We start from the raw sequence: 115343 nt of genomic DNA on the forward strand, positions 1-115343 counted from the left end.
GCCCATCGGCTTAGTCAGCAATACAGCCAGACATTCGAAGACGAGATTGAAGAAAGAGCGCGTATACTAGAGGAAGTGGTTGGACATATAGGGGAGGGTAGCTTTATTCAAGGCCCTGTATTTTTTCATTATGGTGTACATACACGCATCGGACACCATTTTTTTGCGAATTATAATCTAACGATACAGGACGATGCGCTGGTGACGATCGGAGATTATACAAGCTTGGGTCCGAATGTAACGATTGTTACGCCGATCCACCCGTTGATTGCATCCGAACGTCGAACAATGCTGGATCAGCATGGTGATGCCAAACCATTATGCTATGCAAAACCGGTGACGATTGGCAATGATGTGTGGATTTCAGCTAATGTGACGATTTGCGGTGGGGTTACGATTGGAGACGGCTGCGTAATTGGCGCAGGCAGTGTCGTTACACGTGATATCCCTGCGTATTCACTAGCAGCAGGTGTGCCTTGCAAAGTGATTCGACCGATTACAGAATCCGATAGTATGCGTTATAAGCCGGAGATTATGGCGGATTGTAATGTCATTACGCAACAGGTCGATGAGGATAGATAAGGGTAAAGACGAGCGATTTTTATAGACCGATTTTATATATAGACTGATGTTTATAATTAATTTTCAGGTAAATATATCTTATATTGGAATTTGATGAAATGTGGTCAGTAGTACTATCATTATTGGTGTAGATAATTCATATGGAGAGTATAATTAAAATGTGTGAGGATAGAGCATGATCAAACCGACCGAGCAGTTGATACATTTATTACGTTCAGAAAAATTTCATTCAGAAAAGCCCATCGATTCAACCATTATTCAATCTTACTGCGATGTGATTGCGCAATATGGTGATCGTGAAGATGCAGCCATGTTGCTCCAATGGTATATGAATCATTCAGGGGATGGGCAATATAATCATTTGCTGCATGTCGTTATGCGCTGTGGAGATCTGGAGCTTGCTGCGAAGCTATATCAATATCATTTTAATCATGAGGGTGAACTCGGCGACGATGCTCCTGATGGTGTACTTCATATACTCGCCTATATGGGATATCCGCTTCATACAGAATATTTGGTAAAATGCGTACTGTTAGATCATAGGTGTGGATCAGATGCCTGTCTGGCACTGTTACATATGCCTTATACCGATCATCATAGGCAGTTGATCGAGCGATTCGATCAACTATATGGTGATGCGCTATTCCCGGAATTTCTTCCAGCACTAGGTGTGAAATGGGCAACAGCAGGCGAGATGGTTCCAAAGCTTGTAGCCTGGGGAAAGCAAGCTTCGATCGATTGTAATGGTGGACTTCTATTCGGTATTGCAATGTATGGGCCAACGCAAAAAGAACAGATCAAACAAATTCTGTGGGACCCGGATTGGGAGCTATATAGCAACGGGACAGGTGGACACTGGTGGGCATATATGGCTATGCCGCTGGTAGAGTTAACCTTTGCGGAATTGATTCGTGATGTGAAAATGACATTTGGCTCCGATCCTAAACGGAATGATGAAGTGAATGGACGAGAAGCAGATCATCTATCCGATGCGTTGCAGCGATCTGCCGAGCATTGTTTTGATGTGTTGCATAGTTTGCTTCAATTGAAATTGGAACGTTTGTCGCATCCTCTGCGATATGTTAACGCTAACGCAGAAGCGATGATGGATTTGTATCCGCAATTATTTGCATGGAGTACGCCATATGTAGATGATTCTATACTTGGTGTGATTGCAGATACATTAGGCGTGCATCATCGACTTACCAGCCAATTTCATCATGTAAGAGCTATGATGGAGCTGGCTGTTCGCCATGAAATAGAGATGAGTGTAGGATGATAAAATTTTAGTTGTTTTTTTCTGTACAAATGAAGTATGATGTTTTTAATTAAATTGATGTACGAGGAAGCACCTCGCATGGAGTAGTTTATTTACTACCCGTGTGAGGTGCTTTTTTGTTATGTGGAGGAGAAGATAATGAAGCAAGATACGATTCAAGTGAAAAAAGGATTATTTGCCCCCCGATTAGTTCAAACGTCGCTGTGTTCTCTTCTTGTAGCTTCTGCATTTGGCCCGGTTGCTTCAGCTGCGACAGAAGTGAAGGCGAATATTACGAAAATTGCGAACAAGGGGAATTCGGCTTACCTAGAATTTTCTGTACCGATGGTCGGCGGAGATATTCTTAGCTCTACCGGTTTTGAATCGGGTGAAGAAACGCCTAATTTTTATTGGAGAGGAACAGGTAATCAATCGATAACGAACAATCCAGTCGGTAGTGGGCGAGTCGCTTCCTTGCAGGATACGATCACGAATAGCGAAGGGAATTTGTATGATTTTCCGAATACTAAAGGGGATACTTCTCGATTTGCCTTGCAGGGAAGAAGCTTACCTGATGATGCGCTAATCAGTGTGCAATTTGATGCGTTGAGTACAGCAGGTACAAATTGGATGCAATTTGCCGCTGATACAGGTTGGTATGATCGTGGTTTTGATATGATCGATGATCATGGACAAAACGTGTTGTACGCAGAAGCGATCAATTGGAGTCGTGCACCGCAAACATTTCGTGTAAAAACAGCCAGTGGACGGGTTGTTTTGCCTGATGGTCAAGTTCGTACCGTCGTTTCGTCAAGAACACAGGATTATAGTTACGGTTTGCTGCAATACCAATGGTCTCAAACGAACCAAACGTTCACACGTATTCCGGGTGCAACGCAGCCCTGGAGCGCAGGATGGCCAAACGGTCAAACGATAACACCCAAGCTTGAATCATTCGCAGTTGACGAACGCGTCTTGTCCTATAATCAAGGTGGCTTTATATTTCCAGAACGCGTCATTCCATCAGATCGTACATGGCGGACATATTCTATGAATGCTCAAGTTTCTAAACTGGCGTATTATGACTTGATGAAATATGGAATCTCCCCATCGATGCAATGGAAAACGGACGGCTCCGTATATATCGATAATTTAAAGTTTGGTTACGCCGAAAAAGCCAATATTTATCGAGACGGACAACAGGTATATTCTGGCTTCGAGTCTTCCTTTACAGATTACGATGCTACAGATACAGCTAAACCTGATCCGGTTACACATGTTGACTATTCATTTTCTCGTAGCAATAAACAAATTACAGTCAATTGGACAGCTGCGAGTGATACAGGCACGAATTACACGTATAAAATTCAGGGACAGTTGCGTGACGGAACAACAGGCTCTATTCAAGATCCGCATACAGTTCGTGTGACTTCGGGTATGAAGGGCTACATCCTCGTATGTGATTCCTCTCCGTATACACAGGTAACGTCTGGAGAGATCACGACGACTGCAACGACCGCAACGTTAACTCCAGCTTATGGTGATCGGTATATTCATATCGCTTCAGTCGACCAGGCAGGTAATATATCCGCTACGATGACCACCACGTTAACCGATCGTGATCAACCTGAACTTCAACTAACACAAATCGATACTAGCCCATCCAAATACGGCACAATTGTATCTGTAAATGCATCAGATCTAACAAGCTGGATTGATTCTATAACGTTACCGGGTGGTTCTGTCGTTCAGGCAGATGCTACTTCTTTTGTCATTAACCGCAATGGAGGCTACACATTTAGAGCCATGGATTTTTTCGGTAATATAGTGTACAAAACGATTACTGTGTCTAACATCGATACGTTGCCGCCGGATATTAATGTATCCTCGGAGCCAGCAGAGTTAGCCCAGTTTAATCCCCAACCGTTCACGCTTCATTTTAACGTTACTGACAATATGCCTGGCCAGCCACAGGTGTATTATTACATGTCAACGAACTCGGATATTCCGGCATCGGATTCGGCAGTTTGGCAAAGTGTAGGATCGGATTTTAAAGTGGATGTCGATAAAGTGGGCGCCTGGTGGGTATTCGTTAAGGTGCGAGATGTTGCAGGCAATGAGCAGACTAAACGTTTTGGGATGTACAATTATTTGCCGATACCTAAGCCTATTGCGGAGAAGGATATCGAAATTACTTCGGCTACTTCTACCTCTTTGACCATTAAACTAAAGCGCGAGCAAGATGCTTATTATCGTGTTTATGTAAATGGTGTAACAGATCGTAGGAAGGTGTTCCGTAATGGAGCCGATATGCTAACGTTGACTGACCTTACGCCTGGAACGTTATATACAATTACGATTGAGACGCATAATACCTCTGGAATAGGTGGACAAACAGTAGTCAATGCAATGACAAGACCTGATATTGCTAACATTTCTACTATTTTACCAGTAGAAGGTACAGAGGATACCGTTATTGCGTCGGTGTATCAAGGGAGTGGCACAGAACATTATGTATGGGAGCTTTTTAACGAGTCACATGTCAAGATCATGAGTTGGGAAAGCAAAGACCATTCGCAGCTTATTAAAGTTACGCCTAATGGACATTATTCATTACATGTATATGCAGTAAATCGTAGCGGAGCAGGTTTGACAGGTGTGCGAAACTTTCAAGCGCTACCTACACTGTCCGGACTACATGTCGTTAATGTGAAATCAGATGCTATTCATTTGGGCTGGCAAAGTGTTACTGGCGATGTATATTATGATCTATATCGCGATGATCGAAAAGCAGGCATTCGAGTAGGGGCAGAAGGGACAGTTATTGGAGATACGTACACATCAGTTACTACAGCAACCTATATGCCAGATATGATTCACTTTAACGATCCAGGACTACAAAGCGGAACAGAGTATCATTATCGGATTGCTGCCGCTAATGCAGCCGGATATAGCTTATGGCGTAATGTGTCTGTATGGACGTTACCGGATAGGCCCACTCTTCGCGTGTCAGAGGTAACCGATCACAGTCTCGTCTGCGATTGGCAGCAAGTAAGAGGCGCAACCGCATATGATGTCTATCTAAATGGTACATATATAGGACGACAAGCGGAAACTAGAATACATTTGCCGGATCTGGAAGCGGGAACAGACTATCATATCGATGTATTAGCAATCAATGTTAGTGGAACTGGGGCTGCCGCTCACCTTACAAAAGCAACATTACCTGTACAACCACGTCTCGGTGCGTTACTCCCCGACGAAGATCGTGTTACGATCCAAATCGATACGCAAGCTGCGGATCGTTATACATTTGAATACAATGGAGTCATATTCGAGTCCGTAGCTTCACATCCTTCGATTCAGGTCACCGGTTTACGAGCAGGAGAGACAATTACCGGTACATTAACAGCTTATAATGCGTCTGGAGCATCCAAGCCGCTTGTGGTGACTATGCACACTTTACCAGGCGCAGTCACCAATCTTCGAGCAACGCCATCTGAATCGGATACATCGTTAACATGGGATAAAGTAACCGGAGCGATACGTTACTGGGTTGAGACAAGTCATGGATTGATTGCAGTAGATCATAACTATTTTACTGCGGAAGCGAGTGCGCCTAATACGTTTGGCACATATCGGGTATGGGCGGAAGGTGTTGCGGGTAAAAGTGTTCATGCGGCAGAAGTAAGCAGCCTCGGCGTACCGATTCCGATGGATGCTCAGCCTGTTCGCGTAAAAGCAGTTGGGAATGATGGGGTTACGCTGGCGTTTACATCGTTTCAGGGCGCTACCGGCTATCATGTTTACTTTAAGGATAAATGGATTGCACAAACGAATGACACCAGCTATCGCATCAATAAATTACAGTCTGCTACTGAATACAATCAATACAGTATTCGTGCAGTGAATGCCGTCTCTAAACTCAGTAAGTCATATCCTATTTCTTTTACGACATTACCAGCGGATGAATTTACGCTCGATGTGGTTCATAAAAGTGCTCATTCCATTGATATACATATCCAAAATGTGGAACCGACCGCTAAAGTGATCGTTCGATTACAACTTCACACTGGAGAGATGAAAGAAATGTATAGCGGCGAAGCTGGTTATGTTTCGATCGATCATCTTTCCGCAGATACAAGCTATAAAATATGGGTTCATACGATCAGTGCAGGCGGACCTAGCCATCCGAAATTCATTATTGTGCGCACCAATCAACCGAAAATAGCCCATCTAGCCCATCTGGTGCCAAACCCATCGTATCTCATCACGTCGTATACGGATTCATCTCAAGGATCTCAAGTTCCCGTATCGCCTACAGATCAATTACCACCTCATCCAGTAACGAAAAATGCTACAAAGGTTACGTTTCACGATTTAGAAGGACGATACTCGAAAGAAGCAGTGCACATGCTGGCTGAAAAAGGAATTATTGCTGGATATGCGGACGACACCTTTCGTCCCAAGTTAGCGATCACACGGGCAGAATTTATCGCCATGCTCGATAAGGCAGGATTAATTCCAATGTCCACAGGCAAACCAAGCTTTACGGACGTTGCTATAAACGATTGGTTTGCCGATGCAGTCGAACGTGCAGCCCACGCTAACCTCATTCAAGGTTATCCTAATCAAACGTTCAAGCCTAATCAAATTCTTAGTCGCGCAGAAGCTGCTACAATTATTGGAAGATTGCATGTAGAAACGGCAGAGACGACCCGTAAAAATACATTTTCAGATGAAGAAGTTATTCCATTATGGGCCAAAGAGGAAATCGAAAAAACATCTTATTTTGTTGGCTATGATAATGGTAAGTTCGAACCAAAGAAGAATATTTCGCGCGAAGAAGTGGCGATTATTTTGTATCGGATGTTGAATCAATAACAATAAAGTGGCACGTCATTGTGCCACTTTTTCTTTTGGAGTTGAGAAGTACATAGAGAAACTCATGTAGACGATACAGCAAACTTAGGAACGTTCAGCATTGTAAAAGAACAATCTTCCGCTGCTCATGCTTACTATTCAGATTGTGCTGGCACATATTCTTTTAAAAATCGGATGATTTTTTCAGATTTATAGCTTAGCGCCAGATCGAAAGGAGATTCCCCTTTTGAATCCTTAACGTGCATATCTGCTCCACGATCTAATAAGTACGCTATCATATCTACAGGTTCATCGCCTGGAAAACCGCCACTTTGAATCGTCCCATCAATGGACAAATCGACTGCTTGGTGTAAAGCAGTCCAGCCTCCATAACTTGGATAGTTCATATCGGCTCCACTGGCAAGTAGTAGATCTATCAATTCTTTGTTCTCATACTCGACAGCACATCTTAGCAGTCCCCAACCAGATGGATCGAAAAGATTAGGATCGCCGCCGGTGGAAAGATAATTCGTGACAAAAGCGGTATCTCCAGCAGCTATCGCTCTGTAAATGGTATATTCGGATTCTGTCATAAAGCCTCCTGTTCATATTACTTTCGGTTATGTAGTTTTTATACGTGTAGATTTATCCCCTATACAATCTCACTACTTTTTCAAAATGATAGAAGACATATGCCATTATTATATCAGTTGTGAAAAAAGTCGACTAGAATGTTGCCGAGGTGCTTTAGTAGGGCAGATCGGTTTATTGAATGCTATAAAATACGATAAAACAGAAAGAGAGTCTATAATGTACTTCCAATGTACTTCCAGATTCGTTATTGAAGCTAGCTAGTGAAGAAGCCAAAGCTAGAGACTGAAGATTAAGCGCTAAGAACCTACTGGATAAGCTAGCAAAAGAATCCTGCAATTCTTGCTAACAATCTTTCGTTGTTGCCTTAACTTTTATTAAAATTAGGATCAAAACGAATGAGCGAGCTGCATAAACTCAAAGAAACGCTTAAAAATTGAAATAACAATTGCTTCTCCAACCTGTATGCGATATATTGCATATAAGAAAAATAACAAAAAGGACGATCCATTATGCCGATTCCTAAAGATTTCTCCTTACCTACCCGTATGTCCGCCAAGGAAAGGGCGCTTTCTCAAATTCAGCGGTGGATTATTGATGGCACATTGCAACCAGGTGAAAAGTTGATTGATGCGGAAATGGCTGAATCGCTTGGAGTGAGCCGTACACCGATTCGTGAGGCATTTCAGCTGCTCGAAGTTCAAGGACTTGTATCGATGCATCCTGGCAAAGAAACAAAAGTTACGAATATCGAGAAAAACGATATTTTCAAAATGTATTCAACGATGGCGGCTCTTCAAGCTTTAGCTGCTGAAACCACCGCTCAGATTATTATTCCAGAACAGATTGAGAAATTAAAATCCATCAATCAGGAATTTGCCAGCTCTATTAAAAATGGCGAAGTGTATCAGGCGATGGAGGTGGATGAGCTATTTCACAATTATATTGTGGATCTCTCCGATAATTCGTATGTAGCTACATTTAATGCATCGCTACAGATTCATATCCGACGCTTTAAATACGTATTTTTAAAACAACCAATGACAGCTACGCTGGCTTCAGTCGAAGAACACGAATCGATCATTAAAGCTTTTGAACGTAATCATAGTGACGAGGCTCATAAACTAATGAAACAAAACATTATTCGTCCGATGCAGGAACTGACCGAAATACTTTAATATGAGGGAGCACAAACCATGGAAAATAAAAAAGATCTTCGTATCCGCAGTAAGGTAATCAGTGAAGGAGCGAACCGGGTTCCGAACAGAGCGATGTTGCGTGCAGTTGGTTTTCAAGATGCGGATTTTAAAAAACCAATGATCGGCATAGCGAGCACGTGGAGTGAGGTCACCCCATGTAATATGCACATTAATGATTTAGCAGTGCAAGCCAAACAAGGCGCGCGTAATAACGGTGGTGCTCCGCTAATTTTTAATACGATTACCGTTTCGGATGGGATCTCGATGGGACATGGTGGGATGTTGTTCTCGCTACCAAGCCGAGAAGCGATTGCGGATTCGATTGAAATTGTGACGGGAGCCGAGCGTTTTGACGGCGTTGTAGCGATCGGAGGGTGTGACAAGAACACACCTGCATGCTTAATGGCTATCGGACGGATGAATATTCCTTCTGTCTATGTATACGGAGGAACGATTCAGCCCGGTAATCTCGATGGTAAAAAAGTAGATATCGTTTCAGCATTTGAAGCCGTTGGTCAGTATCAAGATGGAAAAATAACAGATGAACAGTTGCATAAAGTGGAATGTAGCGTCTGTCCAGGTCCTGGAGCTTGTGGAGGGATGTATACCGCTAATACGATGGCCGCAGCCGCAGAAGCATTAGGCATGTGTTTACCGGGTTCTTCTTCGACCTCAGCGATTTCAGCGGATAAAGCATTGGAATGCGAAGCAGCCGGTAAACAGGTCATCTCACTGCTTGAACAGGATATCTACCCAAGAGACATTATGACGAAAAAAGCATTTGAGAATGCGATCACCGTCGTTATGGCTCTAGGCGGATCAACTAACGCATTTCTGCATCTGCTAGCTATTGCGCACTCGGTAGAAGTAGATTTGACGCTGGACGATTTTGAGCGTATTCGCTTACGTGTTCCTCATTTGGCGGATCTGAAGCCAAGTGGTCAATATGTTATGCAGGATTTGAATGATATTGGCGGCGTTTCAGGCGTCATGAAGCTATTGCTCGCTGAAGGATTGCTTCATGGGGATTGCCTTACGGTAACCGGTAAAACATTAGCTGAAAACCTAGCAGAAGCTGCTCCACTTCAAAATGATCAAGCGATTATACGTCCGCTGAACAATCCGCTGAAACCAGATGGACCACTGGTTGTACTTCGTGGAAATCTCGCTCCAGAAGGTGCTGTTGCCAAAATGTCGGGCATGAAGATCCAGAAGTTCTCTGGCCCGACCAAAGTGTACGATAGCGAAGAGGAAGCAACAGTAGCGATTACGAATGATGAAATTAAAGCAGGCGACGTTGTAGTCATCCGCTATTGCGGTCCAAAGGGTGGACCGGGTATGCCTGAGATGCTTTCCGTTACAGCACTCATCGTAGGCAAAGGACTCGGTGGAAAAGTGGCTCTGATTACAGACGGTCGATTCTCAGGTGGATCACACGGATTTGTAGTGGGCCATGTATCGCCTGAAGCACAAGTGGGTGGGCCAATCGGTTTGCTGAAAAATGGGGACATTATTACGATCGATAGCGATATTCAGGAAATGAAGGTTGAGGTGTCAGAAGAAGAACTAGCTGCTCGAGCGCAAGCATGGGTACAACCTCCGTTAAAAGTAAAATCGGGTGTACTTGGTAAATATGCTAGATTAGTTTCTTCTGCTTCTAAAGGGGCAGTTACTGATTTGATGGAATAAGTCGTTGAACAATAGATGGTTAAATCTGGATGCTGTATAGTGAATAAATTTGGATAAGCTGCTATAACGAATACGGGAAAAATGCGTAAAGAAGTGAGTAACAAGAAAATGCTCACATTAGAGATCATATAGCAATCCTGTAGATACCAAGAATATCGTAGTAAAATGATTAAGGATACTTTTTTGCGAAGATTAGATTTTGAAACGAGCGCTCATTTCGTGATTTGGAAGTGAGCGCTCGTTTTTTAATTATGAAATAACAAAGAGAGATGAATGTACAACGTGCAAAATAAAGTGCGTAACCAAAGTTGAAGAAAAATATATAAAGAGTGCATGCTAACCGGGTTATATACATATGTACAAAATACGAGTTTTGTGTATATGTAATTAATATTTATATAGTCACAGTTTAATTTCAAGTCATTTATAAATGTATACAAAAAATTAAGCACCGATCATTTCAGGATTCTCCCTTAATAATCAGCGCTTAATTTTTGAGTCATTTTGTATTTATACTACATTAAAAGAAGCTTCTTATCGAAACCTGTTCGAAACCTTTCGAAAAAGATACATCCGTGTTTCAAAGCGCTTTAGTGAAGTAAAACTTTCTTAACTGTTAAAAAACAGTACCGCCAAGTTCCAAGCTCGCTGTTCTTTCTTTTTCTGCATCGTCAAAGTCCTCATACACCTTACTTGGAGATATCATGCCACTCTACAATAAACTCTCCTTCAAAGTTGCTGCCCTCATGCTTGCTTCGCTCTTCGAGCGCATTCCCACATTCGCAGGACATTTGGTCGGCACCATAATTGTCCGTGCCAAAACTAATACGCTCATTTCGAAAATTGGGACGTCTTCCCGGCACGATCTTCTGTTCCTCGCCGCATTTCAAGCAGCGGATTATAAATCCGGCTTCCATACTGCCACCGCCTTCTGTATTTATTCATAATGTGAGCTTATTCCAAAAAATCTTTCAATCGTTTGCTGCGGCTTGGGTGTCTCAGTTTGCGCAGAGCCTTTGCCTCAATTTGACGAATACGCTCCCGGGTAACGCCGAACACTTTACCTACTTCCTCTAAGGTTCGTGTACGACCATCATCCAATCCAAAACGAAGACGCAGAACATTCTCTTCACGTTCGGTGAGTGTGTCCAGCACATCCTCCAGCTGCTCCTTGAGCAGCTCATATGCAGCGGCATCCGCTGGAGCGAGTGCTTCCTGATCCTCGATAAAATCACCAAGATTCGAGTCGTTCTCTTCGCCGATCGGCGTCTCCAGAGATACAGGCTCCTGAGAGACCTTCATGATCTCTCTCACCTTTTCTATGGTAATCTCCATTTCCTTGGCGATTTCTTCCACAGTGGGTTCGCGCCCGATTTCCTGTAGCAGCTGCCGTGATACCCGGATCAGCTTGTTGATTGTCTCCACCATATGAACCGGCACGCGGATAGTTCTGGCTTGATCAGCAATTGCTCGGGTGATAGCCTGCCTAATCCACCAAGTTGCATATGTACTGAATTTATACCCCTTGGTATGGTCAAATTTCTCCACTGCTTTAATCAGCCCCGTGTTACCTTCCTGAATTAAATCCAGGAACAGCAGGCCGCGGCCGTTATAACGCCTTGCAATACTGACGACCAGCCGTAGGTTCGCTTCAGCCAATCTGCGGCTCGCTGCTTCATCCCCTTCCTCGATTTTTTTGGCCAATTCCACTTCCTCTTTTGCGGACAGGAGAGGAACACGCCCGATTTCCTTCAAATACATCCTAACCGGATCATCTAATTTAATGCCCGATTGAAGGAGTAAGGGGTCTTCCATATTCAGATCATCCATCACGGGAGTATCTGATTCATGTGGCTGCTCCTCTTGGGATTCGTTGACTACATCAACCCCATTTTCGACCAAGAATTCAAAAAATTCATCGATCTGCTCCGGGTCTTGATCAAACGGAGCGAGCTTATTCATAATTCCCTTGTAGGTCAGCGATGCATTTTTCTTTCCTTGTTCCAATAAAAACTCTTTCGTTTGTTCAAGCGTAAACTCAGTGTCTAATTCTTCCTGCTGTTCGTTCGTCATCCTTTAGCTCCCTCCGCCTGGAAAACGGAACTTTTTGTGTTTTCAAGCTTGTATGAAATGATTCTGTTTCTCCGGTCGTGACTATTTCTCTACAGCTGACATCTGAACAGATGCGTTCGTCCGTTTGTCCTTGTTCAGATTTCTAAGTTCACTCAGCAGCAGTATCCCCGTGACGGCTGTAGCAATCAAGTCGGTTAACGGTCCGGAAAATAACACCCCTTCTACGCCAAAAAAACGGGGAAGAATAAGCAACGCGGGGATAAAGATCAGCACCTGTCTAGCCAGGCTTAGAAACATGGCCTGTTTGGCTTTGCCAATCGCCATAAAATAGCCTGAACCAATCACTTGAATCCCAATAATAGGAAGCAAGAGCAAGTATACACGAAATGCATGGCTTCCGAAAGCGATAAGTTCTTTGTCGCTGCTAAATGCCGCAATCATCTGTTCAGGAAACAATTGGGCCATCAGGAAGGCTAGACACGGAATGACCGTCGCAGCGATCAACGCGTAGGTGAGCGCTTTTTTAACCCGATCAAACTTTTCCGCCCCATAATTGTATCCTATAATAGGCTGAACCCCCGGATTGATCCCCATAATGGACATCATGACGAGAGCCTGCACACTCCCTACTACTCCCATACCCGAAACCGCGATGTCCCCTCCGTATTTAACCATGTTGTTATTGATCAGAACATTGAGCAGACTGGACATGGCCTGCATAACAAAAGGAGCAGCGCCAAGCGCGAGGATCTTCCCCATCACAGCACCGTCGGGCTTGATATGATTCAAGCGAATTTTCAAGGTACTCTTGCGTCCATAAAAATGAGCCAGGACAAAGAAGGTGGATACAGCCTGCGCCAATACCGTCGCCAAAGCTGCTCCTTTCATTCCCCAACCAAATCCAAAAATAAACAGTGGAGCAAAAGCAATGTTTAATAGTGGACCGAGAATCATCGTGATCATGGCTTTCTTGGGATTTCCTTCTGCCCTGATGAAATTGTTCATACCGAAGCCAACTAGCATTAAGACCGTCCCTGCAAAAATATAAACCATATAGTCCTTGGCATAGGGCAGAACCTCACTGCTTGCTCCATATGTCTGGAGAAGAGGCGTTACAAAAAACAGGCCTGCCAAAGTGATCAGGATCGATATAACGATCAACAGCAGAAACGAGTTGCCTACAATTCGATCTGCTTCTTCCAACTTCTTCTCCCCCAGCTTAATCGATACAAGTGAGGAACCCCCAACTCCAACCAATGTGCCGCCTGCCCACATCAGCAGCATGATCGGTAAGCCTATAGTGATCCCTGCAATCCCAAGCGCTCCAACACTGTGGCCGATAAATATCCGGTCAATTAGGTTGTAGAGTGCACCCACCAGCATCGCAATCATCGCTGGCAATGAAAATTGTACCAACAGCCTTCCGATCTTCTCTTCGCCCAATCTTTGAAACTGATTCATAATTCGCCACCTCTCTCAGATTACATACCGTTTCAATTACTTTCTTCATCCTTATTTAATTTTTTTTGGTACTTGACACACTCTTTTGTTTATGTTATGATATTTTATGTATCATAAATGTATTATATTGCAATAGTGTGCCTTTTTCAATCTTATTTTTACTTTGAATATTTTTGTACATTTTTTGTACATTGAGTTGTCTATTTAACCTTATTTCGATGTTTAATCGGGATAAGGTTTTTTTGCTGGGAATCGTTACAATAGGTAGCACGCGTTCCTACAAAAAAACAAGGATGTATTTCCAAGTGCTCTGGAAATACATCCTTGTTTTTTAAAAAGCTTGCCATGTGATATCTATCGACAGTATGCCAACGGGTTTGTCGGCAGGACTCCAATTTGCTTGGGTCGCCATTTCCGGTTTGCGAAAACAAACAAGATTCTTATAATATCCAAAAGCACGGCAAACTCCTGGTCTAGCGGAATGAATGCCGCACCGATCCTTCTCCATATCAAAAAATATACAGGTTCCAAAATTTCTCGGCTGTTTCTCCAGATCCATCCTGCTTTTTTTAGGCATGGCTTTTACTTTCTTCTTGATTATTTTAAGATCCTGTTCTGTCACGGGAACAGGTCCACAGCACATTCCATTGCAGCCTTTGCATGGTAAATCTTCCATAATACTCTCCTTTCCAATCTGTAATAGGTGGGAGCGATTATATTAAAATAGGCTCGTGAGCATCGTGATTATCGCTTACCAGGAGATATCAATCTACCTCAACAAAGTTATTTATATCAAAACAAACCAAAAAATACAAGTCTTGCCCAAAGCAACCACTTTCGCGATTTACTTGGCTCCTCTTTTCTCTTATTGATACAGCTGCTCGCAAAATTTCCCTATCGTTTCACTTACTCCAGCTTCAAATAATAAGGTAATATGATTGGAAGCCTCTATATCAAACAATTGAAAATGAGGTAAGCTTCGCTGCCATTGCTCCCAATAAACGGTGCCGTCTACAGCGAGTTGGTCCTGTACGGTCGTTAAATACGGCTCCAGATTTCCGTAAAACAAGCCATTCCTATTCCTAAAATAATAGCAAGAGATCCCATCAGGATCGGGAAGTGGGAGGATCTGGAAATCCTCACTCTCGAAGGCAGCTTGAACTTGCAAATTTTTTTTGAAAATCTGCACCAGCTCCATGTCATTTTTAGCCGTAGATAACCCTCGTGTTTTGCCAAGCACGATTAGCTGAAGAAGCAGTTCATCTGCCGAGACATCTAGGTTGACTTCGGACGGATGGATCAGCTGGGGAAAGAGCTTGTCCGGCCCTTGGCGAAGTCGGCTGATCAAGGATAAATATAGATTCCTCCTGTAATAAGAACCTTTTTTTGAGCTAACTCACGAATCGATGTATGTCGGATATCCAGCCAGCGAATACTCGCAGCGTGAATACTATGTTAGAGGTTGTTATCTTCATTACTTACAAAATCCCTCATACCCTCCTTTAACATACGAACTCCTTCTTCTACACTCTTCATATTCTCATCGTCATTCATATTATTCCTTGCGTGTAATAGAACCGGTCTTAATGATTCTACTGAATTCCCAAATTGGTACATCCATTCGTATCTAGGAACCATCCACAAATGAAAATGATGTGTTGTATCTTCGTTATAAAAATAATACACCTTATCAATGCCTAATCGTTTTCTCTGCTCACTTCTGATCTTATGGATTAACGAAATAAATTCTAATTGTTGTTCATCTGTTAATTCATCCATGCAGTAAAAATGCCTTTTTGCAGCCAATATAACTAACCCTTTGATCGGGTAAGCCCTATCCTGATGGACATGAAAGTTACTGGACTCAAAAATCACCCCACCGGTTGAAGAAATCAAGCCACTTGTCAATGCGCAACTTACACAGTCAATCTCTACTGATCTTCCATCAGGCAATGTAATTAGTCTTGACATGATGCACCTTATTTTTTTGATTTGGATAAGAGCTTGTATCATAGTTTCTTCTAAAGTTCCTTCTAAAGTTCCTTCTAAAGTTCCTATATTCATCACATCCGCACTACCTTAAGCCCGTAGGGCGACCACAATATGGTTAGGTGGTATGGATGTGTCCGAATAATTTCGCCTCGCTACTGCTGCCCATTTTTTCTCCGATTCCTTACCTATCTTCTGCGGAAGCTATAGCCGAATGACCTGAAGCGTGAATATGATGTTAGCTGGAGTTCATGACTTCTATGAAATATCTTCGAGTTCTAAAGAGTTTCTTCGTTTTCCTCTTTATAAAAACATTCTCCATCTTTACATCCATATGTAATTTTAGAGCCAAAGTCTTCGTAATATATAATTTCATTAAAATCAGAAGGTGTGGTTTCTTCAATTTTCGCTAGCAAAGATTTGGCGGCCTCTCTTGCGTTTGCTTGGTTTTCCTTCTCATCATAATCATAACCAATTGCAGGTCCTGAAGGACCTTCATAAACAGTAAAGTACCATTTACCTGTTTCATCGCTTACTTCAATTAAATAAGAGTACGCATTTTCAGCATTATCTGACTTATGTAACGGTTCACCAAACAAAGTAAGCAGTGAGCCTCTAAACTTGGCGCTTTCTTCACCCTCAAAAATTCCTGTATCTAGAAATTTTGAGGTTCCCCATATTTTATCTTCTGCAAGAATGGCTTTATACGAATACATTTTATGAATTTCCTCCTTCAAAGTACGATCATTTATTGCATCGTTTTGTTTGGAATCCCCTTGCGTATTATCCGAACATCCTGATAGAACTACTAAGATCAATAAAGTTATTAACTTGTGCATGTTTATCCTTTCTGGAAAGAAGTTAGTGAAGATTTATAACGTTTCTTCATTAACTTCAGCCAATGTTACTGTATTCACGAATCGATGTATGTAAAGTATCGGGGGCGAAGTACTACAGCGTGAATATTAGCGTCTACTTTGAATGAACAATCGAATAGATTCTATATTATATAGAATCTAAAACTCGACTATAGAGGTCAATATCCATTGCTGGAACTGTCCCCATATTCTGCAATTGAATGAAAAGTTTTATAAAAAAGAAAATCAACGATTCTTCCTTGGAACTAAATTCAAATATATCACTAGAATTTAGGAGAAATGATCCACTGTCTAGCGTGCAACCGATATTAAGTTTTTGCAATAAAGTCAAGTTACTCATTGCTTCTTGAAATGGTTTCTCAAAGGCTAATGTCCAATCAGACGAAGTAGTAATTATACCTGCAAGAATATCAAAAACAGGTCTTGCTGGATAAGTTCCACCAGCATGAATAATCGATATAGAGGTACGTTCGAGATTACGAACTGATTCTGCTTTTTCAGCAGCATAAATAATATGTTGCTTGTTTAGCGTTTGCTTTATTTCAAAGATCGCATAAACACTCTCGGCAGGTATATATTTAATCCCAGAATGACAAAATACAAAAGGAGAGTATTGTTGATCGTATATAACTAAATCAATTTGATCACTACGATTACCTTTATTATCGACGATGAAAGCTGTATCTACACAATAGCGGTTAGGTAAATAAGTGCTAAGAAATTCGATCCAGTTTAATTCAACTGCATTTCCTTTAGTGGGAGCATGTTTAACTTGATTACGTATTAGATTCAACTTCATAATCATTTCTTGTTGCATTTCTAAAAATAGTTCCCTCATGTTCACTTTGTTTTTCATTTCACACCTACCATATGATTTTTCCTAGCTATTTTAAAACCTACTATCAATCGCTTGCATTTATATTTCTTTTTCATCTTTATTAAGATCATTAGATATAATACTGTTTATATTTGAAGAATCGAAAATTTTGTTATCTGTGAATGTATCTATTTTATAATTTAACATTAATAAAAATTTTTAAGCAGGGTTATTTTTATTTCCATCTTCACCTTGCGTTCTCCTTATATTATCATATGAAAATTTTGAGAAAAGTATTTTCACATGAGAAAGAGCCTTAAGATGATGCCCACCGCAAGGCTCTGATTCTTTCGATGCTGACCACAAAACTTCTAACCGCAACTCTATTCCTATTATCACCCACTTTACTCCTCACACACCTACCAACTCTAAGCCTTACGAAGCACATGCCTCTCACCCAGCTTACAAAGCATATCCTTCGTCATCGCCTTCAGATCATATCGAGCATGAAATCCCCACTCCATTTTCGCTGCGGTCGCATCAATCGAATGTGGCCAGCTGTCCGCGATCGCCTGTCGCTTTGGATCTACATCATAATCCAGAATAAAAGTAGGAATCTCCTCTCGAATCGCTGCGGCGATCGCTTCTGGATCGACACTCATGGCGGTGACATTAAATGAATTACGGTGCGTTAACTTCGATGAATCCGCTTCCATTAAATCGATGATCGCAGTTAGCGCATCTGGCATATACATCATATCCATATTGGAATCTTTGGCGATATAAGACGTATATCGACCAGTCGTTACGGCTGCATAATAAATCTCCACCGCGTAATCCGTCGTTCCTCCGCCAGGAGGTGTCATATACGATATCAAGCCTGGGAAGCGCAGCCCTCTTGTATCCAGACCATATTTGTGAAAATAATAATCACACAGCAGCTCACCGGACACCTTGTTCACACCGTACATCGTATTCGGTCGCTGAATCGTATCCTGCGGCGTATTGTCTTTTGGAGTCGACGGGCCAAACGCGCCAATCGAACTTGGGGTGAAAAATTGGCAGCCTAGCTCTCTGGACACTTCTAGTGCATTCATCAATCCACCCATATTCAAATTCCAGGCAAGTAGCGGCTTCTCCTCCGCCGTAGCGGACAGTAACGCAGCTAAATGGATAACGGTATCGACCTGGTATCGCTTGGCAATTTCGAACATCGCCTTATCATTGGTCACGTCCAGTAGCTCGAATGGACCGGATCGGGTAATTTCGTGGGCGGATGACCTCAAATCTGTAGCCACCACATGATCGGCACCATAGATTTCACGTAATCTTACCACTAATTCTGAACCGATCTGCCCCAGTGCGCCAGTTACCAAAATTTTGTCCATACGACATCCCTCCCGAAATAGACTCTCGCCCATGCATCTACATCAGCTTCATTTCCTTGCCTACTTTTTCATACACCGTGATCACCTCGTCAAGCATCTCTCTCGTATGAGCAGCTGTCGGCATATTGCGTATTCTTCCGGTTCCTTTCGGAACAGTTGGGAATACGATCGCTTTGGCGTACACGCCTTCTTCATAGAGCCGTTTACTGAATTGTTGTGCCGTAACTTCATCGCCAATGATACAAGGTGTGATCGGCGTTTCGCTCTTCCCTATGTTATATCCAAGCTGACTCAAGCCATTTTTCAAATAAGTGCTATTTTCCCATAGCTTCCGGATCAGCTCCTGGTCATTCATCAAAATGTCAACCGAAGCGCTACAAGCAGCGATAGCAGCTGGCGGTAATGAGGTGGAGAACAGAAACGGACGACTTCTCAGCTTCAACCATTCGATTAATTGCTGTTTACCGGCTACATAGCCGCCGACAACGCCGATCGCCTTCGAAAGCGTACCAATTTGAAAATCGATGCGGTCAGACAAGCCAAAATGCTTTACCGTGCCTGCACCTGCTCCAAGCACGCCCGAACCGTGTGCATCATCTACATAGGTGATCAGATCGAATTGTTCGGCGATTTCCACGATTTCAGGTAGTCTGGCTATATCGCCATCCATAGAGAACACTCCGTCAGTAATGACCATGATTTTACGGTACTGACCGGATTCCTTAGCAGCTTTTGCCTGCTGTCTCAAATCATCCATATCTGAATGCTTAAAGCGAATGACTTTAGCTTTGGAAAGCCGACAGCCATCGATAATGGAAGCATGGTTTAGCTCATCCGATAAAATGGCATCATGTCCATCCATCACTGCGGATATAGCAGCCATATTACAGTTAAATCCTGATTGATATACGATAACAGCTTCTGTTTTTTTGAACGTTGCCAGCTTTTGTTCAAGCTCAATATGCAGATCCATCGTACCGTTAATCGTTCTTACCGCCCCTGCCCCTGCGCCGTGCGTCTGCGCTGCTTGCACGGAAGCATCAATCAACCGCTGATCGGTTGCCAGTCCTAAATAGTTATTAGAAGATAAATTGATCAGCGATTTTCCATTAATACGAATAACAGGGCCATTCGCCCCCTGTAGCGTATCGATAACATTGTATAGACCTTTTGTCTTTAAATCTTTGATGTTTGAATTTAAAAATTGCTCCAATGTTTGGCTCGACATTTCATTCCCTCCTCAGTACACATATGTCCTCTTCAGGAAGACATATACTTTTAAAGAAAACGCTTTCAATTTAGGTTATAAGCTACTTTTAATGTATCATCTTTTTTATTCCTTGTACACATGTGGAGGACAAAAATGAGAATATCAGTAAAAAAGATCGTACGGTTGATAGAGTTACTTGCTCTTTGTCTACAACATTTGAGCATGTTATACCTCTCGCTCCTCATCGCTCAGTAACACTTTTATACAGTAACAATTTTGTGGAAATACTTTCTCTGGAAATCGTTCACTCCGGTACAGAACAATGAAAGAATAGTTGATGTTTATTAAAACCAAAAAAGTCCCTACACCAAACAACACCGCATCTATGATTTAAAATCACAGACACGGTGTTGTTATTATCTCGTTCTCTCATTTTCGCGATCTTATTGTCATAATCTCAGTCATGATTTCATCGCACTATCATTCAAAACTCCATCTTAGCGTAATCATTAAACACTCACGCCCACATTATAGCCCAACCTGGTAGATCGATCCGGTTACATACTACCTTTAAGCGTATACTGGCATATTTATAGTTCCAATATAGTTCCAAATTTGAAGCGAATGTAAGGCTGAAGTTAATCTCGGGTAACGTATTAGTGCCTTAAAAATATTAAATTTTAACTTTAATAATGTGTTGGTATGTCTATCTTTTAGAACTTGAGGCAGATTTAAAGTTAAATTAATTTCGGTCAACGGAACGGTACGGTACGTACCATCGCGGCAATTTGACAGCGATACTGCATCAGCTAGGATACCGCGGTATTCCGACCGATTTGGAACTCAATCTAAACTCAAACCCTCACGCTCTCCAGCCTAACCCTCAAACTATAAAGTCCTCAATTTTCAATTAAACCCACCGTTCACACGAATCGTCTGCCCAGTAATCCAGCGCGCTTTATCACTGACTAGCAACTCTACCGCATTAGCGATATCTTCCGGCTCACCTAAACGGCCAAATGCGTTCATATGACGGAATGAATCGACAAGCTCGTCTGATTTGCCAGTTAAGAACAGATCCGTTGCCACCTGTCCTGGCGCAATGCTATTAATCGTAATCCCTTTTGGGCCGAACTCTTTGGCTAATTGGCGGGTTAGCTGCTCTACTGCGCCTTTCGTTGCGCCATACAGACTATAGCCTGGTAGCATCGCTCCAGACACAGAGGTGGAGAAGTTAATAATTGTACCGCCTGTTTGCATATGGATCATCGCTTGCTGACAGGCAAAATACGTACCTTTAACATTAAGTGCCATATGCTGATCGAAATCGTCTTCCGTTACTTTATCCAGTGGTAGCGTATGCATCATCCCTGCATTATTAATCAACACATCAATAGTTCCATAGGTCTCCAGCGTTTCGGCAAATAATCGCTCCACTTCGCTTACTCTACTCACATCTGCATGAATAGCCGTTGCTTCACCGCCACCCTGCTGGATCAGCTGGACGACTTCATTGGCTTTGTCATGGCTAGAGGCGTAGTTCACTATTACGTTCATGCCAGCATCGGCTAATTGGATAGCAATCTGACGTCCAATGCCACGTGACGCTCCAGTTACAATAGCTGTTTTGTTTGTTTTCATATCCTATACGCTCCTTTATGCTCAGGTATGGGATCGATCAGTATATACTCGAATAGATCGATACATATATATTTGAATATGCACTTATCTCGATCTACAGTTTCTTGATCGTCTGTATTCAGTATAGAGTGGCGATTAGTTGTAGGGGTAGATCGATTCGCCACGTCGCTTGCCTAATTTTGTTCATTGTTTTATGTTGGACTAAATGATTACTGATCAAATAATTGCTGATAGGAAGGTGGAGCCGATGAACGATGCTAATGATCATGCGCGTCTGGAATATGCGCTAAATGAACTTCAATCCATCCTTATCCGTCATACGCCTACGACCGGAACACATTGTACGGCTATTCCTTATTTATCTATCTTACGAGCAGAAGTGATATCCGAACCGCTGATGACGGTATATAAGCCATCGATCTGCATCGTTGCGCAGGGAGCTAAGACAGCGATGCTTGCCGATAAAACCTATCGCTACGATCCGTATTCATTTCTAATCACATCGGTGGATTTGCCGATCGTTGGGCGCATTAGCGAAGCGTCTCCATCTATCCCTTATGTAGGGCTTAAATTAAGCTTTGATACCGATGTCATTCTGGACGTTGTCCGGATGATGGATCACTCCGCAAGAACCGATAGCCAAGCGAATGAAACAGTCATCGGTATGACGATAAATGCCATGTCACTGTCGATTATGGACGCTGTTGTACGATTAGTGCAGCTGCTCGATCAGCCGCAGGACATTCCCGTACTAGCTCCGCTAATGATTCGCGAGCTAGTTTACCGCGTTTTACAAAGTGAACACGGACATATATTATATCCATTTGCCGTGACAGATAGTTATTCTTTCCGTATTGCGCAGACGATTCAGTTTATCAAGCAGCATTACAATGAACGATTGGACATCGAACAACTTGCTCGCGATGCGCAGCTTAGCAGCTCCGCCTTCCATAAGCATTTCAAACGCATAACAACGATGAGTCCATTGCAGTACCAAAAAACGATTCGTCTTCAGGAAGCGCAGCGGCTTATGCTCACTGAAGCGATGGCGGCTGGAGATGCAGCTTTTACCGTTGGTTATGAAAGTCCTTCCCAGTTCAGTCGTGAGTATACCCGACTATATGGTAAGCCGCCGATGCAAAATATTCAGGATATGCGCAATATGCTGACAGAGGCGACTGTGCTGATAGAGTAGTGAGTTAAGAGTAGTAAGTGAGTAGTAAGTATTGCTTTTTGCAGCAATATCGATCTGTGCTTATTTTCTCAGATTGGAAGGTTAGAAATTGCCCAATCTGTAGCGTAAACTGCTACGCCTATTCCAGTCGTGCGTTCAAAGGGATATGATATTGCCATCCACAAAAATGGACAAACAAAAAAGCAGTTGAGCCTTATACCGCGCAGGTCAACTACTTTTCCTATACCTTTTCTCATATCGATAGCTATCCATGTAAATCATGATCATTTCAAATGCAAAATCTCAATCTCGTCTGGCGCGTACGATTCGTCCGCATAGTTAGCGCCCCAATTGCATAACAGCTTAAAAATCGGTTCCAGAGATTGACCAAGTTCTGTCGTGGAATATTCCACTTTGGGTGGGACTTGATTGTACATTTTCCGATGGATCAGTCCATCCGCTTCCAATTCACGCAGCGTTTGTACGAGCATTTTTTGCGAAATATTGTGCACCAGTCGTTTCAATTCACCGGTTCGTCTTGGCTTTTGAATAACATAGTACAAAATAAGCCCTTTCCATTTTCCGCCAATCACATCCAGCGTAATTTCCATTTCACAATGGAATATTCTCATCCCTTATGTCAGCTCCTTATCTATCCATATTCTCGACCCGTATCGTTCAATTGGCCTGCCTGACCTATAACTCAAACCAAAATTGTACGCTACATGTAGAGAATATAGCAAGTGCATCGGCTAGATGGATTGGCTGGATAAAAGGCTCAACATATATTGGATACATTAGATACCTTACATACATTACATATCCTATATACATCACGTACCATAGATCAGATCTGAGCCGCCCCACCGTCTGCAAACAATTCAATACCGTTCAAGTAACTACTATCGTCCGAAGCAAGGAACATGACGGCATTCGCGATTTCTTGCATTTCTCCTACTCTGCCCATCGGAATCTCTTGTTTCGACTGTTCCAGAAACTGATCCAGTGCGGTGCCGAACAATTCCGTGTACGCTGGCGTAACGACCGAGCCGGGACTGACTACATTGATACGCAGTCCGGTTCCTTTGACATCGAGAATCCAGGAACGTACAAGCTGACGAATCGCCGCCTTTGAAGCGCCATATACGCTAAAAGCAGGTATGCCCATCGTACCCGCAGTCGAGCCGGTTAAAATGATCGAGCCTTTTTGATCAGGGAATAATGGCAGTGCTTTTTGAACGGTAAAGATCGTTCCTTTTACATTCACATCAAAGGTTGTATCATATTGCGCTTCCGTAATATCGGATAACGGCAGAAATGATCCAAGACCTGCGTTAGCAAACAATATATCCAGATGTCCTTTTTCTTGTTTGACCGTTTCAAACAAACGATCCAAATCTTCCAGCTTCGATATATCGCCTTGTACACCGGTTACATTTCTGCCAATCAACGCGACAGCTTCATCCAGTTCGTGTTGTCTACGTCCCGTAATGAATACATAGGCGCCTTCCTGTACAAATTGCTGTGCCGAAGCGAGTCCAATACCGCTTGTTCCGCCTGTAATAACCACTACTTTTCCATCGAATTTACCCATATTGTTTAACTCCTTTGTCATTTCAATTAGGATCGAAGCTTTACGGTTGATATTGTAAGCTTCCTATGAATGACAGTATGGAGTAAAAGTTTCAGGAAAAATAGTACCCACTTTTTGGTGATATAGTCACCTAAAAGTGACAATTCAGACAGGACAAGCGTTTGGGGCTGGACTGTTTTTCAGCGGTTATCGAAATTTCTCATTAAGGGCACTCATAGAAAGTGCTCATCAAAAATACGTTGATTCATCTATTCATCAAGCTTCATATCGGAATCAACGTATTGTGGTAATAGATCGACTGACTAACGTTTTGACTATGACCGGTCGCGGATATACGTATCCAGGTAAGTGTTACTAAACTTCCCTTGTGGATCGTACTTCTGCACCAGCTTTTGGAATTCTGGCAATTTCTCAAACTGCTGCTGTAATTTCTTTGCGGGAACGGTGAACAGTTTCCCCCAATGCGGACGCGCATGAAACGGGGCAAGCGCCTCCTCTAATAATGGCAACACCTGCTCAACCGCTTCCCAGTTATCTTTCCATGTAAAATGAAACGCGACGGACTCCTGCTTATAAAATGGACTTAGCCACAGATCATCAGCAGCGATCGTGCGTAGCTCGCTTACAAACAACACCGGTGCAAGCTGTTCCCGCAGACGATGCACGGCAAGACTTGCTTCATATACATGCTCACGTGCCATCAAATACTCGCTTTGCAGCTCTTTACCTGCACTCGGTGTAAACTCCATCCGAAAATGGGCTAGACGCTCAAACCACATGCCTGGCTCGCCAAGCTGCGCCGTACAATTTTGCGCATCCATATCAGGTAATGGATGTAGCGGAGTCGTTGCTGGTGTCGCACCATAGAAATCAGCTCGTCCACTATAATTCTCGCCGTCTTGCTCACGGCTTTTCGTCCATACCTGATGAAAGCTTGTACTTTGCCAGTCGGTAAATAGACTCACACTGTATGAACTGGAAAAGATCGCTTCAGCGTGCTGCTCCAGCTGTACTACAGCAAGATTCTCATATACAAATTGTCTCACTTCATATGCAGGCACAATGCGTAGTGTTAGCTTCGTCACAATGCCTAGTGCACCTAGATGAATCACAACACCGGGAAATTCGTCATCGCCAGTATGGAATATGTGTAGCTCTCCATCTGCATCGATGAACTCTAATGATTGTACGGCTGCGGCGAGACTTACATTGCTGCTGCCTGAGCCATGCGTCGATGTGGCGACAGCGCCTGCAATCGTAATATGAGGCAAGGAAGCTAGGTTATGCAGCGCGTAACCGCTTTCAGACAATTGTGCACAAAGTTCACCATATGTAGCGCCGCCTTCAACGGTTACCGTACCCTGTTCCTCGTTCAGCTCCAATACACGATTCCAATGTCGCAGCGAGATGAATACGCCATCTGTGTCTGTTACCGAGTTAAACGTATGACCACTACCGAGCACTTTAACTTTAGTATGCTGCTTGACGAGCTGTTGTAGTTGCTCGACACTTTCCGGTTCGATTAATGCAGTCGCACCGTATGTATAATTACCAGCCCAGTTTTGATAGCTCAATTTAAATCCTCCCTTAATCCAATCATAGAATAATTGATCTTAATTCCTATAATATAGCAAATTTGATATCGATAAATCCAGCAGTGTGTTGTATAGGATATGTATGTATTGCTATTTTACTGCTATCGGAGTTGTAGTTTCACTGCTATTCGAGAGGAGCTTGATCTCTTTGCTGAACAGTACACAGCAACAAGATTTCGATCAGATTATTGAATAGCGGAGAATCTAGCTTTTATAAATAAGCTCTTTTGCGGCGTAGTCTTTAATCAAATACGATCCCAACACATTTTAGCCGACTCATCATATAAATATGTATAGAATATTTTTACAAATAAAGCATATAAATGAAATTAAAAACAGGATATACTCTTTCTACAACATCGCTCATTGCTACCGAAGGGATATAAAGTGATAAGGGGTGATACATAGCACTATCCTTAAACAGGATAAGGCAACAAACTAAGAGCTGCAATGGATAGGGATACCGAATCTTGTTCCGTGTACAACCAATCGCGATATGCTTGATCGCTTTGATCTGTTCTAGTTGTTAATGAAATCTGCCACACGACAGTACGATACCTTCATATTCATTTACGATTTAATCATGAAAAAAACAGGAGGTTTGATAATGAAAAAATGGCTATTTGCTCTATTGTCCGCTTCTTTAGTCATGGTAGGTTTTAACGAAATGGTTGCTTCTGCTTCGCCTGTGAAAGATGAAACGACGTCTGCGGCTGTATCGACTCCCCTGCTTTTACCGAATGTAGCGGTGACTGCACTTCAAGCGAAACCTGCTTATGGACAGGAATATTATCATAGTGTCGTCTTCTCGTTTGATTTTATGGAAACGATTATGGCGGGAGATAGCGAGCCACGTGTACTTTTTTATCAAGCGCTGGAAAAAGAAATTGGTGCTCCAGTCATCTTTTATGATTTTTGGAGTCAAAATATTATTATCAAAATTATCGATAAGAAGTTGACTCCAGAAGAAGCGAAAGCAATCAAAGACAAAATGAATAGTCTGGATTGGCTCTATGATACGTATGATATACCAAGAGATCAGGAGTTTATTACAGACATTCACTGGTTTGATCGCTGGTCGTAAAAATTGGGTTGAGCACAAAATGCGTATTAGAAGTATGGTGCAAGCGTGTATGTAAGGTGCAGTCTCGTGGTCTGAAAGAAATTTAGGGTGTGACACAAGTGTATATGTAAAACCTGCTCGAAATCGTCCACACCAAAACAGCAACAGCCTGCTTACAGAGCGGCTGTTGCTGTTTTACTTTGGCGGCAATTAATAGATCCCCAGCTTATTCGGCCAGCTACCATACCAGGCATAACCCGCTCTACGTTCCTGCTCAATGTCTTTTAGAGTGTATTTTACGATACCGTCACGCCCAACAAAGATCGGTCGATTCGTCTGAATATCATAAAACCGTGCCCAGATCGGGCTAGCATTGGCATCAGCTACGATATAGCTATCTTTATGATTACGCTTGTAGTCCGTATGCTTAATCTCTACCGTTTTGAACCAGGTTTCGGCGGCTTGAATCGACTTTTGGATGCGGGCGTCGGCTGGTCTTGTTTTCAATAATTGAACGATGCCTACACTTTCGCTGGCTGTCAGGGACGGAACTTCAAATGCACGTGCACCCGCAGGTTTCAACGTCGTCGCATCATATTGCTGGCACCAGGCCGTTAACTTGCCATTGGATACAATCTGTGTATTTAAAATACACTCTATTCCTTTATGCACCGCTTGTTTTGTTTGCTTGGCCAGTGTATTGTCTACAAACCTAAAATCTCCTTTTTGACTGGCGACATCTTCTAATAGAAGCAGCACATTCGTCATCGCATTATCGTTATACGTAATTTCGGTGTGGTAGCCAGAGCTATGATACACTTGCGGAAATCCACCATTTGTATATTGCATACGAAGTAGAAAATGAATTCCTTTTATAGCTGCATCCGCATACGTTTGATCTTTAGTGATCGTATATTGCTTTGCTAGTCGGCGAATTTCCGTATACGTTGCTTTATTATCAATCGAGGAATGAGACCAGTCACCATGATCTTCGGAATAAAACTTCCGCCAGCCTCCATCCGACTGCTGGTTTTCCAGGATCGTTGCGAAGCTTGCCGTCGTGCCGGAAGCATCGCCTTTGAATACATTTTTGGAAGCGGAGTTTGATGCGCTGTCTGACATGGCATGCATAGTCGGAGTAAACGGTAAAGCGTAAATTGAAATTAACAACGCGGTCGATACTGTACAGAGAAATATTCGTTTTTTCATGGGACAGGCTCCTTTTGTAATCCGTTGTGTATCTATATTGTCATATGCAAAAGGAGCGAATCAAATGGTCGTATTAGTGTATATTTATGAGTTAGTATCGTACAAATACTTGAATATAAAAAGGACTGCCCTATAGGCAGTCCTCAAATTTTACCATTCAATCACAATATTATTTATCGATTGCTCACTATCAGTTTTGGATGGGGGATTATGAGTCATCTTAGAAGAAGTAACGGAATCGACCACCACGGATTGAGGTATCGTATACATTTCATCATCATTCATTATAGGTAATTCTTTGTTGGAAAGCTTGAATTGATCTGGAATACGGCTTGTTGCACTGCGCATATAGGATTTAGCTTTACCTTTAAAGATGACAATGATCTGATTAGTTTCACTCAGATCCAGGTTCGTATTCAGCGCATCTCCACGAATATCTTCTTTCGGCAACTGGAATGACCATACTGATAACAAGCCAGGTAGAATTCGTCCGTCATTATCACTCAGTTGCAGTTCGCCGCCTGAGCTTTGTGTTGCTCCCGTTCGAATTGCATGTAGTTCAGCGTCCTTCTCATACTCATAGTATCCATGACTTGCCCGATGAATAAAGTCAAATCGTTTACCATACGGGTCCAAGAAAGTGGAATAGCCGGATTGCTCATATTCGATATGAATGGCTTCGCTAGATGTTTTGGCACCAGGGATGTAAACCTGACAATTGCTAACCATCATCTGCGCTTTGCCTGCAATTTTATCTCGCAATGCCTCATTATCAAGTAGAAGCGGGAATGTAGCTAACTCATGATTACGCAATGCGGCAAATTGTTCGGGGAAACGTTCTTCGGTTAACACGAATGTTAACCCTTGAAAAGATTGCAACAGGTTTTCCGAATTGTTAGTAGCTTCGGTAATTTTACGAGTGATATCTGCATGCGTTTGACTTAATTCTGCAACACGAAGATCACGTATGCTGCGGAACGGCTCATCGATCAACGTCATATAGCGGAAAGCACGATATTCCTCATATAAGAATTGAACTAGATGTTGTTTACTATCCATATACATTTTCAAAATATAGGAATGAAATGTAGGTAACGAAAAATCAATCTCTTGCCCCATCAATTGGCGAACACGTCCTGTTTCTTCTTCTAATTGCCACAACTCTGAACGAAGCTGGTCAGCATCCAGATACATAGCATGATATTCAAGCAATTGCTGTTGATAATTTTCTACTATACTTAAATAATCGTAAAAAGCTTTGCGATAAGCTTTTACTTTTTCAGCGGGTACTTTTTTATATACAGGTTCTAGCATGGCTTCAAACTGTTCACGTGTCATCACTACGGTAGTAGCAAACCCAAATGTTTTACTTGCTGCATCGCTCTGTTTAGCTAGGTCGATTAGACTTCCTCCACTTTTATATGCTGCATATGCAGAAGTAATCGTTTTTTTAACATTTGCTGTTGCTTTACTCAGCTCAGCTTCTTTTTCTTTTTTCTCTTTCGCTATAGCTGTATCATCTTTACCTTCTGTATCGATATCGAAAGTTTTTCCAGAGTTAAGTAAACTAGTTGTTGCTGAATAAATGACACCCGCAGCAGCTCCAAATGGACCTACGCTTGTTGCTAAAGCTACTGTGGATAAAATAAAGTTAAACATTTCTTTAAACGTATCCATAGCAAGTGATTGACGTAATGCCTCGACAAATTCAGTAGCTGTTTTCTCCAAACTCACTTCATCATTGCGAAGGGTCTTTTCAATATCATGAAGTTGCTTTTCAAGCTTATTTCTTTTCTCAAGGCTTGTCGTACGTTCAGTTTCCAGCTTATCTCTGCGATCTTTGACAGTAGAGAGTGCTTTATTCAGAATCTCTTGCATTTTGGATTGGTTTTGTTGTGCTTGCGTATACTCTTGATACAAACTTTCGGCTTGAGCCGCAGCAGTAATCAGATCAAGGGTCATACTTTGATACTTATTAAATGACATAAGTGGTGTCCAGTTCCAAGTATTACCGAAGTAGTCTAATCGTTGACTGAGTTGCCATATGAGCACACTCACTTTATGTCGCATTGCTAACCACTGAATAGAGCTGCTTAGTAGTTCTTGTCCGACAGATGTGGCAGGCAAATGACTTAATTGATCAAAAATAGTGGGATCAGGCATAGTTTGAATTAGCCATTGAAGTAAAGTGGCTGTTTGATTCAAAGTTTGCTCATCCCCAGCAGCACCAATATAAGCTAGACTTGCCTTATGAAGTATCATCGATTGTTGCTCATAAGATGCCAAGAGTGCACGCTGAATATCATTAGCACTTAAAGAACTATTCACGATAAATTGAAGCAATGGCTGTACATCACCTTTGAATTGTGCATATTGAATAGCTGTTAACGCGATATCCCCCTTCTGACCAGTACTTCCAGCATTACCTATTGCTCCATCTTGGCCTGGCTTTCCATCGGCACCACTTTTACCGCGTTCTCCATTAAATCTATAATTACCGCCTCCATTAAAGTCTGATCCAGGTGCTTTTGACATTTCACGTCCGCCCAGCCCACCTTTTCCAGCTGGTTTGCCCAAACCTTGCTGACCTGGTTCTCCTCCTGGCCCTGGCTCATTTTCAAATTTCACCTTAGCTTCATTTTTGGATACTACATAACTTACAAAAATCGAACCTGCGTTACCCCCATTTCCGCCATTGCCTGCATTACCACCGTTGCCGCCGTTTCCCGCCTCACCACCCGCTTTTGCTGATGAGACTCCAAAAAACCATCCTTCTTTGGCGTCTTCTCCGATAGCTCCACTTGCAGCATCGCCACCGTCTCCACCGCCTTGTCCACGTCCACCAGCGCTTCCATTGGCACTTAATTGAAGATCTCCATCTAACTCGAATGACTCCGTTGTTAAAATAATGTTACCGCCTCGTACTCCGTCTCCGCCATGTTGACCAGATGTACCATCCCCACCATTTTTCTGATTGGCTGTACCTATAGGTCCCATTTTTTCTTTATCATTGGGCTTATAATCCTTTGTCTCGGTCACCTTCGTTCCCGATGTATTAATCCATATCGCTTTCTCAGAGCGAATGAGCCGTGCATTGATTATCAGATCATGCCCAGGAAGCTGTAAATCGCCAGTCAAATGCACCGTGTCCGCCTGCACGATATAGTTCATGGAGTTGTCAGTTAAGTCGTGTTGAGATAGTGAAATATCACTGCCAACGATGTAAAAAAAATCTCCCTTTTTTCCTCGTTGCACATCAGAAAAAGAGAGATAAGCATTACGGCTTTGCAGTTGCACGATTTCATTACGATCGATTGTCATTGCATGTAGCCTCCTAATATGTAGTATGTAATTTGCGGTTTCATAGAAGATTTGAACGTATCTCAACTATGACTCCGTCTATTGTATATCGTCATACTATATATTTTAATTTATGGGAAAATTAGTTTTTATTAGAATGGACGAAAGGACATATTTACAAAAGACACGATCAGCCAGACTTTCAACAGCTACAATAATTAGGTATACTATTTATATCAAGGGATAACGAATTACATATTTCTTGGATTGCGGGTACAGTAATATATAGTGCAGTTTTGCACGATAGGAGAACATCATGGATCATACCATTGAACAGCTTAAACATATTCGCCACAATGTCACACGTTTTATGATGATGTATGAGTTTGCGCTTAAAGAACTGGAGACGAAAATTGAAATTTTGAATGACGAGTTCTTAGCCCTGCATGAATACAATCCCATTGAACATACCAAATCACGTGTAAAATCGCCCGAAAGTCTGATGAAGAAGTTACAGCGCAAAGGCGGCGCGGAGAATTTAGATGAGATTCGTGAGACGATTCGTGATATTGCCGGCTTGCGTATTACGTGTTCGTTTACAGAGGATATTTACTGGGTGTGCGATATGCTGAAAAATCAGACAGATCTTAACGTCATTGAAATTAAAGATTATATCAAAGAACCGAAGCCGAATGGGTACCGGAGTCTGCATATGATCATTCAGGTACCGGTCTTTATGTCCGATCGTCAGGAATCCGTGTATGTTGAAGTACAGATTCGCACGATTGCAATGGACTTCTGGGCCAGTTTGGAGCACAAAATTTTTTATAAATACGAAGGTTCTGTTCCGGCACAACTGACGACAGAGCTTAAAGATGCTGCCGACTCTGCAACGGCACTGGATCGCAAAATGGAAAAGCTACGTCATGAGATTGAATCGATCAAGCTTGCTGAGCATGCTGATGAGGAATATGAGCTGATTCATAGCCTCACTGGAGATCAATCATTTGTACTTCCAGATGCGCTATTAAAGCTAGCTGGCGGAGAAGCCAAACTTAGCGACTGAAGATCGAGTGATACGGTTGTGAGTGATGCTTTTAAGTTCTATTGTTCATGAGCAGTGCGAAGAATGTAGATGAGATTCGTGACACGATTCGCGATATCGCTAGTGTGCGCATTGTGTGTTCGTTTACAGATGTAGACGATTATTCTAAACAAAGCTAAAGCGACTTCCTTTGCATCACTTGTGCAATAGAAGTTCTATGTAGGATAGAAGTTCTACGTAAGTGTGTCTGTTCTATATCAGACTCACCAGTCAGCATTATTATCGATGTCATTACAATGTAGTGAACTATAACTATACGCAGCAACATGTATAGCAAAAAGCAACAGCCCCGTTTAACGGTACGCTGTTGCTTTTTGTTTTTATCATTATGTTATACTTGCAAATGGTTTCTTACACAAGCTAAGGCATGTTTTTACATATAGCTCGCACATCACTTGCTTATATGTTGAGCTTTAGAATAAGAGTGGTTACTGACATAATTATATAATCATAAATTAATCATACATAATGCACGTTACCCATGCGCGATCAGTAAGCGAATTAGTCTTATTGTCGCAATCTGTATGGCTTTCGCAATCTGTATGCCTGCCAGCATACCTGTACTTAATCGATGACTGGGTAGCTACATCATAAAAGTTCCATGCCGACTCCTAATTATAACATATACATTAACTCGTATTCGTCTATGTGGAAGCTGTGGCAGCATTTCACCGTGGGGAAGAAATAAGGCAAGGACAACCTTTAAGCATAGGGATCTGCAATGATTTCCTCATCTATAGACTTTTGTAGATTTCTGTAGACTCCTATGCGATGCTGGTATCTACCGCAACAACAATTTACGTACATATCCTAGTTAATACCGATCTTAATTAATACCGATCTTAGTTGGCCAATTGCCATACCAGGCATAGCCCGCTCTACGTTCTTGATCAATATCCTTCAGATTATACTTCACCACGCCATCACGACCGACAAAGATCGGTTTGTTTGTATTTAGCTCATAGAAGCGTGCCCAGATGGTTGAACTACTATCTGCAACGATATAGCTATCAGAGCTATTGCGCTCATAGCGGAAACCTGAGATTTTCACTGCGTTAAACCAGTTTTCAGCGGCTTTAATCGATGCATTAATTTGAGAATTGGACGGTCTTGTTTTTAGGAACTTCACGATGCCAACACTTTCACTTGCACTCAGTGAAGGCACTTCAAAGGCGCGTGCGCCTGCTGGCTTGAGTGAGCTTGAATCATGCTGCTGTCCCCACGCTGTTAGTTTGCCGCCGGATGTTACCTGTGTTTTCAAAATGCAATCTACACCTTTATCTACTGCCTGTTTGGCTTTGCTCGCTACACCGCTATCGATAAAGGCGAAATCACCTTTACGATTAGCTACTTCATCCAGCAAAATCAACACGTTGACCATCGCATCATCATTGTAGGTAATATGCGTATGATAGCCAGAGCTTTTATAAATTTGCGGGAAACCGCCATTGGAATACTGCATATTAAACAGGAAGTTGATGCCTTTGATCGCTGAAGCCGAGTATTTACTATCTTTCGTTTTGGAAAATTCAGCAGCTAAGCGACGAATTTCCGAATAGGTTGCTTTATTGTCGATCGTTGATTTTGCCCAGTCTCCGCTCGTTTCGGAATAGTCCTTTTTCCAACCCCCATCCGATTGCTGGTTTTTCAAAATGTCGGATAGGCTAGCTGTTGTACCGGATGCATCGGCTGCCATCACTACGGATGTTGGAGTTACCATTGCTGCGCCCATCGAACCAAGTAGCGCAATCGAAAGTGCACAGGCAATTGTACGATTTTTCATGGGAAAGTCTCCTTTGAAATTCATAGTTTGGATGTGTTCATCTAAACAGGATAACTGTGCTTTATGTAATCAAAATCATGAACACGAGACTCATTCTAGCGAAGTGATTAATATTTTGTCAATTATTTACTTTCAGTATCAGTTAAGTAGATTAAGCAGTACAGAGCGATAAGCTTCTTTATTGTTATGTCGTTAAACAGAAGTTTTACTCCTCCATATAGTTATATTTCGATAAATGAACACGTTAACATTTTGAGCTATTATGGATAAATGAAAGAACAGTCTATTTCTGTTTCTTCATAATGATGTATAGGATGATATAGATGTCAGGTTGTTGATAATAAAAAAAGGATTGCCCTTTTCATAAGGCAATCCTGAAAATGATAGCTATTCCTCCAATAAAATGGAACTCCGCATCATTTGATCATTGGTTACTCACTTCATGATCCTACTTCTCTACGCAACGTATTTATCCACAATTTTATGTTCAGGTTCATTCATTTTTGGACGGTCCAATCGCTCGAATAACACGCTCAGAACAAAATAGCATGATCAGAATGAATGCCATAATGACAAATGGGAACAAGCCAATATGAATATAAGCAGCAACGAGACCGAATAACGGTGGCAACAGTGTAATACCAGTATAAGCAACCGCCATCTGATACCCCATCAGACGAGCCGAATTCGCTGTCCCAAAGCGTGCTGGCGTTTCATGCAGTAAGCCTGGGAAAATCGGTGCCAGACCGATACCGATCAAAATTAACCCTGTCATCAGCAACTCTCCCGGTAAAGGCAAAATAAGCAGTAATGCCCCTACCGCTGAGCAGAGCTGCCCGAGCAAGATCAGCATCCGATTCGTCACGCGCAGTGTTAAAAAGCCCGTAATCAAACGCCCAATCGTAATACCGGCAAAATACAGCGAGATCCAGCCTGCGGCAAGTCCGGGTTCAATCTGGCGCGAGCCAACGAGAAAGCTTGCTCCCCATAAACCGACCGTTGTCTCGACTCCACAATAGAAAAAGAAAGTCAGTAGCGTAAAACGAACCCCCGGTACACGGAATAAACCTGCCCGGGTCGTAGCCGCATCTTCCTTCGGTGCTCTGTTCAGCTGATTACGTTCTCTACCTTCTTGCTGTTGTTCTGTTGTTGATTCAGACACAGATGAAGCTGTAGCTTCCGTCCCTTGACGTATCGCAGCTGAATCGGGTAATCCCCCTTGCTCTCGCTGACTTTCCTCAGCCAGGCGTTCTGCTTGACGAAGCGTAACGACCTTTTTCCATAGAGGCAACGTAAACAGTAAGATCAATACAAGCGCAAATTGAATTACAGCTACTGCGGTATAGCCGTTACGCCACGAACCTTCTGTACTAATATAGTGAGACATAATGATTGGACCTGCTGTAGCGCCTACTCCCCAGAAACAATGAAGCCAGCTCATATGATGTGCCTTGTAATTCGCCGCGACAAAATGATTCAATCCTGAATCGACAGCGCCCGCACCAAGACCGAGCGGGATACAGAGCATAATCAACCATCCAAATGTAGGCACAAAAGCAAAGCCTAGCAATGCCCCTGCGGTCAGACAGCAACTAATCAACGTGACAACGCCAGTTCCAAGACGCTGAATTAAACGTCCACTGGCGAGACTGGATATGATTGTACCGCCCGATGCCACGATCGATAGTACCCCTGCTGATCCAAAAGGGGCGCCGATATCGCCATGCATTACAGGCCATGCTGCACCTAGCATCGAATCAGGGATGCCCAAGCTAATAAAGGCCAGATAGATGACGATTAGAAATAGTGTAGCCATGATAATAACCTCCAAATATGTATTTCACCCATCTGCATACAGGTTATGGAAAATCACGACTATCATATCATCAATCATTAATTTTGCAAGCGTCATCAAGCATAGTATGGTAAGGATTGATAACGGATACGGCTATACAAAGACTTCGTCGGTATGTTAGATGAATCAAAGGAACACCTATAGGTTTTACTATTTCTACATAGGATATGAAGGATGCGAGCCTATTGCAAAAGTAGCCGCTGTAATTCGAATTCCGCTATTGCTGCATGCAGCATGCCCGGCGATACTTTTACAAAGCTTTTTGATACGTGCCGCCTCACCAGCGATTTCATCAGCGGATACATATAAGCGCTGCTGGTTACTCACAATCGCGATCGATAACGTTACAAGGGGGATCGGGCCATAGTTACCGAGACGATCTTCCGCCATCACATAACCTAGTTGTAGATCGTCTGCATGATAAAGTTCCTTTTTTAATTGTTCAAGCTGCTCCAGAATTATCTGACATACCGATTCTACTTCATAACTATTCATAATCGCGATAAAATCATCGCCACCAATATGACCTAAAAAATGCTCAGGTGATACAAATATACGACTGAGGCAATTAGCTGTTTCTTGAATCATGCGGTCGCCCATTTTAAAACCGTAAATGTCATTGTACGTTTTAAAATAATCCAGATCGATATACAGCACGCTATATTGCGGCTGCTCCAGAGCAAGCTCCAGATGTGTATCAATCATTCGATTACCGGGTAAGCCGGTCAATGCATTCATAAACGTCGCCGATTCCGTACGAATATCAGCGACAGCGAGCAATAACTGCCGAATCGTCACTGCACCGCATAGCTCTCCTTCTTTACTTACAAGTAGTAGATCATATAATTCCTCATCGCTACGCTGCATCGCTTTGACGCTAACATCTGTGATCGATTCATAGTAGTCAACAACGAGCGGTTGAGACTTGGCAAGCAACCGGATCGGTCTGCCCATATATAGATTGTATCCATAATGGGTCGCCAGATGCTGATAGAAACCGACACGCATCATAAGCGCTGGTTCCATTCCCGGTCTGCGGATAGCCAGCCCTTCACATTGACGATGAAGCTTGAACAGTGCATCCACTTCATTACAGCGCGTATCCGGCTCTACAATCAGAACTGGTTCTGCAATCTCACCGATTATGGTAAACATGCTGCTCCCCCCTTATGGTTTGCGCGTATCCTGTCTCGTGAACACCACCACTCTAGTCGTTACGGGATGATGCTATAGTAGCAAAAAGTAAACCGATTTGCGTCAATTCCATGTAAAAAATGATTATTGAATAACTTTTGTAGTATGTTCGATCACCTGTCCTACCGATAACGAATACTTTTCTCCGGTTAGTCGATTGCTCCATTCTAGCTCGCCAGTCGCGATCCCTTTACCAACGATGACACGAAGAGGGATTCCAATCAGATCGGCATCTTTAAATTTGACACCCGGACGTTCCTCACGATCATCTAATAATACGTCGATTCCGCTTGCTTTGAGCTGTTCATACAAGGTTGTTGCTATTTCGCACTGCTGCTCATCCTTCATAGAGATGATAATGATATGAACATGATAAGGCGCAACACGAATAGGCCATACGATCCCATGCTCATCATGATGCTGCTCGACAATGGCTGCCATGAGTCGGGATACACCAATACCATAACAGCCCATGATCAGATGTTGACGCTCTCCACTGGCTAACTGCACATCGGCTTGCAAAGCTTCGCTATACTTCGTTCCTAGTTTGAACACATGTCCTAATTCCAAACCGCTGGCCATTTGAAGCTTGCCTTCGTGACAGCGAGGACAAGCTTCTCCCTGTACAGCATTGCGAAAATCACCAGCTTCCGCCTCTTGTATATGAAGCGCAGGCACGATATGGCGATAATGGTAGTGCTCTTGATTTGCACCAATTACAGCATGGGGCATCGCATAGACGGCATTATCCATCAAAATTCGAATAGCTGAAGTGGATTCACACTGCCTGTTGAGTGAATAGGCACCCAGAAAGCCGACCTGTGTTCCAGTTAGCTGGAGTACCGTTTCTGGATTAGCAAGTACAAGCTCAGTAGCTTGCATATAATTCTGCACTTTCACCTCGTTAATATCGTGATCTCCACGCACCATCACAAGTACAGGCTCGCCGTCAGCGAGAAACAGAATACTTTTAGCAATGGCTGCTGAATCGATAGCTAAATATGAAGTCAATTGTGCAATCGTGCGAACGTCTGGTGTATGAATTAACTCTGGCTGCACATGGTTAGATGGAACTGACACATGATCATGCTGTCTTCGATACTGTGCCTTTTCCAGATTAGCTGCATAATCGCAATGCGTACAACAGGCGATGATATCCTCGCCAGCATCGGTTAATGCAATAAATTCATGGGTAGCGCCAGCATCGCTAATCGCTCCTCCATCCGCTTCCACTGCACGAAATTGCAAGTCACACTGGGAAAATAGTTGCTCATATGCTTTAAACATCGCTAGATAGGCATCATCTAAATCTTGCATATCCGTAGCAAAAGAATAGGCATCTTTCATTAAAAATTCGCGTCCGCGTAGTAGACCAGAACGTGGACGGCTTTCATCGCGGAACTTGGTCTGAATTTGATATAGCGTGACTGGTAATTGACGATAAGAGCCAAGTTCGCTACGCAGCAAATCAGTAATTAGCTCTTCATGAGTAGGACCGAGTACAAAGCGGCGGTGATGACGATCCTCCAATTGAAGTAAGTGATCTCCATAGCTCTCATGCCGTCCGGATTGCTGCCAGAGTTCTACCGGCTGCATTGCAGGCATGAGCAACTCCTGCGCATGGGCACCCTCCATCGCTTGCCGAATCAGCTGTTCTAATCGTTGAAGCACGCGACGTCCAAGCGGTAAGTACGTGTAGATGCCAGCTGCTGTCTGCCGAATATAACTGCCACGAATCAATAATTGGTGACTTGCCGCTTCAGCCTCGCTTGGGGCAGAACGTGACGTATGGATAAAAGCCTGACTTTGTTTCAAGACAATCTCCTCCTTAGCTAGCACACGCTGAGCATATGCCAGTCATGATCTACTTGCCGTCATCGTTGAGAAAAACAAAAAGACACATCCGTCAGGGACGAATGTGTCGTGGTACCACCCTAAATTCGTTTATAGCTACCGATTCGTATCGTGATCATAGCTATAAACCTTCATGCTGATAACGGAGCAACCGGCGTTCCAGATACAATCCAGCTACGCAACTCACAGGATAGGACTTACTTTGAACGCATACGGGAAATCTTTCAGCCGGTGAATTTCCTCTCTGTACAGCGTTCTTCTAAAGTAACGGTCCTGTTCATAGTTGTTCATTCCTATATTCTCGTCATATGTAGAATCCAGAATAAGGTATAATCCCCAGTGCGTCAACCTTTATGATTGCAAGGTTAGGAACAATCGCCTGTAGCCGGAAGTGGTGGCATCTGCATTTGATTGATGATGTCGTCTATATTTTGATGCTGTAGAGCGTTAGACGGACGCCCCAGGGCATAACCCTGTCCATAGCGGATACGTTGTTGTTGCAGAAAAAGCAGCTCTTCCGGTCGTTCGATCCCTTCTGCAATAATATGCGTGCCTGAGCTTCGTGCAACGTCCTGTAGCATCTTCACGATATGTTGCTGCTCGGGTCGAGTATCAATGTGCTGAACGAGAGAACGATCCAGCTTAATAAATTCAGGTTTTAAACTAATGATTGCCTTCAAGCTACTATAACCAGAACCGATATCATCGATCGCAATGCGAAAACCCTGATCACGATAATAGGACAGTATTTGTTCAAATGCTTCGAAATCTTCAACCTTCTGCTTCTCCGTTATTTCAAACACAATCTGCTCTGGCTTCAATCCATAGCGATATAGCTGATGAAGTGTCTCTGCATTGCGATAATTGGGATTAACCAGTACATCAGAATGCACATTTAAAAATACAACTGCTCCTGCAAAAGACGGGGATGAATGCTTTAACGCCTCCGTATAACGTGTAATCGAAAGTTCGTGGCAAAACATTTCAAAAGCAAACACCTGATTGGTCGTACCAATATATTCATAAAAACCATCGGTATGTGGAAATAGCTTGGAAGGCGCTGGGCGATTTAAAATTTCGTAGCCCAAACAGTCTCCGCTCTGAATGTTCATAATCGGCTGAAAATACGTCGTGAGCTGTTTACCTTTTACGATTTTTCGCAATTCGATAAACTGACGATACGAGTAAACAAATTTCATCGTCAAATAAAAGAAATATTTACAAAAACTATACGTTCCATAATCAGCCCGTTTGTATCGAAACGGTATTCTCATACAGGCATTCATCCTTTAGGTCGAAAGGCAGAAGGCTACTCCGTCTTCAAACATTTGATGGGTCTATAGTAACATTTTTTTGTATAGAAATTGTTAATTTAAAATAAAAAATAAAAAATAAAAAAGAATGGATATCTGCCATTTGACAGATATCCATTCTCTATAGTGAGCTCGGATGAGCTAATCTTCAAGCTAAAGTACATGCCATGTTTTGCCACCATCGGTCGTCTGCATAAGCAGTGAACGACGCTCTTCGTTTTTGGATACGAGTAACCATCCAACCTCACGAGAGAAAAACTGTAGCTTTACAAGTTCCGGGTAATTCACCATCGTTTTTTGCAACGTTTCACTTTCGGGTAGTGCCTTCCAATTCTTACCCTGATTTTCTGTATAGAAGATGACACCATTAATGATCGACCAGCCGGTTTGTTCATTCAGGAAAGTAGGTCCCATACTCTGATTAACGCCACTTTGCGGTTGCAAGGAAAATGGAGCGAGTGACCAGCTTTTACCGCCATCGAGTGTGAAGTAGCCAAAATAATGCGTCTGACTCCCGATCACGCAGCCGATGTTCATCCATCCTTTGGTCTTGCTAGAACCGAAAAATTGTGGCTTGCCTGTCGTTAAGCGATCGCATGTATCGACATCCTTCGGTACAAGCTCCTTACCTTCTGACCAGGATTTGCCGCCATCTGCTGTCGTATACAGCCGTGGCATTCCGTTATCCTCAAGCGTAACAAATCCATATTGTGCACTGCGGAATGACATGCCTACAAGTGTACCTGTTTGCGGAATCGCATTTGGTGTCGCATTGTTTACGGCAAAATCCCCCGTATTCTGCATAAGCTTCACCCAGTTCTGCCCACCATCCTGTGTGCGGTACAGAGCTTTCTCTTGCTTATTATTAGCGGCATCGGTTGAAGTCATCACCCAGCCTGTCTTTTCGTCGACAAAATACATACCGAGCACCGTGGCATCATTATTGAATGTCTGTACATTCCAATTTTGACCGCCATCGATCGTATGCAAAATGAGCGTCTGACCTACGCCGTTGGCGTTACGCGCGACCCAGCCATTTTTCTGATTTAAGAAAAAGATGCTGCTTCCGTACACCGGGGATTCGGAAAAGGTTACCGTTTTAGCTGGTGACACATTGTCCCATGTTTTACCGTTATCCTGTGTTACATAAATGCGTAGCTCATTGCGGGTAATCCCCCACGCTAGACCTGCGTTTGCACTGAGTAGCTGAAAATCGGTCAGCCGGGTTTGTATTTTATATCCGACTTCGGCTGCCTGGCCTCCGCCTTTATTTATATTGAAATCGGTCGTCTTCTTTAATGTAATCGTCTGTCCCTGATCTTCTTTGGATTGCTGGAGCTGCTCACGTACGGATTCACTAACCGGAGCCATATCTCCGCCTGTTGACGTACAAGCTGAAAGAAGAAGGATCATCGATATTCCAGTAAGAAGCGCTTTGGCAATATTCCACTTCATGGGTAATTCTCCTTCCACACACTTGCCCTAAGCTAAAGCGTTTCATTATCACAACTTATACTAGAGTAAACTATATTTTTGATAGGTGGTTTACAGAAAAGTTACAAGCGATTACAGATCCCCGCCTTTTCGAAAGGAAATGTACTGTTTTTCGATTGGTTTTCCGCAACGTTGTTTTTACATTGCCCCTTCTTTCCGCTACAATAGTAGCGAATCTGTAACACAAACTGCGAAGGAGATGATAATTTATGACCCCATCCGTATCCAAACCTCATCGTGTCGTCGTCATTGGCACAGGCGCCGTAGGTGCAACTACCGCGTATACCCTGCTACTGCGTAATCGTATGTCTGAGCTTGTATTCATTGATGCTAACAAAGACCGTGCACTGGGCGAAGCGCTCGATATGAATCATGGACTGCCTTTCGTAGGCGGAGTTAAACTTTGGGCTGGCGATTATTCCGACTGTCAGGACGCCGATATTATCATCATCGCTGCCGGTTCCAACCAGCGTCCGGGTGAAACCCGTATCGATCTGCTGAATCGAAATGCAGCCATCTTCGATGACATTATTAAAAATATTACCAAATATAACAACCACGGTATTCTGCTGGTGGCTACCAATCCGGTAGACATTCTCAGCTATGTATCCTGGAAAAAGAGCGGCTGGCCGGCAAATCGCGTCATCGGCTCCGGTACGCTGCTGGATAGCGCCCGTTTCCGCTATCTGATCGGTAAACATAAACAGATCGATCCACGTAGCATTCATGCGCACATTATTGGCGAGCATGGCGATTCTGAGCTTCCGGTATGGAGTCTTGCAAACGTTGCTGGAGCAGAGATCGATTTCGAGCAAGCCGAGCGCGACGATATTTTTAACAGCACAAAAAATGCCGCGTATGAGATCATCAATGCCAAAGGTTCCACTTCATATGCGATTGCTCTGGCGTTGGATCGGATCGTAGCAGCGATCTTGCAAAATGAGCATGCCGTGCTGAATGTATCTTCCCTGCTGGATGACTATCATGGGATCTCTGATGTGTACCTCGGTGTTCCGTCTATTGTAGGACGCGAAGGTATTCGAGAGAAGCTACAAATCCCACTGAATGCTCAAGAGGAAGAAATGTTACGTAAATCAGCACAGAAACTCAAGGATCAGATTGCACAGTTGAATATTTAAAGATCGTATTGTTCAAAATCGTCTATTGACTACGCTAGCCGACGATTGGAATGAAAGCAGACCCGTGTACAGGAAACCGGTGAAATTCATGCCTGTTTCCTGGCATGCTGGTCATTTGCCCTTATATAGTTTCTTATACAGAATAGTATCTGTCAATGAATACGTTTACAATTATAGGGATACAAAGCTGATTGTAGAGGAGCATACATATGACTTATAGTGAAAAGTCTCCACGCCCATATCGTGAATCTTCTGCACATAAAGTGTTAAATCCTAACTTATCTACCCCTTCTCCCTCTCCTGCAAGCGGTCAGACGAAAATCGATGTGCATCAATTGCAAAAATATGTGGGCAATCAAGCTGTAGCTCAGTCGATAATGAAACATACCACGATGACTAATATACAGCCTAATGCTCTTGTAAATTCTAATTTACTATCCCCATCATCAGCAATAATCCAACGTCAACTCGGATCTCCATATGTTCCAAAAAATAATTATATTTTGTACCTACTAAATAAACATGCAAAGAGTTTTAATGATTATATGAATGAAGTGAGTAAGCAAGTAGATAACGCAAGAGAATTAATTGTTACACGAGCATTTGCTAATATTCCGCCTGTAGATGGATATATGTCTGAATTATTAGACAATTTTGATAAAGAGAAAAAAATAAAGGATAAGAAAGAATTCGAAGACTATCGTAAAATAGGTAGGCAAGCGGGCTACTGGATTGAATCTTATGTGACTAAAGTGATTAACATCCAGCCTGCTAATGGTTTAAAAGTGATCTATCAAGCCAAACGTGGTGATACTCGACCTGATATCGTAGTTAGTGCAGAAGATGACTTCGGTAAATATATAGAGATTGCCTGGCTTGATATTACATCAAGTTCAGATCAATCAACAAATCACATTTTACAAAAAGCAGGTAACTGGGGACAAGCTCTTTATGCTCGGGAGTTGTTGTATGCTCCTATTAAAATAGATCCAACTGACCGTACACCTGTACCTGCCGCGAATGCTAATTTAAAGAAATTATCTGAGATGGCAGAGGCACTGCGTATACAGAATCAACAACGACATCTTGCTTTATTTAAAAAACATTCATGGTCTCTATATAGTGGACTGAGAGATGTATTTTACGAAGTTAAGCAACAAGAAATAAATTATATCAAATCTGCTAAAGTAGGAGATCATAAAAAAAGAATATCAAAAAACAAGTTATCCACTAGACCACCAAGACGTAAAGGTTTAAGGACTCGGGATCCCAATGTTAGGTATACTTTCAAATCTGCTTCTGTTGATAAAAAGTACAGTCCCGAAAAATCTCACAATAGATATTATCAGAGAAGTAAAGAGTTTTTTGAACATTATATTGGAAAGAGCGATATTACTAGAACCGAAATTGCTTCTTTTATCATGGGCTGGAACGGAATATTAAGTAGATATGAGAAAAATACTAAAGATAATACTTATTCTGGATACTTGCTTAGCAAAACACAAGCAGGAGCAATCGTGAGTGATGCCTCTGGAGCTGATGGAGAAGTTCTTGTCAATGAATGGTTGCCTATTTAATAAAGCTTACTATACAAAAGAAGCATCCAGATCAATGGCTGGATGCTTTTACTTTTACTATTCAATAAAATTTCCGTTCTCAATACGGCATATCATCATCCGGCTCTGCTGGACGATTCGCCCGCTCAATCAACTGCTGCGCGAGATTCTCAAAACTATCCGGTTGCAGCAGCTCTACCGGCGAGAAGCCCTTCTCAAACGTAAATGACTCCCCTTCCACCACCATCGCATAATGATCACCCAGCTTGGCAATATGCAGACGGAAGCCAAAATCAGCCAGCAAGCCGCGTACACTCGTATCGCCCAGCTTCACCCGAATCTCAATCTCCGGCTTAATCTCGACAATACGCTCTGCTGCTTCGATTACCTGCTGTGGCTCCCATTTTTCCTGCAAATCGCGTTTATCGCTCGCTGCCCATAGTTCCAGATCCTGCTCCTCACGTTGACGCTCCTCATTGCTCGCATCCGGCCACTTTTCCTCTACATAGGTCTGCACATAGTCCATCACTCGCTCATTCACGATCTCTGGAATGGACTGCTCATACGTGACGAATTTTAAGAAATCCTCAAAATAACGCGCATGTGACGATTGATGCACCTTCAGTTCCCATTCCTCAATCATGCCTTCCTCCGGCATATGCGGGTACTGGATCGACTTCATATTGCGTGCGCTGATCGCCATTTCGACCTCGCTGATCAGGCTGCGCTCATCCGAAATGCGCGCGATCTGCTTCTCAAAATCACATTTCATCACGAATACAAAGGGATCGTCCAGATGCGTATCGAGCTTTACCTGAGAGACGATCAGCGCGCCACCGCGCACCGAGCTTGTATCGAGATAGCTGCGTACTAGATCATCCCCGGCGTTTTTAAAATCTTCTTTATCCTCGACCGTACGCAGACGTGCGAACAGATTAAAGTTGGGATTGCTGGTCAGCTCATGTCCCGGTTCAACGAGAAACGTCCCGATTTTGGTAGGCGGTTGCTCACTGGACGGGTTCTTTTCAACTTTACGCTTTGCGGTACGTGTGAACTCCGCATGCAAAAATTGCTTGAGCTGGCTTAGCTCATATTCATCTTCGTCCAGCGTCTGATAATGTTTATAGTTTTTGGAGGTCTGGCCTTCTTTACCCTCGACCTGCAACACGAAAAATGATAAAAATTGAACGCTAAATCGCATGATATACTCCTTTATGTCGTTTCATTGTAAGTGTGAATCGTGCCATAGGTTGTTGATGTTGCCTTCATTTGTTGCCAACTGGATAAATAGCTACATTCTCCACTATACTTGAAATGGAGATGAAACGTAAGTTCTCCATTGTACATATTCATCTGTATATTTTTTGAAAATAGACTATCATCGTTACAACACCGTATAGGAGGCTATTTCATGTCAGAGATCGTGATCCAAGCAATCGATCCATCCAACGAGCAAGCGCTACGACTGCCGAATGAAGCGTTCGAATCACCCGGCAAATTGATCGTTACCAAAACAGAAGCTGGCTGGCAACACGAGGAAATATTGTTTGAATCACCAGAAAGCCACCTGTTTCCTGACGAAAATTATCAATGGGACGATATTAATCGATCCGGATTTGCTGTAGGTGCTTTTGAGGAAAAGGTTTGTATCGGTGTCGCTATATTTGAAAAGCAGTGGAATCATTATCTCTATCTGGTGGATCTGAAAGTGTCTCAAACGCATAAACGACAGGGCATATCATCCAAGTTGTTGAACAAAGCGATAGAGATGGCGAAAGCCCAGCAGCTGAAAGGATTATCGACAATTGCGCAAGACAATAATTTGACAGCGAATCGGTTTTACTTGCAGTATGGGTTTGAGATTGGCGGGTTGAATACGAAAGATTATCATTTTACGAATCAACGCGGAAAGTGCGATATTTATTATTACTTTGACTTTTAAAATTTTCACTTTTTAAAATAGCGGTGTTATCTGTTATCTGTTATCTGTTATCTGTTATCTGTTATCTGTTATCTGTTATCTGTTATCTGTTATCTGTTATCTGTTATCTGTTATCTGTTATCTGTTATCTGTAGCAGCACTGCTATTCGTAACAAAAATAATGAAATCGTGTCTATCCTACTCACTGTAACAGGAGGCTATATCCGATGAAAATCGACCTTGCTCACCAGCAGCTCACTACTCTACCTCAGCTAGAGCATGAGCTGCATGAAATTACAGATCTGAATTTGTTTGATAACGCACTGACCGAGATTCCAGCCGAAACCTTTGACATGAGAAAATTACAAATACTCAATGTATCGGTTAATCAGCTCACCCAGATCTCACCTCGAATCGCACAATTAACGCAGCTCACGATGATCGATCTAGGGCATAATGAGATCACAGAGGTGCCCGGTGAAATCAAGCAGTTGAGCGCTCTGTCTGATTATTTATATCTGCACAACAACCGTCTGACTAGCATAGGTGAAGAAGTGTGTCAGTTCCCTCTTCTACGCTATCTAAATCTGAGTGATAACGAGCTGGAGCAGCTGCCTGAGGCGATTGGTGAACTAATCGCACTTGTTGAGCTGCGCTGTATGAATAATAAATTGACGGCTCTACCAGCCTCAATTGGGCATTTACAGCAAATTCGCGAACTGCATGTACGTAATAATGGGCTTCAACATTTACCAGAATCGATTGGTGAACTGACTACGCTACGTGTACTGGATATAGAAAACAATCAATTGAAGTCTGTACCGGAGTCGATCGGTCAATGTCAGCAATTACGGCGCTTGAATTTACGCCATAATGGACTGTCTACTTTACCCGTATCGATTGGCCATTGCCGTTCACTACTGGAAATGGATCTGCGTAGCAATGAGCTGACTGAGCTGCCACCATCGCTGCGTCAGCTTACTCAATTGGAACGGCTTGATTTACGCTGGAACCATCAGCTACAATTTCCTGAATGGCTGACTGAGCTGGAACAGCGTGGCTGCATCGTGTACCGATAACTCCGTTAATATTGATGCTGTCGCTATTCATACTCTCGCTCGATGGTCTCATTTCCAGTTTCGTTTAAAACATCATCATTGCGTTCGACATGCTTATTTGATGAAATGTAATGTACTCGTTTTCTAAAATAGGATGCACCTATTTCGTTTGATGTGCCTGTTTCGTTTAAAGCAGTGCTTTCTATCATATTCCAATATTTTTCGGTTTTTTAGTTTTTCTGGTGTTTTCTAATGAAGTATATTCGTATCGGCACGATTGCGTCTCTGTCGCCTACCGCTTGCTCCCGGTTGACGCATCGATAGCCAGGCGTTCATAATCACTCCACCCACGACCAGCACCATACCACACCACATCCCTACAGAAGTGAGCGTAATACCAAGCAAAATCCACTCACCCAGAAGTGTAAACACGACTTCTAGCGCCTGCGTTGCTTCTACAGCAGCGAGGCGTGCCGGGTGGCTGCGTGCCTGATCGGTAGCACCGAAAAACAGCACCGTAGCAATCACACCGGAAAAGAGTGCCACTAGAAACGATTGTCCAATCTGTCCTCCAGACGGTCCGCCCTCCTGCCACCAGCCAAACCACGACAGTACGAGCCAGAAGGGTAAACTCGCAATACTCATGCCTAATGTGCGCTGGAAGGCATTCAGCCGCCCATCGCATACTTCCATCATTTTACGATTGCCCAGTGGATAAGCGATAGCAGCGATGACGATCAAGACGATACCTTGCCAGCTTCCCGCTCCAGTCTGCGCCTGCTCCAGCTGCATCAAGCCAATACCTGCAAGCATAATGAGTGCAATCATTAGTGCACTACGCGGAATACGTCCACGTTGACGTACGGCTCCATTCGGCCCTGTAGAGGTAAAGAAAAATAGGGGAGACAGTAGCATGCCCACGACGATCGTTAATTGAAAGCCAGCTGCCGTTAACCAGGCAGGGGCAAATATCGCTGATGCACATAATGGAGCATAGAACAGTCCAAATCCGAACGTACTCCATACGAGCCATTGTAGCGGTTGCTGACGTAACTCTCTCCATACAGGCGTTAGCTCTTTGCGTACGACGACCAGCATGCCTAACAATGGCACCATAAAAAAGTAACGTAATGCCCCGCTCCATACCCAGTATCCACCATCGACTTCCATCAACCGATTCAACACAAAGCTAGAAGCGAAGAAGAACGATGCCGCTACGCCAATCCAGACGGCTTTCATAATGAATTGGTGCTTTCTTGCTTAGTGTTAGTAGTCGAGGGTTGCTTGTTCGTCTGATGAGGTTGGTCATCTTCAGCAATACTCTCGCTGGCTGTAGCATCCGATGGTGAAGCTTTCTGCAATTCCAGTTCTAGCCATTCTGCCAGACTAAGCCAGTTGTGTTCCATTTCAGCCGCAGCCAGCACGGCATCACCTTGCTGACAAGCAGCGATAATACGCTTATGATCCTCCGGTGAATGCGTATGATCGATACGGCTGAACTTGGCGAGTTCTAATCGTCTAATTTTGGACATGACCGATCGGAGGGCTTTCTCCAGCTCTGGATTGGCACAGGCTTGCACGAATATGCGATGAAACTCGTCATCTGCTTCAATCGCTGCCAGCGCATTTTGCTGCTGTAGCGCCTGAATTAACTTCGCATTAGCTTGCTCCAATTCATGCCAATGCTGCTCATGAAGATGAGGTACAGCGAGGCGTGTGGCCAGTGCATGCAGAGCCGCCGCGACTGGAAAAGCATGGCGTGCCGCATCATTGTACAATGGTGCAATTCGTGTAATCGCGCCGGGAAAGGATTCAATCAATCCCTCATCTTCCAACCGTTTCAGCGCTTCGCGTACAGGGGTACGACTCACACCAAAATGGGCTGCAAGTTCGGTATCGTTTAGCTTTTGCTCTGGTGCAAGCTCCAGCGTGACAATGCTTTGTCGTAGCGCAGTATATACCTGATCGCGCAATGAAGTACGGTTGATTTTTTGGATTCCAGTGTGCGACATAAATTCCTCTCCTTCGGAATGCTTTAATACAGTCAATAATTTCAGTAAATCAATAAATTCAGCAACTTGATAATTTCGTTAAAACCAATATATTGCATATTAATTAGAGAAGCAATGCTTTTTTACATGGATAGGATTATGGTTGCTTGTACTGTTCTGCTGTTCTGTGCACAACATTTCGAAAACGGATAAACTGATTTTAATCCATACATCAACCCATCCATACATCACTGCAAAAAAATAAGCGCGCCCTTCCCCTATTGGGAACAGACGCGCTTGTGCGTAGCTTATATGCTACAAAGCTAACTGCAACTGAACGAACTACGATGTGTATAATGTGTATTCTGTATTGATGGACACGCCCTGCTTTTCCATATCTGCGAGAATACGTGATAATGGCATGTACAGATCGCTGAACAAATGAAGAAATAGTGTTCATCACGCATCGAAATACGAATAGCGCATGACCAGATTCAATTGTTGCGCAGTTCGTTGAGTTAGATTGTGATGTCACGCTCGAAATAATTAACTACGATTCAGCAAACTGTGACGACGACCATAAGCGAAGTAGATGATCAGACCAATCGCCAGCCAGATAAAGAACGTTACCCATGTTAGTGCTTGAAGTTGAAGCATCAAGTATACACAGCCGAGTGCGCTTAGAATCGGCAATACCGGTACGAAGGGTACGCGGAAGCCTCTTTTCAGATCAGGTTGTGTACGACGTAGTACGATCACACCGATACTAACAACGGTAAAGGCGAACAATGTACCGATGTTCGTCAGCTCTGCCAGGCTACCGAGTGGAATAAAGCCGGCGAAGAACGCGATCACGATACTTGCTACCCATGTACCTGTTGCTGGAGTCTGGCTTTTGCCGCTAATTTTCGAAAATACAGGCGACAGCAGGCCATCACGTGACATGGAGTATAGCAGACGGCTTTGACCGTACATCATAACGAGCAAGACGGTTGTAATCCCTGTAATTGCACCTAAAGAAATTAGTGAAGCAAGGCCATTCATTTGAATGTATTGCAGTGCAAACGCAACTGGATCACTAACATTCAACAGGTTGTAAGGCACAATACCTGTCAGAATTAAAGAAACGACGATGTACAGTACCGTACAGATCGCCAGCGAAGCAATAATACCGATTGGCAGATCGCGTTGCGGACGTTTGACTTCTTCCGCTGCTGTCGATACAGCATCAAAGCCGATGTAAGCAAAGAAGACGGTTGCTGCCCCTGCGGTTACGCCGCCCCAGCCAAATGGCAGGAATGGAGTCCAGTTCGAAGGCTGTACATAAAATACGCCCACGGCGATAAATACGAGTACAACGATCAACTTGATCGCTACCATCACGCCATTCGCACGTGTTGCTTCTTTGACACCACGTGTCAATAGAAGTGCAATCAGTAACGTAATAGCAGACGCTGTAATATCAAAATAAGTTCCCTTCGCAGGGTTAAAGGCACTCGTTAATGCGGTCGGTAAATGAATGCCAAATCCAGCAATCAAGCTCTGGAAGTATCCAGACCAGCCACTGGCGACCGCCGCACTGGCAAACCCGTATTCCAAAATCAGATCCCAGCCCAGAATCCAGGCGATGATCTCACCAAACGTTGTATAGCTGTACGTGTATGCACTACCGGATGCAGGTACAGAAGACGCAAACTCCGAGTAACACAGTGCAGCAAAGGCACATACCAGACCTGCGAGCAGGAAGGATAATACTAGACCTGGGCCAGCATATTTAGCTGCCGCCACCCCTGTCAGTACAAAAATCCCCGTCCCGATAATCGCGCCTACACCAAGCGTAGTCAGGTCGATCGGTCCTAGTACACGTTTCAGGTTCCCCTCAGCAGGGGCAATCGGCTTGCGCCGAAACAGTGAAGTATTAGGTTTCAGGTTGCTCATATAACAAATCCTTTCTTCCTGTAAGGTATATTTACATTATTCACTTATGTTAATCGTCACCTATAAAAAACTACACAATCCTACACTTTGACGCGTTAAATTATTGCATTATTTTTTTCGAGAGTGATACTAAAGCTTCCACAGCTCATTATCGCTATAGGATAATATACACAATTTTCACGAAATTATTGTGCTTTTTTGACAAAATAATAATTTTGATACGTTTTTATAACAAAAGCTGTCGACATGCATGGATTGCATACGTCGACAGCTTTTTAATTTTACCTATGTGCTATGGGCAGATTTCATACTGTTCATGGCGAGTGTGAACATTTCCTAACCGATTCACAATGTTGAGTAATTGTGTTTATCGCCGTTGGCGTATTTTATGTACAGCCTTCAAACTGCACTTCATGCCTGCCACCGCTACATGGTTTTAGCAAAGTGCATCGGCAACCGATATCGTTTCCTGACAATGCGGACATGTGCCTGTGCCTGTCATATAGGAAAGTCGCCCAAGCAGAGACTTTGCTTCAATTTGTTCTGCTGCGAATCGTAAAGCGCCCCATGCTCCAGCTGATGGCACTGGGGCTGGCATAACTTCCGTATGTTTGGCATTTTGTATAAATACAGGATCATCGGGAGATAGTGTTATCGCCCCATCATCGGATACAACGACATAGAAGTATTGCTCACATGCCGGACAGGTGCCTTCATATTCTTGTTCGCCCGTATGGTGGAGGAACAGCTCTGCCAGTGCATCGTGATGACCGTAAGCAAGCCATGCTGCAAGTATATATTCCTGCTCAGATGGATCATGAATGTGCGCTCTGGCATATTGTAGTACCGAGTCATGCAGAGTGTTCATCCGCTTTAATGCGTCCGTATAAGCTCGTTGTAACGGTTCCCACTGTTCGCTCGCGATCGTCTTCGCTATAGTGGTAGCTTGAGCGGCATAACCTAACACCATCATGCCACATGTAATATACAATTCCGTTCGCACGGGCAAAGGTGATGTCTCAGCCATTTGTACCAGGTAAGGTACAGCAGCTACGGTAGCTGCATAGATCGTATATTGATGCAGCAATAATTCGATTAGTTCCTGAAAGGTATCTTCATCATAGTCGTGCAGTAACGATTCGATTAATTCAGGCACCTCATCCCCTTTGCCAAATGCGGTATCCAGTTCGCTCCACAATGGATCATGTAGCTCAAGCATAACCATCCTCCTCTGCTGAAATTGGGGGCGAATCGGGCAGTTGTACTTGCAATTTGGAAATCGCTTCCTCCTTTTCCCGATTGCGTACATGGGTGTAGATGATCGTCGTTTGAATGGAAGAGTGACCGAGCAGCTCCTGTACGGTTCGTAGATCCGTTCCCTGACGCAATAGCATCGTTGCAAACGAATGGCGTAGCTTGTGACTTGAATAGGGCAGTCTCCGAGCAGGCTCTATATCGCTCTGAAAACGATCAAATGTATCGGCGGCAATCTGCTGAATATTGCGGATCGATAACCGGGTTCCTTTTTGCGAAATGAACAACGCCTGCTCTCCATCGCGCCACGGCGTAAGACGCTCTTCAATCGACTGGATAAGCATACCGGCTACCGCTTCGGGTACCGGAAGTGTTCGCCATTTGCGCCCTTTTCCGAATACTTGCAATGTTCTCCGCTCTGCGTTGTAATCCTGTACATTGAGCAAATGAACCTCACCTACGCGTAGCCCCATATACGCCATCAGCAAGAAAATCGTAAGATTACGTGTGCGGTATTTACCATCGATCGACTTGAAGAAATTCGATAATGTCGACTCGTCCAGGTATAGAGGTTCCTTGTTTTGCTCGGTTTTGGCTTTTTTGATACCTGCCGCCGGATTATGCTCGGCCAGCTCCATTTCGATTAACGCCTTGAAAAAGCAACTAACCGCCGCATGTTTCCGATTACGCGTGGAATCACTTACGCCACGCGAGCGGGCGCTGCTCAAATAAGACAATACATGTCTCTTTTTCAGCTCATCCAGTGACTTGCCCTGCACCGAATGAGATTGGAGAAACTCATGAATATCATGTAAATAAGAGCGGCGTGTATATGCGGTATAGCCCGCATCCTTCATCCAATCTTCAAATGCTTCAAGCTCTTCGCTATATGGTTGTAGCGTATTTATGTCTTCGTCCATATCGAAAAATGAAGTTGGTTGTGTAGATTCGTCAGTAGCGTCGCCGACTTTTCTAGTGACCGTATGTGCTGATCCGCGACGATATGGAGGCTGAGTTCCATCATATCTATTCATAAGCATAGTCTTCTTTCCTGTTCGAGATTCTCATCATGAATCAAAGTATAACAGAATGGCTCTCCGAATTGCATCGTAACAACGGTTGCGTATGGAGTTCGTCTGTGCTAAGATGCAATTATTAAGTTTTATAAAATTAATTTGTATACGAATTAATTGAAAGGAGGTGATCGTTCAGTCTCTTTTGTCGTGACGTGTAGGATGTGGCCGAGCGAGATGTTTTAGGAAGTAGAAATTCGTTTATAACTAATTGACGAAGCTACCTTGTGTGACTTTGTATGCTAACAAAATGTTTAGGCATCTAGCATAGACTATTCATGTCGCCTGTTAAACGTACAAGATTAGTGCTGAATATGGTGCCCAATTGTCAAGTCATAGCTTCTATTCTGAGGCATGAATGTTCGAGTTCTTTGTATCAGATTACGATGATCTATCTACTTTTCATTAGGAGGCATTACAATGAGCAAAGAGAAAAGAATTGTATTGGAACCCGCAGCACAGAAATTCGCCGATGATAACGCTAAACCCCCTTTCTTGTATCAGCTTGGCCCAGAAAAAGGTCGCGAAACAGTAAACGAAGTACAATCTGGTGATATCGAAAAGCCAGATGTAGACATAGAAGATCTGACATTGCCGATCGGTCCAAAGGGCGAAGTTGCTATTCGTATTTTGCGTCCGAAAAACGCGCCGGCACAGCTTCCGGTATTGCTATACATTCATGGCGCAGGCTGGGTATTCGGTAATTCTCATACCCACGATCGCCTTATTCGTGAGTTGACAGTAGGTAGTGAGGTTGCGGTCGTATTCCCTGAATATAGCCTGTCTCCTGAAAATCGCTATCCTATCGCGATTGAAGAAATCTACGCCGTGCTGGAATGGATTTCGGAGCAAGGTAGTGAGCAAGGCTTTGATACGTCTCGCCTGTATGTTGGCGGCGATAGCGTAGGTGGTAACATGACCGCTGCGATGACGCTGATGGCTAAAGAACGTAGTGGCCCAACGATCGCGAAGCAACTGCTGTTCTATCCAGTAACAGACGCCAACTTTGATACCGGTTCGTATGATCGTTTTGCCGAAGGTTTCTTCCTCGCCAAAGAAGGAATGAAATGGTTCTGGGATCAATACACAACCGATGAATCCGAACGTGCACAAGTTACAGCTTCTCCACTGCGTGCAACTACCGAGCAGCTGCAAGGCTTGCCTGAGGCGCTTGTAATTACAGGTGAAGCGGACGTTCTGCGCGATGAAGGGGAAGAATATGCAGCAAAATTACGCGAAGCAGGCGTTACCGTAACCGAAGCTCGCTTTGGCGGCATTATTCACGACTTTATGATGCTGAATGTGCTGGCAGATACACAGGCGAAAAAAGGGGCATTGATTCTAGCCAATGCATTCCTGCGTGACGGTATTTAAGCTATTTAGGATTCAACGTTCTATTTTAGATACGGCAATGGTTGAAGATCATAATGCGATAGAGATAATGAATATATAACATAAAACTCGGTTGGGATCATGTCTCGTTGTAGATTGTTTTATGATGGCAAGCAGTATCTCAATAGAAGTCATCCTATAAATAAAACCCCCATGCTGTCCTTCTATATTGGAAGGATCGTATGGGGGTTTATTGTATAGACGGTTTTTATCACATGATGTGTATGATAGGGATTGTTCTTATTTAACGCTATACTTGTGCTTAAAGGTAAACGATGAGCGATCATTGCATCACACAGCAGACATCGCTTTCATCGCTCCTGCTGCTTTTGCTTTGATTCGTACAAACTCCGATGTTACATAAGCCATAGGCAATTCTTCCAGATCGATCAGCTCTACGGTTGCTGGATCAGCTCCAGCATCAATGGCCTTCTGCTTCGCTTCATTTGCCGCTTCCTCCAGCACAAGCTCACGTTTACGACCAGCCATCGAGAACATTTTATCGATATCTCCACTCACCTGCGCAATTGCAGCTCCAAGCGCGTTCGCACAGCCGGAATGCTGGGGACGAATGACCTCAGAAGCACCATCGATACCGCCTGGAATCAGAATCGCACCGCCACCTACAAGCACAACCGGTACATCGGCTGCACTCGTCTTAATCTGATCAATCGCCGTTTGCACTCGATCATTAATGTACGCAATCGCTTGTTGCCATACGTATGGTGGAACTTTTTCAAGACGTGACTGATCGCAATCCGGGTGATCGATCACTACCTGTCCAGAAGCAAGCAGACAATCGGTTGCTGTTAACACATCGCCACCAAATGCGATACTATCGCGTACAATATTATAGCCTACACTATCTGGCCCAACCGTAACGCCCTCTTCGGTCTGTCGTACGATGCTACCGCCGCCGATACCAATCGATACGATATCCGGCATCCGGAAGTTCGTGCGTACCCCACCCAGTGTGACTGCTACACTTGATTCACGTGGAAAACCGTTGACCAGAATACCGATGTCGGTTGTCGTGCCACCGATATCGCAAATGATACAATCTTTCAATCCACTCAGCTCTGCCGCTCCACGAATACTGTTGGTCGGTCCCGAACCGATCGTAAGAATGGGGTATTTGCGAGCATATTCCAGCGTCATTAATGTACCGTCATTTTGAGCAAAATAAATCTGGGCTTCAATGCCATAACGCTTGAGCGCCATTTCAAGTCCGCCCGACACAGCAGACGCTACCTTGACGAGCGCCGCATTTAGCGCAGCGGAGTTTTCCCGTTCCAGTAAACCGAGACTGCCAATTTCTGACGAGATCGTCACTGGAAAATTCTCTCCCAGCACTTCGACTGCCCACTGTGCAAATTGCTCCTCGTACGAAGCGAGCACCGGAGAGAAGATCGAAGTGACGGCAATCGACTCTACGCCGGAAGTTTGAATCTGCTTCAGCACATGCATGCATTCGTCGCGATCCAGACTTTTTGCCGCCAGTGGTCGTCCATTCGATTCACAGCCGCCATGCACATAGTAATAATCGCTTCCAGCTGCTGCCTTAAGTGATGCATCCCAGGTGAACATCGGTTCGACTGACGTTCCTGCCGGTAGACAAATGCGCACACAGGCGATCTTTGCTAGCCGACTGCGCTCAATAATCGCGTTCGTAGCATGAGTCGTGCCGAGCATAACGGAGGAAATGCGCCGTGGATCAATCGCAGATTGCTTGAGAATGCGGTCAAGCGCATCATAAATACCGGATTCTACATCCTGTGTCGTGGGTGCTTTGACATTCGCGATGACCTGCTGCTGTTCGTTCATCATGACTGCGTCCGTATTGGTGCCGCCTACGTCGATGCCGATTTTATACATGCTGCTCACCTCTTCTCTGCTGAATACACTCCACCGGCTCATAATCGGTATCATAGCCAAAATAACGTGGTCCCCATACGTCGAGTGCCGCTTCACTGCGCATAATATCCGGTGTCGGAATCGCCAGACAGATGACGCGAAAGCCGTATTTAATTGATTCGGTTGTGATGGGCATGCCGGTCTCTTGATCAAGAAAGGTGATCAAATCCGGCACCATCGCTTGCAACTCTCCATCAATCATCGCGCACAGATTCTCATTTTGAAAATCGACACGCAGTTCTTGACCTTCATACGCATCCATACCGGATACCCGTGCTTTACCGCGAACGAATCCATCTGTCGACTGACGTTCAATATCGGTAATTTTGCCACGGAAAATAACGAGCGCTTCACCATAGATCGATTGGCGGGTCACTTCCTTAATCGCTTCAATCGGATCACGCTTCGTTGTCTGCGATTCACGTATCGCCCGCCCTAGCTCCATACAGAGCGTCATCGTGCCATGAATGGATGTACGCTTCACATCTGCCCCATTCATCATATACTCAGCGACATGGGCAGCACCGCCCATACGTACAGCAATACCACGCGAAATATGTTCAAGCATGTGATTATCCAGTGTTTCCAGCATTACACGATCGCCACGTTCATTGTGCAGTGCCATCGGCGTACCTGAGATGCCGTAAATATGAAATGTCTCCATTTGTAGTTCAGGAAAAGCGCGTCCCATCCCGTCTGCATCTACAAGCGGAATACCCGCTTTAGAAGCGACGACAAAGGGAACGGTGGAGTTCAAGCCACCACATTCGATGGGCATCGTCGCAAAAGCGGTAATGCCTGCTTTTTCCTCCAGTAAACGCATTGATTTGAGCGCTTCATCGCCATTTGGTATTTTTTCCATCATAATGGTCGGCGCACCCATCATCGCCGTCGGAATGACCCATGCATCATCCGGTAGCTCGGATGGATCGATCATTTGAATCGGCCCATGTTCACGAATACATTTTTGCACCATCAGCTTGCCCAGATACGGGTCGCCACCGCCACCTGTTCCTAGTAGTGCAGCTCCGACTGCCAGATTTTCGATATCTTCTTCGGTAATCCCTCTCATGAATGTCGTCTCCCTTCGGTGTTGGATGTGTAGGCAAACATAGATTGTAGAATTTAGAATATGCACTGCTCCGCGAAGGAATAAGAGGATAGACTCCAGTGTCGCAGAGAAATCTACGAATGTAAAAGAAAATGTAGATTCCTCTGCTCAAATTTCGTCCTATCATTTCGCCGTTTCCCTTATTTCCTTTCAACGTAAAGTGTATTCTGCATCTATAGGAGTTGGCGTACACACCTTAGCTCTTCGTCAAGTCAAGCACTTTTTTCGGTGCGAGCAGCTTCATCCCGACATAATATACAACTGAACTAACGATAATGGACGTGAGCGCCTGTACACCCCATGTAATAAACAAGCCAGCAGCGAAGCCGATTAACCAGGAGAAGATAGCGACAGGATTGAACTTTTCACAATATTCTGGCAATGCGCCCAGTGCTCGCGAGCTATCCAGTTCCTGACGGAATCGTTTTAAAATGTAATAGTCAATCGCCATAATGCCTGCAATAGGCGGAATCGCGACACCCAGAATGATAAGAAAAGCAGTGAATTTATCGAGAATACCGACAATGGATAATACGGTACCCAGCGCACCGAGAATGAGTGTGAGCATACCGCGGTTCATATTGATTTTAAAAATGGTACTCAAAAAGTTTGTAATACCGAGTGAGGAGGAGTACAGATTCATATCGTTGATTTTCAGTGTGGCAAAAGCGACAATCGCACCGCCCAGCAAGCCGGTTAATTGCATCACGATAGACATAATATCCGCGCTGCCTACCGCATGTGCCATCAATACAGCAATCAGATTAACACCGAACTCGCCCAGAAATGTACCGACGAGCGTAATCCAGATCACATCGCGTCCGGACTTAGCAAAGCGTGTCATATCCGGTGTAGTGACACAGCCAACGATAAAGCCGCCTGCCACCATCGTTGTTGCTGCACCGATCGTCATCAATGGGCCTGGAGGTGCCATCGTAGCGAGTTGTACGATCGAATGATTTTTCAGGACTTGATAGATACCGATGCCCATTACGATCAAGAACAGTGGCACCGTAATTTTAGCTGTCCAGCTAATCCATTTAAAACCAAAATAGACGAGCAATGTGGTACCGATCCCCGTAATAATAGAAGCCACGACAAATCCTAACTTTCCGCCAGTAACACCATCAATTCCCTCAGCAAAAACAGAGTTCTGTACCCCAAACCAGCCGGTAAGTGAAATGGCGAAGATCAAGCCGATAATACTGGAGCCATACTGTCCAAAGCCAGACCAGCGGGCGAGCAGGCTGGTCGACATGCCTTCTTTTGCCCCGGCAATCCCAAGTAGCGCCGAGACGACCTGCAAAATTACACTCCCAAACATCGTGGCCCAGAATGCGTCCCATAAGGTCATGCCATAGCCTAGCGCTGCACCGATCAGAAATTGCGAAATGCACGTTAACGCTCCGATTCGGACCAGCATAATACTGAACATCGACTCCCTGCGATCAGCAGGCACCCGTGACAGCGAAAAATCATCTGCATTACCAGTTTGACTCATCTGAACCCCTCCCTCATTACCGGTTCGCACCGGGTATGCTCCTATATTAGAGTATAATCCCTGCCATGATAATGGGGTTTCAGACTGAAAAATGTTCATTTTAATTGTTCAAATGACCAAAAAGGAACTATTACGTTATATAATCTGACTCGAAATTTATTTTTTTGCAGAATTATTTTTAAAAATGTCCAAAATAAGTAATATTCATTATAAAGTCTGACATGAAGTTATCTTAGAGATCATAACCTAACGATGACGATTCCTGTATTCATAATTTATAATTCATAATTCATAATTCATAATTCATGCCAGATGATGCACCAGCACAGCCAATTCAAACTGCACCCGGTATGGATTTTCAAATGGATTCATCCCTAAAATTTCAATAATTCGCTGCTTACGATAATTGAGTGTATTGCGATGAATATGCAGCACGTCTGGCAAATCCTGTTGGTCTGGATAAAACAAAAAATATTCCAGTGTCTCTGTAAAATCAGCGTTCATCCGCTGATCATAATCAAGTAACGGCTGTAATAAAGGTCGCAGTGGACTTAATAAGGTAGCGGCGCGATTATTACGTAATAGCTGAAAGATCGGTAAGCGTGCAGCATGGATCACGTCCGGTAAAGCAGCTATACGATGACGAAAATAAAGCACATTTTGCAAGCTATGATACAGCGCTGCTCCTTCCTCTGCCAGATGATGCTGGATACGACTATACATAACGGTATGCTGTACGCTGATCTGACGGTGCATAGCCGCGAAATAAGCGTCATATTTTATCTCAAACGATTCACTTTCAGTTGGGTGTTCCAGCAGCAATACAAGCTGATGGCCATGAGGAATGATCATACAGCGTCGATGATTATAGTTACTTATCTGATTGCTTCTGCACCAATCTTCGACTTCACGAGCAAGCTCATCATGTTGCTCGCGATTACAGGCAGTAAGCAGCGCCATCCCTGTTAACACTTTCGGGTCATAGCCGATCTCTTGAATGCTTCGTTCCAGTTGATCCGGTGTAATCTCCTGTCCATTGAGCCAGTTGACCAGTATCGTCTGCTGATAATCACGCGCCGCACTTTGAATTGCATCCTCCTGCGAGAAATAGAGCGCCAGACTGACCGCGACCGAATGATACAGCATCTCCTTAAAGGGAGGCATTCGTTCCTCGCTCCATGCGCACAGATAGCCATACACACGATCGGCAGACTGAATCGTTTCTACTATATAATGTTGTCCTTCCAGTTCAGTGTCCGCTGCATTCAGCGCAAGCGACTGGATCGGAATGACATCGTCCTGATGATGAAACTCTGCTATAGCCTGTTCTAACTCAGCTTGATTCGTTGCCGTAGACTGCTCTGAACTATGTTTATCCGTTACGATCGATTCGGCTTCAACAACTGGCTGCGAAGTCAGATTTATTTGATAAGCTGCCAGCTGATGATACTGTTCATCGATAAGCAGTAATGGATCACCGAGGATCATACCGATTTTAGGAATGATCCTCGTAGGATCAAGCTTCTGAGCGAGCCATTCAGTAAGCTGGTTCTGGATTTCGAGCATTTGCTTAATTTCGAGTGAGCGATGTTTCTGAATTTCCTGTACAACTGGCGAAATAATATCGATATACGGTACATCGCGCGGAATTTCAATAATGGGAATATGCAGTGCTTCGGCACGCTGAAGCACTTGCTCGGATAAGGTATGATAATGTAATCCCGGATAGCAGAGAGCCAGTGCGGCGGCGTGCATCAGCTTCATTTTATCCAGCAAGGCAAGCTGGCGCTCGACATCATCACGAATATGATAAAAGGCAGTAATAATCAGCTCATGCCCTTTAAACCATTCCTCGGAATCAGGAATTTCCAGTACGGTTACATGCTCGATCGGATTTTTTAATCCGCTAAAACCAGCGATCATCCGCGCGCGTGTTAAAGCGCCAACGGCCATCGCTTCTTCGACTGTAATGCTACTCATGCTGAATATCCCCCTTATTGTTCCATTTTGCTATGCGATGTGTTTGTGCTTTGTTGTTATCTGTTGTAAATGACCGTTTTCTGTTATAAAAAGCAGGAGCGAAGCTACTTGATCTGTAGTTTTGTCACTTATTATATAAGTTTGTCGAAGATTGATGCAAAGTAAAAATTGCAAATTTTCTATGTTTTATGATCTTCTATATAAGGTGTAAAGTAAGTTTACTATTTTAGTTCCATAACAAATATTATGTAAACTAAATAAAGCTTAGAAAAGAAATGATTAACGATTGAAGGGATAATGAATAGGTCACTTTCGATCATTACTTCTGAATAATTCCAATCTATTTAATTCCTTTAAAAGAGAGTGTATAAACGTATACAGTGACATACATATCTTTACAAATCAGCCTTAATGTATGGTGATTGTCTCATGAGAACAAACCGTATGAATTGCCTGTAAAAAGTTTGTAAAGAAGTCTATAGAGAAGTTTGAAAACATCCTCTAGGACGCAATAACCATGCTCACTTTGATCAGAAAAGTTTACCAGCAAAGCGATGCATATTCTACCTCTATTCATATTCCTATATCTCAGCCGATGATCATAGCAAAAACACCGCTCTAGTAAAAGAGCGGTGTCTATAAACGACGAGTATCCGATGGAGCTTGCATAATCTCAAAACTTTCATTTCAACCTACCGAATTCAACGCTACTGAAATCCGTAATATCGCTTATTGTCCGCCTTTACGAGCAGCGTAAAATTCAGCGGCTTTTTGCAGCATTTGCTGGAGTGAGCCAAACTGTGTATTTTGACTGACATGTGTATCTAATTGATCTTTAGGTACTTCTTTCACTTTGTCTGCTGAATCGGTATTGGTACCGAGTCCTGCCTTTTGCAGTAGCTCACCGATCGATTGAAACGGTGTGTATTTTTGCATAAATTCAGGGGTGAGTAGCTTATCCAGCGGCAGTTTCTGAATGATCTGATCCAGTGGCAGCTTGCTAATCATATCCATAATACCGCCGGATGATCCGCTACCCTCTTTATTTCCGTCTTTGCCAGTTAGCATATCCTTGAGATTGTTCAAATTAAAGTTCATGTGTATAGCCTCCTTATGCGCACCACGTATGAAACCTGTAGCAGGCGTTCATTCGAGGGCTGCGAGATGCTCCGGCGCAAAAGTTACTCATTTGCCATCTACGGAGCTATAGTACTCATTAACCGCTTTAAGCCGTTATGAATGCACATGATGTAAAATGACGAGTTCATATTCGAATAACCTTTCAACCATTACAGCCATTCCAGCACACGATCCCACGAGTTCAAGTATTCCAGCTCTTCCTCGATCTGACGCTGTTGTTCCTCCACGCTCATACTTATCGGTTCGTCCCATTCAGTCGTCTGTTCCATACTTGTTCCCTCCGGTGTCCATGTATAGAAAAAGCAAGTGATCCGTTCGTCTGTCCCTGCGTCATGTTTATGTTGCTGTATTGGTTGTGGCGATGTATGTGTAAGTGTAGAATTCGGCATGCTTGTGTAGTTCAATGGAATTCCCTCCCATTCATGAATATGTAGCTTGAGTTCATTTTAATATAGTCTAACGATAAATAAATCAGCTTGTGGAATGAGTTATTTATGATTGATCTCAGTCTACAGATGTAGATGAGCCTATTTTACATGTATTAATATACATAAAAAGTAAAAATATCTTAGATTTATCCATTTTTCGATACGTAAAGTAAAGGAATCGCACTCGTTGCTGTGGAATATGGAAAAAGGCTCATGGGCCACATTCAAACGGGAAAGGGGAAATCAAGATGATGAAAAACAAAGCTTTAGCAGCATGTATACTTGCTAGCGGACTTGTATTTTTGCCTTCGGTTAGCGAGGCAGCCCCCGTGGAAACCGATATGAACATGACGGTAGATGGAAAAGCAGTTGGCTTGGAGGGCTTTACACTCAATCACCGTCTGTATGTGCCTTATGAGATCATAGCTGGACAATTGGGAGCTGAAACTGACTGGAATGAACAGACCGGTAGGCTTACGCTCCGTCTTGGTGAGAAAAATGTGACTTTCACACGTACTGATGATGTATCCACTACCTCTGCGACGGCTTTAGTAGTGACATCGGGCGAAGTGCTTCTTCCCGTCCGCTCTACCTTTCAACAATTTGGTTACGGTGTATACTATAATCCATCCACTCGTATCGTTCAGGTGAAAAAGAATGCGGAGGATGATCTATCCCCTTCTAGCCCGAATACAGGTATGAGTACAGAGGAAAACACTACAGGAGGTAGTACGGGGAATGTGACCGAGAATACGTATGGTGATCTATTGCCAGTCACGATTTTAACTGATCTGAAACCGGATCAAACGACCGGTATGCGTATTGAAGGCGTTGTTGCCAACGAAAGTTATATATTTACCGCCGATATGGATACACGAGAATTATATCGCATCGATGCAACAACAGGCGCTGCAACCGTATTGACCGTCTTGCCACGCACAGGAACGGGTATGACGCTTGATACGACGGGAAATCTGTATATTGCCAGCGGAGGCGATGAAGGCGTTATTTTCAAAATCAATGCGGCTGATCTAACGGGAGAGCCATTTGACGGCTCCAGAGTCGAAACATTTGCTAGCGGTGTTCCGGGCGCAAATGGACTTGCGTTTGCACAGGATAATACATTGTATGTGACTGGCGGTGCGACAGGTAACCTGTACGCGGTTATGGCAGGCGGTCAGGTGCAAACGTATGCGACTGGACTGACGGCTGCACGAGCAGAGCAGCCCATCGTAGTGAATGGCATCGCAATCGATACTGATGGCGCGATCTATACGAGCAATACAAGCTCAGGCGAGGTGAATCGTTTTGTTGTTCGCACAGATGGAACGCTCAGTGCAGCCGAAGTTATCGCGCAAAGTCCGTTATTATATGGCGCGGACGGACTGACGCTCGGCCCGGATGGGCAACTGTATATCGCTGCGAATGAACGCAATGCGATTGTGAAAGTCACGATGGAGGGTCAGGTAACAGATATTGCACGTAATGACAATACAGGACCACTTGAATTTCCAGCAAGTGTATCGTTTGTTAGGAATACGCTTTATATTAGTAATTTTGATTTGCCACGTGGTGTGAATAATCCGAATAGTTTAGGGATTGGAGCTTCGATTGCGGTAGTGAAGCAGTGAAGTGCTGCTTACAATCATAGGTGTTTGCGTATACGCCCTGGTGAGGGAGTATAAATAAACAAATAAATAAACGAGAAGGCTGTCTCCTGTATTGGAGACAGCCTTTTGTGTGAGCAGCATTTTAGTATGAATATTCTCAATTATGGCATACGGCAATAGTTAGCCCAATCGTATTGTTACCACGTGTTGAGATTACTATAATATACATTCTGCTCGTCTTACGGTATGTCGTATCCATTCATCCGAATGCGCAAAAATGAGCATTTCATCTGAAATACGAAAGAGGAATGATTCAAAAATTGCATTTTGCCTACGCAGATTAGATCTGGCTCTTTTTTGTTCTGTTACCACCATTTATTTATTCCTCTATATTCATTTATTTCAGTTTATTCATTGGATAGTTCTCATAAAGTCATCTTTTATCCAGTGATCTCATATCTCCTTGCGCCCATCCACAAAGTATATTTACACATAGAGCACCTTTATTCAAAAGAACGCTTATTAGATTACGGACGAGTGGCTTCGTCGATCAAGCGGCTGATGATAGCCGCACTTTCTGCTCGGTTTAGTGAACGTGCAGGTTCAAAGCGGCCTTTGGCGTTGCCTTCGATCAATCCAGCTGTATAGAGCTGATTGACTGCGGGCTGTGCCCAGTTGGCAATGGATGATGTATCGGTCAGGCGTTGCGTGCTTGTGCGATTGGCAGTCGCACTGGCGTCATGGTTTGCCATAACTTCGTTCCATGCGCGCTGTAGCATGACTGCCATTTCCTGACGGGTGATCTGTGCATCCGGGCGGAAATGACCTCGTTCGTCACCTTTAATCCAGCCTGCATCGGTTGCTGTCTGGACGGCGGTCGCATACCATGCAGAGGCAGGAACATCGGAGAAACTCCTATTGGATGTACGATAGGTTTGACCCGATACTCCTAATGCCCGTGTTAGCATAGCTGCAAATTCGGCGCGTGTAACGCCGGTAGCCGGGGCGAATTGTGTATCGCTTTGTCCTTGAATGATGCCCTGGTCACGTAGCTTTTGGACGATCGATTGTGCCCAGTGTCCCTGCATGTCGGGAAAAGATGGCTCTGTCGCACGCAGTACGATATAGCTGCTATTGGTGTTGCTCAGCAATGTGACCTGACCTGCTTGAATAGAGAAAGGTACCGGTACGTATTGCGCTGCACCTGATCCATTCTCTTCGGCACGCACAACGGTCAGACGTTGACCGGGCTGGATGTCGCTGGATGCAATTGTACGTTTCACATATTGTCCAAGCTCTCGCACAGCGGTTTTATCACCGTTGGAAGCGAGCGTATGGATAGTATAGGCGATGGCTGCATAAGGACTGTAGCCATCGGTTTTCGCTTTGGCAAGTGCTACAGGATCAGATGCAATATCCAGCTCCAGCGTTTGCCCATTCGTAGCCGCTTGCTGTAACAATGTAGCGGGTAGATGGTATTGTCCGAGCGGCGTATTTACGATAATGCGCTGTAGTTGATTTTGACCGGTTAATGTCGTAGCTGCTGCCTGCTGGAATTGTAATTGGAAGCGATCTGCCCCCGATGATGCTGGCAAATCCAGCTGCAATGTTGTTGCGGTATTGTTCAGCATGCACTGTGCTGTTGCAGCATTGATCGTACTTGTAGCTGTTATACGATCCCCCTCCTGCTGTAAGGTCGGTGTGATGCTCCAGCGAGCCAGTTGTCCATTGGCCGATCCATTTTGAATAGCAGCTTCTGAACCAGTCGGTGATGTTACAGGCGTTGTTCCTTCCCCCTGTTGTCCTGCATTTGTGTTAGTGCCTGCGTTATGATCGGTAACTGGAGTGGTGGCGGAACCGCGATCTTTATCTCTATCCTTCGAAGCTGATTTTGGCGTGAAATCGATGCGCGTCAGCAGTGGATCATGGTCGCTTACACGTCCATCCTCTTCCATAAAGTCCGCATTAATATGCACGATATCAAGCTGTGCACGCGCGGCTAGCTGCGAAGTCATCAGCACATGATCGAGCGTTTGCGAATTGCCTTCATACACATACGAATAGCGTTCATTCACAGGTAGAGTATCGACCAGATTCGTTAACTGATTGCCTTTTAAAATAGTAAACGTATTGGAAAATTGAAAGTCGTTAAAATCTCCAACGAGCACGATATTCGCATTGCTGTTGCGAGCCAGTGTATCTTTGACAAAATCGTTCAATACCGCTGCCTGACGTGCACGCTGAATTTCGCTACTGCGAGCCGGAGGCTGTACTGCGCCATACAATGCCTGGTCTCCGCCTTTGGAGTTAAAATGATTCGCAATCACAATGACCGACTGGCCATGAAATACGAACTGTGCTGCCAGTGACTTACGCGAATGCTCGAAAGCTACATTACTCGGATCGATCCGACCGGGATTGACGTTTAAGCCTGTTGCCCCATAAGTGACGGCAGTGACAGAATCACCCGTACCACCTGGTGCTACAGGTAGCGTGACACGCTCTGGATTATACAGAAAACCGACACGAATATTACCGCCCGGTGCGCCTCCATCCATATTGTTTGCCGGCGCAATGCTAGCGTAACGATACGTTGGGCCGCCGGCTGCTTGAATGGCTGTGATCAGCGCCTTAAAGTTCTCGCTCGCATCGGTTGTGCCATCGTCCTTTGCACCATTGTTGTCCTGCACTTCCATAAGCGCCAGAATGTCCGGCGTATGCAAATTGTCGACCACATCACGAGCAATCTTTTGCGTTTTATCGGTAGCTGCTGGATCATTCCAGAAATTTTCTACGTTAAATGAAGCGATCGTGAGCTGCTCCGGTCCATTGTGCAGCTGGGAAATCTCGCGCTTCCAGCCTCCATCTTGAATAGCAGGTAACGGCTGGTCCGGTAAAATTTTAAAATTGCTATAGCTGTAGCTCATAATACCTGTAATCGCTCCGTCAAAGCGATCGCCAGTTTTGATCGGCTGAGCAGGCTTACTTGCAATTAGCAGTCGATCTGAATTGAAATCACCATCCGTAATAATCAGACCGCCAGCTGGTGTACGGCGGGTATGACGCTCCGCTTCCACCGTTACGGGAATTTCATACGTGTACGGCCCGATAATATCCGCATTGTTCAGCTGTACGCGCATGCCTTCCAGACTTTCGTAAAAGTCGATGCTATACCGCGTTGGATCAAAGGCTGCTTGACCATCCGATGAAGCAATTTGCTCTGGAATGGCACGTCCACCGGCTCCGATCACGATTGGTGCTGGAAGTGGCTGATTTTCCGCCAGTACGTTAATCGATGAAGCTACAATCTCAGTTGTCGTCAGATCCGCAGCATCGGCGTAGCCTGTTTCACGATATTCTTTTACCTTTCCGTCTACCGTAATGCGATCCCCCGGCTTCACACCATGCGAGGAACGATAGACTAAAATCCCTTCCGAAGTACGTTCATCGCGATCTGCCTGTTCATCTGGCATTTGCATATAAAAGCTAGTACGGCTTTTGACCATCGTAACGATGCCTTCTACGCCCTGTACTTGCTGCTCGGCATACGTTGACGTTTGCGTGGTGCCTTGAATTTGATTAATCGTTAATTGTAACGGCTGTTGCCCGGAAGGTGGAGCTTCAGTGCTCCCTTCCAAATCGCTTATCGAACGTGGAACAAGTTGATATGTATCTTGATAACGTGTTATAACGCCGGTGATCGATGTATACGTATAGCCTGATTTAAGCCATGCGTTGGTTGTATACACAACAAATATACCGTTTGCATCGGAAAGGGTATACCGATTACCGGATACATTGTCCACATGCACCTGAGACACTTTTACCAGTGTAGCTTCATTAGGATTTCCGGCAGCAAAGCCGGATGAATCGATCATTTTCGGGTCGGGAATCGTACCGGAGCTGAGAATCTGGACATTGCTCGATGTGGCATTGATTTGCAGCAGCTTCTGGTAAGCACCGAGCTTGCCGGATGCCTGAATCGTATCTCCGGGCTGTGCAGTTAGTGACTGTCCACGAATGACAATGCCTGCTCCTCCATCTTGAATGTACAGGTTACTATAACTATTGCCTGTATCCTCTCGATATGTAACGACTCCTTGTACGGTCACTGTACTGCCAATCGCCTGCGTACGCGCTGTCGTAATCGCATACGTATCATTTTGCACAGATCGGCTGAATAATGCAGCAGGGAAAGCAGTATTTGCCGTGTCTGTAGCTGACAGATTGGCAGTCGTACTCGGTGTGGTCTCCAAAGTCGCTACTGTATCCATCTCGGCAGCATATAGCGTATGGCTCGAGACGGGCAATATTGTCGCCGTTAATAGGCTAGCCGCCAGGCTAACACTAATTTTCTTAGTCCAATTCCTCATGAAATGCATTCCTCCAATTTCTAAATAAATATAGTTATAATTTAAAAATATCACAAATTTATCAAGCTGGAATGAGGCAGACGTAAAATAAGGGCTAGTGCTTTTAGCCTGAATCCGATAAAAGTAGTAGGTAAACCGTTTATAATTTTCCTTTTTGTTATATTTAAATATAATTGTATTTATATGGAATATATAATAGACTGTTAAATGGAATCATGGCAGCGATAATGCAGGTAACAAGAGAAATTCAACATTGATATAGGAGGTTAACGATAATGACGAGAAAATCAAGATCAAAGTGGAGTATGCTCGGCATGGCTACACTGCTAAGTGTCGTCCTATTCGCGCTTCCAGCTTCAGCAGCGTGGAACGATACATATCAGGGCTATGCTACGTACACAAGCTCTGGCTATTCTGGTGGCGCGGTACTGCTTGACCCGATTCCAGCCAATATGGAGATTACGGCGCTCAATCCTACACAAATGAACTATGGCGGTGTGAAAGCAGCACTGGCAGGCGCTTATCTGGAAGTGACCGGACCTAAAGGTAAAACGGTCGTTTATGTAACGGATCTGTATCCAGAAGGCCCAAGCGGTGCGCTCGATCTGTCCCCTAACGCCTTTGCCAAAATCGGTAATATTGGCGATGGGAAAATCAATATTTCATGGAAAGTAGTCAAAGCGCCCATTACAGGCAACTTTAGCTATCGTATCAAAGAAGGTAGCTCGCAATGGTGGGCAGCGATTCAGGTACGCAATCATAAATATCCAGTCATGAAGCTGGAAGTTCAGAAAAACGGCAGCTGGCTGAATCTGCAAAAGATGGATTACAACCATTTCCTCGGTGAACAACTTGGTAACCAACCACTCAAAGTGCGTATTACCGATATCCACGGTATTTCAGTGACAGATACGATTCCTGCGTTGCCATCCAGCGGCGGTTCGGGTGCGTATATCGTACCTGGTAAAGTGCAGTTTCCTGATTGACAGCTCTATAAAATAACGTGTTCCTTCAATAGAATAACTTTGATTAGAGTGACTTTTTGATTAGAGTGACTTTGTTTGTTTAAAATAATGCTATTGGATGATTATAGGCGAATTTCTTGGCTATAGTATAAATGTAGCCCGTCATCAGTAAAATGTTGAAAACAAAACCACACACAAAGAGCGAGGCAGATGATCATATCTGCCTCGCTCTTTTTATCGTGCCAATCTATCATTTATATAGATACTCCATATTCTCCATTATGCCATCTGCTATCATTCTGTATAGTGCATAGCTCTACTGAGTTAAGCAACCACAGTCTATTTTATACGGATGGCGATGAGCAATGAATGCTTCCAACTCGCTATCACTTTATAGAGTATATTATCCCCGAAACGGATTATGCCCATATCCTTTACCAGATGGCATCGCTCCAGGTACCCCATCCGCTTCCAACAACGGACGTACAATTAGCTTGGTCGGCCATTGCTCTGCCTCGAAAATATGGCGATAGAGCAGCTCCCGATCAGGGTGAGGTAGATCAACCGTTACCAGTGCATGTTTCCATGCCGCTTCTGTAATGTGCCATAGCTGTTGTTCTGCGATACGGTAAACGTTCGCTAACGACTCCATAATCGATGCCAGATTTACCTGCGTTCCGAGCGATTGCACGTAAAATATAAGCTTTTCCAATGTTTCGTTGTACAGGCTGTTGGAGTAGCCCGGTCGAATATGATAACGCGGATCTTCGATACCGTGACGCTCGGTATAAGGCGGATGCAAACGTACCGAATCATGATCACGGAACAGTAACGCAGCAGGTCGACCGTCCTTCCATACGATACAACAGTTCTGACCGTGAATTTCCGGTACGACCCCGACTTTAAACAGACGCATCACCACATCATAAAATAACTCAGCGACCTCCGTATACAGACGCAGCACTTCACCTTCCGTTGGTACTTTCCCTAGCAAACGTGTGAACAGATGGGTGCCATTCAACTCCACGCCAAGCGCTGCCATCGGAATGATACACATCGAATCGTCCAGTAGCTCCTGCGGATACAGACGTAGCTGAGCAGCGAGATGACGTGGATGATCATCAAACAGTCCCATATCAGGCGGCATATAGCCCCACCAGTGATTTTCCTGACAGAGATATACGCGCTGTTTGAGCTGTTCATCACAATCGACAGCTTGCCGTAACATACGTTCACCTGACAAACCATTCAATAGCTTTACAACAGGCAAGTAACGCGCAGCACCAAGCGATAGCACACTTACAGGTAACTTGAGCATCGCGGTGCTCGGTTGCTGTGGCGTCATAGAGCGTAAGGACGATGTAGCAAGTACTGCTCCTGCTTCGGTATGAAGTGCAACCACATCTCCATTTGCCAGTTCATTCGTATAGCGGGGCAGAATGATATGTTCCAGTTGCCACGGATGGACGGGCAATAATGTGTAGTCATTACTAGCCAATCCACGTTCACGACATTCTTTTTCCAACAGGCTACGCTCCTGCGATGGAAGTAGCTCCAGGCAGGAATGCAGGGGATCGGTACTACCTGCTTGTACAACCTCATTGCGTAGCGCCAGCCAGCGTAGCGTGATCGATTGTCCAAATTCTGCTGCATAGTGCAGACAATCTTGCTCACTAAAGCCTGTTTTCGCTTTGGATGATGGATGAAATGGACGATCTCGCAATGCAGCAATCTGCTCGCCTGTTATATACCATTCATAAGCCGAATCCGGTTGCTTTTGAGCTAATTGTTGCATGGACTCCCCTTCCAGTGCCAACGCAAGCTGACGGGTGGCGGTATCCAGACTGGTAATAAAGTCTGCTACCCCCGGCTGAGCATACGCTTCGGCTGACAACACATGATGCAAAATCGTTTGTGCCAGTTCAGCAGGTTCGTCGATCTGCTCTACCCCCTCTGCTACCTGACGATAGATAGCAGAGCCAACCAGCCACTGACGCCCAAGCCGTATACTGGGAACGACGCGAAACAGAATATCGCCTGTACGATACAGCCAGCCATCTGCATGGGAGCTTTGCGATACGATAGGGTCTTGCTTATTTGCATACCTATTACGCAGCTCGTCTGTCGCCTCTTCCCAGCGGACAATAACGGTATGTGGCTCGGTTAACAATTCCTCGGTTAGAAAAGCATTGATCAGATCCTGCACGATTTGCTGTTTAGCGGCCTGCTTGCCCGATCGCTTGATCGATATCGTCTGTGATGACATGCTCACCGTCACGTCCTTCCGTAATATAATAAAACTGTGGATGTGGATGTCCGAGGAAATCATGATGCGAGATCGTCCAGCAATACGCACCGGACTGCTGGAACACCGCAATATCACCAACACGAATCCGCTCGACATACCCATCGGTATGCAAACGATCTTTCGGAGTGCACAATTCACCTACGAGCGACACATTGCTGTCCGTCCATTCCAGACGTTGCCACGGATAATGCCAGCGCTCGGTCGCATACATCTCAAATGGATGATCGTGTCCCCATGAGGCAGGTAGTCGGTTATGATGGGTGCCGCCGCGCAAAACTGCAAATTGCTGTCCATGCGACTGTTTCAGGTCAATAACTTCCGCTGCATAATACCCGTGATCAGCTACGAGCAGACGACCCGGCTCAAAGATCAGTCTCGTCTCCGGCAATGCCGCATGCGCAGCACTATTGGCGATCCGCGAGGTGAACATGTTCCAGTCAAAATCGGGCGTTCCATCATCATAAGAGACGCCCAGCCCACCACCCGCATTAATCAGCTCTAACCGCTCCAGACGATAGCGCTGCTTCCACTCTGCCGCACGTGTCAAGTACAGCTCGACCATATCTGCATGTAACGCGGCATCATGATTGTTAGATAACGAGTGGAAATGAAATCCGCTCAACTGTACCAGACCGTCACCTTCGTGCTGAATAATCTCCATCGCTTCATCCAGCAAATGCTCATCCAATCCAAAAGGTGTCGCCTTACCACCCATCGTGATCGCTGTCTTCGGCAGAGACGCCGCGTGCAGATTAATTCGCAGCAAAATACGTACAGGTATAGGTGCAGTAGTAGCCACACCAGTAGATACACTAGCAGCTTCCATTTCCCCTGGTTCCGCAGACACAACCTTCCATCCGTGCTGTGCTCCAACCTGTTCAGCAACCCGTTCATGCCGTTTCCGCATAATATAAATAATCCGGCGCAGCTCCAGCAGACTTTCTACATGTAGCGCATATACGTTTTGCTCAATCGCCTGCTCCAGCTCATGCTCCTTTTTCCCCGGCCCACCGAACAGAATAGGCACCTCACGGCTTACGCTCCGCACTTTGAGCAACTCACCGATGGATGCAACTTCAAATCCGCCTACGAGCGGCAATAGCGCCTCAATAATCCGCACATCTGGATTCGCTTTAATCGCATAAAATAACGATGTCCGCTGCGGCAATGTGGATAGCATCTGACGGGTCTGCTGACGAATGCCTGCCAGATCATAAATATAAGCGCATACCGGTTCAGTTGTGGTGTTCACAATTTCGTTTAACATCTCACTTACCGTTTGCTTCATGTCCAACCTCCCGATGTACGATACAGATTACGTTTATTCCAATACGCACGAAAAGCGGTATTACGATCGTCTCCAAGCACGAAGATATGTACACCTTCACGTGACCAGCGCACCATGTCTGCTTCTCCTCGTGCAACGGTAGCATAGGGCACACCACTTTGTACCGCGATATGATGCAGCTCCGCCAGCGCAGCCTGTACGTCAGGGTGATCCGTTTGCCACGGGACACCAAGCGATTGCGATAGATCAGCCGCCCCTTCCAGTACAAACGATACTTGCGGATGCGCTACAATCTGCTGACTTGCCCGCACGCCCGCTATACTCTCGATCATCGGCACAATCATAATCGACTCATTCGCTTGCCCGATATAATCTTGCAAACTATACTTGGCAAATGTCCCCGCACGTCCACTATTCAAGCTACGCTGTCCAATCGGATAATAATAAGCGTGCTGTACAGCCTCTTCGATCTGCCTTACATCCTCCACATGCGGAAGGACAATCCCTTTGACCCCACAATCGAGCAAACGAAGAATTTCCGTCCGCTCCACTGTAGCGACGCGCACAAGCGGTGTCACACCGACCAGCTCGGCGGCACGTACCATTTCTTCTACCGCTTCCAGCCCGGTAGTCGTATGCTCGCAGTCGATGATGACAAAGTCATACTCAGCTGCTCCAATCATTTCAACAATGATCGGATGTGGAATTGATACGAACAATCCGAATACCGGCTGTCTGTTACGAATACGCTCCATCAATGTGTCGGTACGTTGCTGCTTCATCCGATTTTTCCGTCTCGAGCAAGTTGTAGCGGATTGCTCACACTGCGGAAGTACAGTTCACTATCACCATATAAACGACGCTTCGTCATTTCCTCAATTAACGCATCTGGAGCAAATAGATCATAATCCGCAAAACGACTCGCATACTGTGGATGCTGCTCTTGATAATTCGTGATCGTATCTGCGCACAGCTTCCAAAATGCCGCTTCCGACAACCCGAAGCGTTCCAATGCAAAAGCTAGATCCGTCATGCAAATAAAGAAGAAAGCATCATACGTATAATCTCTCACTTCACCAACACTCTCCGCATGGATAAACGAGTAGCGGTTGAACTTACGATGGGTTTCGGGAATCGGGTGTAACGCTGGCGCTTGCTCCGAGTATAGCAATTGCTCTGGTACGTACCGTACACCATCATGCAGATCCTTCACGATAATTCGCTTCGGTAGCTCATCTTGAAGTACCAGAATAATATTTTGAGCATGAGATTCCAGCGCAATACCATGAGCATAAAGTAAATGCACGATCGGCAGCACAACCGCGTTTACAAGCGCCTGACTCCATGCTTCTACCCCATGCTTAGCGATCGCAGCCGCTGCAAATGGTTCACCATTCGGCTGCACGAGTGATACCGCATTGAGTGGCCACGCCTGCTCATTGTCCTGTAGCTTGCCGGCAATATTTTCACGCCAGATCGTACCGAGTGAGCCGTAGGCTTCACCATATTGTAATGCCGGCAAATGAGCATAACGGAAGGATATGCCCAGCATCTCACGCAAAATATCAAAGCCTTGCTGCTGGAGTAAGGCATCCTGCTGTACTAATGAGGTTAGCCAATCGCTAATGAGCGGCGCATTTTGCGTTGTATGATGTGCCAGAATGCGGCTCGTCGAAGTGTTGGTCATATGCAGTGCGAGCTTAATATAGGGCGCGTCTGCTACATGACGATTGGATAGTGAACGAATCGATTGCTGTGGACGATAGCTTGCTTCCCCTTCACCAAGTGGAATCAGTGTGCCATCAAACCGCTGACGGGTAAACACAGGCTCGATCCGATGCTCCCACTGCCACGGATGCACAGGTAGCAGCACATATTGCTGCGGATCGCCATACGTTTGAATTTTTGCGGTAAAACGCTCATTATCTTCCGCTGTCAGATGCTGTGCATATAGCGCCTCAACATCAAATTCGTTCGAGACCGCGGTATCCGCCCATTCCTTATGTACAGCTACCCAGTACAGACGCACTTCAGGATCGAATTCCGGCCCATACGCCGCATTATCATATAGCGAGAAGCCCAGTCTGGACTTATAACTTGGATGATAGGGATGCCCATCTGTCATATGACTTTCCAGCGCTTCATAATGCCTGTCCTGTTCGGGAATCTGATCGTGCAGCGATGCCTGACATTGACTGTCTTTTGCCAGTGTCTCCAATAGCTCCCCAATAAATGGCTGAATCCGCTCGCCTTCCAATCGCTCACCTACCAGTTCCTGCAAAAACAGATGTACATCCTGACAAGGCGCATCTTCACGCTGAATCGTTCCAGGCTGAATCCGTATCCGTCCAAACGATAACTTTTCCACCGCCTGACAGCTATAGAGCACCGTTTCTCCATCTGCCGTTCTGCCTTCGGTTTGCCATACCTCTCCCTGACGTTCATAGGGCAAAATCCCTTCAAACCAGAGCGCCTCCAGCGTTTGACGCATAATTCGTTCCTGCACCCGGTCATAAGCCGAGCTATGTAGCTGTGGCTTCACTTCAATCATTCCGCTTGTTCCCATTGATGGTCACTCTCCTGTTTGTTTTAGCATATTACGTACATGCACATACGCCGGGGCGTCTCCATGTCCTTGCAAACAACTGCGCAAATTTTGCTTCGCTCGGAAGCTATCCGCTGCCAGCAGCTCACGGATCAACTCGTTATCTGCACGCTCCAGCTCTTCCTGTAATAAAGCGGTTGCCAGCTGCCAGTAATGCTGCTCATCATACCCCGTATCTCGTGCCAGCACATGCAACAATGAACCCATATGGTTCACGATAAAATAATAAGCTGTACGTGCCCGCGCCGCTTCACTTGTATAAAATAAAAGCTCGTCACCAGCCGTTATGGACTGCATCCGCCGCTCCACACTAACGCCTTCAAGATCACGAATAATAAAATGCTGCGGCCAACCATTGTGGAGCGTCACCAGCGTATTTTGCAAATGAGCTTCAAAATGAATGCCTAGCTGTTCCCCTGCTCGCAGGATCGGCAATAAGGAACGCTCCAAATACAGATGCAGCCATTGCTCAGCCATTTCAACAATTCGATGAGATACTATGTTCGAACTGTCGCTAGTCTGTGCGAAAGCGTCCGTCCCGGCATTGAACTCTGTAGCCGCCATACCGCGTAATAGCTCATATAGCTGTGAAGGTCCTGCTGGCTGTACCGATTCAACGAGCGCTGACAATACATAGGTGCAGGACGAATCAAATTCAATCGGTCGATAAGCGACAGTGAACAACCTTGTCCATTGATCGGAGTCAAACTGGCACGTCGCCGTGCCCATCTCGCATGCAATATGCGTATACGGCTCGTCTACAAAACATTGCTGCTCTAACACATAACGTGTCGCTGCCAGTGTACGCGTCATCTGTTCTTCACTGTTCGTACGGAGCAGATTCGTAATACCCACATGCAACGGCAGCTTCATATTACAGTGCAGTTCCGGTAAAAATACCGTGCGTACTGAAGAGGTCGGATAGGCAAATGGACCACATTGCCCGAGCAGAATCAGCTTGCGTTCATCGATATATTGTCGTACAACCGGCAATGACTGAATGTAGCCATACTGCCATGGATGCATCGGCAATAGCTCGTATTGCTCCTCTTGTAGCCATTTGGTCAGCATCTGCTCCTGAGTGCCGATTTCTGTGCTGAGTAGGTGCTGACGAAGCTGATCTTCAATCTGCTGACGATAACTGTCCACTGCCCAGTCTTGCTTGTAGCAATCACGTCTCACCGCGACATAACATAGCGCAAAGGCACTGCCTAGTTCGGGACTATATCTCTGTACGTCTTCTCTACTAAAACCGAGTGTACTTTTCGGAAACGGATGAAACGGATGACCTACGATTAAGGCCTGCTCCGAGCTACGATAATCGGTTAACGGCTTGCCATAACGAACGGCATAGTCCATATACAGCGCCGTATTGTGCAGACTGTTATCGACCCGTTGCCGAAATTGTTCGGCGCGTTCGTTCGTTACCTGCTCTTCGTCATGCAGCTCGGCTATAATCGCTTCCAGCAGTTGTAAATGCTTGCCAGACTCGGCATACTGTATTTCCGCTTGCAGGCAAGCTCCGGCATCGTTAGCATGCTGATGAGCATACATCTGTACCGTATCCGTATCGTTAGCATAGTTATACGCATGCGTCTGTACTGTATCTGCTTCGTTAGCTTGCTCCTGCGTGTACAGTGGTGTATACGGCACCCATATGAACGAGCGATATTCATGCTCCCCGGTCGCTGAGTAATAAGCCAGCTCCGCCTGCAAGCTTTTACGACTTGCGGGGAAATCGATATGCACGATTCCCTGTTGCCGCTTCACTTTAATTTCTGTCGGCCGCTCTGGACCAAGCTCGCGAATATAACAGTTCAGCAGTAACTTGCATGTATGCTTCTCGGCTTGGAGCAACGAATCAAGCTGTTGGCTGCTCATGGTTTTCAAGCCCGTTGTGTTCAGCAATGATGCCAACCTTCTTTCTTGTTATAAATAAAATGACGGGCACTGTGATCAGCAGCATGGCTCCTAAAATGACCAGCACTTCGCGTAATGCCATCCATTGCGCGGTCTGTGCAGCGTAACCCGACTGTGCCAGCATCTGCCAGCGTCCATCATAAAATAATGTCAATATAATAAGCGCAAATGACGAAATCAATCGCTGTAACGTCGTAGCGAGCGCTGAACCTTCATGCATATCTTCTTCCGGCAATGCTTGCAAGCCGAGTGCGGATGTACTCATACCGGATAAACCCATGCCCGCACCACGGCAAGCCATTAGTAGCACCAGTATCACAATACCTGTGCTCTGAGGCAACCATACAAAGCTAAATAGTGTCAGTACGACAACAACTGTTCCCCAAGCGATAAACCGTTTGCTTCGTCCGCGATCAAACCAGTTGCCACCGATCCACATGAACAGACTCGTCGTGATCGCTCCTGGTAGAAACATCAGCCCGGATACCGATGGTGACAATGCAAATACATTCTGAAATAATAGCGGCAATGCAAAAATCGCTCCAAACATCACACAATCCTGTATTGTCGAAATCAGCACACTCCATGCAAACAGAGGATTGCTTTTCAACAGATTGTAGCGAATCATCGGCTCCTGACGTCTATTTTCCAGACGGACAAAGCATATTAGCAGTAACACACCAAGCAGGAAAAGACTCCATGCGAAAGCAACAGGTACAATCGTGGACGAGTATAATTGAATGCCCAAACTCAAGCTAGCGATCCCGCCCAGCATCAAGCTGATACTGCTAGGTTGAATCTGCTTGCGCTGTGCAGGCACATACGGACGAATATAACGCCCGCACCAGAATAACGCACAGATCGCAAACGGCACATTGAGCCAGAATAGTACGTCCAAACGTCCGAATTGAATAATCAAACCACCCAGCGTCGGCCCAATCGCAGGTGCAATCATCAGTAGCATGCCCCATGCGCCTGTAATCCGACCTCTAACTTCCGTTCCATAGTTGTCAAATAACAATACGAGCGAGAGCGGAATCATTAGCCCTGCCGCAGCGCCATGAATGAAGCGGACAAGCAGTAACACGGATACATGGTCATACAGCAGCGCACCGAGTATCGATGAAACGCCATACAGCACAATGCCAAGCATATACGTGCGCTTGCGTCCGAGACGATCAACAACTAATGAGGCAAGCGGCATCGTCAATGTCATCGCAAGCATATACAATGCAATAATCCAACCGCCGGTTAAAGTCGAGATCCCATAATAGGTGACAAAATACGGTAATAATACGTTAAAAGCGCTATTCGTTAATACGAGCGAAAATGCACCGATCAGAATAGAGCCAAGTATCGCATATTGACTCAGCCCTTTAGGCTGGCTCATTGCTCCGCCAACTCTGCCAGCGCTTCATAAATCGAGCGTTCGAATATACGTAGTACCGTTTCGGTTTCCTGCTCTGTAATGACAAGTGGCGGCAGAAATCGCAGGACAGAGGAATGACGCCCACCGACCTCGATAATCATCCCATTTGCAAAACAGCGACGCTGTACAGCTTCCGCGATCCGTCCACTGGCTGGGAAATGTTGGAGTCGATCCGGTGTACCGGACGGCTCGACCATTTCTATGCCAATCATCAAGCCACGTCCACGCACATCACCAATCGCAGGGATGATCGCTTGCAGAGAACGAAGCCGGGTCATCATCTGCTGGCTCCGCTGCTGTACATTATCCAGCACACGTTGCTCACGCAAATAGCGAAGAGTGGCAAGTCCGGTTGCCATGGCCATCTGATTACCACGGAAAGTACCGGTATGTGCACCAGGCTGCCAGCGATCAAGTTCCTCTTTATACAAAATGACTGACATCGGCAAGCTGCCACCGACCGCTTTGGAGCAGATGATCACATCCGGCACAATGCCGGCATGTTCAAATGAAAACATGCGACCTGTGCGGCCAAATCCGGTTTGCACTTCATCGATAATGAGCGGAATACCGCGCTCTGCCGTGATACGGCGCAACTCACGCAGCCATTCGATCTGCGCTGGAATCGCGCCTCCTTCTCCTTGCACCGTCTCGACGATCACACCACATGGTGCAGCAATACCGCTCTCGCAGTCATCCAGCACGTGCTCAATGTATTGCGCACTGAGCTGGGCGGTCATCTCTCCACCAACACCGAATGGGCAACGATATTCATATGGAAACGGTAGGAAATGAACATCCGGCAGTAAGCTTTGCAAATGCTGCTTTTTGCTTAAATTGCCACTCATCGCCATCGTTGCTTGTGTAGAACCGTGATAACTACCGTGAAATGCCAAAATTGAGCGTCCACCTGTAGCCGTTTTGACGAGCTTGATCGCCGCTTCGACCGCATCTGCCCCTGTCGGGCCGCAAAACTGGATTTTGGCATGATCTCGCATTTGCTCTGGCAATAAGGAGAACAATTCCTCCATAAAAGCAAGCTTTAGCGGTGTTGCCAGATCCAGCGTATGTAAAGGGATTTGCTGATCCAGCATTTCACGAATCGCTTCTACGACCACATCTGGATTATGTCCAAGCGCCAGTGTGCCTGCACCTGCCAGACAATCGTAATATTGGCGTCCCTCTGTGTCCGTTACGATCATGCCTTTTGCCTTGCTGATCACCAGTGGGAAATGGCGTGGATAGGCTCTTGCATTGGATTCCTTTTGCTCCTGTAGCTTTAAATACTCACTTTGAATTTCCAGTGACATCGTAATCGACGCTCCTTTGTGTATAAGTGCCTGCCAGAACAGGCTCTTTTTGCGCGGTAAATAAATAATTTAGATAGGCACCAACGACATCGCGTGATTGACCTTCATAGGGATACACATGATGGATCATGTCTGGTAAAGCATTCACTTCCAGTATGCCGCCCTGCTCCAATGTGAGTGGACGCGTAATATCCTGACAGCGTATATCAATGCCAGCAACATCGATTCCCAGCGTCTCAGCCGCTGCAATAGACAACTCGATATTTTGCCGACAAATATGATCCGTACAATCGGAATAAAATTCAGAAATCGCCCCGGCTTCCATCTGTTCCGTGTCATATAACGAGACCAACTGACCCGCTACTGGAATATCATCAACCGTATAACCTTGGCGCTTCAATACATTATTAACCGAACTTTTTTCCGTATCGATCGCAGCGAATCGATCAATCGTGCCAATCTTCGTCTGAGCGATTCGACGTGTATTGATTTCTGCAATAAGTTCCGTGATCGTTGAATGCCCATCACCGATCAATTCCACAGGGCGATAACAGGTAACGGCCTCTACCTTGCCATTAATAACAAGTACACGATAATCCAGCCCCTGCACAAATTGCTGTAGCATAATCTGACGACTATATGCAGCCGCATGCTGCATCGCTTGCACAAGCTGCTCCTTCGTCCGTACATCGATCGTAACACCATCGCTTCGACTCGCATCCATCGGCTTTACAACGACTGAACGACGCTCCAGTGGTAATCGCTCTACAAAAGCGAGTGCCGCTTCAATACAGCGTAGATCAAGGCCAGCATCGCTAACAACAGCATAGGGCGGAACAGGTAAGCCACGTTGCTCTAGCAACAGATTTGATGCTTGCTTGTCCTTGGCCAGCAATCCGGCTAACAATGGGAGACGGTGCGAGCGCGTTTTGTTAATAATGATCGTTTGTCCATTTTGCGTTAAACGAAGAAAATCCTCACAATCTGGAACGAGTAACTCACAGGTGATGCCTAGCTCCTGCGCTCTGGCTGCAATGAGCCGATTTTGCAGGTTTTGCATCTGATTTAAAAACACAAAATATCCTCCTCCAGTTTCAAAAAAAATGATAATGATTATCAATATCATTTATTCGATACCTATCTTAAAGGACAAAGCTTATCGTTGTCAACAACCAACTTTTTAGGAAAAAAAGAGAAAATGATGGCGAACAATGAGAACAGTAGCGATACGAGGAAAGATAGAGGGTTTTGTTTGAAGTGTAAAAGAATAGCGAAGTAATGGGGAAAATAAAGGCAGCATAGTTGTGAACGAGATCATGATCTATAGCTGTTAGGACAGATGTAAAAGAAGTTCGTTCGCAATGTATTTCATATGAGTGCGAGATTTTAGTCGATCCGCTATTTGGTACACCATTATCTACATGATATAAATACACATGCAGAAACATACAACAAGAAAAGCAATGTCGTAGGACTTGCCCCATGCTGAAAATAGATGACGAATTATAATAAGTATATATTTAGTTTACATAATAATGTATATGTAAACTAAAATCGCAAACAGACGATACATTGTCCCATTTAAGCGAAAAGTACTACCTGAAATCTGAATCTGAATTAACATCTGACTACAGACTTCAATCTTTCAGATAGTACCTGTTTTCTTAAATGCTCGAACTTTCTCTTCTGAATTACGTCAATTCGAAGTATGCCAACTATGCTATAACAACTGCATAACGATCCATTAACCATACTCCGATCTACACACGTCTATCCATGCTTAAGCTTCGGACAGGTCGGACAATAATCATCTGGCTCATCTGCCGCCAAATAATAAAAGCAGCACGTTTTACGTACACGAATCGGCGTATTGGATACTGCGGTAACACGCTTAGGAGAATCGAATTTTTGTAAAGGATTGGTGCGCTGGGCAAATAAATGAGCAGGCGCATCCTGCACAAGATAACGGTAATCCGCTTCGATCTGCTGCCGTTCCTGCTCATCGGCACCTTCGGCAAATTGATTCTCATATAGCCAGTACACGTAGATCGCGGTATTCTCCCATAACACCGCCTGGCTAACGCCTGACATGTTCGACAATGCAGCCCATACCGTTGCTAGATTATCGGCAAACATACGCTGGATCACTTCGTCACGCCATTCATTGCGTTTTCCTTCGAGTGGGCAGCTAACCTCCCTATTTCCTAGCAGCACTTTAGGCAACCATGCTTCGCCCTGTATATGCGATTCCAGCGAGCTATTGTTTAAAGCTAGATCCATCCCTTTATTATAGCGAGACATCGCATACAATCCCGCCGCAATCGTTAAATACGCATAGCGCTTAGCAAACAAGGAGACGATCGCGGTCATCGAATCAGTTTCCCAAAAAGCGCCAACCTTTTGTAGAAATGGCATCGCCAGCTCTGGCTTTAGCAAATCGGTACAGTTGATCGATAGCTCACGGTGCTCTGAAGCGCAGGTAGCAAGGCGATAGCTTTGCGCTAGTACATCCAGTTCATGATCATCTAGCGATGTGATTAAAGCTCTGGTGTTGACCATGTACTTTCCTCCCCTTCCCATGCGGAATACATAATGGTGTACCAAATAGCGGATCGACTGAAATCTCGCATTCCATATGAAATACATTGCGAACGAGATCCTGATTAATAATATCTTCCGGCTTGCCCTGTGCGAAGATAGAACGATTGTGTACGGCGACGATATGATGCGCATAACGACATGCTAGATTCAGATCATGCAGCACCATTACAATCGTCCGTCCCTCCTGCTCGTTCAGTTCAAATAGGAGATCGAGGATTTCAATCTGATGCGTCATATCCAGATACGTTGTCGGTTCATCCAGCAGCAGCGTTTCTGTTCCTTGCGCAAGTGTCATGGCGATCCAGGCACGCTGACGCTGACCACCGGAAAGTGCATCGACCGGACGATCGGCCAGCGAGCTTAGATTGGTCGCATCCAGCGCACGCGTGACCATCTGTTCATCTTCACGTGACCACTGCTTAAGCCAACCTTGATGAGGATAGCGCCCCTGCCGCACTAGCTGATTGACCGTTAATCCCTCCGGAGCAGTAGGTCCCTGAGGCAAAATCGACATGCGACGGGATACTTCCTTTGTTGGCAACTGAGCGATATCCTGTCCATCTAGCAATACAGAGCCAGAGCGGGATTTGAGCAGTCTTGCCATCGTGCGCAGCAACGTCGATTTGCCACAGCCATTGCTGCCAATAAGCACGGTAATCTGCCCTGTAGGAATCGTAAGATTCAGATTTTCAATAACGGGTGCCTGTCCATACGTGACCGTAAGCTCTTTGGCTTGGAGTATACTCATCGGGCAACCTCCTTTATGTTTTCAAACGATATGATGCAGAGTAAGCTGAGACGTATATACTAATGTTGCGTACACAGATCTAGGACGTGTACGCAAACGGTTTTGCTAGAGCAGACACTACTTCATACTCCAGGACGGAATAAGGCGATGGACTATAGTCTGTGCAGCTTACACCTCTACGAGTTTACACACACCCTTTGATCAACGCAGATCATTTCGAGATGCACTTGCATAACAAAAGGATGATCTGTGCATATAAGCAACATCCTTCTATCTATTTATTTCATCATTCTATTTGTTCAAAATTGATTCCGATTACGGAACAGCAAATAGAGGAAGAACGGCGCCCCTACACCAGCCGTAAACACCCCTGCTGGCACATCCAGCGGCACAAATAACGTTCGTCCAATCAAGTCGGCAGCGAACACGAGCAAACCGCCGATTAGCCCTGACACAATCAACAAGCTGCCAAACATACGCCCTACAAGCCTGCGTGCAATATGCGGCGCCATCAATCCAGCAAAACCAATCGTGCCCGCGACCGAGACAGCAATTCCTGCCAGCAGCACACTGCATGCCAGCAGCAGAAACCGATGCTTTTGCACCGTAACGCCAAGTCCTGTTGCTAGATCATCGCCAAACTCCTGCGCATTCAGACTGCGTGCCAGAATGATCGCTGCTGGTAAAATAATGACTAACACCGGCCATATCGTATTCACATCAGTCCATGTTGCTCCATACACACTACCGGTGAGCCAAATATACGCCTGCCCGGCTGTATAAAATGGGCTAATAATCAGCATAAAAGTCGTACCTGCGCCTGTAATCGCCGATACGCCGATCCCGATCAGTACAAGCCGAATCGGCGTTACACCAGACTTCCATGACAGCATGTAAATGATCAATGCGGTTACCAGCGCTCCGGCTACAGCAAATAACGGCAATAGTTTAATACTAAGCGCGCCACCGAGCAATGTGACAAATCCGACCGCTGCTACAGCCGCACCGCCTGTAATCCCAATCACATCAGGCGAAGCAAGCGGATTGCGTATAATCCCTTGTAAAATAGCGCCTGACATTCCGAGCGCCATCCCTACCAGCATCGCCAGTAGTACACGTGGTAAACGTAACGTCAGCACAACAAAGTCAAAATCGCCATCATTCCAGCCTAAGATCGTGCGTAATACATCCAGCGGTGCAATATAATCACTGCCAAAGCCAGTACCTATAATTAAAGCTAGTACACTTACTAATGTCAGTACGCCAATAATGAGTAACGAACGCTTTTCCAAACGAAACGATACACGCTCGTTACGACTGCGAAATGTAATGATGCGTTTCACAGGCGAGTCACCCCCTTACGGGCGATATAGATGAAGAAAGGGCCACCAATCAGCGCTGTAACGACGCCTAGCGGCAACTCGGAAGGCATAATGACAAGACGCGCCGTCACATCTGCCAGCAGCAGCAAAATCGCACCGCCGAGCAAGCAATACGGAACTAACCACCGATAATCGTTACCCACGAGCGCGCGCATCAAGTGTGGAACGACAAGCCCGACCAATCCGACCGAACCTGCTACAGAGACAGCGCCACCAGCGAGCAATACAGTTACAAGACCCATGAGCAGCTTCACGACCAGCACATTCTGCCCCATTCCGCGAGCGATATCATCACCAGTGAGCAGTAGATTAATCGCTCTACCCATACTAAGCGCAATAATGACCGCAATTGCCATATACGGCAATACCGGATATAACATCTGAAGCGAACGCCCGCTCACCGAACCCGTCATCCAGAACAACACATCCTGTAGACCTGTTCCATCAAGTATAAGTACCGCCTGGGTAAATGATGAGAATAGCGCAGTCATCGCTGTACCAGCGAGTATAATTTTGATCGGCGTCAGTCCATCACGACCGATGGAGCCGAGCAGATACACAATCACAGCAGAGATCGCTGCACCTGCAAACCCAAACCACATCAATGTCGTTAACGAATCGATAGACAGTACGACAACCGCAATAACGATACAAAAGATCGCGCCGGCGTTGATGCCGAATACGCTCGGTGAAGCAAGCGGATTCCGCGTCAGCGCCTGCATCATCGCGCCAGCTATAGCGAGCACTGCACCAACAACTGCCGCAATAATCGTACGCGGCAAACGCTCTGTATGCAGAACGACATGTGCGACGGATTGCTGATCATAATGCGTGAATGCTTCAATCGCCACCGCAAACGTGATCGGTGTCCGTCCATAAATCATACTGGCAACAGCCGCCAGTACTACGATTAGTAGCAGCACCAGCAAGCCTGCCAATCTGCTTTTTCCTTGTCTGAACAGCGGAAACATAGACTCACTCTTTCTTCCATAATATCGATCTGAATTGTCCATTTGCATTTTGATCCAGGATCTAACTGTACGTTTTCCAAGTTAGAGGTCGTATAGGTTGATATGAAGTGCAAATCCAATCTATACCTGAACATTACACCATGATACACCACTTCTATTGCTGAGCAGTCAGCATATAAATGGATAAACAAGGCCCATCCGATCGACATCTAGCAGCATATTGCGCTTCCGACCGGATAGACCTTGCTATTCAACAATGAGATACTGCTTATTTCAATTTAAATTGTTTGTACAGATCATCCAGCAACAGATTGGCAGAAATGTATCCTCCACCCATGTTCCAGTTCACTTCATCCACCTGGTAGACCTGATTTTTCTTAACCGCATTCAGATTTGCCCATAGTGGACTGCTTGTCCAATCTTTGTACAGTTTATTAATAGCTGCCTGATCATCACCCGAATTAAAGTTAAAGATCATATCTGCATTCATATTTGGAATATTTTCCTTGGATGTCAGTTCGGTGCCCCATGTATCGGAATCCTGTCCAGCAGGACGGGTGAAACCCAGATCTTTCAAAATCAGACCTGCATAACCCATGTAATAGATACGAACCTGATCGGAACGGAAATTGGTAATGGTTGCTTCAATAGGAAGACGATCGCCCATTTTCGATTTGAAATCTGCTACACGAGCATCCCAATCTGAAAGCAATTTGTTGGCTTTATCCTGCTCGTTCAACGCTTCGCCAGCCACTTTCACCGTTTCTTTCCAGTCGTACAGCTTATCTGTCATGACGGTTGGCGCGATCTGAGACAACTGATCATAGATGTCTTCATGGCGAGTTTTCGTCGCAATGATCAGATCCGGCTTCAATTTATGTATTTCCTCCAGATTGGGTTGGGATTCCTGACCCACCTGCTGTACATCACCGAGGTCTTTTTTCAGATAATCATAGACCGGTTGTTGAACCCACGATTCTACAACGCCGACTGGCTTCACACCAAGAGCGACAACGACATCATTAGCTCCTTGATACAGTGTGACAACCCGTTTCGGCGTGCCTACAATTTTCGTTTCGCCCATTGCGTGTTTCACCGTGCGCGTGTTTGCAGAAGCGTCTGTATTGGTAGCCGATTGCCCGGAAGCATTGGCAGACTCATTGGAGTTACCGGATGCGCATCCTGCTAACACCATAATGATGAGCAGTAATGCAGAAGCTCCAAGCAATGATCTTTTAAATCTGTACATAGATTTCTTCCCCCTGTGACTTGTAATTGATATTGAATCTCATTATCGTTTGTAATTGTAGTAGAATTAGGGACTTTTTTCAAGCGCTTTATTTGATTGGTGAATCACAGTATCATTTGTTAATTCAACTTTTTGCATATTAAATATCGGAAATATTAACATAATAATTATTATGTTAATAAATAATAAACGAGTGTGAACTCCTATACTATTTGTTTAAGCAAGCTCTCCCCTTTTATTCCTGCTATATGATGCGACTATCGATCATGATAAAATCGAATATGTATGCATATGGATTGGCTAATAGAAATGAAATGGCTTTTTTGCGAATTTTTATCGAAATGGCATGCAATTGTGCCAGAATATTGAATGAAGAGTTAAAAGGAGTTCGATGCGCTATGTTAACAAGGGAGCAGATGGAGCAACATCAAGTTGGACTGTATATCATTATACTTATCGCAGCAGCCATTACAGGGTTATTCGCTAAGCAAATTGTGCCTATATTGAACCATCCTGCACTGCTTTCATCTATTATCGCTGTACTGATGTATGGCATGTTTACGCAGATTCCGTTTGCTTCCATTCGGCAATCATTCGTTAATGGGCGTTTTCTAACAGCAATTCTGATAGCCAATTACATTGCTGTTCCAGTCGTAGTATGGCTATTAAGTCATTTGCTTCCTCAGGAAATGCCTGTATTGCTTGGTGTATATATGGTGCTGCTTACGCCCTGTATTGATTATGTGATTGTATTTACCTATTTAGGGCGTGGAAATGAGAAGTTAATGCTGCTCAGCACCCCCCTATTGTTCATGACACAGATGATCTTACTTCCCTTGTATTTGTGGCTATTTCTTGGCCCGGAAGCAATGAAGATTGTAGATCCGCAGCCTTTTATCGAAGCATTCTTGATCATTATTGTGACTCCGCTCGTTGTAGCGATTGGTGTACAGTCGCTATCCAGGCGTTATCAGCCTTTTCAAATGGGACTTTCTTTCTCTGCCTGGCTACCTGTGCCATTGATGGCGTTAACATTATTTACAATTATATCCTCGCAAATTGGCAAATTAACCGCGCACTGGGATGTGATTTTAGCGGTAATCCCTGTGTATATTGCATTTATGCTCATTATGCCGTGGGTTGCGCGCTCGATTGCAGTCTGGTTTAAGCTGGATGTCGCTTCAGGCCGCACGCTGATCTTCAGTTCAGGTACACGCAATTCGCTCGTTGTGCTTCCACTTGCTTTAGCATTACCTGGCGAATGGAGCATGATCGTGGCCGCTATTATTGTTACGCAAACGATTGTAGAGATTGTAGGCGAACTAGTTTATATTAGGCTGGTGCCTGCTTTAATTTTACGAGATAGGCAAGGTTAGTCGGACAATTAGTACGAAATTGAAAGAGAATAGCAACTTGTATTAGTGATAGTCAGGTACATGCTTGGAGAAGTAATATAGATTGTTGGACAGGGTATACATCAAGGTGGTATTTTAATGGAAATGCTGTTTTTTCAGTTGGCATTTGGTGTATTGCATTGTAGTTTATTTTTATAAACATAATAAATATTATGTAAACTAATATTTTTATTAAAATTAAGCATTAGTGAATTGTTGATCAAAGTGTTGATTATTATGTAATGAACTATTAGCGCATATTAATGAAAATGGTCCAATCCGACATAGATATACTACAACTACAACTACAAAAAGTGCGACACCCTTCCAATCAGGATGACGCACTTTTTTTCATTTCAAAGTAAGTTTTTTCTCCCATTTTATCTCATGCTCAGCATCATTAACGAACGTAAACGCTACTGTACCCTGCTCCCCTTTTCGAGATTCAGGATAGGAAAAGCCTGAAAATTGTCCATCTCCACTAATGTAAAATGAACCGTCTTCCGGACCACCTGTACCGCCATTTTCAATCGCTTGTTTATACGTATTTACGATTTCTTTCCCTTTGCCCGTCCAACTCATCTTATCCAGACGATAGCCTTTGGGTAGATGTTGGATAGAGAAATTGAACATACCTGCATCTTCGATCGGCTTCTCCGTCTGGTCGATAATGATCAAAATATCGTTTGAATTAGCCGTTTGATCGTTCTCTGTCGCTCCATCAGCGGAGGATTCATTCGACGTATCGATGCCACCGACTTCATTACCGGTCGTTGTATCCGTCTCTCCCTGCTGCTGATTCATTGGCGACGAAGTTACGTCATTATTTTGTACCGTATCTGATGGACTGGACGTGTCGCTGGAAGTCGGTTGAGATGATGTAGCTGTGTTTGGCGCTTGGTTTCCACAACCGCTAATTAACACCCCACCCATTAATAACATGGATGCTACCGAACTATACATTTTATTCATTATTGTTCCTCATTTCTTGTGCGGCTTTCACTCGCTTCAATGTAAAATAAAAAGCGACACCGTTCTCTATGTTATTTACCCCATATCGACTCCCGTATAGTTCCAAAATATGCTTAACGATCGCCAGTCCTAGCCCTGTACCGCCAGTCTTGCGATCTCGTGAGCGCTCCGCCCGGTAAAATTGATCCCAGATTCGTTCCAGCTCCTGTGCCGGAATAGGATCACCTTCGTTTTCAATCCTAATCTCCACTTCGTTATCCTCAATTATTTGCCAATTGACAGTAATGATGCCACCTTCACGAGCATGACGAACAGCGTTACTGAGCAGATTGAGTAGCACCTGATCGATTCGTCTCGGATCTGCTGTCACCTCTAACGTTTTATCGCCAAACGTATGGACGCGTAGATTACGATGATCCAATTGAGGGGTAAAAGAATGCAGTAAAGCTTCAATATGCTGCACAATATCGATCGTTTCTTGTTTTAGCTTCACCGCTTTTACTTCAAAACGGGATAACTGTAGCATATCCATAATTAAGGCATTCATCCGGTCGGTTTCGGTTACAATTAGCTGAACATATCGTTCCCGCTTATCCGCTGCTACATCGTCCTGTAAGCCTTCTGCAAAGCCTTTTACAATGCCAAGCGGCGTCTTCAGCTCGTGCGAGATGTTAGCGATCAATTCCTTACGCAGTTCTTCTGCACGGATTTTCTCCTCCATCTCACGGCTGAGCGCTTCATTCGTCTCGGACAATTGGCGTAACGCCGTATCCAAATTATGGCGCAGCGTATCCAAATTACGAGACACCTCGCCAAATTCATCTGTTGAACGGATAGCCCCATGATCGACCGCTTGAAAATCCAGTCTTGCCATCCGTGCTGATGTACGACTTAACTGCAATAACGGTCTGGATAATAATCGGGAGTATATAAAGGAAAGCACTAGCAAAATAACGACAATGATCGGAGCTAGATAAACGTAATATCGTTGCAGCAAAGCCGCTGCTTCCCCTACCGGCTGCAACGAAGATAGAGACAGTACATAATTCATCCCACCGCCACTATCCTGTACAGGCATAATAATCATGGCATACGTCACGCCGCTCCAGTTATCAACCCATTCGGTCTCGATCGTTTGACCAGCTTTTAATAAACCAATAGCATCATTGTGATTCGTACTTACGTTATTACGCCAATCATTAAACGCTCCATCAATTAATGTACTCGTATAAAATGGACTCATGCTCATCTCCTGATCTTTTGGCAGTACCAAGTCGGTGATGTGTCCTTGAATACGAGTTAATCCTTGCTCCGGTGCGGGCGTTTGGGGTTGCAATAACGAAGGCTGCATGATCCTATCATCCTGATCCATATATATCCCGTCTGCCGTCAGTGTCGCGCCGATCTGTAAGTTCGGTGGAACATCCCCAATCGATGTTCCAAGTGAGGAAAATAACAGCGATACTTTGCGATCCTGCGTTTGAATCGTAATATAATAAGGGTCCAGACTACGCCGCTGTAAATCAGAATCGTAAATCGCCAGCGCAGCATGATTATCATTGCTAAATTGACCGAGCAGACGTGCCGATGACACTAGATTATCGCCTTGTTCAGCATATTGTTTAGCAAACGAGTGCATATTCTGCTCCAGATCATGCACTTTAACCGTTCGATAGAACTTTTCAAAAAACAGTCCCTGCCCTAGTAAAATGAAGGCGAATATGCCGATGGTAACGATTGATGTTATGATGAACAGCTTGAATACAATCCCTTTCGTTCTCATCGCTGCTCACCTCTTTGCAGGCTCATAAATCTACCTCAAACTTATACCCTGCACCGATCACCGTACGAATATGACGACCTTCATCTCCCAGCTTGGCGCGCAGCTTCTTAATATGCGTATCCACCGCACGCGGATCACCAAAATGGTCAATTCCCCAGACTCCATTTAAAATTTTGTCCCGATCTAGTACGGCACCATAATGACGGGTGAGCAGATCAAGCAGATTGTATTCTTTAGCGGTTAAATTCACCAGCTGATCGTTCACCTGTACCGTATAGGCACGCTTATTAATTTTCAGCGCGCCATCTCCATAGATGAATAGATCATTCTCGCGACCAAGCGTTCCCTGTGCCCGTTTAAGTAATCCAGTCGCTCGTGCAACAAGCACTTTAGGGCTGAATGGCTTGGTCACATACTCGTCTGCGCCTAATTCAAAGCCCATCACCTGATCATCGTCGTCCGTGCGCGCGGTAATAATAATGATCGGAATCGCCGATTGCTTGCGTATACGGCGACAAACCGACCATCCATCCACTTCCGGCATCATAATATCGAGCACGATCAGATCCAATTCATGCTGTTCAAATAGCTCTAATGCCTCACGCCCATTATTCGCCTCCAGTACATTCCAACCATCCTTTTTGAAATAGTCCGTCATAAATTCGCGCATTAATATATCATCTTCAACAAGTAAAATCGTTTTGTTCATTCTATATGCACTCCGTATCGGTCGGATTTAATATCCACTCCATGCTACCTATAGATGGAGATACTGTCAAAGTTGTACTCACTATCGACGCACTCTATGGATGGTGTGCACGGTATGGGCTGGAGACTGAATAGATCGGCTGCCTGTGCGTATATCGCTTATCGATTCACTGCATCCAGACCAAGCTTGCCATTCGATTGACTGAACCATAATTCACCATTACCAACCATAACACCCTTCCAGTTCACAAACAGATCTTCCTCAATCGCATAAGCGAGTGTACGTTTCACTTCCGGCGTCATAATAAAATCATATTTTGCGATAAAGCTCTTGGCATTTTTAATCGTGTACGTCTTTCCATTAGCGTTCACATTTAGCGGATAATGGACTCTGGAAGCAACCGCTGCCTTATTGCCTTTCATAACCGCTTGTTGGAAGTTGAAGAAGAATTGATGAAAAGCGTTAGCACTACTAATCCCGGCTACTTCGTATGGATTATTGTTTTGCTTGGACGCTGCCGCTATCGTTTGCTTATGGGTAGTCGATGCAGCAGCGGATACATTGTTTGTCTGAAGTGCCCACGGTGTAGCCAGTGCTGCACCTGTCAATGTGATGCTCATTAAAAGTTTGGATGTTTTGTTCATGATTAACGACCTCCTGTGTGGTTGGGTATGTATGTAGTATAAAATTGAGATGTGTAGATCAGGTGTAGATGAAGTGTAATTTTGCGAATAGTGCATTTGAATAAAATGTATGGTATTAGATGGAAAATGATACTTGAATAAAGCTTTACTTAGATGTAACTGAGGTTGTCATCCTATCGTTTAAAGCGCTAAAACAAAAACAGCGTATAATTATATAAATTATATAAATCAATGAGTTGTTATAGGTATTATAGTCAAAAAAATTATTGAATTAACTACAATTGATCCATTTTCTCTGCTCATCCTTAGAATATAAAACTAAATATGAAGCAAAAGAGCGAAAAGACTTTTTTAGATTAAAGTCTTTTCGCTCTTTTATCAATCACTCTATCCAACGCCCTATCCGATCTGTTGAAGCACACTCCATTCACTTCGATTCCGAGCAAATAATATAACGAAAGTTTTCCACCGCTTTCGCCATACCCACATCGATTCGATTAAGGTGATTGTAAAAGCTATACGGGAATTTGAATACATGCCCGAAATCCCAATCTTGAGGCGCATAATCGGTAGACCAATACTCCCGTTCCAACGGAAGCCATGATGAACGTGTTGCTTTGACGAGCGGTAGATGATCTATAGGAGAATTCAAACGTATAGTCGCATCCGCTTGAAGATCATGTGTAGCTCGGAGCGCCTTGATCAATTTGAATAGCGAAGGCATAGCTTGTTGTGCATACGAACTATATCCAAGATCGAACAATATATTTAAAGCGTGCGAAAAGGTCAACATATGCCCGATCAGATCATGATGAGCTTCGGCTCGGTAAATAGTACGGAACGATGCTAATTCATTTAATACAAACGATGATAACTGCTGCGCATTTGTAATTACAGGGAATCGATCACTCGCTTCAATCATTAATCGTTTGACTTCAGCTACCGAATAACCGAGCCACGATCTACCTGGAATGGTTCGTTTGAATGATTCAATTAACACGCAAATCCCTTGAATATCAGATTCTATTCCCCATCCATCCAGTTCACGAATCGCCTGTAAACTTAGTGCGGTATAGATTACGTTATGCCCGACCCAGTGCAGGTCATCCATAACCGACGATAATGATTGAAGAATAAGCTCCTCCGCTTGCTCCATCTGTATTTGCGTTGCCGAGTAAGGGGTGGTTGTATACGATTTCTCGACAAGCATCTTTTCGACCTGGAGCTGGATACAATTGACCGTATCTACAGCGAGCTTATTTTCTTCGGTAAAGAAGTAAGCTGCAATCGCCGCTGCTCCAAAATGCGCTTCCCAAATATCGCCAGTCACGCTTTTGCTATGGGCAATAATGCGAAGTCCGTTAGCAAGTATGTTCGTATCCATCGAAAACCTCCTTACGAATTGATGTGAAAGTGATAAGCGGGCTGGAAACGCGGAGATGCTGAACGAATCCATTGCATGGATACAGAATACGTTATATGAGCATAGCACTGATAATCGATAATGTTAAATGGGTGTTGGATGGCGATGATGACCATTCGTGATCGCTCGTACAATTGTAATTATCATCTGAGTTGGATTGCTGTGAAATGAATAGTGCGTGGAAGGCTTTAACTATGTTCATAATGAAAATTATAATAGGGATCAGTAGAGATCAGGACAATCCAATTCAGTCATCGATGTTGAGTTGGATTGCACTCATAGAATAGTAAAAATCATGCTAATTTTAGTGAGATAAGTGTATATAGAGAGTGATAATGTTCGTTTAAACCAAAAACAGCGTATAATTTATATTATACGCTGTTTTTATAACGATTATTTTAGCTTAAATATATCAATTCATCAGGCTTCTTTATGCCTCTAATGCCTTGACCCTATCCAATTTGAATTTTGATTGCACATTGGCATTTTCATCATCCAGGACTTGAAACGGATTTAAGATTAAAATTATTCTCGGCCAAGACAAAACGAATATTTCATCAAAATATCCCTGAAATCCATCCGCTTATTTTATAGCCACCATCCGCTATGTTTTAAACCTAAATACAACTCATCATACCGCCATCCATTATATAGGTTTGACTACCCCTCACCAAAGCTTTATATTCACTCCACGGCTGATCATCATTTCTTACTATAATCGACAGATCACCTGCCGGCATCGATATATGGTTACAAAGCGTTTGAGCTACCGCTTCGATTTCATTAAAGAAAAACTGCAAGTACCCTATGATCAATCCTGAAGCAAGTACACTTAGCAGGCCAATGATCCAGTATGTCTTTATCGCTTGTTCCACACATTTCTGTTCAGCCATGCCTATCTACTCCTCATCATGCTGCATTGAAGTGTTATATTTTATTCTTTCCCCAGCGCCGCAACCAGAAGCGAAGTGTAATACCGACTACCTGCTGGCTTCAAATGCACACCATCATTGTAAAAATAACGATCCTTACCTGCACTCGCCCCATACCAATCTACAATTTGCACATTCGGAAACTCCTGTCCTACCTGAGTGATCGTCGTATTAACTGTATCTTCCCATGCTTCAGGCACGCGCGTTGTGACCAGCAATACTCGTTTGACACCGGACAAAGATTGCAGTACACTTCGCAATTGCTCCGGACTAAAAGGACCATTGTTGCCGAGTTCCACAATGACATAGTCACCCAGTTTGCCCATAGCAGTGAGCTTATTGATTTCTTCTGTCGCTTGCGACATTTGGCGACCTACTTTACCATCAATCGTCATCTGAGGCAGCTTTTCCTGCAAATAAGGCGCAATTCCAACCGTTACCGAATCACCGATCATTGTAACGCCTGCACCACCGGCAATTGTGTTGGAACTTTCTGCATTCGTGCTTGAAATCGCCTTAGTAGATTCAACAGAGTGACCATTCTCAGTATCGAGTGATGGCGATGATTCTGATGATGGAGGTGGCGAATCGATCCGCGCAGCATCCGCATTATAAACGATGGCAGTGTCACCCACTGTTTGTTGCCGCTCCTTTTGTATCATGACACCAAACAACCATATCACCGCTGCTGAAATAGTTAACGCTGTAATCACCCATGCCAATTTCGCCGCCCATGCATTCTTTCTATTCATTCGTATCTATCCTTTGCTATGTGTAGTATGATTCCTGATGCTTTTCATTATGAACTACAGTTGTCGCCAAAGTTTGATGAACTTGTAAACAAGTTGTCACAACAGAGCGAAATTGAACAAACCGCATTGTGGCATCATGCGCCAGAATGCGGTTTGTTTGTCTATCATCTCTCGTTCATATAAGATTCGTTCGCCTATACCTATTGGTCTATAGTACGAGTTACTAGTTCATCATTCACAGCCAGTTCATTATTCACAAAGAGACACTGGAATTGAGAATAGTCTAACACAGCCAGTCATCTGTATACTTGTTTGCATAAAACGATAAGGGGATTTTTACCGTCTCACGCCTCTGCTATTTTACCGTCTTATGCCTTCACTATTCCAGCGCAACAATTAATGCCTCTTCACTGTAATTAGTCGTCGAGGAGCTTTGTGTCGCATCCCACGGTTTTGCACCTTGAATGAGCAGACTTTTACCATCCTCATTCCACATTAATAGATAGGCTGTAATGCCGCGATAGACAGGTTCTTGATGCAGTACGTTTCGGCCCTGAATCTTGCCTACATAGATGACATTTTGATCTTGTAGCGATGTATATGCAATGCTCTTACGATCATTTGAGAACGAAAAATTAAGCACATGATCCAAAATGACGGATAATTCACCATTTCGCCGATCATACTCGTATAACGAGCCATCTACGCCAGGGAACACAAATTGATCGTTATTCATCCAACTAACATCATTGCCACCGATCTCGCGTTCATATTGAACCTCCAGCGTCTTACCAGACACCTCTACCATCGTAACTAATTTTTTCTGCTGACGCTTCCCTTGATAAGATTGCAGCAACACACTTGTACCATTGTTAGCAATATCGACATGGATGACGACATCGCCTTCTGTTGCTTGAAAAACTCGTAGCGGATAACTGCTATCCGTTCCCGTAGACATGTTGTAAATATGCAGCGTGTTCGGGTTTTGATTTGAAGATTCGTTGACAAGATAACTGATATATTTGCTATTCGCTGACCACGATATATTTTGAATATAAGATGTAGCATCATCCCATTTATTAAGGACTGTCTTTTTCCCATCTGCTAAAGAAACGAGCTGCACAACGGTTTGATTAGTAGAAGAAGATATTTCACAAATGGTTTTCCCATCTGGCGCCAGAAACGTATCATAGCTGGCACGATCAATCGTACCGATATCTTTGCTTTTTTCATACGGATAAGGCAATTGCTGTAGACTTACTTTTTGGCTTGAATTAAAAGTAGCAATTACCGCATGATCGGCAGACCAACCGAGTATGCGCCCAACATTAGAAAAACGATCGGGCAAACGATAGATTTTTTTGACGTGGATTGGTTTGGAGCTTGCGTGATCCACAGGTGATGGATTCGTATCCGGGATAATTACCGTCTCCGTTACAGGCGCACTGCTGCAAGCCGATAGCAGTAACATGATGAGCAGCAATACCAATAGATTTGTATACTTCATGATCGATTCTCCATTTCCACTTCGGTCAATGCGATTAATTGCACGGTCACAATAGTTTGACTGTGCTCATTAGCAATATCGATCGTCCCGTTCATCTGCTGTACGATCGATTTGACAATGCTCAAACCGAGTCCCACACTGCCTTCCTCCGTATCGACAGCATGTACAAAATAGAACGGTTGAAATAAACGGGAGACGTAGTCGCTATCGATCGGATCACTCGGATTACTAAACACAAACTGAATGCGATCCTCCACTCGTTCCCCTCTAACCGAGACGACAGAGCCTGGTAAACTATGCTTGATCGCATTATCAATCAAATTGATGAATAGCTGTCTCACACTATCAGGATCACCTAGCACGATCAGTCCGTCAGCAAGATTATATTGAATCTGCTTGTGATATCGCTGTGCTCGCAGCGTCATCGATTCACAGACATCTCGTAAAATTGCCCCTGTATCTACGATTTGCCACTCCTGTGTGACATGATTGCTGCGTGATACTTCCAACAATTTCAACACCATACTGTGCAGTCGCCGACTTTCTTCAATAATATGATTCATCCCTTTATCGAAAAATATCGGATCTTTCTCTCCGTTGGTACGAATAATTTCGGCATAGCCCAGAATAGAAGTCAACGGTGTTTTTAATTCATGTGTAATATTATCGAAAAAGAGCTTTTCCTGCTCGTGGAGTTGCTTGAGATGATCTCGATCTTTTTCGATAATGTCGATCTGGCGACTAATTTGCCCGATCATATCGTTAAAATTGTCTGCCAACCGACCAATTTCATCTTTTCGTTTGAAATGTAGACGAATGCCAAGATTGCCCTTCTTTACTTCATTGGATGCCTTTGTTAGCTGAACGAGCGGAATCGTAATATGCCGGGATAAAATATACGAAAATAAAAAGGCAGCTGCAAAAATGGCGAGTGCGATGTACAGCGTAATCTGGAGCACCTGTTCAGTCTGCTGGTATAACGAACTAAAATCTTTGTGGAAGCGTAAAATCCCAACTTTCGCTCCATCGACAATGACGGGATAAGAAAATAACACCGTTGTACGTTTACCATTGTATGTGATGCTATAAGCGGTATTGCCTTGAATCGCCTGCTGAAGATCGCTTTCCTTATCGGTTGGAAATGCTGAACGATCTGGAGTGTACAATAGCTTACCCGCCAGATTGTAAATACCTACACTGCTATCTGTCATTCGATTCAAATCAACAGCAATTCCCTTCGCTATTTCTCCAAAATACAACTGGTTATTGCTATAGTGATTAATTAAAAAAGCTTGATATACGTATCCGCTGCTGTTGTTTTTCAATCCTTCGAGTTCATCGGTTACGAGACTCTGGTTGCTGCTGCGGATAAACTCCTTTACCGTCTGATTAAGCACGACGAAAGAAAGCGAGAAAATTAAAAAGAAGCCGATCAGAAACTTGATACTAATTTTGCGTATCATCATGTTCCACCTGTCTTCTGAAACTTATAACCGATGCCAAATACCGTTGTAATGCAGTCATTCGCATCCAGCTTTTTGCGAAGTCGCTGGATATGTGTATCAACTGTGCGTGTATCACCTGCAAAATGATAACCCCATACCAGATCGAGTAGCTCGGAGCGTGTGAACGTTTTGCCTTGATTTTTGATCAGCATCAGCAGCAGATCGTATTCTTTCGGTGTTAATTCTACGGACTGTCCATCGCTTGTAACGAGACGTTCCGTTTCTGTAATTTCCAGATGCCGATACTGAATCACATCATCAAGCGGCTGCTCTACACTTAGCTTGGCCGCCTGTTCAATTCTACGTAAAATGGTACGAATTCGAGCAACCACTTCACGCAAATCAAATGGTTTTGTAATATAATCGTCAGCCCCAAATTCAAGACCGAGAATTTTATCGGTAATATCCGATTTGGCGGTAATCATCATGATCGGAATATTATAGTGAGCGGTTACTTGTTTACAAATGTCCAGACCACTTCCATCCGGCAGCATCCAATCGAGCAGCAATAGATCAGGCTGAAATGCTTGTAGTTCGCTCATTCCAGCAGCTCTGCTGGATGCTGTGCGCGTCTGGAATCCCTCCATCGCGAGTCCATAAGAGAGAAGATCAGCAATGGGAGTATCATCTTCAATAATTAATACTTTAGCTTTGTTCATTACATATCCTCGCTTCATATATCATTCTAGTTTGTCGTAGACCGTTCTTTATCGTAATGTTTTCTTTCACTACAGGCAAATGTAGCCTGAATGTTGCGATATCGATCCCAAGCGCTTCTATTCACTTGCCAAAATTCAGGTGAAGCCATATATTGAGCTAACGTCTGTACATCTATATTAAAAGAACGACACTATAAAAATTATACATTGCTGTAACCTTTCCTCTACTTAAACGATCTAATCTAACGATTTTCAATAAAACTGCAACGATTCCACATGAATTCTACAGGACAAAGAAGGTGAACGAGCAATTGGACATACAACAGCAAGTACAACAAGCACAGAGTGGTGATCATCATGCTTTTGTTGAATTGATGAAGCATATGGAAGCGCGTCTGTATCGAATCGCCTTGGCCATCGTGAAGAAGAAGGAAGATATCGTCGATGCGATGCAGGAAACGATCATTAAAGCATACGAATCGCTATCTACACTGCGCGAAACAGCATTTTTCGAAACATGGGTTATTCGCATATTGATTAATGAATGCAATGCGATTTGGCGTAAACGGCAGCGAGTCATTCCGTTTGCCGAGATTCGCCCAGCGTCAGCCGTTAGCTCTGCTTACGAAGCAGTCGATATCCGTCAGCTGGTCGATCAACTGGAAGAAGATAAGCGTCAACTGATCATTTTGCATTATTTTCAAGATATTCCGTTAAAACAGGTTGCAGATATGATGAACATATCCGAAGGCACGGCTAAAACAAGACTGCACCGCACGCGAAAACTGTTATCCTGCTGGCTGGAAGATCACGAGGAAGGAGGTCGTACCTATGAGCACAAATAACACAGATCGATTAGAACGTATGCTGAAGCAGATCGGGCAGAACGAGTCGGTAGAACAAGATCAGCAGCAAGCTCCTTCGGATATACAAGCAGAACTTCAAGCTATATATGAGGCGATCGAACAGGGGCAACCAGCAGCGCATATTAGAGACAGGTTCACTCGCAGTCAGGAGCAGCAAGCATACAAAGACAAAGTGTATACAGTAGACGAGCGATATACCGCATTAGAAAAAGAAAAGCCCGATGTAGACGCAGTAGCAACACCAACAGAGAACATAACGACTACCGCAACGCCGGGTACGATGACAGCTCATCCCATCCGTCGACGTCATCAGCGCATGATCCGTTACGGCATTACCGCTGCTGCGATTATGATCATCGGCGCTGGCAGTGTGATCGGTTCGGCATTCTTCTCAGCAGATATGGCGCGTACATTAAAGCAGCTACCTGGAACTAGCCAATTGTATCAACTCACTTCACAATGGGGATGGCAAACAGCGGATGAGCAAGAAAATATACAGCTCCAGCCTAGCATTGAACAAAATGGGATTAAACTCACGTTGCGCTCCCTCCTGTATGATGGCAAGAAAGTAAATATCGAGCTAGAGCAGCAGACGCCCAAGCAGCATGCTATACAGCAGGTTGAAATTTATACAAATGGTCGACAACTATCATCGACAGATAACGAAGTGAATAGTAATCAACAGCAAGATGCCAGCACAACGATCTATAGCCTGCAACGTGAACTACAAGCTGCTCCACTGATGGGCCTATCGGATACAGAGCTTGCCGACCGGTTTGGGCAATTGCTGGAAGTTCCTACATCTGCATTACCGCAGCAAGTAGATTTGCAGATCCACATCACACTGCAAGGAATGACCGACAAGCCGTTCGTTTATCATGTCCATGCCAAGCAAAACGCATTGCCGAATTACAGCTTAACTAACACTGTCCGAACTCCGGAAGGCATCGGTTTTCATGGAGCAGTAGTGCAGGCTACTCCGGTGGCGACGTATATTGACCTGACGACTTCCTACTCCAAACTATGGAAAAAGTGGAGTGAGCAGTACAATTTAAATCATGGATATTATCCACTCGGTTTAACGTATACATTAACCGATTCTAACGATCGAATTTATCGTACAACATCGAATTCTGGTAGAGATCCACATACGTTTTTGGAGTTTGAACCTATTATCGGGCAACCGGCTGAGCTGATCGTCACACCGTGGAGTTTTAATGAAGAGCCGATTCAAAATCAGCGTCCTATTCAGATTTTTACTGGGAAAGGTTCTAATTTACCGTTAACTCTGGATATGGGCACAACTGGCAAAGTCACCTTATTAGCCGTCGATTCCACATCGGATCAGTATCTTTTACGTATTTAACCAGAAAAAGCTTATCAAACGTATACGACAGCTGCTTCCTTCTGGTATGGCGCACCCGGTCAACAATACGGGACATACTCATCCAATCTGCTTCCAGATCCCCATCATGAAGGGCAACTTCTAATTACATTTGATAAACGAAAATTAAAACCCGGGGCTACGTTGCATTATTCAGTGAATAAAGTGACGTATCGAGATCCGCTTTATTTGAAAAGGACGAATCAGCCTTAAAGCTAGAGCATATATAACGATTCACGCAAATTAGCATGATCAATGAGCGATGTCAAAATTTATGCAAAGTAAGGAACAGTAAGGAACAAAGTTAGTACGCGGACGAAGTGGAATGCCCTCTTTTCATTGAGCGATTTTCCAGAGAACAGAGATCAGGATGAATAGTGGCAAGGCAATGGGATAATACGATGTATAACGTGTACTATAGTAGTATTCATTTACTCCTGTACGCTAATCCAGCCGTTATCCAGATACGATCCATGTTAGATCGTTCCATACACAAACTTTACAAACTACAAGCTTTATAAACTCGAATCATAGTAACATCATAGTAATGAAAAGGAACAGCCCTCACCTGGAGCTGTTCCTTTTGTTATGCCTTCTACATCTCCAGATGGAGAAACCGTCTTTACGCTGCTATATTGTTCATTCAAGTTCAATCCCGCTATGGAGGTGCGGCATCTCTCCATTTCTTATAATAAAGACAGAAGCCAACACAATCGACAACGAACGATATATTACATAAATACATTCACTTGAAAAGGAAGATGCCGTTATGTTTACCCACAATATAAATCTATTCGTGATTGCCCTCATTGTGATCTGGATCGTCAGCCGCCAGCTACGTCCACGTAAAATCAAGAAAATCTCATTATTCCTGCTACCAGCTATCGCTTTATACGAAGCTTCACAAAATTTACCGCAAACGAGCTTACCGATGTATCAAATTATTGAATTTCTTTTCATGGCTGGTGTCGCTATGCTTGGGGGGATCGTGCAAGCGAAGTATACACGCGTATTCTGGTCAGGCGATCAGCTGTATATGCAGGGGAATAAAACTACACTATGCGCCTGGATTTTATTAATTGCTGTTCGTTATGGCATTAACTTTGCATTTCACGCTTTATTCGCTCCACCCGGTTCGCAACTAACGGTCATATGGATATTGTGGGTAGGGGTAGCGATTATGTTCGGTACGCGCAATGTGTTGCTATATCGGAAATGGCCAGAGATGCGGGAGATGGTACGAGGACAAAGACAGGTATAAGTGTCAGGATGTTGGATTAGATATTAGGGATGAACAGCGGTAAGCGAGCGGTTTACGCCGCTCGTTTGCCTGTTAAAGCATCATGAGATAGCATAGCTTGATGACTCGGTTCCAAAATCAGACCTTAACTATAATTTGCATCCAAAAAATAAGTAAAGCACAAGGTTATTATAGTGCTCCCTTTACATTATAGTATGTATATTCCTAAATGTAGATCACTAGATGTACATCAATCCACGTTTACAAAGCTTATTTATACTGTCATCTTAAAAAAGCGCTGCAAGCAGAATATAATATCTGCTTGCAGCGCTTTTTTTAAGATTTAGCACAAACTTGTAGTGAATACTCTGTACTGCTTTATTTACTGCTTACTGAGTTACTCGAACTACTTGAATGATTTGAATTACTTACTTTACATCGTCTTACGTGCTGAATGTCTTTTAGTTTACTGCTAGTTGTCTTCACTACTACACAACCACTATGTTTACTCCCCCTGCTGCTCCATCCACTCCCGCAAACGCGGAAACACCTTCAGCGCATTGCTATAAAACACTTCTTCCCAATGCTGTTCTGGAATCAGATGCTTGATAAATCCGATCCACGCATCCAGTGGAACGAGCGGCCAATCCGTGCCGAATAACAACCGATCATATTTTTCCGAAAATACAATCGCACGCTTAAAATGATCGACATAGGTCTGTTCACCTATCAAGCGCTGTACTTTAGCGCCATCGCCTACGATCCAGCCGGACAGATCCGCGTATAGATTCGGATTCTTTTCCAGCATCGCTGAAGCATCCAGCACCCACGGATCACCTAGATGGCAGAGCATAAACGTGATATCGCGATGCTTCACGAATGTCTCCTCCATTGCCAGCGGATGCGAATATTTGAGCAGTCCCTGATCCGCATACGTTAAGCCGCCATGAATAACGACAGGCAGATCATAACGACGCGCCAGTTCATATACGGGATCATAGATCGGATCGCCCACATCATAGTGATAATAACCAGCATATAGTTTAAAGCCAACGACATGTGGATCGGACAGCGACTGTTCTACTGCTTGAATTTGACCCGGTTCATGCAGTGTCTCTGGATTAATACCGACACAGGTGAACAGATGATCCGGCATGCGATCGTTCAGATCGAGTAGCATCGGATTCGCTGCCTTCTTATCAGGGAAAGCGCCGGCTATCGTCTCGGTTACTCCCATGCCAACAGCAGCAACGACATGAGAAGCAGCACATTCAGCCAGCAATCCATCGGTCGTATAATCGATCGAAGCGAGCGTGCGTGCCGTATCGTGAAAAGCTTCAATTTCCGAAAAGTGAATATGGGCATCGATAATTTTCATGTCCGGCTCCTTTCCAGTATGGGTGGTATGGGTGGAATGATGTCAAATTGTTGTCTACCTGCCCTGTATGTTACGTGCTTGTATCTATGTTATGCGTTACGATTCGATATTGAATTTACTGCTCACTATTAAACTTACTGCCAAAACGAATCCGCTTCAAATCAGCGAACACCTCGCCCGAACACTCCGTTTCAGAAAATACTAGAAATTGCGGTGTAGTCCATTCCTCTTCACCGTGAGCGGTATAAAGATCGTCTGACATTTCCGTTAATACAACCTGTGCATCGATGAGAATGCTACTGGTGCTATCATCTGGATCGGTTACCATCGTCATTCCATATTTTCGCTCGCGTGAACCAAGACGAATGATTCCATCGGAAACTTCGGTTTCATACTCTGTTTTCCCCGCCTTGTACACAAGTGATTCACCTGCATGGTTGCGTAGTGAAACCCGGCTAGCTGTCAGCTGCTCACTTGCCTTCCAATAGTTCCACTGACGAATCACAAGTGGCGCAAAGTTACTGCCTGTCTGTTGACGAATATGCACGAATGAAGCGATAACCGGCGCACCTGGCAGCGTCACATAGTACTGGCGAAGCGATAAGCCTTTATAAGCGATATGATCGGTAATTTCCACGTCTATCGCGACACCATACCAGTGGTTGCCGAGCGAATCTTTCACATCGGTAAACGATACGGAGCGCGGCTGCTTTAACATACTCGCTGGCGACATGCCTTTGATCTGTACGCTAATACCGCCTGTCCACGGATTCCACCATGCTTTAGGACCGGGCTTTGGAAACGAAGAATCAAGCCATTCCACGTCATGATGTTCTAATGAGAACACGACTGGTGCAAACTGCTCGCTCACTTTGAACGTTAACACACCGTTATCTACACTGTGCACATCTCCATCATCGGTCTGCATCACACTGGTGATCATCGGCTCATCGGATACAGGAATGATTAAGCGCTGCTGCCTCAGTTCATAACTATCCATATCAAGTACAAGCTGTAGTACATCCAGCTTGCCATGTTCGATCGGCGTTAACGCTAGAGTGTTGTTCCATGTGCGCAGTTGCTCTTCCTGAGCAAGCTCAAACTGTTGCTGTTCTACGAAATGAGCGGATGAAGCGATAATTGTACCGTTTAATACGGTATTTTTACGTTCAATGATCTTCAATTCCGCCTCATTCGTAGAAATGAACGGATTATTCCGATTCCATACAATATCCAGCGACGGTTCCGCACGAAGAGTTTCGTTATCCGCTACTTGCAGTGCAAAAGCACGCAAATCCTGCCAGTCACTCCATGTGCCACCAGCAATCGTCAACTTTGGTGTACTCACTGTTTCATCAGGCTGTAATGTGCCCAATGGATGCTCTAAGGCGTAATGCCAGTGGTCTCGCAGCAATGCACGTTCTTGTGGCCAGATGATGCCCCAGTTGTTTTGCTTTTTGCGTCGGAAAAGCCAGTTTTCCGTAATCTCCTCCATCACCCAGTAATCGCCATATGACGCGTCCGGTCCTTTGGCTGTATCCACATACCGATTCTGGTAAGGCACAATACTGTTTTCAAATGACATACCGAAGGATGCCTTTAAAAATAATGGCTCGCTGCGCTCTTCTGCCGCTATATTGCTCACATTATAATGATGGGTAATAATCCCGTTCTGATAAATGCTTATACTGGTGATCAGACGCAGTTGAAGCGACTCCAATTCATATTCCGCTTCCATCGTAAATGCATGCTCATGTCGGAAAGAGACCGTAGTCGCTCGATCTTGCTTGAAAGCATTATCATACGGTAAACCGAATTTAGGATGCATGAGCATGCCGCCATGCTCTGTACCTTTATATATATCCAGCGCATTGGTGAGCTTGTTCAGATGCACATGATACAATCCGTTCGATGCCACCCAACCTTCCGCAGTCTGACCGCCAAAAGCAGTTTCTGCACCAGGCAGAATGAGACTGACTGGCTGCTCCAGCACTTTGACGTAATGTACAGTCGATGAAGACTGGGATGATGCAATCGCTGGTGAATGATCGCTATTTCCAGCTTCATTTGTTGTGTTTGCAGCTTCACTGTCCATAGATGATTGTGCTACAGCGTCAGATGCTGCTTCCACCGCTCGTTCAATGACTAGAGATTGGTACCAGATGCCGTAATCGAGTAGCGTTGCCTTCACAGTGACTGCCTGACGACGATGAGCCGGCACATGTATGATCAGCTCCGGCTCGCGGAACGATAGCAATGGATGCTCTGGCCAGCGAATACGGTACGTCTGCTCGGTATCGTATTCATTTTCAAGCGATACTTGAAGCTCTTGCTCTCTGCCTGCAAACCAGGTTTGTTCTGGCTTGTGCATTTTCAAGCGCACCGGGAAACGAGGTTCAATCCCGATTTTGAATGTCGCCGCCTGCCCGTTAATGAGCAGTTCAGCTTCCACGACAGGATGCGTTTGAAATGGGTCCTGTTCTTCTTCAATCGGCTTTAATTCAAATGTTGCTCCAATCTTCTCTTGCTGGACAACCTCTATCGATTGTTGAAATGACCACTCCACTCCATCATTGCTGCGGGATTGAATATCGACGTGCAGCGGCTTACCCGACTTGTTGATTAGCTCATATTCGATCGGATAGCTTGAACCAAATGGTAAACGGTGCTGCTTCGGAATCGTTGCCTGAATGAGATAATCATCCGTTTCGATCAAGCGCAAACCACGTCCAGTACGTTCATACTCCATCCGCAAATACAGATTATCTTTGCGCCATTCATAGGTAAAATAATCGAACCCATTTTCGCCAGTACCGTCTGGTTCGGTAGCGATTTCACGAATGCTGTCATTGTACCAGTCAATCGTTTCAAAAAAGGGCTGAACCGCAGGTGTCTGTAGCACGGAAGGGATCAGATTGATCAGATGCGTTACTTCTTCTCGACGCTCCCAGAAAAATCCAGCTTTTTTATAAGCAGGTACCGCTTTAACATTACCCGGCCATGTATACAGATCAACGCGTGGCCAGCCAAGCTTGATCGTCTCCTCCACAGCGCGCAATACAAGCTTTTTCCCAACCTTTTGCCCATGATATTCCGGACGAACATTTAACAGGGCAATGTATAACGCGCCAACATCTTCTTTATAATGCGAAAAGCTACAGTATCCGATAACTTTCTCACCGATAACGGCGAGGAAAATATTCAGATGCGGACTATTATGATGCTCTTTTAAAACCATTTGTTCGGTTTGCAGTGCACTATCGCCACCCCAGCTTTCCTGGCTGGCATTCCACATATCGGCGATCGATGCAGCATAACGTGGTTCGTACTCGACAATGTCTAAACGTTCTACATGATCTTTTGTTGTCATAATTATGTATCCTCCATCTTTTGAAGTGTATAAAAGTAGGATGTTTCTGTTGGCTTGCTGCTCGTCCGTACATTCAGATTAACAAAAATCGTTAGAGAAACCAAATTTAATTAAAGATGGTTGAAGAGGGCGATCTAATGTGAAGATAGGTCATTATAGAAGATAGAACATTATAGAGGATAGAAGGTGATGATTGTTGTCAGTGTAGTTTGCTTTAGGGGGATTATTTTAAAATTTTAGGTTGTGTTGGTAGATAACGTTTGTTATTTTCTTTTTATACATGTAGAGCGTAGTGGTTTGCTTGATTTCGTATGAGTGTAGGTGGACTCTTTTATCTATTTATAATTTTTCATATAATGAAATATTGTTTCTAATACGAGCACAGTAGGAAGTTTTCACTGTATGTGCTCCGGCGGTATGTTCACTACTATATATCTACTTTTCTATACATAGGAGCAAACCCGATCCAGCGTAGCCCTTCTTTTGAGCCGGATCGGGTTTGCTTTTGTGGATAAACGTATGGATGGATTACATCGTCTACAGGTTTTCCAATATCCATTTTTTAATATTCATTTTTAATATAAAAACAGGCTTAATTCGCCCCAACTACTGCATGCGGCACATACGGTTCCTCCAGAAATGCTACATCCTCCGCAGTCAGCTTCACCTGCAATGCGCCAACAGCATCTTCCAAATGGGCGATCCTGGTTGCGCCAATAATAGGCGCACTTACTGGATTCTTTTGCAAAATCCATGCGGTGGCAATCTGTGCGCGTGATACGCCATAGCGATTAGCCAGCTCAGCTACACGTTCAATAATGGTGTGATCGGTATCCATTGTCGCGTCATACTTGGATCGCTGCACGTGATCCGTTTCGGAACGTAAAGTGGCTGTATTCAGATCACGCGTTAAACGCCCGGATGCAAGCGGGCTATATGGAATGACACCAATTTGCTGATCAATGCATAGCGGCAACATTTCACGTTCCTCTTCACGATAGAGCAAGTTCAGGTGATTTTGCATCGAAACAAAACGAGTCCAGTTGTTCTTTTCTGCTACATGGAGTGCCTTCTGGAACTGCCAGGCATACATTGCCGAAGCACCGATATAGCGTACTTTGCCCATTTTCACAAGCTCATGCAATGCCTCCATCGTTTCTTCAATTGGAGTATCGTAATCCCAGCGATGAATTTGATACAGATCGACATAGTCAGTACCCAGACGCTGTAAACTTTTATCGATCTCGCTCCTGATCACTTTACGAGACAAGCCAGCTCCATTCGGGCCTTCATGCATTCGGCTAAACACTTTAGTTGCAATGACGACTTCATCCCGATTGGCATATGCTTTCAGTGCACGTCCCAGATATTCCTCGCTTGTGCCCATCGAATAAATGTTAGCTGTATCAAAGAAATTAATGCCAAGCTCCAGTGCTCTTTTAATGACCGTATGGCTATCGGTCTCATTTAATACCCACTCATGTACCCAGCGAGTAGCATCGCCAAATCCCATACACCCCAGGCAAATTCGGGATATATCCAGACCGGTATGTCCAAGCTTTGTATAGTCCATTGTATCCGTTACCCCCTTCTTAAGTTGTGAGATGAAGTGCAAAAATGTGTTTGTAAACGATGCAAAGAGGAGTGACGAGCATCGGGTAATGTATGCTTTTGCAGAAGTCGTTGTAGCGATTCATCATATAGCTCGCGAAATGTAGCTTCTGTCTCCTGTTCAATCAAAGTGTACAGACGACGAATCAAAATCTTTTCAAAATCATATATCCATTGACGCATGATCACGGCTACGCGATTCCATCATATGATCGGCTATCTTCCACTCGCATGGATATAGCTGGTCATTATACCATTCTATACGTAGCCGCATTCACCTCCCTCATCTCGTAATGCCAGTTGCAACTATATAGATGCAGTGGTTATGCATATAGTATGCCTGCAAACGAAAAGCAGGGGGTATCTCATTCATATTGAATGATTGCCTATTTCTATCATGCACATTCCCATAGCGATAAGGTACAGGGTATAATCGACCTGAAATAACATCGAACAGTTCGCTTGTACAAGCGAGAACTATCATCCTCAAATCTGCTGTCATTATAGACAGGATTCACTATAAAGGAGGCTGCTTATGTCGGAGAGCATCTACACACAGCATGCCGAGCTGGCTGCTTTAATAAGGCATCATTGCCCGGAAGAAGGCTTATTTGAAACAGCTATTCCTTCCTTATTTCTTATTCATCATCGTCAAATGACAGAGAGAGCCTATAACGTGTATAAACCTTGCTTCTGCTGTATTGCGGGTGGCACAAAAGATATTTTCTTAGCCAATGAACATCTTTCGTATGGTCCTACCGATTACCTGATTGCTTCGATGAATCTACCGATCGTCGGGCAAGTCGTTCAGGCTTCACCTGCGGAGCCATATCTCAGTTTCAAGCTGGAATTTTCGCAAAATCAGATTCTTGAAGTGTTAAATGAAACGGATCTGCCGCAGCCCGCGCGTGAAAGTGCGAAACGTGCACTGTTTGTTGGTCAGACAGAGCAATCGCTACTGGATGCTGTTATACGATTAACTCGATTATTAGATCAGCCGAAAGATATTCCCTTTCTAGCACCTTTGTTTATAAAAGAAATTTTATACAAACTGCTGCAAGGTAGCTTTGGTACGATGTTAGCGCAAATTGCACTGGAAGGCAGCAGCTCCTATCGTATTCGCGAAGTGATTGAGCAGATCACACGTCATTATGAGCAGCCACTTCGAGTCGAAGAGCTAGCGGAGCTGGCAAGCATGAGTGTATCATCGTTCCACCGCAACTTTAAAGAAGTGACCGCGATGAGCCCATTGCAATTTCAAAAGCAGGTGCGCTTGCAGGAAGCACGTCGTATACTGCTATCCGAGTCGGCCGATGCTGCTGACGTTGCCTTTCGAGTTGGGTATGAAAGTGCTTCACAATTCAGCCGGGAGTACGCGCGTATGTTTGGCGCGCCGCCGCGTGCTGATATTAAGCAGCTCAAACAGAAATACGGTACGATGCTGAAGGCGTGAACGATTGTAGATTCAGTTAGGAAAGTGAGATCGTAGGATAGGTTGAATGATGTAATAGAAAGGAAAAAAGCAACACGAAGCGCTATCGATGTAACATAGACGATTCGTGTTGCTTTAGTTATTCTTGTCTCCAGCTATACTTTTCGCTACATATACTCTTCATCACAGATGCTGTTCTATCAGCACTTTCCGGTCTACCTCTCTTTTGATAGATAGCTTTTTTTGCGATGTCTACGCTTGCTTTAACCCAAATACATCCTATATTCAAAGGCGGTAATACCGTATACACTTTTAAAATGCTTGTTCAAATGGGTCAGATCTGTAAATCCGCACTCGGTGACCGCAGTATATACATCTTTCTTTTGCTCAATCAGATGTTTGGCATACTCAATTTTACGATTCAAAAAGTACTGATAGGGCGAAATACCAGTCTGTGCCTTGAACATACGAATGAATTGAAACTTGGACAACTCCAGCTCGTTTCCAATCTGATCCAACTTCATCACCCCGCCCAAATCCGCATGTAGCATCTCTTTTGCTTTGCGAATCAAGCCCGGATCTTGCCTGGGGCTGGCGGTCAGGTCGGTCTGGATTAAATGATCTGTCAGCGACATCAGCCGCTCTGTACATAACGCATCATCCCCACCCTGTCTCATGGCATGAGATAGTTCAAGAATTCGGCGATTGAGTGCCCCATCATAAACGACTGGCGAAGCGAAGCGCAGCCAATGTTTTTGCCCGGCTGCCTCTGTTAGCATGTCAGGATCGATATAAAGCATCACATAATCAAGTCCTTCTCTATCATTAGCCATGCCATCATGCGCCTGTTCAGGGTTAAACATCATCACGCCACTGGCATGCGACAGATGTAAGCTTCCATCCATCGTAAAGCGCTGGATACCACGTAACGTCACACCAAATGAATATTCCTGATGCGAATGCCGCTTGTACGTAAAATCCTGAATACTGGCGGATAGCATCGTGATGCCTGCTGCTTTTTGGTATTGAAAGCGTTCTGTTGGATTCACGTGCTTATCCTCCTTATACCCACATCATGATCGCAGCATAGACGAGAAATGCTGTCATCACCAGATTCGTAATTCGTTGATTCCGCTGCAAAAACGTTTTGAAAATTGTACCAAACATCACCCATGTTGTATAGGCAAGGAATCCGATGAATGTAATGCCCAGTACACCAGCTAACAATGCAGGTACAGCCGAATAATAAGGCATAATAAACGTTGGAATGACGGTCATCGTGAACAGGATGACTTTCGGATTTACAAATTGTGTAATAAAGCCAGATCGAAATGTACCGAGTCCTTGTATGGTAGAAGTATCTGTAGACTTGTCCTGAACTGCGGGTGAAGGCTTACTTTTACGAGAAATTTGATAGGCTAAATAGAGCATGTACAGACTACCAACAATCTGCATACCTAATATAATATGAGGCAAAATAGCCGCCAGCACACTATTGAGCGTTGCCGATGCTGTTAACAACAATCCAAAGGCTACGGTTGCACCATACGTATACCGGAGTGCCTGTGCCGTCCCCTCTTTATTGGCAATCGATAAAATAATAATATTACTCGGTCCCGGTGTAAACGTCACAATAAAACAATATAACAAAAAAGACAGCATACTCATATACAAACCCCTCTCGATTCCACATCGTTGTTTGTATATCAATATAACGGTCTGGTGAGGATGGCTATAGTATATTATTGCAGCAGGTAATTATAATAGATATGGTTGATGAATTGAAGCAGTATATATTAGGCAAAGAGTAGCTTAGAATGAAACTGGCATTCAGCTGGAGGTATATTTTTGCACTCTGAGACTTTTTAAAAGCATACTAATAAATGCAATGCCCAATCCAAATAAAGTTAGAGCATCACTTGCAGCATTTACCGTCTTTACAGGAATACTTAGGTTAATATGATGTAGAACAAATATAGAAAAAATTGCGCCAGCAATAAGTACACATTCTACTATAATGAAAAAAGAATATATTAACCGTTTGCTTTTTTGACCATAACACTCCCATATAAAATTAATAAGATCTGCTATAGCCAATAATGTACCTGCAATCGCAAAATAAAGCATCCATTTCCCTGTTAAACTTGCAACGGACGTAATTCGCAGTATCCCCAAGATAATAAAACATAATGCTGCCATACCAACTACGATATACACTCCTTTATTCATTTTATACCTCCTATGTAAAATAGTTCTATAAATAGCATAACATTTTTTTGCTAATGAAATAACAAAAACCTCGAACGCAGACAAATCGCATTCGAGGTTTTCTATACCTCTAGGTTTTATATAAAAATAGAAGTTTTATATCTATACTGCCAGCTTTTTAAAATAATTCTCCTTACTCCGACAGCTTATCCAGCGTCTCAAAATCCTCATCGCTTAATTGCAGATGAGCAGCCTCAATATTCTCATCCAGATGCGCTACAGTAGAAGTACCCGGAATGGGCAACATCACAGGTGAACGACGCAACAGCCATGCCAGTGCGACCTGTGCAGGCTTAGCATCCAGCCGTTTAGAGATTTCATCCAACGGTCCACCCTCGCGAGCCAGTTTACCGGTTGCCAGTGGGAACCACGGAATAAACGCAATCTCATGCTTTTCCGCTTCTTGCAATAAAGCTTCAGCTTTGCGAGTGGACAGATTATACAAATTTTGTACAGAAGCGATCTTCGTAATTTTGCTCGCTTCGTGCAGCTCCTCTACACTCACTTCACTCAGGCCGATATGACGAATTTTGCCTTCCTGACGCAGCTTCTCCAGCTCGCCCAGCTGATCTTCCAGCGGCACTTGCGGATCAATACGGTGCAATTGAAACAGATCGATTCGTTCCAGACCCAGGTGGCGTAAGCTAAGCTCGGCTTGTTGACGTAAGTATTCCGGACGACCGACCGGGCGCCAATCATTCGGGCCAGAGCGAGTCAAACCGGCTTTTGTAGCAATAATCAGATCATCCTTGTACGGATGCAGCGCCTTACGAATAAGCTGTTCCGCCACAAATGGACCATAGGAATCCGCCGTATCGATAAAATTCACACCAAGCTCAACGGCACGCTGCAACACACGCACGGCTTCATCAGGATCTTTCGGATCGCCCCATACGCCTTGACCCGTCAGTTGCATGCTTCCATAACCTAGACGATTGACTTTCAGATCGCCGCCAATTGTAAATGTACCTGATGCTGCGGCATTCAGATTTTCGGTTGTCATATGAAATGCTCCCTTCGTTGGTGGACTTCCATTCAATCTGCCTAACTATGCCACTACTACCCATGTATCGTGCTTAATGCACCAACAGATTTTTGAAACAATCCCTGTCGCAGCATTCAACACCATGTTCAGGATGAAGAGTATAAAAGATAAATTGTTCAGTCCCATTGTATATCCTTTTATC

87 protein-coding genes and 1 pseudogene (1 of these 88 running past the window's edge) are annotated in these 115343 nt (G+C 44.4%); 21 read left to right on the forward strand and 67 right to left on the reverse strand.

What is annotated here, in order from left to right; genetic code table 11:
• The 3 genes from AAHF22_RS04975 to AAHF22_RS04985 form a co-directional block, all read left to right on the forward strand.
• Positions 1 to 582 carry the 3' portion of a sugar O-acetyltransferase gene (locus AAHF22_RS04975; protein WP_347323858.1) on the forward strand. Its footprint begins 81 nt before the window's first position, so 582 of the gene's 663 nt are visible here — the last part of the coding sequence; its start codon lies beyond the left edge, outside the window; the stop codon is at positions 580 to 582.
• 175 nt (positions 583 to 757) lie between these two features.
• Positions 758 to 1861: a hypothetical protein gene (locus tag AAHF22_RS04980; protein ID WP_347323859.1), complete on the forward strand. Its 1104-nt coding sequence runs from the start codon at positions 758 to 760 to the stop codon at positions 1859 to 1861.
• Between the two features lie 138 nt (positions 1862 to 1999).
• Positions 2000 to 6724, forward strand: coding sequence for an S-layer homology domain-containing protein (locus AAHF22_RS04985; RefSeq protein WP_347323860.1), 4725 nt, complete (start codon positions 2000 to 2002; stop codon positions 6722 to 6724).
• A 134-nt stretch (positions 6725 to 6858) separates the two neighbouring features.
• Here AAHF22_RS04985 and AAHF22_RS04990 read toward each other — a convergent pair whose 3' ends face one another.
• Positions 6859 to 7296, reverse strand: a complete 438-nt coding sequence (locus tag AAHF22_RS04990; RefSeq protein WP_347323861.1) for an ankyrin repeat domain-containing protein — start codon at positions 7294 to 7296, stop codon at positions 6859 to 6861.
• A gap of 510 nt (positions 7297 to 7806) precedes the next feature.
• Here AAHF22_RS04990 and AAHF22_RS04995 point away from each other — a divergent pair.
• A complete protein-coding gene (locus AAHF22_RS04995) occupies positions 7807 to 8472 on the forward strand; it encodes a GntR family transcriptional regulator (RefSeq protein WP_347323862.1) in 666 nt (221 codons plus the stop codon).
• An 18-nt stretch (positions 8473 to 8490) separates the two neighbouring features.
• Positions 8491 to 10182 carry a dihydroxy-acid dehydratase gene (gene ilvD, locus AAHF22_RS05000; protein WP_347323863.1) on the forward strand — a complete coding sequence of 564 codons (1692 nt, stop codon included), beginning with the start codon at positions 8491 to 8493 and terminating at the stop codon, positions 10180 to 10182.
• 689 nt (positions 10183 to 10871) lie between these two features.
• Here the strand turns inward: ilvD and AAHF22_RS05005 are convergent.
• The 11 genes from AAHF22_RS05005 to AAHF22_RS05055 all read right to left on the reverse strand — a co-directional run bounded on the left by AAHF22_RS05005 (position 10872) and on the right by AAHF22_RS05055 (position 20016).
• Positions 10872 to 11099 carry a hypothetical protein gene (locus AAHF22_RS05005; protein ID WP_347323864.1) on the reverse strand — a complete coding sequence of 76 codons (228 nt, stop codon included), beginning with the start codon at positions 11097 to 11099 and terminating at the stop codon, positions 10872 to 10874.
• A 37-nt stretch (positions 11100 to 11136) separates the two neighbouring features.
• Positions 11137 to 12255 (reverse strand): RNA polymerase sigma factor RpoD, encoded by a 1119-nt coding sequence (gene rpoD / locus AAHF22_RS05010; RefSeq protein WP_347323865.1) that lies wholly within the window; start codon positions 12253 to 12255, stop codon positions 11137 to 11139.
• Between the two features lie 81 nt (positions 12256 to 12336).
• Complete coding sequence (locus AAHF22_RS05015) at positions 12337 to 13716, reverse strand: MATE family efflux transporter (protein ID WP_347323866.1); 1380 nt, start codon at positions 13714 to 13716, stop codon at positions 12337 to 12339.
• A gap of 331 nt (positions 13717 to 14047) precedes the next feature.
• Positions 14048 to 14392: a YkgJ family cysteine cluster protein gene (locus AAHF22_RS05020; RefSeq protein ID WP_347323867.1), complete on the reverse strand. Its 345-nt coding sequence runs from the start codon at positions 14390 to 14392 to the stop codon at positions 14048 to 14050.
• Between the two features lie 189 nt (positions 14393 to 14581).
• A complete protein-coding gene (locus tag AAHF22_RS05025; protein WP_347323868.1) occupies positions 14582 to 15064 on the reverse strand; it encodes a hypothetical protein in 483 nt (160 codons plus the stop codon).
• Positions 15065 to 15171: 107 nt separating this feature from the next.
• Positions 15172 to 15687 (reverse strand): HIT family protein, encoded by a 516-nt coding sequence (locus AAHF22_RS05030; RefSeq protein WP_347324111.1) that lies wholly within the window; start codon positions 15685 to 15687, stop codon positions 15172 to 15174.
• Positions 15688 to 15983: 296 nt separating this feature from the next.
• Positions 15984 to 16421, reverse strand: coding sequence for a hypothetical protein (locus AAHF22_RS05035; RefSeq protein WP_347323869.1), 438 nt, complete (start codon positions 16419 to 16421; stop codon positions 15984 to 15986).
• Between the two features lie 289 nt (positions 16422 to 16710).
• Positions 16711 to 17439: a DUF6602 domain-containing protein gene (locus AAHF22_RS05040; RefSeq protein ID WP_347323870.1), complete on the reverse strand. Its 729-nt coding sequence runs from the start codon at positions 17437 to 17439 to the stop codon at positions 16711 to 16713.
• Between the two features lie 180 nt (positions 17440 to 17619).
• Positions 17620 to 17799 carry a hypothetical protein gene (locus tag AAHF22_RS05045; protein WP_347323871.1) on the reverse strand — a complete coding sequence of 60 codons (180 nt, stop codon included), beginning with the start codon at positions 17797 to 17799 and terminating at the stop codon, positions 17620 to 17622.
• A gap of 29 nt (positions 17800 to 17828) precedes the next feature.
• On the reverse strand, positions 17829 to 18788 hold the full coding sequence (locus AAHF22_RS05050) for an L-threonine 3-dehydrogenase (protein ID WP_347323872.1): 960 nt from the start codon (positions 18786 to 18788) through the stop codon (positions 17829 to 17831).
• Positions 18789 to 18825: 37 nt separating this feature from the next.
• Positions 18826 to 20016, reverse strand: coding sequence for a glycine C-acetyltransferase (locus tag AAHF22_RS05055; protein WP_347323873.1), 1191 nt, complete (start codon positions 20014 to 20016; stop codon positions 18826 to 18828).
• Between the two features lie 761 nt (positions 20017 to 20777).
• Here AAHF22_RS05055 and AAHF22_RS23855 point away from each other — a divergent pair.
• Positions 20778 to 20912 (forward strand): annotated as a pseudogene (locus tag AAHF22_RS23855) (hypothetical protein); the annotation flags it as partial.
• Here the strand turns inward: AAHF22_RS23855 and AAHF22_RS05060 are convergent.
• Positions 20905 to 21639, reverse strand: coding sequence for a glucose 1-dehydrogenase (locus AAHF22_RS05060; RefSeq protein ID WP_347323874.1), 735 nt, complete (start codon positions 21637 to 21639; stop codon positions 20905 to 20907). The pseudogene AAHF22_RS23855 and the gene AAHF22_RS05060 sit on opposite strands and share 8 nt — an antisense overlap.
• A gap of 247 nt (positions 21640 to 21886) precedes the next feature.
• On the opposite strand from AAHF22_RS05060, the gene AAHF22_RS05065 reads away from it, so the two are divergent.
• On the forward strand, positions 21887 to 22834 hold the full coding sequence (locus AAHF22_RS05065; protein WP_347323875.1) for an AraC family transcriptional regulator: 948 nt from the start codon (positions 21887 to 21889) through the stop codon (positions 22832 to 22834).
• Positions 22835 to 23097: 263 nt separating this feature from the next.
• Here the strand turns inward: AAHF22_RS05065 and AAHF22_RS05070 are convergent, their stop codons facing one another.
• From AAHF22_RS05070 to AAHF22_RS05080, 3 genes are all read right to left on the reverse strand, one after another.
• The gene (locus AAHF22_RS05070) at positions 23098 to 23445 is read right to left on the reverse strand and encodes a winged helix-turn-helix transcriptional regulator (RefSeq protein WP_347323877.1); all 348 of its coding nucleotides are present in this window, start codon (positions 23443 to 23445) and stop codon (positions 23098 to 23100) included.
• Between the two features lie 215 nt (positions 23446 to 23660).
• Positions 23661 to 24407, reverse strand: coding sequence for an SDR family NAD(P)-dependent oxidoreductase (locus AAHF22_RS05075; RefSeq protein ID WP_347323878.1), 747 nt, complete (start codon positions 24405 to 24407; stop codon positions 23661 to 23663).
• A 314-nt stretch (positions 24408 to 24721) separates the two neighbouring features.
• A complete protein-coding gene (locus tag AAHF22_RS05080; protein WP_347323879.1) occupies positions 24722 to 25981 on the reverse strand; it encodes an FAD-binding protein in 1260 nt (419 codons plus the stop codon).
• A gap of 628 nt (positions 25982 to 26609) precedes the next feature.
• Here AAHF22_RS05080 and AAHF22_RS05085 point away from each other — a divergent pair.
• The gene (locus AAHF22_RS05085) at positions 26610 to 27086 is read left to right on the forward strand and encodes a hypothetical protein (RefSeq protein ID WP_347323880.1); all 477 of its coding nucleotides are present in this window, start codon (positions 26610 to 26612) and stop codon (positions 27084 to 27086) included.
• A 189-nt stretch (positions 27087 to 27275) separates the two neighbouring features.
• On the opposite strand, the gene pelA (AAHF22_RS05090) is transcribed toward AAHF22_RS05085, so the two are convergent.
• Together pelA (AAHF22_RS05090) and AAHF22_RS05095 are read right to left on the reverse strand one after the other, a co-directional pair.
• Positions 27276 to 28274 (reverse strand): pectate lyase, encoded by a 999-nt coding sequence (gene pelA / locus AAHF22_RS05090; protein WP_347323881.1) that lies wholly within the window; start codon positions 28272 to 28274, stop codon positions 27276 to 27278.
• A gap of 150 nt (positions 28275 to 28424) precedes the next feature.
• Positions 28425 to 31595 carry a BAR domain-containing protein gene (locus tag AAHF22_RS05095; protein ID WP_347323882.1) on the reverse strand — a complete coding sequence of 1057 codons (3171 nt, stop codon included), beginning with the start codon at positions 31593 to 31595 and terminating at the stop codon, positions 28425 to 28427.
• A gap of 295 nt (positions 31596 to 31890) precedes the next feature.
• On the opposite strand from AAHF22_RS05095, the gene AAHF22_RS05100 reads away from it, so the two are divergent.
• Positions 31891 to 32640 (forward strand): GTP pyrophosphokinase, encoded by a 750-nt coding sequence (locus AAHF22_RS05100; protein WP_347323883.1) that lies wholly within the window; start codon positions 31891 to 31893, stop codon positions 32638 to 32640.
• 865 nt (positions 32641 to 33505) lie between these two features.
• On the opposite strand, the gene pelA (AAHF22_RS05105) is transcribed toward AAHF22_RS05100, so the two are convergent.
• The 6 genes from pelA (AAHF22_RS05105) to AAHF22_RS05130 form a co-directional block, all read right to left on the reverse strand.
• Positions 33506 to 34462, reverse strand: coding sequence for a pectate lyase (pelA, locus tag AAHF22_RS05105; RefSeq protein WP_347323884.1), 957 nt, complete (start codon positions 34460 to 34462; stop codon positions 33506 to 33508).
• A 493-nt stretch (positions 34463 to 34955) separates the two neighbouring features.
• Entirely contained in the window at positions 34956 to 36278 is a 1323-nt protein-coding gene (locus AAHF22_RS05110) for an MFS transporter (protein WP_347323885.1), read from the reverse strand.
• A 195-nt stretch (positions 36279 to 36473) separates the two neighbouring features.
• On the reverse strand, positions 36474 to 37472 hold the full coding sequence (locus AAHF22_RS05115; RefSeq protein WP_347323886.1) for a GGDEF domain-containing protein: 999 nt from the start codon (positions 37470 to 37472) through the stop codon (positions 36474 to 36476).
• A gap of 123 nt (positions 37473 to 37595) precedes the next feature.
• Positions 37596 to 39326: a proline--tRNA ligase gene (locus AAHF22_RS05120; RefSeq protein WP_347323887.1), complete on the reverse strand. Its 1731-nt coding sequence runs from the start codon at positions 39324 to 39326 to the stop codon at positions 37596 to 37598.
• 404 nt (positions 39327 to 39730) lie between these two features.
• Entirely contained in the window at positions 39731 to 40639 is a 909-nt protein-coding gene (locus AAHF22_RS05125) for an EAL domain-containing protein (RefSeq protein ID WP_347323888.1), read from the reverse strand.
• A 192-nt stretch (positions 40640 to 40831) separates the two neighbouring features.
• The gene (locus tag AAHF22_RS05130; RefSeq protein WP_347323889.1) at positions 40832 to 42133 is read right to left on the reverse strand and encodes a VPS10 domain-containing protein; all 1302 of its coding nucleotides are present in this window, start codon (positions 42131 to 42133) and stop codon (positions 40832 to 40834) included.
• 248 nt (positions 42134 to 42381) lie between these two features.
• On the opposite strand from AAHF22_RS05130, the gene AAHF22_RS05135 reads away from it, so the two are divergent.
• Entirely contained in the window at positions 42382 to 43311 is a 930-nt protein-coding gene (locus AAHF22_RS05135; RefSeq protein WP_347323890.1) for an L-lactate dehydrogenase, read from the forward strand.
• Positions 43312 to 43520: 209 nt separating this feature from the next.
• Positions 43521 to 44888 carry a hypothetical protein gene (locus tag AAHF22_RS05140; protein ID WP_347323891.1) on the forward strand — a complete coding sequence of 456 codons (1368 nt, stop codon included), beginning with the start codon at positions 43521 to 43523 and terminating at the stop codon, positions 44886 to 44888.
• A gap of 79 nt (positions 44889 to 44967) precedes the next feature.
• On the opposite strand, the gene AAHF22_RS05145 is transcribed toward AAHF22_RS05140, so the two are convergent.
• Positions 44968 to 46068, reverse strand: a complete 1101-nt coding sequence (locus tag AAHF22_RS05145) for a DUF3900 domain-containing protein (protein ID WP_347323892.1) — start codon at positions 46066 to 46068, stop codon at positions 44968 to 44970.
• 210 nt (positions 46069 to 46278) lie between these two features.
• Here AAHF22_RS05145 and AAHF22_RS05150 point away from each other — a divergent pair, with 210 nt between their 5' ends.
• Both AAHF22_RS05150 and AAHF22_RS05155 read left to right on the forward strand, forming a co-directional pair.
• Positions 46279 to 46809 (forward strand): GNAT family N-acetyltransferase, encoded by a 531-nt coding sequence (locus AAHF22_RS05150; RefSeq protein ID WP_347323893.1) that lies wholly within the window; start codon positions 46279 to 46281, stop codon positions 46807 to 46809.
• Positions 46810 to 47015: 206 nt separating this feature from the next.
• On the forward strand, positions 47016 to 47867 hold the full coding sequence (locus AAHF22_RS05155; RefSeq protein WP_347323894.1) for a leucine-rich repeat domain-containing protein: 852 nt from the start codon (positions 47016 to 47018) through the stop codon (positions 47865 to 47867).
• A gap of 228 nt (positions 47868 to 48095) precedes the next feature.
• Here AAHF22_RS05155 and AAHF22_RS05160 read toward each other — a convergent pair whose 3' ends face one another.
• The 5 genes from AAHF22_RS05160 to AAHF22_RS05180 all read right to left on the reverse strand — a co-directional run bounded on the left by AAHF22_RS05160 (position 48096) and on the right by AAHF22_RS05180 (position 53949).
• On the reverse strand, positions 48096 to 49085 hold the full coding sequence (locus AAHF22_RS05160; protein ID WP_347323895.1) for a DMT family transporter: 990 nt from the start codon (positions 49083 to 49085) through the stop codon (positions 48096 to 48098).
• Positions 49082 to 49858, reverse strand: coding sequence for a GntR family transcriptional regulator (locus AAHF22_RS05165; RefSeq protein WP_347323896.1), 777 nt, complete (start codon positions 49856 to 49858; stop codon positions 49082 to 49084). The genes AAHF22_RS05160 and AAHF22_RS05165 overlap by 4 nt, the downstream gene beginning before the upstream one ends.
• A 525-nt stretch (positions 49859 to 50383) precedes the next feature.
• Positions 50384 to 51775 carry a branched-chain amino acid transporter BcaP gene (bcaP, locus tag AAHF22_RS05170; RefSeq protein ID WP_347323897.1) on the reverse strand — a complete coding sequence of 464 codons (1392 nt, stop codon included), beginning with the start codon at positions 51773 to 51775 and terminating at the stop codon, positions 50384 to 50386.
• 436 nt (positions 51776 to 52211) lie between these two features.
• The gene (locus AAHF22_RS05175; RefSeq protein WP_347323898.1) at positions 52212 to 52994 is read right to left on the reverse strand and encodes a hypothetical protein; all 783 of its coding nucleotides are present in this window, start codon (positions 52992 to 52994) and stop codon (positions 52212 to 52214) included.
• Positions 52987 to 53949, reverse strand: a complete 963-nt coding sequence (locus AAHF22_RS05180; protein ID WP_347324112.1) for a tyrosine-type recombinase/integrase — start codon at positions 53947 to 53949, stop codon at positions 52987 to 52989. Before AAHF22_RS05180 ends, AAHF22_RS05175 begins: the two co-directional genes overlap by 8 nt.
• Positions 53950 to 54522: 573 nt before the next feature.
• Here AAHF22_RS05180 and AAHF22_RS05185 point away from each other — a divergent pair.
• A complete protein-coding gene (locus tag AAHF22_RS05185) occupies positions 54523 to 55476 on the forward strand; it encodes an alpha/beta hydrolase (RefSeq protein ID WP_347323899.1) in 954 nt (317 codons plus the stop codon).
• A gap of 309 nt (positions 55477 to 55785) precedes the next feature.
• Here AAHF22_RS05185 and AAHF22_RS05190 read toward each other — a convergent pair whose 3' ends face one another.
• The 6 genes from AAHF22_RS05190 to AAHF22_RS05215 all read right to left on the reverse strand — a co-directional run bounded on the left by AAHF22_RS05190 (position 55786) and on the right by AAHF22_RS05215 (position 63544).
• Positions 55786 to 57369: a hydantoinase/oxoprolinase family protein gene (locus AAHF22_RS05190; protein WP_347323900.1), complete on the reverse strand. Its 1584-nt coding sequence runs from the start codon at positions 57367 to 57369 to the stop codon at positions 55786 to 55788.
• Positions 57362 to 58480 (reverse strand): S-methyl thiohydantoin desulfurase family protein, encoded by a 1119-nt coding sequence (locus tag AAHF22_RS05195; protein WP_347323901.1) that lies wholly within the window; start codon positions 58478 to 58480, stop codon positions 57362 to 57364. The genes AAHF22_RS05190 and AAHF22_RS05195 overlap by 8 nt, the downstream gene beginning before the upstream one ends.
• Before the next feature lie 235 nt (positions 58481 to 58715).
• Entirely contained in the window at positions 58716 to 60020 is a 1305-nt protein-coding gene (locus AAHF22_RS05200) for a purine-cytosine permease family protein (RefSeq protein WP_347323902.1), read from the reverse strand.
• A 303-nt stretch (positions 60021 to 60323) separates the two neighbouring features.
• Positions 60324 to 62000 (reverse strand): PucR family transcriptional regulator, encoded by a 1677-nt coding sequence (locus tag AAHF22_RS05205; RefSeq protein WP_347323903.1) that lies wholly within the window; start codon positions 61998 to 62000, stop codon positions 60324 to 60326.
• Positions 62001 to 62729: 729 nt separating this feature from the next.
• Complete coding sequence (locus AAHF22_RS05210) at positions 62730 to 63098, reverse strand: hypothetical protein (protein WP_347323904.1); 369 nt, start codon at positions 63096 to 63098, stop codon at positions 62730 to 62732.
• 191 nt (positions 63099 to 63289) lie between these two features.
• The gene (locus AAHF22_RS05215; protein WP_347323906.1) at positions 63290 to 63544 is read right to left on the reverse strand and encodes a hypothetical protein; all 255 of its coding nucleotides are present in this window, start codon (positions 63542 to 63544) and stop codon (positions 63290 to 63292) included.
• Positions 63545 to 63816: 272 nt separating this feature from the next.
• Here AAHF22_RS05215 and AAHF22_RS05220 point away from each other — a divergent pair, with 272 nt between their 5' ends.
• On the forward strand, positions 63817 to 65199 hold the full coding sequence (locus AAHF22_RS05220) for a stalk domain-containing protein (RefSeq protein ID WP_347323907.1): 1383 nt from the start codon (positions 63817 to 63819) through the stop codon (positions 65197 to 65199).
• A gap of 506 nt (positions 65200 to 65705) precedes the next feature.
• Here the strand turns inward: AAHF22_RS05220 and AAHF22_RS05225 are convergent.
• The gene (locus AAHF22_RS05225) at positions 65706 to 69551 is read right to left on the reverse strand and encodes an S-layer homology domain-containing protein (RefSeq protein WP_347323908.1); all 3846 of its coding nucleotides are present in this window, start codon (positions 69549 to 69551) and stop codon (positions 65706 to 65708) included.
• 275 nt (positions 69552 to 69826) lie between these two features.
• Here AAHF22_RS05225 and exlX point away from each other — a divergent pair, with 275 nt between their 5' ends.
• Entirely contained in the window at positions 69827 to 70537 is a 711-nt protein-coding gene (gene exlX, locus AAHF22_RS05230) for an expansin ExlX (protein WP_347323909.1), read from the forward strand.
• Positions 70538 to 70919: 382 nt separating this feature from the next.
• On the opposite strand, the gene AAHF22_RS05235 is transcribed toward exlX, so the two are convergent.
• The 13 genes from AAHF22_RS05235 to AAHF22_RS05295 all read right to left on the reverse strand — a co-directional run bounded on the left by AAHF22_RS05235 (position 70920) and on the right by AAHF22_RS05295 (position 88327).
• Positions 70920 to 72782: an IucA/IucC family protein gene (locus AAHF22_RS05235; protein WP_347324113.1), complete on the reverse strand. Its 1863-nt coding sequence runs from the start codon at positions 72780 to 72782 to the stop codon at positions 70920 to 70922.
• Positions 72733 to 74112: a type III PLP-dependent enzyme gene (locus AAHF22_RS05240; RefSeq protein ID WP_347323910.1), complete on the reverse strand. Its 1380-nt coding sequence runs from the start codon at positions 74110 to 74112 to the stop codon at positions 72733 to 72735. Before AAHF22_RS05240 ends, AAHF22_RS05235 begins: the two co-directional genes overlap by 50 nt.
• Complete coding sequence (locus tag AAHF22_RS05245; RefSeq protein ID WP_347323911.1) at positions 74109 to 74894, reverse strand: HpcH/HpaI aldolase family protein; 786 nt, start codon at positions 74892 to 74894, stop codon at positions 74109 to 74111. Before AAHF22_RS05245 ends, AAHF22_RS05240 begins: the two co-directional genes overlap by 4 nt.
• Positions 74891 to 76678 carry an IucA/IucC family protein gene (locus AAHF22_RS05250; RefSeq protein WP_347323912.1) on the reverse strand — a complete coding sequence of 596 codons (1788 nt, stop codon included), beginning with the start codon at positions 76676 to 76678 and terminating at the stop codon, positions 74891 to 74893. Before AAHF22_RS05250 ends, AAHF22_RS05245 begins: the two co-directional genes overlap by 4 nt.
• Before the next feature lie 6 nt (positions 76679 to 76684).
• On the reverse strand, positions 76685 to 78625 hold the full coding sequence (locus tag AAHF22_RS05255; RefSeq protein ID WP_347323913.1) for an IucA/IucC family protein: 1941 nt from the start codon (positions 78623 to 78625) through the stop codon (positions 76685 to 76687).
• Complete coding sequence (locus tag AAHF22_RS05260) at positions 78579 to 80027, reverse strand: MFS transporter (RefSeq protein WP_347323914.1); 1449 nt, start codon at positions 80025 to 80027, stop codon at positions 78579 to 78581. The genes AAHF22_RS05255 and AAHF22_RS05260 overlap by 47 nt, the downstream gene beginning before the upstream one ends.
• Positions 80024 to 81376: a diaminobutyrate--2-oxoglutarate transaminase gene (locus AAHF22_RS05265; protein ID WP_347323915.1), complete on the reverse strand. Its 1353-nt coding sequence runs from the start codon at positions 81374 to 81376 to the stop codon at positions 80024 to 80026. The genes AAHF22_RS05260 and AAHF22_RS05265 overlap by 4 nt, the downstream gene beginning before the upstream one ends.
• Positions 81354 to 82451 carry a hypothetical protein gene (locus AAHF22_RS05270; RefSeq protein WP_347323916.1) on the reverse strand — a complete coding sequence of 366 codons (1098 nt, stop codon included), beginning with the start codon at positions 82449 to 82451 and terminating at the stop codon, positions 81354 to 81356. The genes AAHF22_RS05265 and AAHF22_RS05270 overlap by 23 nt, the downstream gene beginning before the upstream one ends.
• Positions 82452 to 83146: 695 nt before the next feature.
• On the reverse strand, positions 83147 to 83935 hold the full coding sequence (locus tag AAHF22_RS05275; RefSeq protein WP_347323917.1) for an IucA/IucC family C-terminal-domain containing protein: 789 nt from the start codon (positions 83933 to 83935) through the stop codon (positions 83147 to 83149).
• Positions 83898 to 84725 carry an ABC transporter ATP-binding protein gene (locus AAHF22_RS05280; RefSeq protein ID WP_347323918.1) on the reverse strand — a complete coding sequence of 276 codons (828 nt, stop codon included), beginning with the start codon at positions 84723 to 84725 and terminating at the stop codon, positions 83898 to 83900. Before AAHF22_RS05280 ends, AAHF22_RS05275 begins: the two co-directional genes overlap by 38 nt.
• Positions 84726 to 85024: 299 nt before the next feature.
• Positions 85025 to 86068, reverse strand: coding sequence for a FecCD family ABC transporter permease (locus AAHF22_RS05285; RefSeq protein WP_347323919.1), 1044 nt, complete (start codon positions 86066 to 86068; stop codon positions 85025 to 85027).
• On the reverse strand, positions 86065 to 87078 hold the full coding sequence (locus AAHF22_RS05290) for a FecCD family ABC transporter permease (protein ID WP_347324114.1): 1014 nt from the start codon (positions 87076 to 87078) through the stop codon (positions 86065 to 86067). The genes AAHF22_RS05285 and AAHF22_RS05290 overlap by 4 nt, the downstream gene beginning before the upstream one ends.
• 268 nt (positions 87079 to 87346) lie before the next feature.
• Positions 87347 to 88327 (reverse strand): ABC transporter substrate-binding protein, encoded by a 981-nt coding sequence (locus tag AAHF22_RS05295; RefSeq protein ID WP_347323920.1) that lies wholly within the window; start codon positions 88325 to 88327, stop codon positions 87347 to 87349.
• A gap of 398 nt (positions 88328 to 88725) precedes the next feature.
• Here AAHF22_RS05295 and AAHF22_RS05300 point away from each other — a divergent pair, with 398 nt between their 5' ends.
• On the forward strand, positions 88726 to 89703 hold the full coding sequence (locus tag AAHF22_RS05300; RefSeq protein WP_347323921.1) for an arsenic resistance protein: 978 nt from the start codon (positions 88726 to 88728) through the stop codon (positions 89701 to 89703).
• Between the two features lie 369 nt (positions 89704 to 90072).
• Here AAHF22_RS05300 and AAHF22_RS05305 read toward each other — a convergent pair whose 3' ends face one another.
• The 10 genes from AAHF22_RS05305 to AAHF22_RS05350 all read right to left on the reverse strand — a co-directional run bounded on the left by AAHF22_RS05305 (position 90073) and on the right by AAHF22_RS05350 (position 100607).
• Entirely contained in the window at positions 90073 to 90693 is a 621-nt protein-coding gene (locus tag AAHF22_RS05305; RefSeq protein ID WP_347323922.1) for a hypothetical protein, read from the reverse strand.
• Positions 90686 to 92476, reverse strand: coding sequence for a sensor histidine kinase (locus tag AAHF22_RS05310; protein ID WP_347323923.1), 1791 nt, complete (start codon positions 92474 to 92476; stop codon positions 90686 to 90688). The genes AAHF22_RS05305 and AAHF22_RS05310 overlap by 8 nt, the downstream gene beginning before the upstream one ends.
• Positions 92477 to 92498: 22 nt before the next feature.
• Positions 92499 to 93185: a response regulator transcription factor gene (locus AAHF22_RS05315; protein ID WP_347323924.1), complete on the reverse strand. Its 687-nt coding sequence runs from the start codon at positions 93183 to 93185 to the stop codon at positions 92499 to 92501.
• A 158-nt stretch (positions 93186 to 93343) separates the two neighbouring features.
• Entirely contained in the window at positions 93344 to 93829 is a 486-nt protein-coding gene (locus AAHF22_RS05320; RefSeq protein ID WP_347323925.1) for a hypothetical protein, read from the reverse strand.
• Positions 93830 to 94256: 427 nt separating this feature from the next.
• On the reverse strand, positions 94257 to 95213 hold the full coding sequence (locus tag AAHF22_RS05325; RefSeq protein WP_347323926.1) for a hypothetical protein: 957 nt from the start codon (positions 95211 to 95213) through the stop codon (positions 94257 to 94259).
• Positions 95214 to 95869: 656 nt separating this feature from the next.
• Positions 95870 to 96145 (reverse strand): hypothetical protein, encoded by a 276-nt coding sequence (locus AAHF22_RS05330; RefSeq protein ID WP_347323927.1) that lies wholly within the window; start codon positions 96143 to 96145, stop codon positions 95870 to 95872.
• A gap of 41 nt (positions 96146 to 96186) precedes the next feature.
• On the reverse strand, positions 96187 to 96936 hold the full coding sequence (locus AAHF22_RS05335) for an SGNH/GDSL hydrolase family protein (RefSeq protein WP_347323928.1): 750 nt from the start codon (positions 96934 to 96936) through the stop codon (positions 96187 to 96189).
• Between the two features lie 379 nt (positions 96937 to 97315).
• On the reverse strand, positions 97316 to 98443 hold the full coding sequence (locus tag AAHF22_RS05340; protein ID WP_347323929.1) for a hypothetical protein: 1128 nt from the start codon (positions 98441 to 98443) through the stop codon (positions 97316 to 97318).
• Positions 98440 to 99906, reverse strand: a complete 1467-nt coding sequence (locus AAHF22_RS05345; protein ID WP_347323930.1) for an ATP-binding protein — start codon at positions 99904 to 99906, stop codon at positions 98440 to 98442. Before AAHF22_RS05345 ends, AAHF22_RS05340 begins: the two co-directional genes overlap by 4 nt.
• Complete coding sequence (locus tag AAHF22_RS05350) at positions 99906 to 100607, reverse strand: response regulator transcription factor (protein WP_347323931.1); 702 nt, start codon at positions 100605 to 100607, stop codon at positions 99906 to 99908. The genes AAHF22_RS05345 and AAHF22_RS05350 overlap by 1 nt, the downstream gene beginning before the upstream one ends.
• A gap of 311 nt (positions 100608 to 100918) precedes the next feature.
• Between AAHF22_RS05350 and AAHF22_RS05355 the strand changes: the two genes are divergently transcribed.
• The 3 genes from AAHF22_RS05355 to AAHF22_RS05365 all read left to right on the forward strand — a co-directional run bounded on the left by AAHF22_RS05355 (position 100919) and on the right by AAHF22_RS05365 (position 104118).
• Entirely contained in the window at positions 100919 to 101452 is a 534-nt protein-coding gene (locus tag AAHF22_RS05355; protein ID WP_347323932.1) for a sigma-70 family RNA polymerase sigma factor, read from the forward strand.
• The gene (locus tag AAHF22_RS05360; RefSeq protein WP_347323933.1) at positions 101439 to 102839 is read left to right on the forward strand and encodes a DUF4179 domain-containing protein; all 1401 of its coding nucleotides are present in this window, start codon (positions 101439 to 101441) and stop codon (positions 102837 to 102839) included. Before AAHF22_RS05355 ends, AAHF22_RS05360 begins: the two co-directional genes overlap by 14 nt.
• A gap of 787 nt (positions 102840 to 103626) precedes the next feature.
• Complete coding sequence (locus tag AAHF22_RS05365) at positions 103627 to 104118, forward strand: hypothetical protein (RefSeq protein ID WP_347323934.1); 492 nt, start codon at positions 103627 to 103629, stop codon at positions 104116 to 104118.
• Between the two features lie 484 nt (positions 104119 to 104602).
• Here the strand turns inward: AAHF22_RS05365 and AAHF22_RS05370 are convergent, their stop codons facing one another.
• The 3 genes from AAHF22_RS05370 to AAHF22_RS05380 all read right to left on the reverse strand — a co-directional run bounded on the left by AAHF22_RS05370 (position 104603) and on the right by AAHF22_RS05380 (position 110418).
• Positions 104603 to 105475 carry an amidohydrolase family protein gene (locus AAHF22_RS05370; protein WP_347323935.1) on the reverse strand — a complete coding sequence of 291 codons (873 nt, stop codon included), beginning with the start codon at positions 105473 to 105475 and terminating at the stop codon, positions 104603 to 104605.
• Positions 105476 to 105590: 115 nt separating this feature from the next.
• Positions 105591 to 108845: a GNAT family N-acetyltransferase gene (locus AAHF22_RS05375; RefSeq protein WP_347323936.1), complete on the reverse strand. Its 3255-nt coding sequence runs from the start codon at positions 108843 to 108845 to the stop codon at positions 105591 to 105593.
• A 592-nt stretch (positions 108846 to 109437) separates the two neighbouring features.
• Complete coding sequence (locus AAHF22_RS05380) at positions 109438 to 110418, reverse strand: aldo/keto reductase (protein ID WP_347323937.1); 981 nt, start codon at positions 110416 to 110418, stop codon at positions 109438 to 109440.
• A gap of 573 nt (positions 110419 to 110991) precedes the next feature.
• Here AAHF22_RS05380 and AAHF22_RS05385 point away from each other — a divergent pair.
• Positions 110992 to 111909 carry an AraC family transcriptional regulator gene (locus tag AAHF22_RS05385; protein ID WP_347323938.1) on the forward strand — a complete coding sequence of 306 codons (918 nt, stop codon included), beginning with the start codon at positions 110992 to 110994 and terminating at the stop codon, positions 111907 to 111909.
• 242 nt (positions 111910 to 112151) lie between these two features.
• Here the strand turns inward: AAHF22_RS05385 and AAHF22_RS05390 are convergent, their stop codons facing one another.
• From AAHF22_RS05390 to AAHF22_RS05405, 4 genes are all read right to left on the reverse strand, one after another.
• On the reverse strand, positions 112152 to 112889 hold the full coding sequence (locus AAHF22_RS05390) for an AraC family transcriptional regulator (RefSeq protein ID WP_347324115.1): 738 nt from the start codon (positions 112887 to 112889) through the stop codon (positions 112152 to 112154).
• 61 nt (positions 112890 to 112950) lie between these two features.
• Positions 112951 to 113556, reverse strand: coding sequence for a LysE family translocator (locus AAHF22_RS05395; protein WP_347323939.1), 606 nt, complete (start codon positions 113554 to 113556; stop codon positions 112951 to 112953).
• Between the two features lie 162 nt (positions 113557 to 113718).
• Complete coding sequence (locus tag AAHF22_RS05400) at positions 113719 to 114117, reverse strand: hypothetical protein (protein ID WP_347323940.1); 399 nt, start codon at positions 114115 to 114117, stop codon at positions 113719 to 113721.
• Positions 114118 to 114289: 172 nt separating this feature from the next.
• Positions 114290 to 115159 (reverse strand): aldo/keto reductase, encoded by an 870-nt coding sequence (locus AAHF22_RS05405; protein ID WP_347323941.1) that lies wholly within the window; start codon positions 115157 to 115159, stop codon positions 114290 to 114292.
• Between the last annotated feature and the right edge of the window lie 184 nt (positions 115160 to 115343).

The organism is Paenibacillus wenxiniae, from assembly GCF_039822605.1.
Lineage (GTDB): Bacteria > Bacillota > Bacilli > Paenibacillales > Paenibacillaceae > Saccharibacillus > Saccharibacillus wenxiniae.

Bases quoted from the DNA above. Each gene is read 5' to 3' on its own strand.
- AAHF22_RS04980 (WP_347323859.1), top strand. From the start codon at position 758: ATGATCAAACCGACCGAGCAGTTGATACATTTATTACGTTCAGAAAAA.
- AAHF22_RS04985 (WP_347323860.1), top strand. From the start codon at position 2,000: ATGAAGCAAGATACGATTCAAGTGAAAAAAGGATTATTTGCCCCCCGA.
- AAHF22_RS04990 (WP_347323861.1), bottom strand. From the start codon at position 7,296: ATGACAGAATCCGAATATACCATTTACAGAGCGATAGCTGCTGGAGAT.
- AAHF22_RS04995 (WP_347323862.1), top strand. From the start codon at position 7,807: ATGCCGATTCCTAAAGATTTCTCCTTACCTACCCGTATGTCCGCCAAG.
- ilvD (WP_347323863.1), top strand. From the start codon at position 8,491: ATGGAAAATAAAAAAGATCTTCGTATCCGCAGTAAGGTAATCAGTGAA.
- AAHF22_RS05005 (WP_347323864.1), bottom strand. From the start codon at position 11,099: ATGGAAGCCGGATTTATAATCCGCTGCTTGAAATGCGGCGAGGAACAG.
- rpoD (WP_347323865.1), bottom strand. From the start codon at position 12,255: ATGACGAACGAACAGCAGGAAGAATTAGACACTGAGTTTACGCTTGAA.
- AAHF22_RS05015 (WP_347323866.1), bottom strand. From the start codon at position 13,716: ATGAATCAGTTTCAAAGATTGGGCGAAGAGAAGATCGGAAGGCTGTTG.
- AAHF22_RS05020 (WP_347323867.1), bottom strand. From the start codon at position 14,392: ATGGAAGATTTACCATGCAAAGGCTGCAATGGAATGTGCTGTGGACCT.
- AAHF22_RS05030 (WP_347324111.1), bottom strand. From the start codon at position 15,687: ATGTCAAGACTAATTACATTGCCTGATGGAAGATCAGTAGAGATTGAC.
- AAHF22_RS05035 (WP_347323869.1), bottom strand. From the start codon at position 16,421: ATGTATTCGTATAAAGCCATTCTTGCAGAAGATAAAATATGGGGAACC.
- AAHF22_RS05040 (WP_347323870.1), bottom strand. From the start codon at position 17,439: ATGAAAAACAAAGTGAACATGAGGGAACTATTTTTAGAAATGCAACAA.
- AAHF22_RS05050 (WP_347323872.1), bottom strand. From the start codon at position 18,788: ATGGACAAAATTTTGGTAACTGGCGCACTGGGGCAGATCGGTTCAGAA.
- AAHF22_RS05055 (WP_347323873.1), bottom strand. From the start codon at position 20,016: ATGTCGAGCCAAACATTGGAGCAATTTTTAAATTCAAACATCAAAGAT.
- AAHF22_RS05060 (WP_347323874.1), bottom strand. From the start codon at position 21,639: ATGAAAACAAACAAAACAGCTATTGTAACTGGAGCGTCACGTGGCATT.
- AAHF22_RS05065 (WP_347323875.1), top strand. From the start codon at position 21,887: ATGAACGATGCTAATGATCATGCGCGTCTGGAATATGCGCTAAATGAA.
- AAHF22_RS05070 (WP_347323877.1), bottom strand. From the start codon at position 23,445: ATGAGAATATTCCATTGTGAAATGGAAATTACGCTGGATGTGATTGGC.
- AAHF22_RS05075 (WP_347323878.1), bottom strand. From the start codon at position 24,407: ATGGGTAAATTCGATGGAAAAGTAGTGGTTATTACAGGCGGAACAAGC.
- AAHF22_RS05085 (WP_347323880.1), top strand. From the start codon at position 26,610: ATGAAAAAATGGCTATTTGCTCTATTGTCCGCTTCTTTAGTCATGGTA.
- pelA (WP_347323881.1), bottom strand. From the start codon at position 28,274: ATGAAAAAACGAATATTTCTCTGTACAGTATCGACCGCGTTGTTAATT.
- AAHF22_RS05095 (WP_347323882.1), bottom strand. From the start codon at position 31,595: ATGACAATCGATCGTAATGAAATCGTGCAACTGCAAAGCCGTAATGCT.
- AAHF22_RS05100 (WP_347323883.1), top strand. From the start codon at position 31,891: ATGGATCATACCATTGAACAGCTTAAACATATTCGCCACAATGTCACA.
- pelA (WP_347323884.1), bottom strand. From the start codon at position 34,462: ATGAAAAATCGTACAATTGCCTGTGCACTTTCGATTGCGCTACTTGGT.
- AAHF22_RS05110 (WP_347323885.1), bottom strand. From the start codon at position 36,278: ATGGCTACACTATTTCTAATCGTCATCTATCTGGCCTTTATTAGCTTG.
- AAHF22_RS05115 (WP_347323886.1), bottom strand. From the start codon at position 37,472: ATGTTTACCATAATCGGTGAGATTGCAGAACCAGTTCTGATTGTAGAG.
- AAHF22_RS05125 (WP_347323888.1), bottom strand. From the start codon at position 40,639: ATGAGAATACCGTTTCGATACAAACGGGCTGATTATGGAACGTATAGT.
- AAHF22_RS05130 (WP_347323889.1), bottom strand. From the start codon at position 42,133: ATGAAGTGGAATATTGCCAAAGCGCTTCTTACTGGAATATCGATGATC.
- AAHF22_RS05135 (WP_347323890.1), top strand. From the start codon at position 42,382: ATGACCCCATCCGTATCCAAACCTCATCGTGTCGTCGTCATTGGCACA.
- AAHF22_RS05140 (WP_347323891.1), top strand. From the start codon at position 43,521: ATGACTTATAGTGAAAAGTCTCCACGCCCATATCGTGAATCTTCTGCA.
- AAHF22_RS05145 (WP_347323892.1), bottom strand. From the start codon at position 46,068: ATGCGATTTAGCGTTCAATTTTTATCATTTTTCGTGTTGCAGGTCGAG.
- AAHF22_RS05150 (WP_347323893.1), top strand. From the start codon at position 46,279: ATGTCAGAGATCGTGATCCAAGCAATCGATCCATCCAACGAGCAAGCG.
- AAHF22_RS05155 (WP_347323894.1), top strand. From the start codon at position 47,016: ATGAAAATCGACCTTGCTCACCAGCAGCTCACTACTCTACCTCAGCTA.
- AAHF22_RS05160 (WP_347323895.1), bottom strand. From the start codon at position 49,085: ATGAAAGCCGTCTGGATTGGCGTAGCGGCATCGTTCTTCTTCGCTTCT.
- AAHF22_RS05165 (WP_347323896.1), bottom strand. From the start codon at position 49,858: ATGTCGCACACTGGAATCCAAAAAATCAACCGTACTTCATTGCGCGAT.
- bcaP (WP_347323897.1), bottom strand. From the start codon at position 51,775: ATGAGCAACCTGAAACCTAATACTTCACTGTTTCGGCGCAAGCCGATT.
- AAHF22_RS05175 (WP_347323898.1), bottom strand. From the start codon at position 52,994: ATGCTTGAGCTACATGATCCATTGTGGAGCGAACTGGATACCGCATTT.
- AAHF22_RS05180 (WP_347324112.1), bottom strand. From the start codon at position 53,949: ATGGACGAAGACATAAATACGCTACAACCATATAGCGAAGAGCTTGAA.
- AAHF22_RS05185 (WP_347323899.1), top strand. From the start codon at position 54,523: ATGAGCAAAGAGAAAAGAATTGTATTGGAACCCGCAGCACAGAAATTC.
- AAHF22_RS05190 (WP_347323900.1), bottom strand. From the start codon at position 57,369: ATGTATAAAATCGGCATCGACGTAGGCGGCACCAATACGGACGCAGTC.
- AAHF22_RS05195 (WP_347323901.1), bottom strand. From the start codon at position 58,480: ATGAGAGGGATTACCGAAGAAGATATCGAAAATCTGGCAGTCGGAGCT.
- AAHF22_RS05200 (WP_347323902.1), bottom strand. From the start codon at position 60,020: ATGAGTCAAACTGGTAATGCAGATGATTTTTCGCTGTCACGGGTGCCT.
- AAHF22_RS05205 (WP_347323903.1), bottom strand. From the start codon at position 62,000: ATGAGTAGCATTACAGTCGAAGAAGCGATGGCCGTTGGCGCTTTAACA.
- AAHF22_RS05210 (WP_347323904.1), bottom strand. From the start codon at position 63,098: ATGAACTTTAATTTGAACAATCTCAAGGATATGCTAACTGGCAAAGAC.
- AAHF22_RS05220 (WP_347323907.1), top strand. From the start codon at position 63,817: ATGATGAAAAACAAAGCTTTAGCAGCATGTATACTTGCTAGCGGACTT.
- AAHF22_RS05225 (WP_347323908.1), bottom strand. From the start codon at position 69,551: ATGAGGAATTGGACTAAGAAAATTAGTGTTAGCCTGGCGGCTAGCCTA.
- exlX (WP_347323909.1), top strand. From the start codon at position 69,827: ATGACGAGAAAATCAAGATCAAAGTGGAGTATGCTCGGCATGGCTACA.
- AAHF22_RS05235 (WP_347324113.1), bottom strand. From the start codon at position 72,782: ATGTCATCACAGACGATATCGATCAAGCGATCGGGCAAGCAGGCCGCT.
- AAHF22_RS05240 (WP_347323910.1), bottom strand. From the start codon at position 74,112: ATGAAGCAAACGGTAAGTGAGATGTTAAACGAAATTGTGAACACCACA.
- AAHF22_RS05245 (WP_347323911.1), bottom strand. From the start codon at position 74,894: ATGAAGCAGCAACGTACCGACACATTGATGGAGCGTATTCGTAACAGA.
- AAHF22_RS05250 (WP_347323912.1), bottom strand. From the start codon at position 76,678: ATGGGAACAAGCGGAATGATTGAAGTGAAGCCACAGCTACATAGCTCG.
- AAHF22_RS05260 (WP_347323914.1), bottom strand. From the start codon at position 80,027: ATGAGCCAGCCTAAAGGGCTGAGTCAATATGCGATACTTGGCTCTATT.
- AAHF22_RS05265 (WP_347323915.1), bottom strand. From the start codon at position 81,376: ATGTCACTGGAAATTCAAAGTGAGTATTTAAAGCTACAGGAGCAAAAG.
- AAHF22_RS05275 (WP_347323917.1), bottom strand. From the start codon at position 83,935: ATGGTCAACACCAGAGCTTTAATCACATCGCTAGATGATCATGAACTG.
- AAHF22_RS05280 (WP_347323918.1), bottom strand. From the start codon at position 84,725: ATGAGTATACTCCAAGCCAAAGAGCTTACGGTCACGTATGGACAGGCA.
- AAHF22_RS05290 (WP_347324114.1), bottom strand. From the start codon at position 87,078: ATGTTTCCGCTGTTCAGACAAGGAAAAAGCAGATTGGCAGGCTTGCTG.
- AAHF22_RS05295 (WP_347323920.1), bottom strand. From the start codon at position 88,327: ATGTACAGATTTAAAAGATCATTGCTTGGAGCTTCTGCATTACTGCTC.
- AAHF22_RS05300 (WP_347323921.1), top strand. From the start codon at position 88,726: ATGTTAACAAGGGAGCAGATGGAGCAACATCAAGTTGGACTGTATATC.
- AAHF22_RS05305 (WP_347323922.1), bottom strand. From the start codon at position 90,693: ATGAATAAAATGTATAGTTCGGTAGCATCCATGTTATTAATGGGTGGG.
- AAHF22_RS05310 (WP_347323923.1), bottom strand. From the start codon at position 92,476: ATGAGAACGAAAGGGATTGTATTCAAGCTGTTCATCATAACATCAATC.
- AAHF22_RS05315 (WP_347323924.1), bottom strand. From the start codon at position 93,185: ATGAACAAAACGATTTTACTTGTTGAAGATGATATATTAATGCGCGAA.
- AAHF22_RS05320 (WP_347323925.1), bottom strand. From the start codon at position 93,829: ATGAACAAAACATCCAAACTTTTAATGAGCATCACATTGACAGGTGCA.
- AAHF22_RS05325 (WP_347323926.1), bottom strand. From the start codon at position 95,213: ATGGATACGAACATACTTGCTAACGGACTTCGCATTATTGCCCATAGC.
- AAHF22_RS05330 (WP_347323927.1), bottom strand. From the start codon at position 96,145: ATGGCTGAACAGAAATGTGTGGAACAAGCGATAAAGACATACTGGATC.
- AAHF22_RS05335 (WP_347323928.1), bottom strand. From the start codon at position 96,936: ATGAATAGAAAGAATGCATGGGCGGCGAAATTGGCATGGGTGATTACA.
- AAHF22_RS05340 (WP_347323929.1), bottom strand. From the start codon at position 98,443: ATGAAGTATACAAATCTATTGGTATTGCTGCTCATCATGTTACTGCTA.
- AAHF22_RS05345 (WP_347323930.1), bottom strand. From the start codon at position 99,906: ATGATACGCAAAATTAGTATCAAGTTTCTGATCGGCTTCTTTTTAATT.
- AAHF22_RS05350 (WP_347323931.1), bottom strand. From the start codon at position 100,607: ATGAACAAAGCTAAAGTATTAATTATTGAAGATGATACTCCCATTGCT.
- AAHF22_RS05360 (WP_347323933.1), top strand. From the start codon at position 101,439: ATGAGCACAAATAACACAGATCGATTAGAACGTATGCTGAAGCAGATC.
- AAHF22_RS05365 (WP_347323934.1), top strand. From the start codon at position 103,627: ATGTTTACCCACAATATAAATCTATTCGTGATTGCCCTCATTGTGATC.
- AAHF22_RS05370 (WP_347323935.1), bottom strand. From the start codon at position 105,475: ATGAAAATTATCGATGCCCATATTCACTTTTCGGAAATTGAAGCTTTT.
- AAHF22_RS05375 (WP_347323936.1), bottom strand. From the start codon at position 108,845: ATGACAACAAAAGATCATGTAGAACGTTTAGACATTGTCGAGTACGAA.
- AAHF22_RS05380 (WP_347323937.1), bottom strand. From the start codon at position 110,418: ATGGACTATACAAAGCTTGGACATACCGGTCTGGATATATCCCGAATT.
- AAHF22_RS05385 (WP_347323938.1), top strand. From the start codon at position 110,992: ATGTCGGAGAGCATCTACACACAGCATGCCGAGCTGGCTGCTTTAATA.
- AAHF22_RS05390 (WP_347324115.1), bottom strand. From the start codon at position 112,889: ATGCTATCCGCCAGTATTCAGGATTTTACGTACAAGCGGCATTCGCAT.
- AAHF22_RS05395 (WP_347323939.1), bottom strand. From the start codon at position 113,556: ATGAGTATGCTGTCTTTTTTGTTATATTGTTTTATTGTGACGTTTACA.
- AAHF22_RS05400 (WP_347323940.1), bottom strand. From the start codon at position 114,117: ATGAATAAAGGAGTGTATATCGTAGTTGGTATGGCAGCATTATGTTTT.
- AAHF22_RS05405 (WP_347323941.1), bottom strand. From the start codon at position 115,159: ATGACAACCGAAAATCTGAATGCCGCAGCATCAGGTACATTTACAATT.